This window comes from Nonomuraea africana, assembly GCF_014873535.1.
Classification (GTDB): domain Bacteria; phylum Actinomycetota; class Actinomycetes; order Streptosporangiales; family Streptosporangiaceae; genus Nonomuraea; species Nonomuraea africana.
The window spans coordinates 5592725-5704101 of sequence record NZ_JADBEF010000001.1; the positions used below are offsets into that span (position 1 = coordinate 5592725).

General features: G+C 71.0%; 114 protein-coding genes and 2 pseudogenes (2 of these 116 running past the window's edge). 59 read left to right on the forward strand and 57 right to left on the reverse strand.

The window, feature by feature from the left end:
- From H4W81_RS26465 to H4W81_RS26485, 5 genes and pseudogenes are all read right to left on the reverse strand, one after another.
- Positions 1-155: the 5' portion of an ATP-grasp domain-containing protein gene (locus tag H4W81_RS26465; RefSeq protein WP_192777289.1), read on the reverse strand. 661 nt of this gene lie to the left of the window's left edge; 155 of the gene's 816 nt are visible here — the first part of the coding sequence; the start codon lies at positions 153-155; the stop codon falls past the left edge of the window.
- 77 nt (positions 156-232) lie between these two features.
- Positions 233-433, reverse strand: a complete 201-nt coding sequence (locus H4W81_RS26470; protein ID WP_192777290.1) for a hypothetical protein — start codon at positions 431-433, stop codon at positions 233-235.
- A 103-nt stretch (positions 434-536) separates the two neighbouring features.
- Positions 537-1478 (reverse strand): annotated as a pseudogene (locus H4W81_RS26475) (SDR family oxidoreductase).
- Positions 1462-2055 carry an SDR family oxidoreductase gene (locus tag H4W81_RS26480; RefSeq protein WP_318782516.1) on the reverse strand — a complete coding sequence of 198 codons (594 nt, stop codon included), beginning with the start codon at positions 2053-2055 and terminating at the stop codon, positions 1462-1464. The pseudogene H4W81_RS26475 and the gene H4W81_RS26480 overlap by 17 nt, the downstream one beginning before the upstream one ends.
- A gap of 282 nt (positions 2056-2337) precedes the next feature.
- Positions 2338-2457: pseudogene (locus tag H4W81_RS26485) on the reverse strand (SDR family NAD(P)-dependent oxidoreductase); the annotation flags it as partial.
- A gap of 45 nt (positions 2458-2502) precedes the next feature.
- Here H4W81_RS26485 and H4W81_RS26490 point away from each other — a divergent pair.
- From H4W81_RS26490 to H4W81_RS26505, 4 genes are read left to right on the forward strand one after another with little or no spacing between them, the layout of a single operon-like run.
- Positions 2503-3234 (forward strand): enoyl-CoA hydratase family protein, encoded by a 732-nt coding sequence (locus H4W81_RS26490; RefSeq protein ID WP_192777291.1) that lies wholly within the window; start codon positions 2503-2505, stop codon positions 3232-3234.
- A gap of 8 nt (positions 3235-3242) precedes the next feature.
- Positions 3243-4016: a CoA transferase subunit A gene (locus H4W81_RS26495; protein ID WP_192781057.1), complete on the forward strand. Its 774-nt coding sequence runs from the start codon at positions 3243-3245 to the stop codon at positions 4014-4016.
- The gene (locus tag H4W81_RS26500; protein ID WP_192777292.1) at positions 4003-4683 is read left to right on the forward strand and encodes a CoA-transferase subunit beta; all 681 of its coding nucleotides are present in this window, start codon (positions 4003-4005) and stop codon (positions 4681-4683) included. Before H4W81_RS26495 ends, H4W81_RS26500 begins: the two co-directional genes overlap by 14 nt.
- The gene (locus H4W81_RS26505; protein ID WP_192777293.1) at positions 4680-5708 is read left to right on the forward strand and encodes an NAD(P)H-dependent flavin oxidoreductase; all 1029 of its coding nucleotides are present in this window, start codon (positions 4680-4682) and stop codon (positions 5706-5708) included. The genes H4W81_RS26500 and H4W81_RS26505 overlap by 4 nt, the downstream gene beginning before the upstream one ends.
- Here the strand turns inward: H4W81_RS26505 and H4W81_RS26510 are convergent.
- From H4W81_RS26510 to H4W81_RS26525, 4 genes are read right to left on the reverse strand one after another with little or no spacing between them, the layout of a single operon-like run.
- Positions 5695-6366 (reverse strand): pentapeptide repeat-containing protein, encoded by a 672-nt coding sequence (locus H4W81_RS26510; protein WP_192777294.1) that lies wholly within the window; start codon positions 6364-6366, stop codon positions 5695-5697. The genes H4W81_RS26505 and H4W81_RS26510 overlap by 14 nt on opposite strands.
- A gap of 4 nt (positions 6367-6370) precedes the next feature.
- Positions 6371-7879 carry a glycoside hydrolase family 3 protein gene (locus tag H4W81_RS26515; protein ID WP_192777295.1) on the reverse strand — a complete coding sequence of 503 codons (1509 nt, stop codon included), beginning with the start codon at positions 7877-7879 and terminating at the stop codon, positions 6371-6373.
- A 45-nt stretch (positions 7880-7924) separates the two neighbouring features.
- Positions 7925-9226 carry an alkaline phosphatase D family protein gene (locus H4W81_RS26520; RefSeq protein ID WP_225958805.1) on the reverse strand — a complete coding sequence of 434 codons (1302 nt, stop codon included), beginning with the start codon at positions 9224-9226 and terminating at the stop codon, positions 7925-7927.
- A gap of 13 nt (positions 9227-9239) precedes the next feature.
- Positions 9240-9650, reverse strand: coding sequence for a DoxX family protein (locus H4W81_RS26525; protein ID WP_192777297.1), 411 nt, complete (start codon positions 9648-9650; stop codon positions 9240-9242).
- A gap of 81 nt (positions 9651-9731) precedes the next feature.
- On the opposite strand from H4W81_RS26525, the gene H4W81_RS26530 reads away from it, so the two are divergent.
- Positions 9732-10193 carry a MarR family winged helix-turn-helix transcriptional regulator gene (locus H4W81_RS26530; RefSeq protein ID WP_192777298.1) on the forward strand — a complete coding sequence of 154 codons (462 nt, stop codon included), beginning with the start codon at positions 9732-9734 and terminating at the stop codon, positions 10191-10193.
- Between the two features lie 50 nt (positions 10194-10243).
- Here H4W81_RS26530 and H4W81_RS49480 read toward each other — a convergent pair whose 3' ends face one another.
- Together H4W81_RS49480 and H4W81_RS26540 are read right to left on the reverse strand one after the other, a co-directional pair.
- On the reverse strand, positions 10244-12124 hold the full coding sequence (locus H4W81_RS49480) for a beta-galactosidase (protein ID WP_318781970.1): 1881 nt from the start codon (positions 12122-12124) through the stop codon (positions 10244-10246).
- Positions 12125-12189: 65 nt separating this feature from the next.
- On the reverse strand, positions 12190-13326 hold the full coding sequence (locus H4W81_RS26540; RefSeq protein ID WP_192777299.1) for an acetyl-CoA C-acetyltransferase: 1137 nt from the start codon (positions 13324-13326) through the stop codon (positions 12190-12192).
- A gap of 97 nt (positions 13327-13423) precedes the next feature.
- Here H4W81_RS26540 and H4W81_RS26545 point away from each other — a divergent pair, with 97 nt between their 5' ends.
- Both H4W81_RS26545 and H4W81_RS26550 read left to right on the forward strand, forming a co-directional pair.
- A complete protein-coding gene (locus H4W81_RS26545; RefSeq protein ID WP_192777300.1) occupies positions 13424-14089 on the forward strand; it encodes a TetR/AcrR family transcriptional regulator in 666 nt (221 codons plus the stop codon).
- A complete protein-coding gene (locus H4W81_RS26550) occupies positions 14086-14811 on the forward strand; it encodes a DNA alkylation repair protein (RefSeq protein WP_192777301.1) in 726 nt (241 codons plus the stop codon). Before H4W81_RS26545 ends, H4W81_RS26550 begins: the two co-directional genes overlap by 4 nt.
- Here H4W81_RS26550 and H4W81_RS26555 read toward each other — a convergent pair.
- Positions 14753-15583 (reverse strand): LysR family transcriptional regulator, encoded by an 831-nt coding sequence (locus tag H4W81_RS26555; protein ID WP_192777302.1) that lies wholly within the window; start codon positions 15581-15583, stop codon positions 14753-14755. The genes H4W81_RS26550 and H4W81_RS26555 overlap by 59 nt on opposite strands.
- 46 nt (positions 15584-15629) lie before the next feature.
- On the opposite strand from H4W81_RS26555, the gene metE reads away from it, so the two are divergent.
- A complete protein-coding gene (gene metE, locus H4W81_RS26560) occupies positions 15630-17750 on the forward strand; it encodes a 5-methyltetrahydropteroyltriglutamate--homocysteine S-methyltransferase (protein ID WP_192777303.1) in 2121 nt (706 codons plus the stop codon).
- Here the strand turns inward: metE and H4W81_RS26565 are convergent.
- Entirely contained in the window at positions 17713-19620 is a 1908-nt protein-coding gene (locus tag H4W81_RS26565; protein ID WP_192777304.1) for a HelD family protein, read from the reverse strand. The genes metE and H4W81_RS26565 overlap by 38 nt on opposite strands.
- Before the next feature lie 191 nt (positions 19621-19811).
- Here H4W81_RS26565 and H4W81_RS26570 point away from each other — a divergent pair, with 191 nt between their 5' ends.
- The 4 genes from H4W81_RS26570 (at position 19812) to H4W81_RS26585 (ending at position 22644) form a co-directional block, all read left to right on the forward strand.
- Positions 19812-20753, forward strand: coding sequence for a LysR family transcriptional regulator (locus H4W81_RS26570; RefSeq protein ID WP_318781971.1), 942 nt, complete (start codon positions 19812-19814; stop codon positions 20751-20753).
- Between the two features lie 85 nt (positions 20754-20838).
- A complete protein-coding gene (locus tag H4W81_RS26575) occupies positions 20839-21390 on the forward strand; it encodes an RNA polymerase sigma factor (protein ID WP_192777306.1) in 552 nt (183 codons plus the stop codon).
- Positions 21387-22262 (forward strand): hypothetical protein, encoded by an 876-nt coding sequence (locus H4W81_RS26580; protein WP_192777307.1) that lies wholly within the window; start codon positions 21387-21389, stop codon positions 22260-22262. The genes H4W81_RS26575 and H4W81_RS26580 overlap by 4 nt, the downstream gene beginning before the upstream one ends.
- Before the next feature lie 106 nt (positions 22263-22368).
- Positions 22369-22644, forward strand: a complete 276-nt coding sequence (locus H4W81_RS26585; RefSeq protein WP_192777308.1) for a hypothetical protein — start codon at positions 22369-22371, stop codon at positions 22642-22644.
- A 52-nt stretch (positions 22645-22696) separates the two neighbouring features.
- Here H4W81_RS26585 and H4W81_RS26590 read toward each other — a convergent pair whose 3' ends face one another.
- Genes H4W81_RS26590 through H4W81_RS49485 form a run of 4 tightly spaced genes read right to left on the reverse strand, consistent with a single transcriptional unit; the run spans position 22697 to position 26763 of the window.
- Positions 22697-23527 (reverse strand): carbohydrate ABC transporter permease, encoded by an 831-nt coding sequence (locus H4W81_RS26590; protein WP_225958806.1) that lies wholly within the window; start codon positions 23525-23527, stop codon positions 22697-22699.
- A gap of 53 nt (positions 23528-23580) precedes the next feature.
- On the reverse strand, positions 23581-24477 hold the full coding sequence (locus H4W81_RS26595; protein ID WP_192777310.1) for a carbohydrate ABC transporter permease: 897 nt from the start codon (positions 24475-24477) through the stop codon (positions 23581-23583).
- Position 24478: 1 nt separating this feature from the next.
- A complete protein-coding gene (gene ngcE, locus H4W81_RS26600; protein ID WP_192777311.1) occupies positions 24479-25897 on the reverse strand; it encodes an N-acetylglucosamine/diacetylchitobiose ABC transporter substrate-binding protein in 1419 nt (472 codons plus the stop codon).
- 2 nt (positions 25898-25899) lie between these two features.
- The gene (locus tag H4W81_RS49485; RefSeq protein WP_318781972.1) at positions 25900-26763 is read right to left on the reverse strand and encodes a MurR/RpiR family transcriptional regulator; all 864 of its coding nucleotides are present in this window, start codon (positions 26761-26763) and stop codon (positions 25900-25902) included.
- A gap of 231 nt (positions 26764-26994) precedes the next feature.
- Here H4W81_RS49485 and H4W81_RS26610 point away from each other — a divergent pair, with 231 nt between their 5' ends.
- Positions 26995-27945, forward strand: coding sequence for an N-acetylglucosamine kinase (locus H4W81_RS26610; protein ID WP_192777312.1), 951 nt, complete (start codon positions 26995-26997; stop codon positions 27943-27945).
- A gap of 34 nt (positions 27946-27979) precedes the next feature.
- Here H4W81_RS26610 and H4W81_RS26615 read toward each other — a convergent pair whose 3' ends face one another.
- Complete coding sequence (locus H4W81_RS26615; protein WP_318781973.1) at positions 27980-28720, reverse strand: SIS domain-containing protein; 741 nt, start codon at positions 28718-28720, stop codon at positions 27980-27982.
- Positions 28717-29586 (reverse strand): MurR/RpiR family transcriptional regulator, encoded by an 870-nt coding sequence (locus H4W81_RS26620; protein ID WP_192777313.1) that lies wholly within the window; start codon positions 29584-29586, stop codon positions 28717-28719. Before H4W81_RS26620 ends, H4W81_RS26615 begins: the two co-directional genes overlap by 4 nt.
- A 60-nt stretch (positions 29587-29646) precedes the next feature.
- Between H4W81_RS26620 and H4W81_RS26625 the strand changes: the two genes are divergently transcribed.
- Positions 29647-30159 carry a hypothetical protein gene (locus tag H4W81_RS26625; protein ID WP_192777314.1) on the forward strand — a complete coding sequence of 171 codons (513 nt, stop codon included), beginning with the start codon at positions 29647-29649 and terminating at the stop codon, positions 30157-30159.
- On the opposite strand, the gene H4W81_RS26630 is transcribed toward H4W81_RS26625, so the two are convergent.
- The 8 genes from H4W81_RS26630 to H4W81_RS26665 all read right to left on the reverse strand — a co-directional run bounded on the left by H4W81_RS26630 (position 30156) and on the right by H4W81_RS26665 (position 36823).
- Positions 30156-31058, reverse strand: a complete 903-nt coding sequence (locus H4W81_RS26630; protein WP_192777315.1) for a hypothetical protein — start codon at positions 31056-31058, stop codon at positions 30156-30158. The two genes, H4W81_RS26625 and H4W81_RS26630, sit on opposite strands and share 4 nt — an antisense overlap.
- The gene (locus H4W81_RS26635) at positions 31055-31594 is read right to left on the reverse strand and encodes an RNA polymerase sigma factor (protein ID WP_192777316.1); all 540 of its coding nucleotides are present in this window, start codon (positions 31592-31594) and stop codon (positions 31055-31057) included. Before H4W81_RS26635 ends, H4W81_RS26630 begins: the two co-directional genes overlap by 4 nt.
- 394 nt (positions 31595-31988) lie before the next feature.
- Entirely contained in the window at positions 31989-32975 is a 987-nt protein-coding gene (locus H4W81_RS26640) for an NAD-dependent epimerase/dehydratase family protein (RefSeq protein ID WP_192777317.1), read from the reverse strand.
- 308 nt (positions 32976-33283) lie between these two features.
- Entirely contained in the window at positions 33284-33610 is a 327-nt protein-coding gene (locus tag H4W81_RS26645; RefSeq protein ID WP_192777318.1) for a YbaB/EbfC family nucleoid-associated protein, read from the reverse strand.
- Complete coding sequence (locus tag H4W81_RS26650; protein ID WP_192777319.1) at positions 33607-33996, reverse strand: YbaB/EbfC family nucleoid-associated protein; 390 nt, start codon at positions 33994-33996, stop codon at positions 33607-33609. The genes H4W81_RS26645 and H4W81_RS26650 overlap by 4 nt, the downstream gene beginning before the upstream one ends.
- Complete coding sequence (locus H4W81_RS26655) at positions 33993-34844, reverse strand: hypothetical protein (RefSeq protein ID WP_192777320.1); 852 nt, start codon at positions 34842-34844, stop codon at positions 33993-33995. Before H4W81_RS26655 ends, H4W81_RS26650 begins: the two co-directional genes overlap by 4 nt.
- An 11-nt stretch (positions 34845-34855) precedes the next feature.
- A complete protein-coding gene (locus tag H4W81_RS26660; protein WP_192777321.1) occupies positions 34856-35419 on the reverse strand; it encodes a hypothetical protein in 564 nt (187 codons plus the stop codon).
- 342 nt (positions 35420-35761) lie between these two features.
- Positions 35762-36823, reverse strand: a complete 1062-nt coding sequence (locus tag H4W81_RS26665) for a thiolase C-terminal domain-containing protein (protein WP_192777322.1) — start codon at positions 36821-36823, stop codon at positions 35762-35764.
- On the opposite strand from H4W81_RS26665, the gene H4W81_RS26670 reads away from it, so the two are divergent.
- The 3 genes from H4W81_RS26670 to H4W81_RS26680 are packed head-to-tail and all read left to right on the forward strand — an operon-like array spanning position 36822 to position 38256.
- Positions 36822-37004 carry a hypothetical protein gene (locus tag H4W81_RS26670; protein WP_192777323.1) on the forward strand — a complete coding sequence of 61 codons (183 nt, stop codon included), beginning with the start codon at positions 36822-36824 and terminating at the stop codon, positions 37002-37004. The genes H4W81_RS26665 and H4W81_RS26670 overlap by 2 nt on opposite strands.
- A gap of 46 nt (positions 37005-37050) precedes the next feature.
- Positions 37051-37596 (forward strand): SAM-dependent methyltransferase, encoded by a 546-nt coding sequence (locus H4W81_RS26675; RefSeq protein WP_192777324.1) that lies wholly within the window; start codon positions 37051-37053, stop codon positions 37594-37596.
- Positions 37597-37611: 15 nt separating this feature from the next.
- Positions 37612-38256, forward strand: a complete 645-nt coding sequence (locus H4W81_RS26680; RefSeq protein WP_192777325.1) for a MerR family transcriptional regulator — start codon at positions 37612-37614, stop codon at positions 38254-38256.
- Here H4W81_RS26680 and H4W81_RS26685 read toward each other — a convergent pair.
- A complete protein-coding gene (locus tag H4W81_RS26685) occupies positions 38228-38869 on the reverse strand; it encodes a ThuA domain-containing protein (protein WP_192777326.1) in 642 nt (213 codons plus the stop codon). The genes H4W81_RS26680 and H4W81_RS26685 overlap by 29 nt on opposite strands.
- Before the next feature lie 75 nt (positions 38870-38944).
- On the opposite strand from H4W81_RS26685, the gene H4W81_RS26690 reads away from it, so the two are divergent.
- The 6 genes from H4W81_RS26690 (at position 38945) to H4W81_RS26715 (ending at position 45245) form a co-directional block, all read left to right on the forward strand.
- Positions 38945-39310, forward strand: coding sequence for an SSI family serine proteinase inhibitor (locus tag H4W81_RS26690; protein WP_192777327.1), 366 nt, complete (start codon positions 38945-38947; stop codon positions 39308-39310).
- A gap of 77 nt (positions 39311-39387) precedes the next feature.
- A complete protein-coding gene (locus H4W81_RS26695; protein WP_192777328.1) occupies positions 39388-40260 on the forward strand; it encodes an RNA polymerase sigma-70 factor in 873 nt (290 codons plus the stop codon).
- Between the two features lie 50 nt (positions 40261-40310).
- Positions 40311-41357, forward strand: a complete 1047-nt coding sequence (locus H4W81_RS26700) for a serine hydrolase domain-containing protein (protein ID WP_192777329.1) — start codon at positions 40311-40313, stop codon at positions 41355-41357.
- A 10-nt stretch (positions 41358-41367) separates the two neighbouring features.
- Positions 41368-42105, forward strand: coding sequence for an SDR family NAD(P)-dependent oxidoreductase (locus tag H4W81_RS26705; RefSeq protein ID WP_192777330.1), 738 nt, complete (start codon positions 41368-41370; stop codon positions 42103-42105).
- Positions 42106-42180: 75 nt separating this feature from the next.
- The gene (locus tag H4W81_RS26710; RefSeq protein ID WP_192777331.1) at positions 42181-43830 is read left to right on the forward strand and encodes an NAD(P)/FAD-dependent oxidoreductase; all 1650 of its coding nucleotides are present in this window, start codon (positions 42181-42183) and stop codon (positions 43828-43830) included.
- Positions 43827-45245 (forward strand): ATP-binding protein, encoded by a 1419-nt coding sequence (locus tag H4W81_RS26715; protein ID WP_192777332.1) that lies wholly within the window; start codon positions 43827-43829, stop codon positions 45243-45245. The genes H4W81_RS26710 and H4W81_RS26715 overlap by 4 nt, the downstream gene beginning before the upstream one ends.
- Before the next feature lie 319 nt (positions 45246-45564).
- On the opposite strand, the gene H4W81_RS26720 is transcribed toward H4W81_RS26715, so the two are convergent.
- Positions 45565-46146, reverse strand: coding sequence for a TetR/AcrR family transcriptional regulator (locus H4W81_RS26720; protein ID WP_192777333.1), 582 nt, complete (start codon positions 46144-46146; stop codon positions 45565-45567).
- Between the two features lie 350 nt (positions 46147-46496).
- Here H4W81_RS26720 and H4W81_RS26725 point away from each other — a divergent pair, with 350 nt between their 5' ends.
- The 3 genes from H4W81_RS26725 to H4W81_RS26735 all read left to right on the forward strand — a co-directional run bounded on the left by H4W81_RS26725 (position 46497) and on the right by H4W81_RS26735 (position 50160).
- Positions 46497-47123 (forward strand): NAD(P)-dependent oxidoreductase, encoded by a 627-nt coding sequence (locus H4W81_RS26725; protein WP_192777334.1) that lies wholly within the window; start codon positions 46497-46499, stop codon positions 47121-47123.
- A gap of 587 nt (positions 47124-47710) precedes the next feature.
- On the forward strand, positions 47711-49192 hold the full coding sequence (locus H4W81_RS26730; protein ID WP_192777335.1) for a short-chain fatty acid transporter: 1482 nt from the start codon (positions 47711-47713) through the stop codon (positions 49190-49192).
- A 182-nt stretch (positions 49193-49374) separates the two neighbouring features.
- On the forward strand, positions 49375-50160 hold the full coding sequence (locus tag H4W81_RS26735; RefSeq protein ID WP_192777336.1) for an SAM-dependent methyltransferase: 786 nt from the start codon (positions 49375-49377) through the stop codon (positions 50158-50160).
- Positions 50161-50336: 176 nt separating this feature from the next.
- Here the strand turns inward: H4W81_RS26735 and H4W81_RS26740 are convergent, their stop codons facing one another.
- Positions 50337-50495, reverse strand: coding sequence for a hypothetical protein (locus H4W81_RS26740; RefSeq protein WP_192777337.1), 159 nt, complete (start codon positions 50493-50495; stop codon positions 50337-50339).
- 103 nt (positions 50496-50598) lie between these two features.
- On the reverse strand, positions 50599-50943 hold the full coding sequence (locus tag H4W81_RS26745) for a MerR family transcriptional regulator (protein WP_192777338.1): 345 nt from the start codon (positions 50941-50943) through the stop codon (positions 50599-50601).
- A 133-nt stretch (positions 50944-51076) separates the two neighbouring features.
- Between H4W81_RS26745 and H4W81_RS26750 the strand changes: the two genes are divergently transcribed.
- Positions 51077-51880, forward strand: a complete 804-nt coding sequence (locus H4W81_RS26750) for an aminotransferase class IV family protein (protein ID WP_192777339.1) — start codon at positions 51077-51079, stop codon at positions 51878-51880.
- A gap of 393 nt (positions 51881-52273) precedes the next feature.
- Here the strand turns inward: H4W81_RS26750 and H4W81_RS26755 are convergent, their stop codons facing one another.
- Entirely contained in the window at positions 52274-52717 is a 444-nt protein-coding gene (locus H4W81_RS26755; protein ID WP_192777340.1) for a nuclear transport factor 2 family protein, read from the reverse strand.
- A gap of 164 nt (positions 52718-52881) precedes the next feature.
- Between H4W81_RS26755 and H4W81_RS26760 the strand changes: the two genes are divergently transcribed.
- The 5 genes from H4W81_RS26760 to H4W81_RS26780 all read left to right on the forward strand — a co-directional run bounded on the left by H4W81_RS26760 (position 52882) and on the right by H4W81_RS26780 (position 58001).
- A complete protein-coding gene (locus H4W81_RS26760; protein WP_192777341.1) occupies positions 52882-53928 on the forward strand; it encodes an LLM class flavin-dependent oxidoreductase in 1047 nt (348 codons plus the stop codon).
- Complete coding sequence (locus H4W81_RS26765) at positions 53928-55397, forward strand: AMP-binding protein (protein WP_192777342.1); 1470 nt, start codon at positions 53928-53930, stop codon at positions 55395-55397. The genes H4W81_RS26760 and H4W81_RS26765 overlap by 1 nt, the downstream gene beginning before the upstream one ends.
- A gap of 90 nt (positions 55398-55487) precedes the next feature.
- On the forward strand, positions 55488-55943 hold the full coding sequence (locus tag H4W81_RS26770; protein WP_225958808.1) for a MarR family winged helix-turn-helix transcriptional regulator: 456 nt from the start codon (positions 55488-55490) through the stop codon (positions 55941-55943).
- A gap of 6 nt (positions 55944-55949) precedes the next feature.
- Positions 55950-57362 carry a glycosyltransferase family 39 protein gene (locus tag H4W81_RS26775; protein ID WP_192777343.1) on the forward strand — a complete coding sequence of 471 codons (1413 nt, stop codon included), beginning with the start codon at positions 55950-55952 and terminating at the stop codon, positions 57360-57362.
- A gap of 39 nt (positions 57363-57401) precedes the next feature.
- Complete coding sequence (locus tag H4W81_RS26780) at positions 57402-58001, forward strand: TetR/AcrR family transcriptional regulator (RefSeq protein ID WP_192777344.1); 600 nt, start codon at positions 57402-57404, stop codon at positions 57999-58001.
- On the opposite strand, the gene H4W81_RS26785 is transcribed toward H4W81_RS26780, so the two are convergent.
- Entirely contained in the window at positions 57979-58881 is a 903-nt protein-coding gene (locus H4W81_RS26785) for a cyclase family protein (protein ID WP_192777345.1), read from the reverse strand. The two genes, H4W81_RS26780 and H4W81_RS26785, sit on opposite strands and share 23 nt — an antisense overlap.
- 31 nt (positions 58882-58912) lie before the next feature.
- Between H4W81_RS26785 and H4W81_RS26790 the strand changes: the two genes are divergently transcribed.
- A complete protein-coding gene (locus tag H4W81_RS26790) occupies positions 58913-60028 on the forward strand; it encodes a serine hydrolase domain-containing protein (protein ID WP_192777346.1) in 1116 nt (371 codons plus the stop codon).
- A 2-nt stretch (positions 60029-60030) separates the two neighbouring features.
- On the opposite strand, the gene H4W81_RS26795 is transcribed toward H4W81_RS26790, so the two are convergent.
- A complete protein-coding gene (locus H4W81_RS26795) occupies positions 60031-60774 on the reverse strand; it encodes an SDR family NAD(P)-dependent oxidoreductase (RefSeq protein WP_192781061.1) in 744 nt (247 codons plus the stop codon).
- Positions 60774-61364 (reverse strand): cysteine hydrolase family protein, encoded by a 591-nt coding sequence (locus tag H4W81_RS26800; protein ID WP_318781974.1) that lies wholly within the window; start codon positions 61362-61364, stop codon positions 60774-60776. The genes H4W81_RS26795 and H4W81_RS26800 overlap by 1 nt, the downstream gene beginning before the upstream one ends.
- Positions 61365-61577: 213 nt before the next feature.
- Here H4W81_RS26800 and H4W81_RS26805 point away from each other — a divergent pair, with 213 nt between their 5' ends.
- Positions 61578-61868 (forward strand): hypothetical protein, encoded by a 291-nt coding sequence (locus H4W81_RS26805; RefSeq protein ID WP_192777348.1) that lies wholly within the window; start codon positions 61578-61580, stop codon positions 61866-61868.
- 55 nt (positions 61869-61923) lie between these two features.
- Here H4W81_RS26805 and H4W81_RS26810 read toward each other — a convergent pair whose 3' ends face one another.
- From H4W81_RS26810 to H4W81_RS26840, 7 genes are all read right to left on the reverse strand, one after another.
- Entirely contained in the window at positions 61924-66444 is a 4521-nt protein-coding gene (locus tag H4W81_RS26810) for a ThuA domain-containing protein (RefSeq protein ID WP_318781975.1), read from the reverse strand.
- 66 nt (positions 66445-66510) lie between these two features.
- A complete protein-coding gene (locus tag H4W81_RS26815; protein ID WP_192777350.1) occupies positions 66511-67326 on the reverse strand; it encodes a sugar phosphate isomerase/epimerase family protein in 816 nt (271 codons plus the stop codon).
- The gene (locus H4W81_RS26820) at positions 67323-68546 is read right to left on the reverse strand and encodes an ABC transporter substrate-binding protein (RefSeq protein WP_192777351.1); all 1224 of its coding nucleotides are present in this window, start codon (positions 68544-68546) and stop codon (positions 67323-67325) included. Before H4W81_RS26820 ends, H4W81_RS26815 begins: the two co-directional genes overlap by 4 nt.
- Positions 68533-69471 (reverse strand): ABC transporter permease, encoded by a 939-nt coding sequence (locus H4W81_RS26825; RefSeq protein ID WP_192777352.1) that lies wholly within the window; start codon positions 69469-69471, stop codon positions 68533-68535. Before H4W81_RS26825 ends, H4W81_RS26820 begins: the two co-directional genes overlap by 14 nt.
- On the reverse strand, positions 69468-70589 hold the full coding sequence (locus tag H4W81_RS26830; RefSeq protein WP_318781976.1) for an ABC transporter permease: 1122 nt from the start codon (positions 70587-70589) through the stop codon (positions 69468-69470). Before H4W81_RS26830 ends, H4W81_RS26825 begins: the two co-directional genes overlap by 4 nt.
- Positions 70586-72016 (reverse strand): sugar ABC transporter ATP-binding protein, encoded by a 1431-nt coding sequence (locus H4W81_RS26835; RefSeq protein ID WP_225960200.1) that lies wholly within the window; start codon positions 72014-72016, stop codon positions 70586-70588. The genes H4W81_RS26830 and H4W81_RS26835 overlap by 4 nt, the downstream gene beginning before the upstream one ends.
- A 2-nt stretch (positions 72017-72018) precedes the next feature.
- Entirely contained in the window at positions 72019-73053 is a 1035-nt protein-coding gene (locus H4W81_RS26840; RefSeq protein WP_318781977.1) for a Gfo/Idh/MocA family protein, read from the reverse strand.
- A gap of 152 nt (positions 73054-73205) precedes the next feature.
- Between H4W81_RS26840 and H4W81_RS26845 the strand changes: the two genes are divergently transcribed.
- Genes H4W81_RS26845 through H4W81_RS26875 form a run of 7 tightly spaced genes read left to right on the forward strand, consistent with a single transcriptional unit; the run spans position 73206 to position 79642 of the window.
- Positions 73206-74339 carry an inositol-3-phosphate synthase gene (locus tag H4W81_RS26845; protein ID WP_318781978.1) on the forward strand — a complete coding sequence of 378 codons (1134 nt, stop codon included), beginning with the start codon at positions 73206-73208 and terminating at the stop codon, positions 74337-74339.
- Positions 74336-75154, forward strand: coding sequence for an SCO3242 family prenyltransferase (locus tag H4W81_RS26850; protein WP_318781979.1), 819 nt, complete (start codon positions 74336-74338; stop codon positions 75152-75154). Before H4W81_RS26845 ends, H4W81_RS26850 begins: the two co-directional genes overlap by 4 nt.
- Positions 75151-75981 carry a sugar phosphate isomerase/epimerase family protein gene (locus tag H4W81_RS26855; protein ID WP_192777356.1) on the forward strand — a complete coding sequence of 277 codons (831 nt, stop codon included), beginning with the start codon at positions 75151-75153 and terminating at the stop codon, positions 75979-75981. The genes H4W81_RS26850 and H4W81_RS26855 overlap by 4 nt, the downstream gene beginning before the upstream one ends.
- The gene (locus tag H4W81_RS26860; RefSeq protein ID WP_192777357.1) at positions 75962-76441 is read left to right on the forward strand and encodes an EboA domain-containing protein; all 480 of its coding nucleotides are present in this window, start codon (positions 75962-75964) and stop codon (positions 76439-76441) included. Before H4W81_RS26855 ends, H4W81_RS26860 begins: the two co-directional genes overlap by 20 nt.
- On the forward strand, positions 76441-77268 hold the full coding sequence (locus H4W81_RS26865) for a TatD family hydrolase (RefSeq protein WP_192777358.1): 828 nt from the start codon (positions 76441-76443) through the stop codon (positions 77266-77268). Before H4W81_RS26860 ends, H4W81_RS26865 begins: the two co-directional genes overlap by 1 nt.
- Entirely contained in the window at positions 77268-78332 is a 1065-nt protein-coding gene (eboE, locus tag H4W81_RS26870) for a metabolite traffic protein EboE (RefSeq protein WP_192777359.1), read from the forward strand. The genes H4W81_RS26865 and eboE overlap by 1 nt, the downstream gene beginning before the upstream one ends.
- On the forward strand, positions 78332-79642 hold the full coding sequence (locus tag H4W81_RS26875; RefSeq protein WP_192777360.1) for an alkaline phosphatase family protein: 1311 nt from the start codon (positions 78332-78334) through the stop codon (positions 79640-79642). The genes eboE and H4W81_RS26875 overlap by 1 nt, the downstream gene beginning before the upstream one ends.
- Here H4W81_RS26875 and H4W81_RS26880 read toward each other — a convergent pair.
- Positions 79639-80664, reverse strand: a complete 1026-nt coding sequence (locus H4W81_RS26880) for a phosphotransferase (protein ID WP_192777361.1) — start codon at positions 80662-80664, stop codon at positions 79639-79641. The genes H4W81_RS26875 and H4W81_RS26880 overlap by 4 nt on opposite strands.
- An 83-nt stretch (positions 80665-80747) precedes the next feature.
- On the opposite strand from H4W81_RS26880, the gene H4W81_RS49490 reads away from it, so the two are divergent.
- The 4 genes from H4W81_RS49490 (at position 80748) to H4W81_RS26900 (ending at position 85256) form a co-directional block, all read left to right on the forward strand.
- Positions 80748-83264, forward strand: coding sequence for a helix-turn-helix transcriptional regulator (locus H4W81_RS49490; RefSeq protein WP_192777362.1), 2517 nt, complete (start codon positions 80748-80750; stop codon positions 83262-83264).
- An 80-nt stretch (positions 83265-83344) separates the two neighbouring features.
- Positions 83345-83698: a GntR family transcriptional regulator gene (locus H4W81_RS26890; RefSeq protein WP_192777363.1), complete on the forward strand. Its 354-nt coding sequence runs from the start codon at positions 83345-83347 to the stop codon at positions 83696-83698.
- A complete protein-coding gene (locus tag H4W81_RS26895; RefSeq protein ID WP_192777364.1) occupies positions 83695-84555 on the forward strand; it encodes an ATP-binding cassette domain-containing protein in 861 nt (286 codons plus the stop codon). The genes H4W81_RS26890 and H4W81_RS26895 overlap by 4 nt, the downstream gene beginning before the upstream one ends.
- Positions 84552-85256 carry a hypothetical protein gene (locus H4W81_RS26900; RefSeq protein ID WP_192777365.1) on the forward strand — a complete coding sequence of 235 codons (705 nt, stop codon included), beginning with the start codon at positions 84552-84554 and terminating at the stop codon, positions 85254-85256. The genes H4W81_RS26895 and H4W81_RS26900 overlap by 4 nt, the downstream gene beginning before the upstream one ends.
- A gap of 77 nt (positions 85257-85333) precedes the next feature.
- On the opposite strand, the gene H4W81_RS26905 is transcribed toward H4W81_RS26900, so the two are convergent.
- Positions 85334-86356, reverse strand: a complete 1023-nt coding sequence (locus tag H4W81_RS26905) for an SGNH/GDSL hydrolase family protein (RefSeq protein ID WP_225958809.1) — start codon at positions 86354-86356, stop codon at positions 85334-85336.
- A gap of 152 nt (positions 86357-86508) precedes the next feature.
- Here H4W81_RS26905 and H4W81_RS26910 point away from each other — a divergent pair, with 152 nt between their 5' ends.
- Positions 86509-86808 (forward strand): hypothetical protein, encoded by a 300-nt coding sequence (locus H4W81_RS26910; RefSeq protein ID WP_192777367.1) that lies wholly within the window; start codon positions 86509-86511, stop codon positions 86806-86808.
- A gap of 13 nt (positions 86809-86821) precedes the next feature.
- On the opposite strand, the gene H4W81_RS26915 is transcribed toward H4W81_RS26910, so the two are convergent.
- The gene (locus tag H4W81_RS26915; protein WP_225960203.1) at positions 86822-87460 is read right to left on the reverse strand and encodes a hypothetical protein; all 639 of its coding nucleotides are present in this window, start codon (positions 87458-87460) and stop codon (positions 86822-86824) included.
- Between the two features lie 20 nt (positions 87461-87480).
- On the opposite strand from H4W81_RS26915, the gene H4W81_RS26920 reads away from it, so the two are divergent.
- Complete coding sequence (locus H4W81_RS26920) at positions 87481-87645, forward strand: hypothetical protein (protein ID WP_192777369.1); 165 nt, start codon at positions 87481-87483, stop codon at positions 87643-87645.
- Positions 87646-87650: 5 nt separating this feature from the next.
- Here H4W81_RS26920 and lnt read toward each other — a convergent pair whose 3' ends face one another.
- Positions 87651-89171, reverse strand: coding sequence for an apolipoprotein N-acyltransferase (gene lnt / locus H4W81_RS26925; RefSeq protein ID WP_318781980.1), 1521 nt, complete (start codon positions 89169-89171; stop codon positions 87651-87653).
- A gap of 260 nt (positions 89172-89431) precedes the next feature.
- Positions 89432-90994 (reverse strand): ABC transporter substrate-binding protein, encoded by a 1563-nt coding sequence (locus H4W81_RS26930; protein ID WP_192777370.1) that lies wholly within the window; start codon positions 90992-90994, stop codon positions 89432-89434.
- Positions 90995-91247: 253 nt separating this feature from the next.
- Between H4W81_RS26930 and H4W81_RS26935 the strand changes: the two genes are divergently transcribed.
- Both H4W81_RS26935 and H4W81_RS26940 read left to right on the forward strand, forming a co-directional pair.
- Positions 91248-93074 carry a sensor histidine kinase gene (locus H4W81_RS26935; protein WP_318781981.1) on the forward strand — a complete coding sequence of 609 codons (1827 nt, stop codon included), beginning with the start codon at positions 91248-91250 and terminating at the stop codon, positions 93072-93074.
- A complete protein-coding gene (locus H4W81_RS26940; protein WP_192777372.1) occupies positions 93067-93423 on the forward strand; it encodes a DUF742 domain-containing protein in 357 nt (118 codons plus the stop codon). The genes H4W81_RS26935 and H4W81_RS26940 overlap by 8 nt, the downstream gene beginning before the upstream one ends.
- On the opposite strand, the gene H4W81_RS26945 is transcribed toward H4W81_RS26940, so the two are convergent.
- The 6 genes from H4W81_RS26945 to H4W81_RS26970 form a co-directional block, all read right to left on the reverse strand.
- Positions 93401-94276 (reverse strand): ABC transporter ATP-binding protein, encoded by an 876-nt coding sequence (locus tag H4W81_RS26945; protein ID WP_192777373.1) that lies wholly within the window; start codon positions 94274-94276, stop codon positions 93401-93403. The two genes, H4W81_RS26940 and H4W81_RS26945, sit on opposite strands and share 23 nt — an antisense overlap.
- Positions 94273-95061, reverse strand: a complete 789-nt coding sequence (locus H4W81_RS26950; RefSeq protein ID WP_192777374.1) for an ATP-binding cassette domain-containing protein — start codon at positions 95059-95061, stop codon at positions 94273-94275. Before H4W81_RS26950 ends, H4W81_RS26945 begins: the two co-directional genes overlap by 4 nt.
- Positions 95058-95906, reverse strand: a complete 849-nt coding sequence (locus H4W81_RS26955; protein ID WP_192777375.1) for an ABC transporter permease — start codon at positions 95904-95906, stop codon at positions 95058-95060. Before H4W81_RS26955 ends, H4W81_RS26950 begins: the two co-directional genes overlap by 4 nt.
- Positions 95903-96919: an ABC transporter permease gene (locus H4W81_RS26960; protein WP_192777376.1), complete on the reverse strand. Its 1017-nt coding sequence runs from the start codon at positions 96917-96919 to the stop codon at positions 95903-95905. Before H4W81_RS26960 ends, H4W81_RS26955 begins: the two co-directional genes overlap by 4 nt.
- On the reverse strand, positions 96916-98547 hold the full coding sequence (locus tag H4W81_RS26965; RefSeq protein WP_192777377.1) for an ABC transporter substrate-binding protein: 1632 nt from the start codon (positions 98545-98547) through the stop codon (positions 96916-96918). Before H4W81_RS26965 ends, H4W81_RS26960 begins: the two co-directional genes overlap by 4 nt.
- A 97-nt stretch (positions 98548-98644) precedes the next feature.
- On the reverse strand, positions 98645-99121 hold the full coding sequence (locus H4W81_RS26970) for an anthrone oxygenase family protein (RefSeq protein WP_225958811.1): 477 nt from the start codon (positions 99119-99121) through the stop codon (positions 98645-98647).
- An 82-nt stretch (positions 99122-99203) separates the two neighbouring features.
- Between H4W81_RS26970 and H4W81_RS26975 the strand changes: the two genes are divergently transcribed.
- The 9 genes from H4W81_RS26975 to H4W81_RS27010 all read left to right on the forward strand — a co-directional run bounded on the left by H4W81_RS26975 (position 99204) and on the right by H4W81_RS27010 (position 107679).
- Complete coding sequence (locus H4W81_RS26975) at positions 99204-100133, forward strand: AraC family transcriptional regulator (protein ID WP_192777378.1); 930 nt, start codon at positions 99204-99206, stop codon at positions 100131-100133.
- Positions 100134-100196: 63 nt separating this feature from the next.
- Positions 100197-100511 (forward strand): hypothetical protein, encoded by a 315-nt coding sequence (locus tag H4W81_RS26980; RefSeq protein ID WP_192777379.1) that lies wholly within the window; start codon positions 100197-100199, stop codon positions 100509-100511.
- 44 nt (positions 100512-100555) lie between these two features.
- Positions 100556-100771, forward strand: coding sequence for a hypothetical protein (locus tag H4W81_RS26985; RefSeq protein WP_192777380.1), 216 nt, complete (start codon positions 100556-100558; stop codon positions 100769-100771).
- Positions 100772-101094: 323 nt separating this feature from the next.
- Entirely contained in the window at positions 101095-101445 is a 351-nt protein-coding gene (locus H4W81_RS26990) for a YciI family protein (protein WP_192777381.1), read from the forward strand.
- Positions 101446-101450: 5 nt separating this feature from the next.
- The gene (locus H4W81_RS26995; protein ID WP_318781982.1) at positions 101451-102467 is read left to right on the forward strand and encodes an RNA polymerase sigma factor; all 1017 of its coding nucleotides are present in this window, start codon (positions 101451-101453) and stop codon (positions 102465-102467) included.
- Positions 102413-102736, forward strand: a complete 324-nt coding sequence (locus tag H4W81_RS49495) for an RNA polymerase sigma factor (protein ID WP_318781983.1) — start codon at positions 102413-102415, stop codon at positions 102734-102736. The genes H4W81_RS26995 and H4W81_RS49495 overlap by 55 nt, the downstream gene beginning before the upstream one ends.
- A gap of 185 nt (positions 102737-102921) precedes the next feature.
- Complete coding sequence (locus H4W81_RS27000) at positions 102922-103554, forward strand: maleylpyruvate isomerase family mycothiol-dependent enzyme (protein WP_192777382.1); 633 nt, start codon at positions 102922-102924, stop codon at positions 103552-103554.
- A 337-nt stretch (positions 103555-103891) separates the two neighbouring features.
- Entirely contained in the window at positions 103892-106453 is a 2562-nt protein-coding gene (locus H4W81_RS27005) for a Tex family protein (RefSeq protein ID WP_318781984.1), read from the forward strand.
- A gap of 131 nt (positions 106454-106584) precedes the next feature.
- Complete coding sequence (locus tag H4W81_RS27010; protein WP_192777384.1) at positions 106585-107679, forward strand: hypothetical protein; 1095 nt, start codon at positions 106585-106587, stop codon at positions 107677-107679.
- Positions 107680-108123: 444 nt separating this feature from the next.
- On the opposite strand, the gene H4W81_RS27015 is transcribed toward H4W81_RS27010, so the two are convergent.
- Complete coding sequence (locus H4W81_RS27015) at positions 108124-109005, reverse strand: sigma-70 family RNA polymerase sigma factor (RefSeq protein WP_192777385.1); 882 nt, start codon at positions 109003-109005, stop codon at positions 108124-108126.
- 9 nt (positions 109006-109014) lie between these two features.
- Positions 109015-109401: an STAS domain-containing protein gene (locus H4W81_RS27020; protein ID WP_192777386.1), complete on the reverse strand. Its 387-nt coding sequence runs from the start codon at positions 109399-109401 to the stop codon at positions 109015-109017.
- A 436-nt stretch (positions 109402-109837) separates the two neighbouring features.
- On the opposite strand from H4W81_RS27020, the gene H4W81_RS27025 reads away from it, so the two are divergent.
- Positions 109838-110152 carry a zinc ribbon domain-containing protein gene (locus tag H4W81_RS27025; RefSeq protein ID WP_420538757.1) on the forward strand — a complete coding sequence of 105 codons (315 nt, stop codon included), beginning with the start codon at positions 109838-109840 and terminating at the stop codon, positions 110150-110152.
- Here H4W81_RS27025 and H4W81_RS27030 read toward each other — a convergent pair.
- Positions 110140-111117, reverse strand: coding sequence for a phosphotriesterase family protein (locus H4W81_RS27030; protein WP_192777387.1), 978 nt, complete (start codon positions 111115-111117; stop codon positions 110140-110142). The two genes, H4W81_RS27025 and H4W81_RS27030, sit on opposite strands and share 13 nt — an antisense overlap.
- 43 nt (positions 111118-111160) lie before the next feature.
- Positions 111161-111377, reverse strand: partial view of a methionine--tRNA ligase gene (locus H4W81_RS27035; protein WP_192777388.1) — the final stretch only. The gene runs 1169 nt beyond the window's last position; the window shows 217 of its 1386 coding nt (coding positions 1170-1386); its start codon lies beyond the right edge, outside the window; its stop codon occupies positions 111161-111163.

Sequence of the window (111377 nt, forward strand, 5' to 3'; positions counted from 1 at the left end):
ACGGCGGCGTCGAACACGCTCCAGTCGATCTCGGGATCGTCCCATGAGACCGCCTTGCCCTCGATGCCCGCCGCACGCCATGCGCCGAGAACGAGCTCCCGCTCGTCGTCGTGGTCGTCGCGGTCATCGAACGTCACATAGGCACAGATAGTCATCTCAGGATCGTACGTTGCCGGACAAAAGGCGCGAGCCGGGCCTGCGACGACCCGGCTCGCACGCTCAGCGGGGCTGACTAGTCGACCGCGACCCTGACGCCGACCCAGCTCCCGTTGGTGCCGGTGACGGCGTTGCCGTTGATGTTGTTGACGTTGGTCGCCCGGCTCCCGCCCACGTTCCCCGCGAACACGTTGCCGAAGTTGTTGCCGGACTGCGACGCCTCGCTGTTGCTGCTGCTGTTGTGGGTGTGGGTGTCGGCGCCGGCCGGCGCGCTCATGAGGGTGGCGCCGGCGGCGGGGACGACGATTCCGGTGACGCAACATATAACCGAGGGTGGCGAATAGGTAGCAGTGAGTAATCAGAAGATTATTCTGCGCCCTTCACGCTCCGTAGACGGGCTCAGGAGCGGGCGCCTCCTCCAGGAGCCTGGCGACCGCGTCACCCACGTCGGCCGGTTCCCAGCGGGCCCCACGGTCCACGCCGGGACCATGGGTCCAGCCGGTGGCCAGGGAGATCCGTCCGCCCTCCACCTCGAAGACCCGGCCCGTCACGTGCCCCGACCGCGTCGAGCCGAGCCAGGCGACCAGCGGGGCCACGTTCGCCGGATCCATGGGGTCGAAGCCGCTCTCGGGCCTGGACATGGCGCCGGCGAACACCTCCTAGGTCATCCGGGTCCTGGCGGCGGGGGCGACCGCGTTGACCGTCACCCCGTAGCGGGCCAGCTCGGCGGCCGCGACCTGGGTGAGCGTGGCGATGCCGCCCTTGGCCGCCGCGTAGTTGCCCTGGCCGACGCTCCCGAGCAGCCCCGCGCCCGAGGAGGTGTTGATCACCCTGGCCGCCACCCGCTCGCCCGCCTTGGAACGCTCGCGCCAGTGGGCGGCGGCGTGCCGTAGCGGGAGGAAGTGGCCCTTCAGGTGGACCCTGATGACCTCGTCCCACTCGTGCTCCGTCATGGAGACGAGCATCCTGTCGCGCAGGAACCCGGCGTTGTTGACCAGCACGTCGAGCCTGCCGTACGCGCTGACGGCCATCTTCACCAGCCGGGCGGCGCCGTCCCAGTCGGCCACGTCGTCGCAGTTGGCCACCGCGTGGCCGCCGAGCGCCTCGATCTTCTCGGCCACCGCGAGGGCGGGCCCGCCCGAGCGGCCGCCGCCGTCGCGCGCCGTGCCGAGGTCGTTGACGACCACCTTGGCGCCCTGCCTGGCGAACTCCAGCGCGTGTTCCCTCCCGATGCCGCGGCCCGCCCCCGTCACGATCACGACTCGGCCTTCGCAGATCCCTGTCACACGGCCTCCTGCGCCTTGGTTATCCGGAGATTTCATCAGATGCGACCCACTTCCAGGCAGGGGTCTCGCCGCCTCCGTGCAGGAGAATCTGCGCGCCCGTCACGTAGCCCGAGCCCGCCAGCCACAGGCAGACCTCGCCCACGTCGGACGGCCTGGCCATCCGACCCGCGGGGATGGTGGCGCTCATCAGCTCGGACCGGTCCCCGTAGTGCTCGGTCGCGTTCTCCGTCTCGGCCAGGCCGACGACGACCGTGTTCACCCTGACGTCGGGAGCCCACTCGGCGGCCAGGCAGGCGGCCAGGTGGTGCAGTCCCGCCTTGGCGGCGCCGTAGGCGGTGGTGCCGGGCGAGGGACGGGTACCGCTGGTGCTGCCGATCATGATCACCGTCCCTTGGGCGGCGGAGAGCAGCGGGTGGGCGCGCTGGGCGGCCAGGAGGGGGGCGGTGAGGTTGAGCTCGATGACGCGGGCGTGCAGGCGGGGCGAGGTTCCCGCGACCATGGCGTACGGCGCGCCGCCCGCGTTGTTGACCAGCACGTCGAGGCGCTCCAGGCCGCCGAAGAGCCGCTCCAGGTCGTCGGGGTCGCGCACGTCGGCCCGCACGAACCGCGCCACCCGCTCCGCACCCTCGCCAACCCCGGCCGACCCACCACCGGTCCCCCGGGACCCCCCAACCCCAGGGGTCTCCATTCCGCCGCGCGCGCCATCCCCAAGGAGAGCGCCGCCTTCCGGCCGAGGTGGCGGGGGTGTCGCCAACCCTTCGGGTGGAGGTGGCCTGAGCGATGCGGCCCCTTCTGAGCGGAGGCGGCCATCGGAGGGTCCTGGGAGCGGGGGTTGAGTGGGGAAGAGGGCGCCGGACCCGTGGAGTCGAGCGGTGACAGGGGTCTCCGGTGGGGTGCGGGCGCAGACGATCACGGTGGCGCCCGCGGACAGGAACGCGCGGGCGATTCCCCTCCCGAGCCCCTTGGTCCCACCCGTCACCAGGACGACCTTGCCGGTGTAGTCGAAGGCGATCACGGATGCTACGGTACCAAGCAAGCGTTAGGTATCGACAGGAGCGCCATGCCCATCACGACGCACTCCGGACCGATCGCCGAGGTGGTCGTCGACGTCCCCCCGGTCAACGCCCTGCGCGTGCGCGACTGGCACGACCTCGCCCTCGCCGTACAGGCCGCCGGACAGGACCCCGCGACCAGGGCCGTGGTGCTGCGAGCGGAGGGTCGCGGGTTCAACGCGGGCGTCGACATCAAGGAGATGCAGGCGACGGCGGGCCACACCGCGCTGGTCGAGGCGAACAAGGGCTGCTACCGGGCCTTCGCCGCCGTCTACGACTGCGAGGTGCCCGTGGTGGCCGCGGTGCACGGGTTCTGCCTGGGCGGCGGGGTCGGCCTCGTGGGCAACGCGGACATCGTGGTCGCCAGCCAGGACGCCTACTTCGGGCTGCCCGAGGTGGACAGGGGCGCGCTGGGCGCGGCGACGCACCTGGCCAGGCTGGTGCCGCAGCACCTCATGCGCGCCATGGTCTACACATGCAGGAACGTCACCGCCCACGAGCTGCACGCGTTCGGCTCGGTGCTCGAGGTGACCCCGCGCGACAAGCTGCGCGAGGCGGCGCTCGCCGTCGCCGAGGTGATCGCCGAGAAGGACCCCTACGTGATCCGCCGGGCCAAGGAGTCGCTCAACGGCATCGACCCCGTGGACGTCAAGCGCAGTTACCGCTTCGAGCAGGGCCTCACCTTCGAGCTCAACCTCGTGGGCGCGGGCGACGAGCACAGGGAGAGGTTCCTGCGGTGAGCAAGGTCATGACGGCCGCCGAGGTCGCGGCCCGGATCGAGAGCGGGATGACCGTCGGCGTCGGCGGCTGGGGCTCGCGCCGCAAGCCGATGGCCCTGATCAGGGCCCTGCTCGACACGCCCGTGACCGATCTGACGATCATCTCGTACGGCGGTGCCGACGTCGGCATGCTGTGCGCGGCGGGCAAGGTGCGCAAGGTGGTCGCCCCTTTCGTCACGCTCGACACCATCCCGCTGGAGCCGCACTTCAGGGCCGCGCGGCAGGGCGGCGCGATCGAGTTCGCGGAGTACGACGAGGGCATGTTCATGTTCGGCCTGCTCGCCGCCGCGCACCGGCTGCCGTTCCTGCCGACGAGGGCGGGGCTCGGCTCCGACGTCATGCGGGTCAACCCGGGGCTGCGGACGGTGCGCTCGCCGTACACCGAGGAGGATCTGGTCGCGGTCCCCGCGCTGACGATGGACGTGGCTCTGGTGCACCTCAACAGGGCCGACCGGCGGGGCAACGCGCAGTACCTCGGCCCCGATCCCTACTTCGACGACCTGTACGCCAAGGCCGCCACGAGCTGTTACGTCTCCTGCGAACGGCTCGTGGACAGCGCGGACCTGCTGAAGGAGGGGCCGGTCCAGTCGCTGCTGATCAGCAGGACGTTCGTCACGGGCGTGGTCGAGGCGCCGGGCGGGGCCGGGTTCACCTCGTGCGAGCCCGACTACGGCAGGGACGAGGCCGAGCAGCGCCGTTACGCGACGACTCCATGGCGGGAGTACCACGATGAGCAGGGCTGATGTGTGCGTCGTCGCCTGCGCAGAGGCGTTCAGGGGCGACGGGGAGATCCTGGCGGCGGGGATCGGCGGGCCGATCACGACGCTGGGGGCGCGGCTGGCCAGGATGACGTTCGAGCCTGACCTGCTGACCACCGACGGGGTCTGCCACCTGACGGGCGACGATCCCCAGGTGACGGAGGGCTGGCTGCCCTTCCGCGACCACCTGTGGCTGGTGCTGACCGGCAGGCGGCACGTGTTCATGGGCGCGTCGCAGATCGACAGGTTCGGCAACACCAACATCTCCTGCATCGGCGCATGGGAGCGGCCGAAGGCGCAGCTCCTCGGGGTGCGGGGGGCGCCGGGGAACACGGTCTGCTGCCCCACGAGCTACTGGATCCCCCGCCACTCGCGGCGCGTCTTCGTCGAGCGGGTGGACCTGGTCTCGGGGGTGGGCGGGCCGCTGCTGCGCCGGGTGGTGACCGACCTGGCGGTGCTCGACCTGCGCACGCCGGACGGCTCGATGCGGCTGGCCTCGGTCCATCCGGGAGTCACGGTCGAGGAGGTGGTGGCGGCGACGGGCTTCGAGCTGGTGATCCCCCCCGACGTGCCCACCACCCGCGGCCCCACCGAGGAGGAGCTGCGCGTCCTGGAGGCGCTGGACCCCGGCAACCTGCGCGAGGCGATGTGAGGACCGCGCTCACCGACCTCGTCGGCTGCCGCCATCCGATCGTGCAGACCGGCATGGGCTACGTGGCGGGCGCCCGCCTGGCCGCGGCCACCTCCCGCGCGGGAGGGCTGGGCGTCATCGCCGCCGCGACCATGTCCGTCGAGCAGATGACGACGGCGATCCGCGAGGTGAAGGAGCGCACCGACCAGCCCTTCGGCGTCAACCTCCGCTCCGACGCGGCCGACGCCGCGGAGCGGGTCGAGGTGCTGATCCGCGAGGGCGTCCGGGTGGCCTCCTTCGCGCTGGCGCCCCGTCAGGAGCTCATCGCACGGCTGAAGGAGGCGGGCGTGGTCACCATCCCCTCCGTCGGCGCGCGCCGCCACGCGGAGAAGGTCGCGGCCTGGGGCGCGGACGCGGTGATCGTGCAGGGCGGCGAGGGCGGCGGCCACACCGGTCCGATGCCCACCACGCTGCTCCTGCCCCAGGTCGTCGACTCCGTCGACATCCCGGTCGTCGCCGCGGGCGGCTTCTTCGACGGCCGCGGCCTGGTGGCGGCCATGGCGTACGGCGCGGCGGGCATCGCCATGGGCACGCGCTTCCTGCTCACCCAGGACTCCCCCGTGCCCGACGCGGTCAAGCAGATCTACCTCGACTCCACCGACACCCTGGTGACCCGCAAGGTGGACGGCGTGCCGCACCGCGTGCTGGCCACGCCGTTCGTCGCCTCGCTCGAACGCACCAGGCTGCTGCGCGCGGTGGTCAACGGCGCCCGTTTCAAACGGCTGTCGGGGCTGACCTGGGCGCAGCTGATCGGCGAGGGCCGCAGGATGCGGAAGGGCAGGGATCTGTCCTGGGCCCAGGTGCTGCAGGCGGCCAACACCCCCGTGCTGCTGCGGGCCGCCATGATAGAAGGCCGCACCGACCTCGGTGTCATGGCCTCGGGGCAGGTGGTCGGCGTGCTCGACGACCTGCCCACGTGCGAGGAGCTGATCGCCAGGATCATGGCCGAGGCGGAGCGGACGCTGGAGCGGCTCACACCACCGTGAGGCCGCGCGCGCCGAGGATGGCGTTGGCCTGCGCCTGGTTGATGACCGCGCCGGCGAAGGCGCGCACCTTGGCGTCGTCGGGCTCGCCGAGATCGGCGCCGCGCAGGTCGGCCTTGGCGAACACGGCCCGCAGCACCTTGGTGCCGGTCAGCCGGCAGTCACTGAAGACCGCCTCGGTGAAGTCGCAGCCCGACAGGTCTGCGTCGTCGAACCTGATGCCGTCGAGCACTTGGCCGCGCAGCGTGCAGCCGCCCAGGTTGGCCATGATCAGGTTGGACCGGGAGAGACGGAAGCCGGTCCCCCTTGATCCGGTGAGCGAGGCGCCGATCATCCGGCAGCCGGTGAACGAGGCGTCGGTCATCAGCGCGCCGCCGAAGTGCGCGGACGACAGGTCGACGTCGGTGAAGACGGCGTCGAGCAGGTCGGCGTCGGTGAACCTGGCCCGCAGCCCGCCGCCGCCGGAGAACACCGCGCCGTCGAGGTCGGCTTTGCGGAAGTCGGTCCCCTCCAGCACGCACGACTCGAATCTGGCCCCCGCCAGCGACGCTCCCCAGAGATCGGTGTCGGTGAGGTCGCACTCGCGGAAGACGTGCGGCTCGTCCCCCTTCAGTCGCTCGGTCAGTGATGTGCCTGAGAGGTCCTCGCCGTCGAAGTTCACGACCTCAGAGGGTACCCGTGATCACCTCGGCGGCGGCCTGCCCGCAGACGCGGGCCGAGCCGTACGTGGCGATATGAACGGCGCCGAGGTCGGACCGCTCGGGCAGGCCCATCTCCACCACCACGACGTCGCCGCGCGCGCTGAGCAGGTGGCCGATCGCCTCGGACTGCCACGGGTAGCGGTGCGCGTCGCGGGCGACGATCACCAGTGGCCGGTCGGCCGCCGCCTTGAGCAGATCCTCCAGTACGGCGGCGCGTGACTCCTCGGCGACGAGCCGGGTGACGGTCGTTCCCGGCAGCAGCTTGCTCAGCGGCTCGCCGACGCCCCACGGGGTGCCCTTGTCGATGGCCAGGTTCATCTCGGGGGCGAACTCGACGACCTGCGGGGCCACGGTGATCGGCAGGACGGCCGCGGCGGTCCTGCGGGTGACCCTGACGGCCCGCCTGGCGGCGATGAGCCCGATCTCTCCCTCCACCCGCGCCAGGTCGCCTTCCGCGGCGGCCCGCGGCCGGGCCGCGCGGGCCGCGGCCGACCAGGCGCCGAGGCCGGTGACACGGCGGGCGGCGTCGGCCAGCCGCTCCTCCGGCAGCCTGCCCTCCATCACCGCCCGCGCGATCGCGTCGCGCACCTCGACGGCCGTCGCCTCGTCCGACCGTTCGCCGCCCACGCAGATCGCGTCGGCCCCGGCGGCGATGGCCATCGCCGAGGCGCCGCCGACGCCGTACGCGCCGGAGACGGCGGCCATCTCGATCCCGTCGGTGATGATCACGCCCTCGAAGCCCAGCTCGTCACGGAGCAGCGCGGTCAGCACGTGCGGGCTGAGCGTGGCGGGGGTCGCGGGGTCGTAGCGGGGGACGAGCAGGTGTCCCGTCATGACGGACAGGACACCCTCTTCGATGGCCGCGCGAAAAGGGCGCAGATGCTTCTCGATCTCCCCCGCCACCACCGGTACCCCGTGATGGGAGTCGACGGTGGTGTCGCCGTGGCCGGGGAAGTGCTTGGCGCACGCGGCGACGCCCGTGGTCTGCATTCCTCGGACGAAGGCCCTGGTGTGCCTGGCGACCAGCTCGGGGTCAGCGCCGAACGCGCGCAGGCCGATGACCGGGTTGCCCGGGTTGGAGTTCACGTCTGCCGAGGGCGCGAAGTCGATCGTGATGCCCGCCGCCGCGAGGTCCCTTCCGAGGTCGCGGGCGAGCTCCTCGGTGAGCGCGACGTCGTCCACCACGCCCAGCGCGTAATTGCCTGGACGGCTGCTGCCCTTGGCGACCTCGAGCCTGGTCACCTCGCCCGACTCCTCGTCCACGCCCACCACCGCCGAGGGGTTCTCCGCGCGCAGCGCCGCCGTCAACTCGGCCACCTGGGCGGGGCCCGCGATGTTGCGGGAGAAGAGCACCACCCCAGCCAGGCCCGCCGACAGACGGCGGCGGAGCCAGTCGGGGGGCGCCGTCCCCACGAAACCCGGAAGGATGACGGAGTCGGCAAGGCGAAGCAAGTCGCGGCCAGGCTTGGGCATGACCCGAAATCTAATAGGAAAGTTTCCTATTTTCTAGAGGCATTTTCAGACGTCAACGCGTCTGATTCCGCGGCCCTCCGTGACGAACTCGGCGAGTGTGCGAACGGGCGCGCCCTTCCTGTCGACGAAGTCCACTCCCCTGAAGGCGACGCGGAAGTCGGTGGCGCTCGCCGTGCCCGACAGGTAGCCGCGGTGGGCGTCGAAGTAGCGCAGATGCGGGTTGGCCGCGAGCACTCCGGGACCATCGGTGACCGGCGGGTTGCTGCTGATCGCCGAGCCGACGAACTCGGCGCCGACCGTCTGGCCCGTGCCGGTGACGATGTCGCCCGCCCACGCGTTGTGCACGTCGCCGCTGAGCACGACCAGGTTCTGCGGGACGGCGGCGAGCAGGCGGGCGCGTTGCTCCGGCCGGCCGTCCCATGAGTCCTTGCGCAGGTTGGGCGGGGGACCCGGGACGAACCGCCTGGTGAAGAAGAGCGGCTGGACCAGCACCCGCCACCTGACCGGCGTGACCGCCATCCTGGCCAGCAGCCACGACTCCTGCTCGGCGCCGAGCATGGTGCCCGCGCCGCGGTACTGCCGCACGTCCAGGACCATGAAGTCGGCGATCGCGCCGTAGGTGCGCCTGCGGTACATCTGCAGCCCGCCGTCGCGCGGGCGCACGCGCAGCGGCATGTGCTCGTAGTAGGCCTGGTAGGCGGCGGCCCTGCGCCTGAGGAAGCGGTCGGAGCCGTCGCCGCGCCCCTGGTAGTTGTCCATCACCTCGTGGTCGTCCCAGGTCGGCACCCAGGGGGCGGCGGCGTGGGCGGCCTGCAGGTCGGGATCGCTCTTGTAGCGGGCGTAGCGGGCGCGGTATCCGGCCAGCGTGGTGGTCTCGTCGGCGGGGTCGACGCGGCGTACGCCGTGGGCGGGCCTGCCGTACTCGTAGATGTAGTCGCCGAGGTGGAAGACCACGTCGGGACGCTCGTCGGCCAGGTGCCGGTACGCGGTGTACCAGCCGTGCTCGAAGCGCTGGCAGTTGGCGGCGGCGAACCTGACCGGCTGCGTGGAGGCCGGGCCGGGGGCCGTTCTGGTACGGCCGGCGGGGCTGAGCTCGCCGCCCGACCTGAACCGGTAGAAGTAGTCGGTCGCCGGACGCAGCCCCTCGACCTTCACATGGACGCTGTGCGCCCAGGCCGGCTGGGCCCGCACGGCGCCCTGCCGGACGACCCTGGCGAACCGGTCGTCCTCGGCCATCTGCCAGTGCACCTCGACAGGGCGGGACAGACCGGTCAGCCGGGTCCAGAGGATCACGCCATCCGGTAAGGGCTCACCTGACGCGACTCCCAGAGTGAACGGATTCGGCATCCTCCGATGCTATTCAGGCGACGCTCGTCCTGCCCCGCTGCCAGAGCCGGTCGGCGGCGAGCGCGCCGCCGCCGGTGAACGCCAGCGCGAGGCTGGCCGCGCCCAGGACCAGCGGGAACTCGATGCCGCCCTTGTCGGCCAGGAAGCCGTTGGGGAGGTGGACGAAGAGGATGGCCCCCACCATGTCGAGGGCGAGCAGGACACCGAACACGGGCAGCGCCGCTCCGGCGATCAGCGCCACGCCGCCGACCACCTCCAGCACGGCGACGGCGGGCGCGGCCAGGCCGGGCAGCGGGATGCCGATCTGCTCGAAGAAGGCCGTCGTCCCCGCGATGCCCATGGTCGTGAACTTCATCCAGCCGTGAACGAGGAAGGTCACTCCCACAGCCACCCTGGCGAGCAGCAACGCGATCGATTGAGCCATGGTTTCCCTCACTGGGTTGTTCGGATTTGAACAACTACCATAGGCGGTCGTTCAACTTCAAACAACTCATAGACTGACAAGGTGAGCGAGTCGCGATGGCTGGACGCCGAGGAGATGTCGGCGTGGCAGGCGTTCCTCACCGCCTCCCACCTGCTGGACAGACGCATCGAGGAGCAGCTGAAGAGCGCGGCGGGGTTGACGCACCCGCAGTTCGAGATCCTGGCCATCCTGTCGGCCTCACCCGAGCGCCAGATGCGGATGACCGAGCTGGCGCGCAGGGTGGTGGTCTCCAAGAGCGGGCTCACCTACCAGGTCACCCAGCTGGAGAAGCGGGGCCTGGTCGAGCGCACCACCTGCCCGGGCGACGACAGGGGCGTGCTCGCGGTGCTCACGGGCGAGGGCATGCGCCACCTGGAGAAAACCGCCCCCGGGCACGTCGAGGTGGTGCGCAGATTCCTGATCGACCTCCTCACCCCCGAGGAACTGAGGATGATGGCCACGGCCATGCGCAAGGCGGAACACGCCATGCGCCTCTCCGCGTAGCTCCCCACCTGCCGGAACCCCGTGGCGTACCAGGGCGTTCGAGGGAACGTTCAGGTGCGGACGACGACCACGTCGCCCGCGGGGACGGGCACCCCCTCCACCACGGCGTCCTCGCCGGTGTGGTTGACGGCGAACAGGTAGGAGCGGCCGTCGGGGTGCGCCCGCCGGACGACCTCGACCCCCGGAGGGGCCTGGGCCGCGGGGGTGACGCCCGCCTCCTCGCAGACCCTGGCCATGATCGGGGACAGGTCGGCGGGCAGGGTGGTGACGTAATGGGCGGTGCCGCCGCCCCACTCGTTGCGGGTCCAGGCGGGCCGGCCGTCGCGGTAGGTGTCCAGGGCCTTGGCGGTGGTCAGGCGGGCTTGCTCGCTCCAGATCCTGCCCACGCCTCCCCCGGTCAGCGCGATCGGCTCGGTCAGCGGGAAGAACTCCTCGACGCTCACCCCGAGCAGGTCGCGGAAGGCGCCCGGGTAGCCGCCGAGCCTGACGCGGTCGTGGGGGTCGACGATCCCCGAGTACGGCCCGACCAGCGCCACGCCGCCCGCCGCGACGAAGCTCTCCAGGTTGGCCGCGCCCTCGTCGGAGACCAGGTAGAGCGAGGGCGCCACGACCAGCCGGTAGCCGGACAGATCGTGCTCGGGCCTGGCCAGGTCGCAGGTGATCCCCGCACGCCAGAGCGCGGCGTGCCACTCCTTGATCACCTCGACGGGCTTCAGGCGGTCCGTCGGCTGGGCGGGGTGGTCCTGGGCCCAGACGCTGTCGTGGTCGAGCAGGATCGCGACGTCGGCGGTGACCGTACTGCCGGAGACGTCGCGCAGCGACTCCAGCTCCCTGCCGAGGGCGACGACCTCCCGCCAGATCTTGGTGTCGGTGCCCGCGTGGGGCAGCATCGCCGAGTGCCACTTCTCCGCGCCGGCCCTCGACTGCCGCCACTGGAAGAACATGATCGCGTCGGCGCCCCTCGCCAGGTGCGCCAGGGAGTTGCGGCGCAGCTCGCCAGGGTCCTTGGCCAGGTTGAGGCCCTGCCAGTTGACCGCGCTCGTCGAGTGCTCCATCAGCAGCCACGGCCTGCCGCCGTTGAGCGAGCGGGCGTAGTCGGCGGCGAAGGCGAGGTCCTCGTGGGGGTGGTCGCCGATGAGGTAGTGGTCGGTGGAGACGACGTCCACGGCGTCGGCGAAGCTCCAGCAGTCCATGTCCCAGTGCGCGCCCGCCATCAGGTTGGTGGTAGCCGGCTTGGGTCCGAGCAGGGCGCGCTCGGCCCGGTAGAGGCTGACGAGGGCGTCGGAGGAGAAGCGCTTGAAGTCGAGCTCGTGCGCGGGGTTGGTGATGGTGGGCGTGGCCCTCGGGGGCAGGATCTGCGCCCAGTCGGAGTAGCGCTGGGACCAGAACGCGGTGCCCCACGCCTCGTTGAGCGTCTCCAGCGATTGATAGCGTTCACACAGCCAGGCGCGGAAGGCCGCCGCCGAGGCGTCGCAGTAGCAGCGGGCGTTGTGGCAGCCGTACTCGTTGTGCACGTGCCACATGACCACGGCCTCGTGGTCGCGGTAGCGGTCGGCGACCTTCTCCGCGATGCGCAGCGCCCTGTCCCTGTAGATCGGCGAGCTCGGGCAGAAGCCCTGCCTGCTGCCGTGGTGGAGCCTTCGCCCGTCCCTGTCCACGGGCAGCGCCTCGGGATAGGTGTGGCCGAACCACGGAGGAGGGGCGGCGGTGGGGGTGGCGAGGCAGGCCTCGATCCCGTGGGAGCCCAGCAGGTCGAGGACCCTGTCGAACCAGTCGAAGTCGAACCTGCCCTCCTCGGGCTCGAGGTGCGACCAGGCGAAGATGCCGACGCTCACGCGGGTGACCCCCGCCTCGCGCATGAGGGCGACGTCCTCCGTCCAGGTCTCCTCTGGCCACTGCTCGGGGTTCCAGTCGCCGCCGTAGACGATCACGTGAGCTCCTCTGCGTCGAAGTGTGACGTCAGCGGATTAAAACGTTCTTCTCGGCCTGGCACAAGTCAGAGGCGCTCGATGATGGTCACGTTGGCCTGGCCGCCGCCCTCGCACATGGTCTGGAGCCCGTAGCGCCCGCCCACGCGCTCCAGCTCGTGGATCAGCTTCACCGCCAGCACCGCTCCCGTCGCGCCGAGAGGGTGCCCGAGCGCGATCGCGCCCCCGTTGGGGTTGACCACCGCGGGGTCGGCGCCCGTCGCCTTGAGCCAGGCCAGCACGACCGAGGCGAACGCCTCGTTGATCTCGACGGCGTCGAAGTCGGAGATGGACAGGCCCGTCCTCGCCAGGGCGTGCGCGGTCGCCGGGATCGGGGCGTCGAGCATCACGACCGGGCTCGCGCCGCGCACCGACAGGTGGTGGACGCGGGCGCGGGGGGTGAGGCCGTGCTCGCGTACGGCCCGCTCCGACGCGACGAGCAGCGCGGCGGCCCCGTCGGAGATCTGCGAGGACAGCGCGGCGGTCAGCGAGCCACCGGGCAGGAGGGTGCGCAGCGCGGCCATCTTCTCCATCGAGGTGTCCCTGCGCGGCCCCTCGTCGACGGCGACGCCCTCGTAGGGCGCGATCTCCCGCTCGAAGCGGCCCGTGTCGATGGCGCGCAGCGCGCGTTCGTGCGAGGCGAGGGCGAACGCCTCCATCTCCTCGCGCGTCAGGCCCCAGTCGGCGGCGATCCGCTCGGCGCCGTCGAACTGGGAGATCTCCTGCGTGCCGTACCGCGCGGCCCATCCCTTGGAGCCCGAGTACGGCGTGTCGAACCCCGGGAAGACCATGGCCGTGGAGATGGGCACCATGCTCATGTTCTGCACCCCGCCCGCCACGACCAGGTCGGCCGTGCCGGACAGCACCGCCTGGGCGGCGAAGTGCAGGGCCTGCTGGGAGGAGCCGCACTGGCGGTCGACGGTCACGCCGGGCACCTCCTCCGGCAGCCCCGCGGCCAGCCAGCAGGTACGGGCGACGTCTCCCGCCTGCGGTCCCACCGTGTCGACGCAGCCGAAGACCACGTCGTCGACGGCGGCGGGGTCGATGTCCGAGACGACCTGGTTGATGACGTGGGCGCCCAGGTCGGCAGGATGCGCCGCCGCCAGCCCCCCGTTCCTGCGTCCGACGGGGGTCCTGGCCGCCGCGACGATGTAGGCCTCGCTCATACCCATAGACTAGCAAGCGCTTGGTTCACACAGGAACCGCCGGTGAGCTGGGAGGGTTCGGTGAACAAGCGATTGCGCAAGGGCTCATAATGGAGAGGTGACCACGCGAAAGAACTCCACCGCCGCACCCCCGAAGGCCAAGCGCGCCACCGCGTCGGGATCGGCCTCCGAGCGCCGTGACCACCTCGTGAAGCTCGCCGCGGAGATCTTCGCACGCAAGGGCTTCCAGGCGACGACCGTGCGCGAGATCGCCAACGAGGCGGGAATCCTCTCCGGAAGTCTCTACCACCATTTCGACTCCAAGGAGACGATCGTCGACGAGGTGCTCTCCACCTTCCTCGACGACCTCATCGCCCGCTACCGCGCGGCCCTGGAGAGCGGCGGTGAGCCGCGCGCGGTGCTGTCGGAGATGGTGCGCATCGGGTTCGGCACACTCGAGCCGCACCGCGCCGCCATCACGGTCATGCAGAACGACTGGAACTACCTGCGCCAGTTCCCCCGCTTCAACTACCTCGTCAAGGCCGAGGACGACGTGGAGCAGATGTGGGTGAAGCAGATCAAGGCCGGCCAGGGGGCGGGGCAGTTCCGCGCCGACGTCGACCCGAAGCTGACCTACCGCATGATCCGCGACACCATCTGGGTGGCGGTGCGCTGGTTCCGTCCCGGCGGCCGGCTCAACACCACGGGCCTGGCCGAGCACTACATCACCGTGCTCTTCGACGGCCTGGCCACCGGCGAGCGGTCCACCCAGCCGAAGGCATGAGCCTCGGCAAGGCGGTACGGCTGGCACTGCAGGAGGTCGCCGAGCCCGGCAAGGCCGCGGCCATGCAGGCGTACATGAAGTCGGACATGCCGTTCCTGGGCGTGCAGGCCGGCCCGCGGCGGGCGGCGCTGAAGAGGGTCTTCACCGAGCACCGCATCGACTCCGCGCCCGAGTGGCGGCGCTCGGTGCTGGAGCTGTGGCGCGAGGCCGACTACCGCGAGGAGCGCTACGCCGCGATCGAGCTGTCGGGCTTCCGCTTCTACCGCGCCTGGCAGTCCCTCTACACGGTCCCGATGTACGAGGAGATGATCGTCACCGGCGCCTGGTGGGACCTGGTCGACGAGCTGGCCACGCACCGGATCGGCGGTCTGCTCGCCGCCTATCCCGACGCGATGCGCCCGCTGTTGCTGGAGTGGGCGCACTCCGACGATCTCTGGAAGCGCCGCACCGCGATCCTGAGCCAGAACAGGTTCAAGGCGCGGACCGACACCGCGCTGCTCTACGCCTGCATCGAGCCGAGCCTGTCCGACATCGACTTCTTCGCCCGCAAGGCGATCGGCTGGGCGCTGCGCGAGTACGCCAAGACCAACCCCCGCGAGGTGGTCCGCTACGTCGAGGCGAAGGGCATCAGCGGCCTGAGCCGCCGCGAGGCGTTGAAGAATGTCACCGGGTCCACAGCGCCTGCTGCACCGCCTGCACCAGCGCCATCAGCTCGGGCCTGACGCTCTCCCCCGCCCACGCCAGCGTGTAGGTGAGGCGCAGGTCGGCCTCCAGTGGGACGAACCTGATGTCGTCGCGGCGCACGGTCCTGGCCACCAGCTGCGGGATCGGCAGCAGCCCCGCGCCCGCGGCGACCAGGTCGAGCGCGGCGGCGAAGTCGTCGTCGGCCACCTGCCGGTGCCTGCCGGGCAGCCCGGCCCACCGGCCGCCGGGGATCAGCACGTCGCGTCCGGCGAGGTCGGCGGCGACCACCCCGGAGCGCCAGGGATGGTCCACCGGCACGGCCAGCCGGTCCACCGTGACGTGGAACCTGGCCCCCGTGCCGAACCTGGGCGGCGCGGGGACGGCCACGATCGCGGCCGAGACCTCCCCCGCGTCGAGCGCCCGCGCCGCCGCGCCTCTGCCCGCCGTCCTCAGCTCGACGGCGATCCCCCTCGCGGCGAGCCGTCTCGCGACCCTGGCGACGAGCGGTCCCGCCAACGGTGGATAAGCCAGGTGAATGACCGGGCGGGCCAGTCGTGCCGCCTCGTGGCCGAACGCGGCCATGCTGTCGAGCACCTGGCGGGCGGCGTCGAGCAGGGCCGCACCCTCGGGCGTCAGCCGTACCTGCCGGGCGGATCTGTCGAACAGCCGCAGACCCAGGGAGTTCTCCAGCCTGGTGACGGCCTGGCTCACGGCGGGCTGGGACAGGCCCAGGTCGGCTGCCGCCCGCGAGAAGCTGAGCAGCGCGGCGACCCTCGCGAAGCACTGGATCTCCCGAAGCATAAGCAGCATGAATAGATGATGCACCCGGACACGAACCACGGGTTGGGTGGGCCGCATGAGAACGACCGTGCTGGGCTATCCGAGGATCGGCCCGAACCGTGAACTGAAGCGGGCCCTCGAGTCCTACTGGGACGGGCGGATCACCCGCGCCGAACTCGACCAGGTGGGAGCGGACCTGCGCGAGGGGACCTGGCGGCGCCTGGCCGAGCTGGGGCTCGACGCGCTGCCCTCCAACACCTTCTCCCTCTACGACCAGGTGCTCGACACGGCGGTGATGCTGGGCGCGGTGCCCCCGCGCTATCTCGAGGCCGCCGATCCCTACTTCGCGATGGCGCGCGGCACCCAGGGCCTGGCGCCGCTGCGGATGACCAAGTGGTTCGACACCAACTACCACTACCTCGTGCCGGAGATCTCCCCTTCGACGGTCTTCCGGCTGGACGCGGCCAAGCCCCTCGGCGAGGTACGGCAGGCGAAGGCGCTTGGCTTCGACACCAGGCCGGTGGTGCTCGGCCCGGTGACGTTCCTGCTGCTGGCGGGGGCGCCGGAGCGGCTCGACGAGGTGCTCGGCTGCTACGAGGAGCTGTTGTCGGCGCTGGCCGCCGAGGGCGTGGACTGGGTGCAGCTCGACGAGCCCGCGCTGGTCTGCGACAGGACGCCGGAGGAGCTGGCGGCGGTGCGCGCGGCCTATGAGCGGCTCGGCGCGCACCCGTCCAGGCCCGCGCTGCTGGTGGCGGCCTACTTCGGCGACCTGGGCGAGGCGCTGCCGGTGCTGGCGGCCACCCCGGTCGAGGGGATCGGCGTGGACCTGGTGCGCGGGAGCCTGCCGCTCGAGCTTCCCGGCAGGACGGTGTTCGCGGGCGTGGTGTCGGGGCGGGACGTCTGGCGGACCCGCGAGGCCGAGGCGCTGGCGGCGCTGCGGGCCGTACGGGCCGGTGAGGTGGTGGTGAGCACCTCGTGCTCGCTGCAGCACGTCCCCTACAGCCTTGCCGTGGAGGAGCGGCTGGATCCCGCGCTGCGGGAGCGGCTGGCCTTCGCCGAGGAGAAGGTGGCGGAGGTGGTCGAGCTGGCGCGGCTGTTCGCCGAGGGGGCGGCGCCCGCGCCCACCCGGGTGACGGCTCCGGCGACCGCAGAGCGGCCCGCGCCGAGGGCGCGCAGCCCCTACCCGGTCAGGGCGAGGGCGCAGGCCGAGCATCTCGGGCTGCCGAGGCTGCCGATCACCACGATCGGCTCCTTCCCGCAGACCGGCGAGCTGCGGGCGGCCCGCGCGGACCGCTCGCTCCCGCGGGCGACGTACGAGGCGCTGGTCGAGGGCGAGATCGAGCGGGCGATCAGGGTCCAGGAGCGGCTCGGCCTCGACGTCCTGGTGCACGGCGAGCCCGAGCGCAACGACATGGTGCAGTACTTCGCCGAGCACCTCGACGGGTTCGCGGTGACCGAGCACGGCTGGGTCCAGTCGTACGGCTCGCGCTGCACGCGCCCGCCCCTCCTGTACGGCGACGTCAGCAGGCCCTCGCCGATCACCGTGAGGTGGGCGCGGTACGCGCAGTCGCTGACCGCCAAGCCGGTCAAGGGCATGCTGACGGGGCCCGTCACGATCGTCGCGTGGTCGTTCGTCCGCGACGACCTGCCGCTGCGCGAGGTGACCCACCAGGTCGCCGACGCGATCGCGGAGGAGGTGCGCGACCTGGAGGCGGCGGGGATCTCGGTCATCCAGGTGGACGAGCCCGCGCTGCGGGAGCTGCTGCCGCTGCGCGCCGCCGCCCAGCCGTCCTACCTGGAGTGGGCCGTCTCCGCCTATCGCAGGGCCACCTCCGTCGCCGCCGACCGCACCCAGATCCACACGCACCTCTGCTACTCGGACGCCGACCAGATCATCTCCGCGATCGACGCGCTCGACGCCGACGTGACCACGATCGAGTCGGCCAGGTCGGGCGCGCGAGCGCCGGAGGGCTTCCCCCGCGGTCTCGGTCCCGGGGTGTACGACATCCACTCGCCGCGCGTGCCCACCGAGGACGAGGTCGAGGCGCTGCTGAAGGCCGCGCTCGACGCGCTGCCCGCCGAGCGGCTGTGGGTCAACCCCGACTGCGGCCTGAAGACCCGCACCTACGAGCAGGTGGAGGCGTCGCTGGCCAACGTGGTCAAGGCGACCCTGCGGGTACGGGCAGCGGTCCGATGACGTCGAGCCTGGACACGGCCCTGGTGAGCGCCACGTAGAGACGGTTGAGCCCGCGCGGCTCGGCGGCGACGACCGCCGCGGGCTCGACCACCACCACATGGTCGTACTCCAGGCCCTTGACCAGGCTCGCCGGCATCACGCTGACCCGCTCGTCGTCGAGGCCGAGGGCGGCCAGCCGCGCCGCCAGCGCGGGCAGCGCGGCGTCGGCCGCGATCACGCCGATCGAGCCCTCGTGCTCCATCGCCTCCCTGACGGCCCTCTCCACCTCGTCGCTCCCGCGCAGCCGCAGCCGTCCGTCCGACCTGAACGAGCGGGTGGGCGGCACGTCCACGCCGAGTTCGGCCAGCAGCCTGTTGGCCAGCTCGACGACCACGGCGGGCACCCTGAACCCGGTGGTCAGCGCGATCACCCTGGCGTCCGGTTTTCCCAGGCTCCGCAGCTGCCCGGCCCAGTCACGAGCCGCCCAGGGGGCGGTGCCCTGGGCGAGGTCGCCGAGCACGGTCAGCGAGCCGTACTCGCTCCTGCGAGCGATCGCGCGGCACTGCATCGGCGAGAGGTCCTGCGCCTCGTCGACGATCACGTGACCGTAGCCCCTGGGGTGCTCGAGCAGCCCGGCCAGCTCGTCGAGCAGCACCGCGTCGGCCGCCGTCCATCTGTGACGGCGGCGGGTGATCGCCTCGCGCTCCTTCGCGGTGAGGAGGCCCTCCGCGTGCGGCTCCGGGTCGGCCAGCAGGTCGGCCAGCACCTCCTCCGGCTTCACGGCCGGCCACACGGCGTCGACCGCCGGGGTCACCGCCCTGGTCATCCTGCGCAGCCAGGCCGCGTCCCCGCCGCGCCCCCGCAGCTCGGCCTGCCGCCGCACCAGCGCGACCGTCTGCGAGAGCACCCGCTCCCTGCCGGTCAGGTACGGCAGCGCCGCCCGCCTCGCCCCTTCCACGATGCGCCGGAGGTCGTCCTCGGCCACCCGCCACACGAACGCGCCGTCGCGCACGGCCACCGGCTCGACCGGCCTGCTGATGCGCCCGTACAGCGCCCTCCTGAGCACCGCGGCCATCCTGTCGTCGTGCTTGACGACCGCGGCCTCGACGGTGTCCTCGCCCGTCACCGGGACTCGCTGGAGCAGCTCGTCGACGGTCGTCTGCTCGACGTCGACCTCGCCGAGCGCGGGCAGCACGGCGCCGATGTAGCCGAGGAAGGCGCGGTTGGGCCCGAGGATCAGCACGCCGTGCCGGTCGAGCCGCTGCCTGTGGGTGTAGAGCAGGTAGGCCGCCCGGTGCAGGCCGACGGCGGTCTTCCCGGTGCCGGGCGCGCCCTGCACGCAGATCGACTCCTCCAGCTCGGCGCGGACCAGTTCGTCCTGCTCGGGCTGGATGGTGGCGACGATGTCCCGCATCGGGCCGACTCTGGGGCGTTCGAGCTCGGCGGCCAGGATCCGGCCTGCCACCCGCTCGTCCCTGTCGAGGTGCTCGTCCTCGAAGCCGGTGAGGGTCTGGCCCGACCAGCCGTACCTGCGGCGCATGGCGACCCCGCGCCGGTCCGCGGCGTGGGCGCGGTAGAACGCCGTGGAGACGGGAGCCCGCCAGTCGATCACGACCGGCGGGTGTCCCGGCTCTCCTGAGATGTGGCGGCGGCCGAGATAGTGGCGGTGGCCGTCCTCCAGGTCGAGGCGGCCGAAGAACGGCGGGCCCTCGGGGGCCTCGCCGAGCTCCTTGGCGAGGCTCTTGAGGTGGCGGCCGAGACGCTCGGCGCTGTAGCGGTCGCCCGCCACGCTCTCCCCGACGATGACGTTGTGGCGCGCTCCGTCGAGCATGCGCCGGAGCCCCTTCCTGCACTCGGCGACGTAGGCGCGCTCTGTCTCGAGTTCGGTCATGAAGCAAGTGTAACTGAGTTACTTTTTTAACTTGGTCACAGCATGAAGCCCCCCCTGTGGAGGGAGAGGAGGGCGAAGACCTGGGCGTGGGTGAACCGGAAGAACATGCGACAAGGCTCTCGCCGAGCCGGACACCGCGTCCAACACCGGAAATATCAGGATTAACGCGCTTCTGTTGTTAATGTGTGGGCGTGGACATCAACCCCCGGCTCCTGCGGGTATTCGTGACGGTCGCCGAGGAGCTCCACTTCGGGCGCGCGGCCGCCCGGCTGTACGTGGCCCAGCAGGCGCTCAGCCGCGACGTCCGCAGGCTCGAGGAGCAACTCGGCGTGGCGCTCTTCGCGCGCTCCACCCGGCAGGTGGAGCTGACCCAGGCGGGGGCCGGGCTGGTGCCTTCGGCGCGGCGGCTGCTGGCCGTCCACGACGAGCTGGTCGCGCAGATCCGCGGCGCGGCGGGACCGCTCCTCGTCGACTTCAACAGCCCGGGCGCGGCGCTGCCCCCGCACCTGATCAGGGCGCGAGAGCTGGCGCCCGAGGCGGAGATCGTCGCCCGCTTCCACGGCGGGCTGGCCGCGGGGGCGGCGGCCATCCTGGCGGGCGCGGCCGACGTGTCGTTCGGCCGCTTCGCCGGCCTGGACCCCGACGTGCGGACGCGGCTGGCGCAGACGCCGGTGCGGCTCCAGCCGCTGACCGTGATCCTGCCGCCCGCGCACCCGCTGGCCGAGCTGCCCGAGGTGCCGCTCAGCGTGCTGGCCGACTTCCCCATCGACATCATGGCCGGCAACCCGGCCACCACCGAGTGGACGGATCTGGGACGGCGGCTGGCGGAGGAGTTCGGGCTCAGGCTGGCCGCTCCGCACGCCTGCCCGATCGGTCTCGACGAACTGCTGGTCTACCTGCGGCGGCACGGCGAGGCGGTGCTGTCGAGCGTCGGCTGGGTCGACGTGGAAGGCGCGGTGGCCCGCCCGCTGGTCGATCCGGTGCCGCTGTCGCTGGTCAGCCTGGTCCACCGGCAGGGCCTGCGGCATCCGGGCCTGACCGCGCTGTTCCAGGCGATCGCCGAGGAGGACGGCTGGATGGATCGGCCGCCCGGCTCGTGGCTTCCCGCCCCGGACGAGGCGCTGCTCGGCTGAGACTCGATCGGCTTTCGTCATGAAACATGTCGGTTGAGCCGCACATCTCCCAGGTGACGCGTCCCCCAGGAAAGGAAGTCACCGCGTGGGACCACCTGAACCGCGGCAGCTCTTCGAGGAGATCTACCTGGCCCACTATCCGGCTGTGTCCGGATACATCGCCCGGCGCACCGACTCTCCCGACGACACCGCCGACGTGATCTCCGAGACGTTCACGACCGCCTGGCGACGGCTCGCGGACATCCCGCCGGGAGAGGAGGCCAGACTGTGGCTGTACGGCGTGGCCAGGCGGATCCTCGCCAACCACTACCGCGCCGAGTCCCGAAGGACCGCGCTGGCCGTGCGGCTGCGGGCGGACCTCACCCGCTGGGCGCACTCCGTGGCCGAGCGCGAGCCCGACGCGGCGCGTGCGGCCTTCGCCCGGCTCTCCGACGACGACAGGGAGCTCCTCTCCCTCGTCGGCTGGGAGGGCCTGAACACCGCCGAGATCGCCAAGGTCCTCGGCTGCTCGGGCGGCGCCGCCCGCATCCGCCTGCACAGGGCGCGCAAGCGACTGGCCGCCGAGCTGGCCGCTGCCGACCTCGACCTCACCCGGTACGGCGCCCGTGCCGTTGCCCTCGCCAGGGAGCGCACATGACCCACGACCTCGACCGCATCGTCGCCGCCCTCGCCCCCGACCCCGGCCCCGGACTGGTTCCCGGCGCCCACGACCTGATGAGAGAGATCATGGACACCTCCCCCGAACCGACCGTCCAGCCCGCCGTCGCGTCCAGCGGGCGGCGCGGGCGGATGGGCTGGCGGATCGCCGTGCCCGCCGTGGCCGTCCTCGCCGCCTCGGTGACCGTGCTCGGCTGGACCTCCGCCCTACCGGTCTTCGGCCCCGAGCCGGTGGGCGCCGCGCTGGTGATCACGCAGGAGGACGGCTACTACGTCATCCAGGTGAAGGACCTGCGCGCCGACCCCCCCAAGTACCAGGAGCAGCTCAAGGCGCTCGGTCTGGACGTCTCGCTCAGGCTGATCCCCGCCACCCCCGGTCTGGTCGGCAATCTCCTCGCCACCGCGCCCTCAGGCGACGTGATCCAGGAGTTCAAGACCATCGACCGCCCAGGCCCCTGCGACAAGCTGGGCAGCTGCCCGATCGGGCTGAAGATCCCCGTCGGATACAAGGGCACGGCCCTGGTGGAGCTTGGCCGTGAGGCCGAGCCGGGCGAGAAGTACTTCTCCTCGACCGCGTTCGACGCCAAGGGAGAGCCCATGCACTGCGTGCCGTACGTCAACAAGAAGGTCGGCGAGGTACGCACGATCCTGGCCGAGCGCGGGCTCTCCATCATGGGGTTCGCGACAGGGAACAGCCCCGAAACGATCAAGGAGGTCGCCACGGTTCCCGACTCGTGGTACGTCACCGCGGGTTTTCTGGTCATGCCGGGCCAGGCCACGCTGTTCGCCGGGCCTGAACCCAAGGCCGACCATCTCGTCAAGATGCGATGGAAGAAGCAGGGCTGCTCCTGACCCCGCCGCGGGGAGAGGGACCCATGGGGGCGGGCCCCTCTCCCCTGGGCGGAAACTTCGCCCCGCTCGCGGTGACCGGGCGGGATGCCGGGGTAGCTGCACGGTCATGAGCGAGACACCTGATGCCAGGTACACGGGGGAAGAGGCGGCCGAGCGCGTCGACAGGGCGTTGAACGACGACGCGTCGCCCGACGAGGTGGACCAGCGCGACGCCCAGGTCGTGGCGGACACGGAGGCGGCGCCGGTGCGCCCTGAGCGCGGCCCCTACGCCGACGAGGACGCGGAGGAAGGCGATCCGGAGGAGGCCGCGCACCGCGAGACGCTCTGGGACGGGTCCGCCGCACCGCCCCGCGCGGACGAGGGGGTCGAACCGCCGGACTGAGCAGGCCACCCGGCACCCGTCGCCCGCCCGCCAGGCGGGACGACGGGTGCGGCTACTTGAGCGCCCCCGCCGTCAGCCCGCTCTGGATCTGGCGCTGGAAGACGGTGTAGACGACGAGCATGGGCAGGATCGCGAGGGTCAGCGCGGCGAACAGCGCCGACCAGTCCTGGTCGTAGCCCGCCGCGGTGGAGATGTCGGCGATGCCCTGGGTCAGCACCCACTTGTCGCGCTCCTGCAGCAGGACCAGCGGGAGCTGGTACTGGTTCCACTGGCCCAGCACGTTGAAGATCGTGATGCTTACGAGGCCGGGACGGGCCATCGGGAGCATGATCTGGAAGAAGATCCGGGTGTGCGAGGCGCCGTCCACCAGGGCCGCCTCGGCGACCGCGGTGGGCAGGGTGCGGAAGAAGGCGGCCAGGAAGAAGACGGTGAAGGGCATCGAGTAGGCGATGTAGACCAGCACCACCCCCGCATGGGTGTTCAGCCCGATGAAGGGGATGGCCCGCCCCATGTTCTGCACGACGAAGAAGAGCGGGGTCAGGGCCAGGTAGACGGGGAAGGCGAGCCCCGAGACGAACAGCAGGTAGAAGGCGCGGTTGCCGCGGAAGGGATAGCGGGCCAGCACGTAGGCGGCCATCGACCCGAGCAGCATGGTGCCGAGCGTGCTGAACGAGACGACGATGACGCTGTTGAGCATGTACTGGCCGATGTGGGCCTGCTCCCACGCCCTGGCGAAGTTGTCCCACCGCAGCGAGGCGGGCAGCGACCAGGCGTCGCCGAAGATCTCGTCCTCGCTCTTGACCGACGCGAGGAAGGTCCAGAGGATCGGAACGACCATGAGGACGGTCCAGACCATCAGCGCCACGTGGCTCAGCGCCGACAAGGGTCCCAGCCGAGTACGCCGGTCCTTTCTGACCGACTTCCGGGAAAGGTACATCAGTACTCGATTCGTTCCCGACGCGAGAGGCGCAGGGCCAGGATCGCGAAGCCGATGGTGAAGAAGAACATGATCACGCCGAGCGCCGAGGCGTAGCCGAAGCGGAAGTACTGGAAGGCGTTGCGGTAGATCTCGGCGGCCATGACCGTGGTGGAGAAGTCGGGCCCGCCGTGCTGGTCGGTCATCACCCAGACGATGGCGAACACGTCGAGGGCGAGGATGCCCAGGTAGACCCAGGCGACCTGGACGGTGTCCCACAGCAGCGGCAGCGTGATGCGGAAGAACAGCGAGAAGCGGCCCGCGCCGTCGATCTGGGCGGCCTCGAACATGTCGCCGGGGATCGAGGCGAGCCCCGCCGAGAACAGCACGACGTAGAACCCGACGGCCTGCCAGACCATGACGCCGAGCACGGACCAGAAGGCGACCGAGGGATCGGAGAGGAACCCGACGGACGGCAGCCCGAGCGCCATGAGGGGGCCGTTGAGCATGCCGCTGTCGTCGGGCCTGAACACCTGCTGGAACAGCACCGCGACCACGGCCACGGCCAGGACCTGGGGAAAGAAGAACACCACCCGGTAGAACTTCGATCCCCTGACCCCCGAGACGCCTTTTCCTCCCACGTTGAGCAGGAAGGCGAAGAACAGCGACAGCACGATGGTGATCAGCGGCAGCAGCACGAGCAGCAGCGCGTTGTGCGACACCGCCTTCCAGAAGATCCCGTCGCTGAAGAGCCGCTGGAAGTTCTCCAGCCCGATGAACCGCGGCGCGGCGGACACGCCGCGCCAGTCGGTCATCGAGATGTAGAACGCCTGCACGTACGGCGCGATCACGTAGATCAGGTACAGCGTGACGGGCGCCGCGAGGAACGAGGTGATGAAGAGGCGACGACGCAGCATGTCAGCGCTTGTACTTCTTGATCGCGGAGTCGTTCTTGAGCTCGTCGGCCTTCTTCTGGATGCGCTCCAGGTACTTGTCGGGGGTCAGGCCGCCGCTCATCAGCTGGCCCGTGGCGGCGATGGCCTCGTCCTTGAGCTGGGCGTACCAGCGCTCCCAGCGGAAGTAGACGGTGTTCGCGCCCGCCGCGGCGACCGCGTCGGAGGCGCTCTTGACGCCGGACGACAGCTCCCTGCCCTCGCCCGCCCCCTTGACCACGGTGACGGTGCGGACGAGCTCGCTGAAGTCGCCCGCCGCCTTCTTCGACAGCATGGCGCGCAGGTACTCCATGCCGCCCTGCGGGTTGGCGCCCTTGGACGGCACGATGAAGTTCTCGCCCGGCTGGGTGTGCAGCGTGCCGTACGGCATCTTGTCGGAGCTCGTGACGTCGGGGACGACGAACATCTGGTAGGCGAAGTCGGCCGGGGTGGTGTCCTTCTGCTCGTTCTCCAGCCAGGAGCCGGAGGGCAGCATGGCGACCTCGTACTTGTTCTGCGCGGTCTGCGTCTGCACGTGGTCGAGCCCGGCGGTGCCCTGCATCAGGTACTTGGCGCCGACCTCGGCCCAGCGGGTGGCCGACTCCTTCATCGCCTCGGTGGTCCAGGCGCCGTCCTCGAGGTTGTCGATGTTGACCAGGACCTCGTTACCGCCGATCTTGGCCGCCATGGTCAGCAGGGCCTCGTAGAGGTACTGCGGGAACTTGCCCGCGTAGGTGAAGGGGGCCATCTTGCCGGACTTCTTGATGGTCTCGCAGAGCGCGGTGAACTCGTCCCAGGTCTTCGGCGCCGCCCAGCCGTTCTCGTCGAAGGCCTTCTTCGAGTACCAGATGCCGTAGATGTAGTTCACATAGCCGAGCACGCTGAACTTGCCGTCGTAGGTGCCGATCTCGATCACGGCGGGGTCGATGGAGTCGCGCACCTTCATGGCCGGGTCGTCCCAGGTGGGGGCGTCGAGCAGCGGGGTGAGATCCTGCAGCTGGCCGTCCTGGGCGAGCGCGCCGAAGTCCATGAAGTTGGCGCCCGAGTTGTCGATGACGTCGGGCGGGTTGCCGCCGGCGAAGCGCGGCTGGAGGACCTTGGTGATCTCCTTGGTGGCGTTGTGCTTGATCTGCGCCTTGGGGTACTTCGTGGCGAACAGCGGCTGGTGGATGTCCTTGGCGTAGGCCTGGCCGAATCCGCCGTCGAAGATCCAGATCTCCAGCGGCTTGTCGGCCGCGACCCCGAACGGGTTGGCGGCGCTGGTCGCGGCAGCCGCGGGCGCGGAGGTGGCGGGCGCCTGCGCGGGCGTGGCGCAGGCGGCGAGCGCCCCCGCCGCCGGAATGAGAACGGCGCTGCGGAGGAGTTCGCGTCGCGTGATGTGAGGAGTGTGGGGGGTGTTCGGCATGACTACTCCAGTCGATGACTCTCCACGGCCTTGATGGTCAGTTCGAAGGCCTGATTGGTCCGTTCATAGGTTTGCTGGGCGATCGCCACGTAGACGGCGTCCAGCACGAACAGCTGTGAGTGGACGGCGGCGAGGCCGCCGAGCCTGAACGTGGTCTCCCTGCTGGCCGTGGTGAGCACCAGGTCGGCCAGCTCGGCCAGCGGCGAGCGGGCGAAGGAGGTGACCGCGACGCAGACCGCGCCGTGGGTACGGGCCTCGGTCAGCGCCTCCATCACCTCGCGGGTGCGGCCGCGGTGCGAGATGCCGATCGCCACGTCGCCCCTGCCGAGCAGCGCCGCGTCGGCGAGGGAGACGTGCGCGTCGCCCGAGCTCCAGCAGGGCACGCCGATGCGGCGCAGCCGTCCCTCGAACATCGTGGCCACGGCCCCGCTGGTGGAGACGCCGACCAGCAGCACCCTGCTGGCGGCCACGATCGCGTCGGCGACCTGGCCGACGGTGGCCAGGTCGAGCTGGGCGGCGGTGTCCTGGATCAGACGGCTGTCGGCGGCGGCCATGACCTCGATCGCCGCGTCCAGCGGGTCGTCGGGGCCGATGTCCTGGCCGACCCCCGCGCCCCATCCGGCCTGCGCGGCCCGTCCGGTCTCGGTGGCCAGCGCGACTCGCAGCTCGGCGTAGCCGGAGAAGCCGAACGCCCTGCAGAACCTGGTCACCGTGGCGGGCGAGCTGCCCGCCCGCTCGGCGAGCGCGATGATCGTCGAGCGCGCGGCCTCGGCCGGATCGCCCAGGATCACCTCGCCGACCCTGCGCAGGGCTTCGGGGAGGCCGGGCAACTCCGTTTCGACGCGGCCGAGGGCACCAGATGGCACGAATATTCCTTCCGAATATCGGACCTTGCGGCGAAAATTATTCTTGCAATCGGGTCACGTCAAGACTCAGGATGTGACACGTGCATAACGGCGACCTGGCTGGGCGGTGTTTGGGCGCCCACGTCGTCTCCGCCCCTTTTCCGTGGCCGCGAGCTGGACTCTCCTTGGTGGACGGCCGAGCGGTACGGTGGCCTCGGCACGGTCGGCGCGAGCGAAGTGGAGGGGTGAGCCGTGGAACGCGGTGACATCGTGATCGGCGTCGACGCGGGCGCCACCTCCACCCGGGTGGCCGTGCACGCCCTCGACGGCGCCAGGCTCGGCTACGGCACGGCGGGCGGCGGGAACCCCAGCGCCCACGGCGCCGAGGCGGCGGCCGCCGCGATCGGGACGGCGCTGGCCCGCGCCCTCGACGGGCTCGATCCCTCGCGCGTGTCCCGCTCCGTGGCGGGCGTGGCCGGCAACGCCCTGAACTTCGGCGCCGCCCTCGACAAGCTCTGGGCCGACCACGGCCTGGCCGTCGGCCCACGGCTGATGAACGACGTGCCGATCGCCTACGCGGCCGGGTCGGCCGCGCCATCCGGCACGCTGCTGCTGTCGGGCACGGGAGCGGTCGCCGCCCGCATCACCGCGCACGACCTCGACGAGCTGTCCGACGGGCTCGGCTGGCTGCTCGGCGACGCGGGCTCGGGCTTCTGGATCGGCAGGGCGGGCGCCAAGGCCGTCGTCCACGCCCTCGACCGCGGCGAGACCGGCGGGCCGCTGTCCGAGCTGATCGTGACCCACTTCCTCGGCGTCGACCGCGGCCCCACCCCGCGCGCGGAGGCCGAGCGGATCGTCAGACTCGCCCAGCACGACCGGACCACCCTCGGCCCGCTGGCCACCCTGGTCAGCAGGGCCGCCGCCGAGGGCGACCCGATGGCCGTGGAGATCGCCGATCGCGCCGCGGCCCACCTGGCCGCCACGGTCGCCAGGGTCTACGACGGCGGGCCGATCGTGCTGGCGGGCTCGGTGCTGACCAACGAAGGCCCGGTACGGCACGCCGTACAGCGGCTGCTGGAAGAGCGGTGGGCGGCGCGGGTCGTCGTCGCCCGCGACGGGGCGGGAGCGGCCGCCTGGCTGGCCGCGCTGGAGCTGCTCCCCGAGGGAGCGGCGGCGGCGCTGCATCCCGCCTTCACCGGCTGATCAGCCCTTCGCCGCACCCGCGACCTCCTCGGGGTCAGCCGCCTCTTCTGATGCGGCCTGCGTAACGGGCCTCGAGTGCGAGGTTGTGCGCGTCGCCCTCGGGAACGTTCGCCGACAGGTACACCGGCGGCGTCCGTCCCACCTTCACCAGGTCGCGCACCGCTTCGGTGACGACGAGCTGGACCAGCAGGGCCGAGGTGATCGTGGAGACGGCGCCGACGGCGCCGCCCTCGGGCAGGGGCAGGACGGCGTCGCCGCGCGGGGCCCGGTTGTCGAGGACCACGTCGGCGAGCTCGAACAGCTTACGTCCCGAAGGGTGCCTGGACGGCACGCCGGTGCTGTGGGCGAGAGAGGTGATGGCGATGAGGTCGTGGCCGCGCTCCTTGACCAGGGCGGCCAGCTCGACGACGACGCCGTTGACGCCGGAGTTGGAGATGATCACGAACAGGTCCTCGTCCCTGACGGGCGCGAGGTCGAGGATGCGCCGGGCCAGGCCGGGGTCGCGTTCGAGGTCGTAGCGTTCGAGCTCGGCTGGGTCGGCTCCGCCATACAGGACGATGTCCCTGAGCGCGAGCTTGTTGGTGGGCACGAGACCTCCCGCGCGGCCCGCGATCTCCATCGCGGTGGCCTCGGAGTGTCCCGAACCGAACGCCTGGATCACGCCTCCCCTGTCCAGCGCCCTGGTGAAGAGGGCGGCGGCCCTGGGAATCTGTGGGTCGTCGGGGATGGCGGCGACGAGGTCGGCGATGTGCCTGGCGTAGTCGGCCGGGTTCACGATTCTCCTTCTGGTAGCCGGTGGCCTTCGACGGCCCTGACGGTCAGGTCGAACGCCTCGCGGGTGCGCTCGTAGGTGCGCTGCGCGACCGAGACGTAGACCACGTCGAGGACGAGCAGCTGGGAGTGGATGGCGGCGAAGCCGTGGGCGCGGAAGGTGGTCTCGCGGCTGGCCGTGGTGAGCACCAGCTCGGACACCTCGGCCAGCGGCGAGCTGGGGTGAGAGGTGACCGCGACGGTGATCGCGCCATGGCTGCCCGCCTCGGCGAGCACCTCGATGACCTCGCGGGTCCTGCCGCTGTGCGAGATGCCCACGGCCACGTCGCCGTGGCCGAGCAGCGCGGCGTCGCTGAGCGCGGAGTGCGCGTCGGACCTGCTCCAGGTGGGGATGCGGATGCGCTGCAGGCGGTGCTCCATCTCGCTGGAGACGGCGGCGCTGCTCGACACCCCGAACAGCAGCACCCGGCCCGCGTGGGCGATCGACTCGGCCACCTTCTCCACCATGGCCAGGTCGAGCTGCGCGGCGGTCTGCTGGATGAGCCTGATGTCGTTGCCCGACACCACGCCGAGCACCCTGTCCAGGCCGTCGCCGGGAAGGATCTCCTGCCCGATGTCGGTCTCCCAGCGCTGCCGCGCCGTCCGGCCCGTCTCGGTGGCGATGGCCACGCGCAGCTCGGCGTAGCCGCCGAAGCCGAGCGCGCGGCAGAACCTGGTGATCGTCGCGGTCGAGGTGCCGCTGCGCTCGGCCAGGTCGACGATCGTCGACCGGGCGGCCTCCGCGGGGTTGGCGAGGATCACCTCGGCGACCTTGCGCAGCGCGTCCGGCTGGTCGGCCTGTTCCGCTCTGATGCGGCTCAGCAGTTCCACGCGATGAAAATTATGCTCAACATCTCGACGGGTCAACGCTTCTGGAGAATAATTTTTGACATGTCGTTGGTGTTAGGTGTGGACGCCGGTGGGCACCTCGCCGCCGATGAGGCCGCTTCCCGCGAGTCGCCTGCCCGCGAGTCGCCGGTACGCCGGTGGGCGGTCTGCGTCGGCAGGGTCAGTGAGGCCGGTGAGGTGGTGGACCGGATCGCGGCGACCGTCCAGTCGCGGCCGCCGCTCGCGCTGGCCGAACTGGCGCCGCTGGTGAGCAGGGCTGCCACCGAGGGCGACCCCGCCGCACTGTCCATCGTGGCGGCCGCCGCCACGCGGCTCCTCCGAACCGTCACCGAGGTACGCGGGCCGGGCGAGCGCTCCCCGATCGTGCTGGCGGGCAGCGTGCTCACCACCGAAGGGCCGGTACGGCGTGCCGTACCGGCCCAGCTGGAACAGCGGTGGACGGCGGCGGCGGTGAGTGTGGCAGGTGACGGAGCTGGAGCGGCGGCGTGGCTGGCCGCCCTCGACCTGCACGGCCCCGCGCGGGCCGCGCCGCTGCACTCCCGCTTCGTCGGCTAACTCAGGTCGGCCGGCTTGGGCCCGTCGTAGACCGGGTTCTTGGCCAGCCGCTCCTTCGTCACCAGCAGCCTGACCGCGTCGGCTGACAGCGCCTCGGCCTCCCACACGATCCAGTCGTCCCCGACGGAGTCCGGCTGCTTGTGCGGGTTGTACCCGTAGCCGCCGCCCTCGTTCGGGTCGATCACCGCGACCACCGTCTTGATCCCGCGCTCGGCGGCCTCCTTGCGCACCTCACCGACCGTGCGCTCGTCCACCTTGAGCCCGTGCAGCGTCTCACCCTCGCGGGTGGCCGGCGCCCAGTTCCCGTACCGCTCCCCCGGCTGCGCCGTGCGGCCGAGGTAGATCACGCCCTTGCCGGTGTATCCCACGTCCACCGTGACCGCCAGCCCACAGCCCAGGGTGCCCATCTGGCAGCCCTCGGGCTCGAGGCCGCCGCCGAGGCCCTTGCCAGGGGTGCGGTCTCCGGAGCCACCTATGCGCACGACCTTCCCGACCCCGCTCGGGGACGACGGCAGCAGAGTGAGCGTGACGTCCAGGCCCACCGCCTTGAACGCCTCCGCGTACTTGGCGTGGTCGGCGTACGGGTCCTTGACCTTGGCCACCCACTGGTCGCCGCGCCGCTCGATCTCCATGGCCGCGTTCGCGTAGGACGTGGCCAGCCCGGGCCCCTCCGACAGCAGCCCAGGTCCGATCACCACCGCGGCCGCCAGCGCCGACGCCGCCACCGCCGCGACCACGAACCTGCGCACGCGGCGCGGCCGCACGACGGGCTCGTGAACCTGCTCGGCAGTCATGATCGACTCCAGCAGCGTCCGCGCCCCCGCACCGGACGCCCGTCCCCTCAGGTCCTCGTCACGCACCCTGGCCAGGCCGCCGACCTGGTCCTCCATGATGTTCACAGTTTCCTCCCCGCAAGAGCTACCCGGTTGACCTGGACGCCCGCCGCCTCCAGCGCGCGGGCGAAGCGCTTGCGCGCTCGATGCAGCCTGATCCGTACGGCGTTGCGCGAACAGCCCAGCACGGCGGCGATCTCACTGCGTTCCAGCCCCTCCCACGCGACCAGTGCGAGCAGCTCGCGGTCGTCGTCGGGGAGATCCTTGAAGGCTCTGGCGATGACGCCACGCTCGACGGACCCGTCGGGTGTGGCGGCGTAGAGGTCGGCCAGGTCGAGGTCGAGCTCCACGACTCGCGCCTGGTGCCTGGCGGTACCTCTGCGATGGTTGGCCAGCACGTTGCGCGCCACGCCGTACAGCCAGAGGCGCGCCTCGTCGCCGGCGGGCAGCCGGTCGACCCGCCGCCAGGCGATGGCGAAGGTCTCCGCGACGACGTCGGCCGCGTCGTCGGGTGAGGCACAGCGCCGTACGGCGTAGCCGAGGATCTGCTCGTAGGTGTCGGCATAGACGGCCTCGAACCTGGCCCTGCGACGTTCATCCACGGGCGATTCCCACGATCGGCCTCCTAGTTCACGAAATGTCGGACACCTCTCCATGTCGCAGACCGGCGCACCATTTCACGCCTTCCCCGACGTCCGACCCCCGAGAAGATTCCGGCCAACGCCCGCCATCGAGAAGAAGGATCGACACACGCGGTCCGGTCGATTCCAGAAGGTCAGGCCGGCCCACTCTCGGCAGCCACACCAGCCGACTCTCGAGAACCAGGCCGGCTGTCCTTCGAGGACCAGGTCAACGGGCGGGAGGTCTCAGGCGGCAGCATTCACTCGCGCGGGCTGACAAGGGGACGCGGCGTCGTTGGGGATGCGGCGTCGTTGGGGATGCGGCGTCGTTGGGGCACACGTTCTTTGGACACGGGCTTCTGGTAACGCGGCGCTGTCAGCCGAGAGCGTCGAGCAGCTCGCGCTCGCGCCGGGCGCTGAGGCCTGCACGTCTTGTCCTGTCCAGGCCCTGCTCCCGTTCCCAGGCCAGCGTGTCGGCCAGCAGCTCGGCCCTGGGCCGATGACGCAGCCCAGCGACGCGCGCCGCGGAACCGGTCCTGGACGACCACCCTTCCCAGCCCGGCTTGACCAACCACATCGGCAGGGACTCGGGCCCCAGGTACTCGGCCACGCCGTTCGCCAGCAGCCACGCCGAGTCGGCGGTGACCACCGGACCGGTGTGCCCGCCAACGGTGCGGGACAGCTCGATCCACTCCCCGAACGGAACGACGGGACCGACGGCGTCATACGTGCCGGTGCTCCCCTTCTCCGCGCAGTCGAGCAGCCAGTCGACGAGGTCCCGCACATCGATCGCCTGGGTCGGCATGGTCGGTACGTCGGGGACCAACATCGGGCCTTGCGGATCGCGTGCGGCGCGAGCCACCCAGTAGCCGGAACGTCCGCTGCTGTCGCCGGGGCCGCCGATGAGACCAGCGCGAGCGATGAGCAGGCGGTCACCCACCGCGGCCGTCGAGGCCTGCTCGCAGGCGACCTTCGCCTCGCCGTACAGCGAGCGGTCGACCTCGCCTTGGTCGGCCGGAGCAAGGAGAGCCGCGGACTCGTCCGCGTCGGGCTTGTCATGGGAGCCGTAGGCGTTGATGGAGGAGACATAGGTCCAGTGCCTGGCCCTGCCGCCCAGCGCGTCGAGCGCCGCACGAACGAAGCCCGGCTGCCACGAGATCTCGATGACGGCATCCCACTCACGATCCAACAGCGGTTCGTACGCCGAGAGGTCGCGCCGGTCGGCGGCCACCAGCGTCGCTCCGTCCGCGACCTCACCGCTTTCGCCGCGAGCGAGGCACGTCACCCGATGGCCGCGCTCGATCGCCTGCCGCGACACCTGCCGACCCACCCATGCTGTTCCGCCGAGAACCAGGATCTCCATCCGGACACCCAAGCACGACAAACAGCGAAACACCCAGACCGGTTCGCTGGAGGCAGACCTGTGCCGCCAACCAGCCAGCGAGCCCCGCCCGCACCATCCCAGGAACCCTGGTGCCGAGAGCCCAAGGCACCAGGACCGGAGGGAGCGACAACCGCCGGTAGCGAGGTGCCGACATAGCGGGGTACCGAGAACCCGGTGGGAACTGCTGGAGGCCAGGCTCTTCTGCCGCAAGTGTCCCCCTGGGGACAGACATCCAGTACCCTCGCCAAGTCAGACTCTGAGGCTGCCCCCTTGCTCACAACATGCGCTCACCGACGACCGGAGGGGTGGGCGCCGGGGCGCAGGTCGTGCAGCAGTTCCTCCTTGGCGATGACCGCCTCCTCCTCGGCCGTGCGGATGGCGGTGAGGATGGCGTCGGCGAGCTGCTGGGCACCCAGTCGCCGTCTGCTGAGCGGGCTGATCTCCAGGCGGAGAAGGCCGCCGAGGGAGTCGGTGGCCGCCACGATCCTGCCCTCGTCGGCCCGGCCGGTGAACTCGCGGACGCTCCATTCCTCCACCAGCGCCTCGGCGCGGGCGGCGACGGCCATCAACCCGTCCAGCCGGGCCTGCGCGTCCTCCATCTCCTGCATGCTCATCCTCTCCCCAGCACGCCCTTGATATAGGGCTCCAGTGGGTCGCGACCGGTCTCCGCCGACGCCGCCGGCCCGGCAAGCTCCGCCATCACCTCGGTGAGCCGCCCGCCCATCGCGATCCGAGCCACGACGATCGCCTCCTGAACGGCCTCGGAGAGCTGGACGTGGTCAAGGTCGCGCAGGCCGCGCGGGTCGATGGACAGCCCGAGCAGGCGACCTTCACCCGAGACCTCCGCGCGCACCACCTCGGCGGAGTCGGAGCCTGACAGCCGCTCCTCGGCCAGGTCGCGCAGCGCTCCAGCCAGCGCGCCGGTCCACTCGCCCACCTCGCGCAGCAGGCCGCCGAGATCGCCCTCCCTGCCGTCGTGGAAGGAGTTCACCTGCTTCACCGCGCCTCCTTGGCGGCGGGTACCCAGTACTCCCCGACGCGGCTGGGATCCTCGATCGTGCCCGAGAGACCGAGGTCGCGCGCCCCCATGTCCGGGTTGCCCGCCCGGTAGAAGGCGCCCTTGAGTTCGTTCAGCTTCAGCTCCAGCTTGTTGAGGTCGCCCTCATAGGCGTTGTAGACGTCGGCGAACTGCTTGACGAGGTTGCCGAGGCCGGTCATGAAGAGGCCGACCTGGGTCATCAGGGCCACCCTGCCGATCGGGTGCGCGCTCATCCCCGCGAGCGCCCTCAGGATCGGCGCCGAGCTGGCGTACAGGCCGAACACCGACAGGTCGTACTCCAGCACCTCCTTGTACTGACCGTGCATGGCGCCGCTCATCTCGCCGGAGACCTTGCCGAGCTGGCTGTACAGGCCGTTGACGTTGAATCGGACGTACTGCTGGAGCATCTCGACGGCGTGCCCCTTCCAGTTGGGCGCGATCTCGTCGAAGTAGGCCCTCCACAGGTCGGCCCTGTTGCCTTCCAACAGGCCCGCCGTCTCCTTCCAGCTTTCGCGGCGGTCGTAGAACAGGAACGGGTTGCCCAGGTTGAGAGTGGCGGCCACGTCCAAGGCCAGGGCGGCGACGCCCAGCCCGGACATGGCCATCGCGACCCTGCTGGACTGGCGCAGCGGGTTCAGGTTGCCGATGAGCTTCTGATAGAAGCCAGGGTCGGTACGCGGGGTGGGGGTGACGGTGACCGTTCGCTGGACGGCGCCAGAGGCGTTCGTGATGTGGAGCTGCTGGGTCTGCGACGGGGCGACCTGGCCGGGCACGATCAGCCGCGGCGGCTGGTTCGAGGGGGTCGACATGGCTCCCTCATTCACCTCGTCCTGAGTGCGCTGGCCTTCTCGGCGGCCACGTAGTTGTCGGCCGCCCTGCACACCTTGTCGCTGTCCTTCCTGAGGACCTCCCCGAGGATGCCGGCGCTGTCGCACCAGAGATCGGCGATGGAGTTGAAGCGACCGACGAACGCCAGGCCAATGACGGGGACGCCGGCCAACGGGACCAGGTTCCAGCCCTCGAAGCGGGGAATGTGCTGCTTGATCTCGTCCACGCCGGTGGCTGAAGTGCCCATGGTGCCGGCGAACTTGCGGACGTAGCCCGCCTGCACCTCGTAGCCGGGCACCCCTGAGGAGCTCCCCGGGAGGACGGGGCCCGCGGCGGGCGTGACGTGGGGACCGGCACCCGGCGCCGCGGACGCGGACAGCCGCAGGGTCGGCGGAAGACACACCGGCGGCGGGCAGCGCGGTGTGTGCGGGCACGGGCTGACCATCGGCGGCTGGACGGACGGGCTCGGGGTCGCCGAGGACGCGGGCGAGGGGCCGCCAGGGGACGCGGTGACGCTCGAAGGCTGGCTCGCCGCAAGGGAGGAATCGGTCAACACGCGATCTTCCTACCATCGAGCCCCCCTCTCTGGACCACTGAACGGCCCGTTTTCCCAGGTGGGAGGGCAAAACTTAACGACGGCTTAACCTCTGCGACATCTACGCCCACTCGCGGCCACGCGTGTCGGAGATTCCCGAGACGGGCCGGTCGCTCTGGACAGGCGGGATCACGTCTTATGAGGTGGTGTGTGAGCCGGCCTCGCGTGACCTGGGTGGGATTGCGCGCTGCCCAGGTGGCGAGGTCCGGGCGGCGAGAACCCGAGGGGGCGAGGGCGGGGTGACGAGGACCCGAGGCACCGGGGAACGCGAGTGGCGAGGTGGTGAAGAGCCCCGGAATGGGGTCAGGGGGTCAGGAGGGCGGCGCTGCCGTAGGAGCCGCCGAAGCCGGTTACCAGGGCGACGCCTCCGCTGGATCTGACCTCGCGTACGGCCTGCGCCACATTGTTCAGTCCGTGAACGTATCCCTCGGAGAGCAGTCCTCCGTGCGGGTTGACGCCTGCGTGTCCTCGAGCCAGCAGATACCCCCCGAGGTCGGGTCGGGAGACGACGCCGAAGTCCTCCAGTTGGCGCGGGAGGAGCCACGAGTAGGCGTCGTAGAGAAGGGCGACGTCGACGTCGGTGGGATGCATACCGGATGCTGTCCACAGCATGGGGGCCACGTACGTCGAGAAGATGGCGGTGACGTCGGGTGAGCGGTCCATTGTTGAGCAACCGGGTCCGCCGCCTCGTACCACCGCCCTGATCCTTGGGCCTGGCAGGACTCCGCTGACCAGCAGGGCGCAGGCGCCGTCCGTCTCCTGGCAGCAGTCGACAGTACGCAGCGGACTGCAGACGAAAGGCTTCGCGAGGTAGTCCTCGAACGACAGCGGGCTGCGGCGGAGGGCTCTGTCATTGGAAGCGGCGTTGTCTCGGGACTGGGCGACGACCGCGTGCAGGTGTTCCTCGGTGAGTCTGGTGTCGTGGAGGTAGCGGGTGGCGGCCATGGCGAACATCGGGATGGGGCCTGCCATGCCGTACGGGTTCGTGAACCGTTCTTGCGGGCCCGTCGAGACGGTGTTCATGCGCTTGCCCGAGCGGCCGTTGAGGGCGCGGTAGATCAGGACGTTCTTGGCCAGTCCCGCTTCGATGAGCATGGCGGCGTCGCCGAGGATCGAGGCGGCTTGGGTGCCGCCGCCCGAGATGTCGTTGTGCCAGCCGAGCGGCTCGATCCGCAGGCCCCTGGCGACCTGTATGACGGGGGCGGAGTCGTTGAGGTGGTAGCTCAGGACGGCATCGATCTCGCGGGGTTCGATTCCGGCGTCGGCGCAGGCGAGCCTGGCCGCCTCGACCGCCAGCTCCAGTTCGGTCCGGCCGGAGTTCCTGGTGAGGGCCGTCATCCCCACTCCTGCGATGGTGCCGCGCATGTCCCTCCTGATCCGCCGACCGCCCCCTGGCTGGACCTCCCAGGGAAGAGCAGCCGTCGCGACCTTCCCCGTGCCCGCCGTCCTCGCCCGCAGGATGCCACCCGTCGTGACCGTCTCGCCGGCGGTGCTCGCCGTTCTCACCTGCAGGGCGCCGCCGCCCTCGACTCCTGACCTCGGTTAGCCACCCGGCGGTCACGCTAGTGCGACCCAGTGATTTAGGCAAGCGCTTGCTAGGGACTGTCTCCCGGTGCTTACCATGCGGGCATGACCGAGCAGGCACGCCCGGAGTCGACAACGACCCGACCGTCCTCGCGCACGCCCGCGCCCTGCTGGCCACGACGCCCGGCGCCACCGTGCTGGAGGGCGACCTGCACGACCCTGCCGCGATCCTCGACCGGGCGCCGCTGGACTTCTCACGTCCGGTAGCGATCCTCCTCGTCGCGGTGCTGCACTTCCTGCCCGACGACGACGAGACCTACGGCGTCGTCGCCACGCTCCGGAGGAGCATGGCGCGAGGCAGCCACCTGGTCGTCTCGCACATCTACGCCGGCGACCACACCGAGGAGACCGTCAGGGAGGGCGCGGCCGTCTACTCCAGGACGGCCACCGGCTCGCTGACCGGCCGCGACCCGCCCCGGATCGCCCGCTACTTCGAGGGCATGGAGCTGCTGGAACCGGGGATCGCGCCCGTGGACGCCTGGCGTCCGGCCGAGCCCGTCGAGCCGGAGCTGGTCAAGCCAGGCATCCTCGGTGCGGTGGGCGTCGTTAGGTAGTAGTACTATCCATCTATGCGCATGTCCCAGCTGAGTGCCGAGTCCGGCATCTCCATCGCCACCATCAAGTACTACCTGCGCGAGGGCCTACTCCATCAGGGCGAGCAGGTGGCGGCCACGCGCGCCGAGTACGACGAGTCGCATCTGCGCAGGCTGCGGCTGATCAGGGCGCTGCTGGAGGTCGGCCGCCTGCCGATCACCTCGATCAAGAAGGTGATCGAGGCGGTCGACGACGAGAACATGCCCGTGCACGACATGCTCGGGACCGCCCACTACGCGCTCAGCCCCGCCGTCGAGGCGGGGGACGGCGAAGAGTGGACGGCCGCCCGCGAGCAGGTCGACCACCTGCTCGCCGAGCTCGGCTGGCAGGTGTCCAGGAACGCCCCGCCCCGCGAGGAGCTCGCCCAGACCCTCGTCAAGATCCGCCAGCTCGGCCTGAACGCCGACCTGACCCCGTACGCCCGCGCCGCCCACCAGCTCGTCACCGAGATCGAACTGGACACCGTCCCGCTGGACGGCCCGCGCGACGCGGCCGTGGAGGCCCTGGTCCTCGGCACGGTGCTGTACGGCAAAGCCTTCGACGCGCTGCGCCGCCTGGCCCAGGAGTCGGAGTCGGCCCGCCGGCTGAAGGTCAGTCCCCCAGCACAAGAGGGCGCTTGAGCAGCCAGAGCGCCGCCCGCTTGAGCAGCGTGTGGTGCACCTCGTTGTCGTAGGAGCGCACGTCGTGCCCGAGGGCGTCGTAGACGAGGCGGCCACGACGTACCGGACGGGCCCAGACCAGCGGCTGCCCCAGCGACGAGGCCAGCGGCTGGACGTCCGGCAGTACGTCGAGGTCGCTGTAGACCTCGTCCACGAGGTCGAAGTCGCGCAGCCCCTCGACGATCGGGTGGCCGCCGAGGACGCGGACGCTCGTCCAGCCCAGCGGGGGATGGTGTGATTTGCCCCAGTTCCAGCAGGCGCCGAGCACGCGCGGCCAGCCCTGCCAGTCGTCGAAGCAGATCGAGGCGGCGTGCATGCACAGCAGCCCGCCGCCCTTGTCGAGGTGGTCGAGCAACGTGGTGCGGGCCTGGGCCGGCAGCATGAAGCCCTTCGCCTGCCAGCGCAGCGCGTTGACGGTGATGAGCTGGTACTCCGACGGCTCGCTGAGCGCTCCCGTGATGTCCTCGGTGATCTCGGACTCCACGCCGACGTCGGCCAGCACCTGCGCGAGGGCCGCCGACGTGGCGTCGAAGTCGTGGAACAGGCCTCCTGAAAGGATCAGATTTCTCGCCACGTCCCAACCACATCACGGATGACCCTGAGAAATCCATGGGCGTTCGCTGACCCGGTCGCGGGAAGCACTCCGCGCATGACATCGCTCAAGATCGTTGCCCTGGTGGCCGCCGCCCTCCTCTCCACGTCCGCAGCCTCGTGCCCGAGCACCTCCCTGCGGGTCGAGGTCACGGTGGCGGAGGGCGTCCCCGCCACGGCGGAGCTGAGGTGCGGACCGGCGGGCGGCACGCATCCGAGTGCGGTGGCCGCCTGCGCGCTGCTGGACACCGTGAACGGCGACCTGTCGCGCCACCCCGGCGAGCGCGGCATCTGCACCAGGGAATACCGCCCGCACACCGTCAGGCTGAGCGGGACCTGGGACGGCAGGACCGTCTCCTACGTGCGGACCTACGGCAACCGCTGCATGATGCTCCTGGCCACGGGGGCGGTCTTCGCCTTGTGAGCCGCGGCTGCGCGGGACCGACAACAGCCGCGCCAGGCTCATGCTCAACTGGCGCCCCCGGCACCCTTCCTTCCTCGATGACCAGGAATGATGCAGTCGTGGAATTCGAGACGTATCGCCCCATGCTGCTCGGGCTGGCCTACCGGCTGCTCGGCAGCATGTGGGATGCCGAGGACGTGGTCCAGGAGGCCTGGCTGCGCTGGAGCGACACCGACCAGGCGGCGGTGAAGGAGCCCAGGGCCTTCCTCGTCACCATCGTGTCGCGGCTGGCGCTCGACCAGCTGCGGTCGGCGAGGGTCAGGCGCGAGGCCTACACGGGTCCGTGGCTGCCCGAGCCGGTCCCGACCTCGCAGATCGGGCCGCTCGACACCGCCGAGCTGCGCGACACCCTCTCCTACGCCACCCTGCACCTGATGGAACGGCTCTCGCCACCCGAGCGGGCGGTGTTCGTGCTGCGCGAGGCGTTCGACCTGCCGTACGACGAGATCGCCGCGATCGTGGACGCGAGCGTCGCGAACTGCCGCCAGATGCACCACAGAGCGTCGGTACGGCTGGCCGAGGGCAGGGATCGCTTCCAGCCCAACCCCGAGGAGCACGCCAGGCTGCTGCTGCGCTTCCTCGACGCCGCGCAGGGCGGCGACCTGTCGGCGCTGACCTCGATGCTCAGCGACGACGTGGTGGCGTGGACCGACGGCGGGGGCAAGGCCAGGGCGGCGCTGCACCCGATCGAGGGCCGCGAGAAGGTGGTCGCCTTCATCACCGGGCTCACCAGGCGCTACGCCATCGAGGAGGTACGGGTCCTCGACGTCAACGGCGCGCCCGCGCTGTGGTTCCGGTCGGGCGGCGAGCCGCAGATCGCCGCGGTGGACCTCCGTGACGGCCTGATCCGCGGCGTCTACGCCATTCGCAACCCGGACAAGCTGAGGTGTGGTTTTCCCCAGGAGGGATGAGCGGCGAACCTCATTACCCCCGCACCCGTCCCCTCCGTAGCGTCTTGCGCATGATCTCTTTCATGAACGTGCTGGTGGCGGCCGCTGTGGCGGTGCCCGGAGCGCAGGTGCAGGAACAGCTGGAGGCGCTGCCCAAGACGGCCGCGATCGTCAGGTTGAGCGACGCCGACTCCTCGTGGCAGAGGGCGGCAGGCGTGCGGGACCTCAGGTCGGGACGGCCCGCCGTACCCGAGGGGCATTTCCGGATCGGCAGCGTCACCAAGACGTTCGTGGCGACGGTCGTGCTGCAGCTGGTCGACGAGGGCAAGGTGAAGCTGGACGAGCCCGTCGAGAGCTACCTGCCCGGCGTCGTCCCCGGCGGCGAGAAGATCACCGTGCGGCAGATCCTCGACCACAGCAGCCACCTCCACGACTACATGAGCGAGCCCGGCTACTCCACCAACCGGTGGCGGGGCAAGGAGCGCTTCCGCCACTACTCCCCCGCCGCGCTGCTGAAGGTGGCCTTCGCCAAGAAGCTGCCGGCGGACGGCCGCTGGCACTACTCCAACACCAACTACGTGGTGGCGGGGCTGCTGGTGGAGAAGGTGACGGGCCGGCCGTACGGGCAGGAGGTCGAGCGCAGGATCCTGCGGCCCCTCGGGATGCGGCGGACCAGCGTGCCGGGCGACCGGCCGGGGCTGCCCGCGCCGCACGCCCGCGGCTACGAGCCCCTGCCCGGCGGTGAGCTGGTCGACGCCACGCTGATGAACCCCTCGCTCGACTGGGCGGCGGGCGAGATGATCTCCACGACACGCGACCTCGACGTCTTCTTCGACGCGCTGCTCACCGGCAAGCTGACCAGCGCCGCCTCGCTCAAGGAGATGCGGACCACGGTCAGGACGGGCGTGGGCTTCGAGTACGGCCTCGGCCTGCAGGCCTACCCGACGCCCTGCGGGACGAAGGTCTGGGGGCACAGCGGCGAGCTGATCGGCTACCTGACCTTCGCCTTCCGCTCCGACGACGGACGCTCGCTCACGCTGTCGATCAACCCCTCGGCCACGAACCCGTCCACCGAACAGATCATGGGCATCGCGGCGGCGCAGTTCTGCGATCGGTAGTCTCGCTCTTATGGATCTCGGCATCTCGGGCAAGGTCGCACTCGTCACGGGGGGCAGCGCCGGCATCGGCCTCGCCGCCGCGAAGTCCCTGGCACAGGAGGGCTGCCACGTGTGCGTCGCCGCGCGCAGCCCCGAACGGCTGGCGGACGCGGTGGTGCAACTCCAGGAGTACGGCAGCGTCGTGCACGCCGTACTCGCCGACGTGGAGGACCCCGCTGCCGCCGAGCGGGTGGTCGCGGAGACGCGCGAGGTGCTCGGACCCGTCGACATCCTGGTCGCCAACGCGGGCGGGCCGCCCGCGGGCACGTTCGTCGAGGTGAGCCTGGCCGACTGGGAGGTGGCGGTCCAGCGCAACCTGCTCGGCATGGTCCGGCTGATGCGGGCCGTGCTGCCCGACATGCGCGCGCGGGGGTGGGGCCGCATCGTCACCATCACCAGCAGGTCGGTGCGGGAGGTGCTCGACGGGCTGGCCCTGTCCAACGCCACCCGTACGGCTGTCGCCGGCGTCGTCCGCACCCTGGCCAGGGAGGTTGGCGGCGACGGGATCCTGGTGAACAACGTGCTGCCGGGCCCCATCGACACCGAGCGGCTGCGGTCACTCGGGTACGTGGGCAGCACGCCGATCGGGCGGATCGGGCGGCCCGAGGAGGTCGGCGACGTGGTGGCGTTCCTGGCCAGCGAGCGCGCCTCGTTCGTCAACGGCGTGTCCCTGCTGGTCGACGGCGGGGAGAGCAGGATCGTGGCCTGAGCCCCCGCGCGCTGTCCACGAGAACCGCAACCCATGACATCCTTCCTGTAACAGCGAAAAGGGGAGGACGGGGGCATGGACAAGCCGGTCATCGTGACGGTTGACGACGACCCGGGCGTGTCGAGGGCGGTCGCCCGCGACCTTCGGAAGAGATACGGCCAGCAGTACCGCATCGTCCGAGCGGAGACCGCCGAGCAGGGCATCGACGCGGTGCGCGAGATGCGCCTGCGCGGCGACGAGGTGGCGGTCATCCTGGCCGACTACCGGATGCCGCAGATGAACGGCGTGCAGTTCCTCGAAGCGGCGATGGACATGTACCCGTTCGCGCGCAGGGTGCTGCTCACCGCGTACGCCGACACCGACGCCGCCATCCAGGCGATCAACGTCGTCGACCTCGACCACTACCTGCTCAAGCCGTGGGACCCGCCGGACGAGAAGTTCTATCCGGTGATCGACGGCCAGCTCGACGCGTGGCTGCGTACCGACAGGCAGGTCAGGCCCGAGCTGCAGGTGGTCGGCGACCGGTGGTCCGCGCAGTCCTACCGGGTGCGCGACTTCCTGGCCCGCAACCACGTCCCCTACCAGTGGATGCTGGCCGAGGACCCCGAGGGCAAGCAGCTCGTCGCGGCGGTGGGCTCCGACTGCCACCTCCCTCTCGTGATCACCTCCGAGGGCGAGCAGCTCCAGGCGCCCGACCAGTCGACGCTCGCCTCGGCCGTGGGCCTGTCCACCACGCCCTCGACCGACTTCTACGACCTCATCGTGGTCGGCGGCGGGCCCGCCGGGCTTGGCGCGGCCGTCTACGGCGCCTCCGAGGGACTGCGCACGGTCCTCGTCGAGGCGCACGCCTCGGGCGGCCAGGCGGGACAGAGCTCGCGCATCGAGAACTACCTCGGCTTCCCCGACGGCGTCTCCGGCGCGCAGCTGGCCGACCGGGCGCGTAGGCAGGCGCTGAAGTTCGGCGCCGAGCTGCTCAGCGCGCGCAAGGTGATGAGCCTGGAGGCCAAGGGCCAGGCCAGGGTCGTCGGCTTCAGGGACGGCGGGGAGATCGCCGCGCACGCCGTCATCCTCGCCACCGGCGTCACCTACCGCAGACTCGAGGCTCCCGGCCTCGACGACTTCGTCGGCAGGGGCGTCTTCTACGGCGCCGCGCTCACCGAGGCGCCCTCCTGCAGGGACAGCGAGGTGTTCATCGTCGGCGCGGCCAACTCGGCCGGGCAGGCGGCCGTCTACCTGGCGGGATTCGCGAGCAAGGTCCACTTGTTGGTGAGGGGTGATGGTTTGGAGAAGTCCATGTCCTACTACCTCATCGAGCAGATCGCGGCGATCCCCAACATCGAGGTCCACTACGAGACCCAGGTGGCCGGCGGCGCGGGAGACGACCACCTCGAACAGCTGACGCTGGACACCAGGGGCACGTCCTGGACGACCGACGCCTCGTGGCTGTTCGTCTTCATCGGCGCCGAGCCCTACACCTCCTGGCTGGGCGATGACGTGGAGCGCGACGCCAAGGGCTTCGTGCTCACCGGGCCCGACCTGGTGGCGCATGGCGAGCGGCCGCGCAACTGGCCGCTGCGGCGGCAGCCGTACTTCCTGGAGACGAACATCCCCGGCGTGTTCGCCGCCGGCGACGTGCGCGCCGACTCGATCAAGAGGGTCGCCTCCGCCGTCGGCGAGGGCGCCATGGCCGTGGCTCTGGTGCACCGCTACCTGGAGAAGCAATGATCGACATAGACGAATTGCGCAAGCTCTTCCTCTTCGAGCGGCTGACCGACGAGCAGCTGACTCTGCTGGCCACCAAGGGCGAGGTCCGCAGCTACGCGCGCGACGAGTTCGTCCTGCGCCAGGGCGAGCCGTCCGAGCACTTCTTCGTCCTCATCGAGGGCGAGGTCCAGATGCTGACCGACACCAGCGCGGGTCCCGTCTCCCAGCCGCGCACCGCGCAGCCCGGCGTCTACGCGGGCGCCGTCCAGGCCTACCTGGGCAACCGCGCGCCCGACGTCTACCAGCACTCGCTGCGCGCCACCGCGCCGTCCCGCATGTTCGTGCTGCCCGCCAAGAAGTTCGGCTACATCGTCACCGAGTGGTTCCCGATGGCCTTCCACCTGCTGGAGGGCATGACGTACGGCGGGCGCGCGGCGCGCGAGATCATCGACAGGCGGCAGCGGCTGACCGCGCTCGGCACGATCACCGCGGGGCTCACGCACGAGCTGAACAACCCCGCGGCGGCCGCCGTACGGGCGGTGAGCGAGCTCCGCACGCTCATCAGGGCCTCGCGCATCCAGCTGGCCGGGCTGGCGGCCGACGGGATAGCGCCACAGAAGCTGTTGCACCTCATCGAGATGGCCGACGCCTGCGCGCAGGCCGTCGGCACGCTGCCGCCCCGCAGCCCGATGGAGATCTCCGACGCCGAGGACACCATCGGCGACGCGCTGGAGGAGCTCGGCGTCGAGGACGCGTGGGAGCTGGCGCCTTCGCTGGTGAACGCCGGGTTCACGCTCGACACCCTGGCCAAGATCCGCACCAAGGTGGGCGACGAGCACGCGGGAGCCGCGCTGCGCTGGCTGTCGGAGGCCACCGAGATCTCCCAGATGCTGGGCGAGGTCACCGAGGCCACCGAGCGGATCACGTCGCTGCTCGCCTCCGCCAAGCAGTACTCCCAGATGGACCGGGCGCCGTTCAGTGTGATCGACGTGCACGAACTGCTGGACAGCACGCTGGCCATCTTCCGGGGCAAGATCCCGCCGGGGATCTCCGTGGTCACCGACTACGACAGGTCGCTGCCCGCGATCCCGGCGTACGGCGGCGAGCTGAACCAGGTGTGGACGAACCTGATCCACAACGCGCTCGACGCGATGGGCGAGGAGGGCACCCTCACCATCAGGACGGCGCACGACGAGGACGAGGCGATCATCGAGATCGGCGACACGGGGCCGGGGGTGGCGGACGAGATCAAGGAACGCATCTTCGAGCCGTTCTTCACTACCAAGAACGTGGGGAAGGGGACGGGACTCGGGCTGGACATCTCGTACCGGATCGTGGCGGGGCGGCATGGTGGTGAGCTGAAGGTACGGTCCGTGCCGGGTGACACGTGGTTCGAGGTCCGCCTCCCCCTCCGCGAAACCCCCGGCCCTTCCTGACGACGACCCGCCGTCGGCTGCCTCGACTTCTGCTGTGCGAGGTTCCGTGGAGAGTGCCGGCACTCTCCACGGAAGACCTGACCTCCTCGTGAGGAGCCGCCACCCACCCCGCGGGGAGGGTCGCCACACCCGGCGGGAAGCGTCGCCACACCCGGCTGGGAGCATCGCGACACCCGGCGGGGAGCATCGCCACGCCCCACGGGGAGCATCGCCACCCCGCAAAGACCGCGCTCCACCTTCGAGAACCCCCGACCAGCTCTCCCGCAGGACCCTCGACCCATCTCCCGCAGGACCCTCGACCCATCTCCCGAGACCATGGTCAGGCGATGAGCGCCGGTGCCAGCGCGCGCACGAGGTCAGCAGCGAACCGGTCGGCGTCGTCGGGCAGTTCCACCAGGTGCTCAAAGAACGCCCGCTGAAAACACGCCCCCAACAGCAACGCCGCCGCCGCGTCCGGATCGGCCCCGGCCAGGACCCGACCGCGCCGCTGCTCGGCCCGCAGGAATCTCGCCAGCGCCAGCACCGCCTGATGCGGCCCCGACTTGGTGATCGCGAACGAAGTCCGCATCACGTCGAGCAGCATGGGGTCCCCGAACATCCCTCCCGCCAGCGGCAGCACGTCCTTGTACAGCCGGACCGCGGCCAGCGCGTACTCGGTGAGATTCGCCTCGAGCGAGCCCTTCCCCACGTTGGCGTGCAGCCTCGCGGACGCCTCCTTCAGCACCGGGAGCCGCTCCCTGAACACCGCGTTGAACAGCATCTCCTTGCTGGAGAAGTGCTTGTAGAGCAACGCCTCGGAGCAGTCGGCGGCTCTCGCGATCTCCTTGGTCGTCGCCCTGGCCACCCCGAGGTCGCGCATCGCTCGGGTGGCCGCGTCGAGAATCCGTTCCCGCGTGTCCATAAGAGGCCCCCTTGACGAGTGAGTGAGTGCTTACCCATCATAGGGTGAGTAAGCACTCACCCACCCCTGAAAGGCCCGACTCGACCGAACCCCCACCACCAACACCAACCGGCCACCCAGGGATCGGACTTGATCGCACGCAAACCCGCCCACGGGATCCGACTTGATCGCACGCAAACCCACCCACGGGATCCGACTTGATCGCACGCAAGTCCGGCCGGAGCACTGACCCGACGACCGCAACCCAGCCGCACACCCAGGGCTCGAGCGTCACCTGCGAACGCCCACCCCAGAGCGTTCGGGCTCGACCGAAGCCCCCCATGCAAGCCGCAGCAGCGAAAGGAGCCCTCATGCGCTTCACCGTCTTCGGTGCCACCGGTGGAACCGGTGTGCACTTCGTCCGGCAGGCGCTGGATGCCGACCACGACGTGGACGCGGTCGTCAGAAGACCGGACGCGGTATCCGATCGGCATCCGGGGCTGGTCGTCTACGAGGGTGACGTCATGCGTCCCGACACCCTCAAAGAGCCGATCAACGGCACCGACGCCGTCGTCTTCCTGGTCGGACCCCATTCCACGGGCCCCTGCACGGTCTACTCCTCCGGCGGCCACAACGTCATCGAGGCCATGCGGGCCGCCGGTGCGCGCCGCATCCTCGCGGTCACGGCGGCGCTCGTCGACCAGCCGAACGACACCCTGGTCCAGCGGGCGACCCGGCGCATCGTGCGCCGCGTCTTCCGCGAGGTCCAGGCCGACCGGCTCGTGTTCGAGCAGGAGCTCAGGGAGTCCGGCCTGGACTGGACGAACGTCCGTCCGCCTCGCCTGGTGGAGGGGGCGGGCAAAGGGGTGTACCGCACGGCGTTCGACACGGGGGTCAGAGGCGGGTTGACGCTCACCAGATCGGACCTGGCCAAGGCGCTGCTCACCATGGCCGCCGACGCCGCCACCCACGGCCACACCGTCGACATCGCCTACTGAACCCGCCACGACGTGGCAAGTGAGACCGGCAGAGCTTTCCGGCGAGGCGTGCCCCTGTGGTCGCCTTCCTGCGCGCCCTCCCGTCTCCGCGCTCATCTGATCGCCTTCCACGCGAGGATGACCGTCAGCCGGCCGTCCCCAACGCAGGGCGCCGTTGACCAACGCGACACCAGCCCCCATCGGCTCAGCACGCCGGCCACGGCGTCGGCCGCTCGCACCTGTGGGCCAGCGCGCCGGCCGCCCGGCTCGGCCCGCGCTTCAGGGCGCGGGGTCGGCCGCCGCCTTCGTCACGTACGGCTCGCGTCCATGGCCCCTGGGCCACCGTCGGGACGGAGGTCCGGTTCTGGGACGTACAGCGGGCGCGATCGAGACCCCGAACTGCGCGAGTGCGCGTGTACGCCGGGCGGCACCCGTCTCTACGGTACGGGGCGGGCCTGGCCGGAGTCGGCGAGACACTGGGCCGCACCTCCGCTCCAGCGCGCATTACGGCGCAACCGAAAAGACGTACCTGTCATGCTTTCGGTCCTCATCACGCCTCCGTAACATTCCTTGCCCTCCGGTAAGAGATCGGGAGAGGATCGCGCGTCATGAGCACTGCGGCCCCCCAGACGACGCAAGACGGCCTGCTGGCGCGCGTGGCCCTGCGGTTCACCGCCTTCACCGAGCGATGGCTTCCTGACGCGTTCGGCTTCGTCCTCGTCGGCACGTTCGTCATCTTCGCTCTCGGCCTGGCCACTGGTGTGCCGCTGCTCGGCGCGCCCGCCGACGTCAAGGCGACGACCGGGTTCGGCCTGGTCAACGCCTGGGGCAAGGGCTTCTGGTCGCTGATCGAATTCACCATGCAGATGGCGATGATCATCATCGGCGGCTACGCGGTCGCCGTCTCCGCGCCGGTGGCCAGGCTGATCACCTGGCTGGCCAGGCTGCCCAAGACGCCGCGCGGCGCCATCACCTTCGTAGCCGCCATGGCCATGGTCACCGCCTACCTCAACTGGGCCTTCAGCCTGGTCTTCACCGCGATTCTGGCCAAGGAGATCGCCCGGCTGGTGCGCGGAGTGGATTACCGCGCGCTCGGCGCGATGGCCTTTCTCGGGCTCGGCACGGTCTGGGCGCAGGGGCTGTCCGGCTCGGCGGCGCTCCAGGTCACCAGTGAGACCTCCAGCCCCAAGGCCGTCCAGGACGTGATCGCGGCCGGTCGCGGCTCGGGCACCATCCCGCTCACCGAGACCATCTTCCTGTGGCAGGGCATGCTGGCCACGCTGATCATCTTCGTGATCGCGGTGGTCACTGCCTGGTTCCTGGCGCCGTCAGGCGACCGGGCCAAGACCGCCGAGGACATGGGCATCACGCTCAAGCCCATCGCGAGGGAGAAGTCGGACCTGTCAGAGGTGGCGGCGGCCTCCGGCGGCAAGCGCCGGCCGGGCGACTGGCTGGAGCACAGCCCGCTCTTCTCGATCCTGATCTTCCTGCTCGGCGCGTGGTACCTGGTGACCTACTTCGCCGCGGCCAAGGGCAACCCGCTCAACGCGCTCAACCTGAACACCGTCAACCTGATCCTGATCCTGCTGGCCGCGATCCTTCACTGGCGGCCGGTACGGCTGATCGCCGCCGTTCGGGAGGGCACCCCTGCCGCCTCTGGCGTGCTGCTGCAGTTCCCCTTCTACGGCGGCATCTTCGGCATGATCGCCTTCACCGGGCTGACCAAGACGATCGCCGGGTGGATGGTCAACGCCTCCAACCAGTTCCTGTTCCCCGCCTTCGTCGCCGTCTACTCGTGCGTCCTCGGCATCTTCGTGCCCAGCGGCGGCAGCAAGTGGGTGATCGAGGCTCCTTACGTCCTCGACGCCGCCAACCAGCTGCAGGTCAACCAGGGCTGGATGGTCGTCGTCTACGACCTGTCCGAGGCCTCGGCCAACCTGCTGCAGCCGTTCTGGATGCTGCCCACGCTGGCCATTCTCGGGCTCAAGGCCAAGGACATCATGGGCTTCACCTTCGCCATGTTCCTCGCCTGCTTCCCCGCGACGGTCGTGGTGGTCACGCTGCTCGCGCAGACGCTGCCCTTCCCCTGACTCGCCCGGTGCCGTCCAAGGATGACCGCGCGGCCGCTCACGTGGGCCGACGATGCCGCGATCCGAACCCGGCCTCCGTACGGCGCGACCGTCGTCGGCGGGGAGCTCGCCGCGTCAGGTGGTCGGCTCCCCCCGCTACGAATACCTCGGAGCCGGAGGAAGACCGTCTATGATCACGTTTTATGGATGACGCTCCCCCCGACATCAACCCGCACATTCCCAGCGTCGCTCGGATGTACGACTACTACCTGGGCGGCAAGGACAATTTCCGCTCCGATCGGGAAGCCGCGGAGAAGGTGCTCGCCGTCGTTCCCGAGACACGGCAGGCCGCGCGGGAGAACCGGGCGTTCATGCAGCGTGCCGTACGGCATGTGGCGGGGCAGGGCATCAGGCAGTTCCTCGACATCGGCACCGGGCTGCCGACGCAGGGCAACGTGCACGAGGTGGCGGGGCCCGGCGCCCGCGTGGTCTACGTCGACAACGACCCGATCGTGCTGGCACACGGCAGGGCGATCCTGGCCGGAGCCGAGGGCGTCGACGTGACCCAGGGCGATCTGCGGCTGCCCGAGGCGATCCTGGACAGCCCCGAGGCGCGCAAGCTGCTCGACTTCGACCAGCCGATCGCGATCCTCGTCGTGGCGGTGCTGCACTTCATCCAGGACGGCGACGACCCCGAGCGCATCCTCGGCAGGCTGAAGGAGCGCATGGCGCCGGGAAGTTACCTGGTGCTGTCGCACGCCTGCCCGAACCGTCCCACCGAGTCGGAGGACATCGCCTCGGTCTACGACCTGGCCACGGCGGGCATCAGGCTGCGCACCCGAGCGGAGATCGCGCCGCTGTTCGACGGGCTCGAACTGGTCGAGCCCGGGCTGGTGAACGTGGCCGAGTGGCGGCCGGAGGTGGCCGAACTCGCCCCGCTGCGTGGCGTCGGCGACTACTTCCTGGGCGGCGTGGCCAAGAAGCTCTAGGCCGTGTCGGCCGACGGGCAGGCGCACCTTGATACGGGACAGCACGGCGCGAAACTGCGGGCTGTCTCCCGCCTGGCCTGCGGTGAGGATGAACGACAGCGGTCGGCATCGGCGGTCGGCGGACAGGTGCACCTTGCTGGTGAGCCCGCCTCGCGAGCGGCCCAGCTTGGCTGCGGTCAGCCGGATCCTGCGCCGCAGCCGTAACCGCCGCCGTCCGCCCCGCTCCCCGTCTCCGCCGGGTTCGTCGTCTTGCGGGATTTGCCCCTTTGGTGCAGCCCCTGTTCCTGCTCGGCGGCCTTCTCCAACGCCGTGACCAGCTCGCCGTCCAGGGCCATCCCAGCGGCATGGTGGTGGGCGCGGGCCGTTGGCGATGGCCTACCAGGATCGGAGACCAAAGCGCAGGCGAATCCCAAAGATCTCAACTCCGTACAGGGCGGCTCATGATTTTGTCAGGTAGCCGGCGAGAGTGCTGCGGCTACGTTGGAGGTTGTCGATACGCTCGTCCATGGCCGCCAGTTCTCCGTTCAGGATGTCCCACAGCTCTGCGCACCAGTCGAATTCCGGGCGCTCGCCCCGGGCACACGGCAGCACGGAACGGATCACCTCGGTGGGCAGGCCCGCCTTCAGCAGAGCACGTACCTGCCGCACGGTGACCACGGAGTCTTCGTCGTAGTAGCGGTAACCGTTCGGACCGCGTCTGGCATCAAGCAACCCCTGCGCTTCGTAGTAGCGCAGCAACCTCGGACTCACCCCGGTACGCCGGGACAACTCCCCGATCAGCATGTGATCCGCCTCACCTGAGGTTGACCTTTCCATCGATGTCAAGCCTTAACGTCGCCTCAGGAACGGACATTCCGGCCCAGGTAGTCCATCATCATCGATGATCACCTTCGATTTCGTCCTGCGGGAGTGACCCATGTCCACTTTTGTTGTCCAACGTAACGGCCACGCGGCTGGCGCCGAGGAGTTGGCACCACTCGCCTTCGCGGGCTATGCCCACTTCACCGCCATGCAGGTGCGTGGCGGCCGGGTTCGGGGTCTCGACCTCCACCTGGAGCGGTTGCGCTCCGCCTCCATAGAGTTGTTCGGTCAGGCATTGCCCGACGATCGGGTACGGACCTTCCTGCGGACGGCAATACAGGTTGGCCCGGCTGACCTCTCGCTGACCGCCACCGTGTACTCTCCGGCTGGCGAGTTCACCGTGGCAGGGGCTGACGTGGAGCCCGAGTTGCTGGTACGCACCGGGCCGGCCGCGTCCGGCCCGCAAGGACCGCTCGCGCTGGCGGCGGTCGAGTACGAACGAGTGCTCCCCGCCGTCAAGCACGTCGGAGAGGTGGCCAAGACCTACTTCCTCCGTCAGGCCGTCGGTCAAGGCTTCGATGACGCCGCCTTCGTCGACCGCCAGGGCCGGCTCAGCGAGGGGTCTATTTGGAACTTGGCCTTCTGGGACGGCGCCGCGGTGGTGTGGCCCGAGGCCGAGATGTTGGGCGGCACCACGATGGCCATCGTCCACCGACAACTGGATCGCCTCGGTGTGCCCCAGCGCCTCCAGGAGGTCACGCTCACTGACCTGCCGGCACTGGCCGGGGCTGTGGTCATGAACTCATGGACGCCGGGTGTGGCGGTACATCGGATCGGCACCGAGTCCTTGCCTGAAGAGCCCTCTTTTGTGCAGCTGCTGCACCGGGCCTACCAGGACGAACCGCTCACCGCGCCGTAAGGGCGCCAGCCTTCTGACTGCCCTACTCCCGCGCCAACCCGCGCAGACGCGGCATCCAGGCGATGATCCCGGAGAAAAGCGGATCAGGCGGCCAACCGCAGGAAGCGCGACTCGCGCGGAGGCCGCCCCGTCCGTCCGCCGTCCCTCGTCTGCCGCCGCTGCGGGGCGCGCCAGAGCAACCGGTAGGTGGCGATGCCGGCTCACCACACAGGCGCTTCAGTTCAGCAGCGTGATCAATCCGGCCACGCGCGGCGAACATGGCCGGTCTGGAGATCAGGCACCACGACGCGGTCGCCGGGCACCACACTCCGGAGGATCACCCCAAGGAGATCGCGACGGCCATCGCGGAGTGGGCCGACGACCATCGCCTCCGTTGAACCCGCGACGGCCGCGTCACCCCTCCGCAGGCGCGAAGGCCTGGGCGACGGCGAGGCTGTCCTCGTAGACGTGGTGCCGGGTGACGAGGCCGTTCTCGATCGTGAGGTGCAGGGCGAACCGCGCGCGGTAGGGGCGTCCGGTGGAGCGGGCGGTCTGGCGGATCTCGCCGAGCACCACCGCGTCGTCGCCGTCCGCCAGGATGCGCTCGATCTCGGTGGCGGCGCTCCCGGGCACGTGATGCTCGCCCAGCTCGCGATAGTGGGCGGCGGCGTCGGCGCGGGTGGAGCGGTGCCGGATCCACGGCGTGGCGGCGCGGCCGTGCTCCGCCTCGGGCCAGTCGAGTTTCCAGTCCCCTCGCTCGGCGTACAGCTCGGCGATCCGCTCGGGGTCGCCCTCGCCGATCCGGCGCAGCAGTTCCTCCACCGCGGCGCGCGTGGTCGTGGTCGTGGCTGTCGGCATGGCGGATCCCCCGGCTTGGAACGTGCGTCCTGGTGACGCGGAAACAGCTCCACCCTTTCAGGGTCTCGTCGTCCCCGCGATTACCTCCCAGGTAGGCGTCCACGGTGAATCAGCCGTGATACGCTCCCAAGCGAGCGCTTGGTTTAGAGTCGAAGGGCGGACGCATGAGGTTCTCCACGTTCCACCTCTTCCACCGGTTCGAAGGGCAGAGCTTCAAGGACGTCTACGACTACCACCTGGAGCTCATCGAGCTGGCCGAGGAGCTGGGGTTCGACGGGGTACGGCTGGCCGAGCACCATTTCCGCGACTACGGCGTGGTCCCCAACCTGTTCACCCTGCTCGCCCACGCCGCGGCCCGTACCGAGCGGATCCGGCTGGGCACCGGCATCGTCGTCCTCCCTCTGCACAACCCCGTGCACGTCGCCGAGGAGGCGGCCCTGGTGGACGTGCTCTCGGGCGGACGGCTCGACCTCGGCATCGGCCGCGGCTACCAGAGCTTCGAGTTCGAGGGGTTCGGGATCGACCTGGCCGAGGCGCGCGACCGCTTCAACGAGGCGCTGGAGGTGATCCTCGGCCTCTGGACCCAGGACTCCTTCCAGCACGAGGGCAAGTTCTACCGGACCGGCGAGGTGTCGCTGACGCCCAGGCCGCTGCAGGCGCCGCACCCGCCCATCCACGTGGCCGCCGTCTCCCCCGAGACCGTCACCATGTACGGCGAGCGCGGCCTGCCCATCCTGGCCGACCCCGCGGCGCCGTTCCGCAAGGTCGTCAAGGCGGCCGAGACCTGGCGCGAGTCCGCGGGAGCCGTCGAGGCCGATCTGGTCGTCGCGCGGAGCGTCTACGTGGCGCCGACCGTCGAGCAGGCCCGCGAGGACCAGGCGCGGTTCGAGGCGGCCTTCGACAGGTCGCGGATCTTCAACGAGCGCAGCGCGCCGATCGACCACAGGACGGGCAAGGCGGCGCAGGGTTTCGAGTACTACCAGGACCGCTATCTCAAGGGCGGCACGGTCTCCGCCGACTTCCGCTGGGAGCAGCTGGAGGTCATCGGCGATCCCGCCCGCGTGATCGAGCAGATCGGCGTGCTGAAGGCGGCCGGGTTCTCCACGCTGCTGTGCGACTTCGGCAGTACCAGGCCGATGCCGCTGGAGGAGATGAAGAAGGTCATGCGGTTCTTCGCGACCGAGGTGATACCCGCGTTCCAGGAGGCGTGATGATCCACTCGCTGACACTCTCCGACGTCCTGTCCGAGCACGCGCGTAGCCGCCCGCAGGTGACGGCGGTCGTCGACGGCCCGTTACGGCTCACCTATCCCGAGCTCGACGCCAGGGTCTCACGGCTGGCGGGCGCGCTGGCGGGGCGCGGGGTGGCCGAGGGTGAACGGGTGCTGTGGCTGGGCCAGAACTCGCACGCCGTCCTCGAACTGCTGCTGGCCTGCTCGCGCCTGGGCGCGGTCTTCTGCCCCGCCAACTGGCGTCAGTCCACCGACGAGCTGCGCCACGTGATCGAGGACCTGTCGCCGAAGGTGGTGGTGTGGGAGCGGTTCGAGGCGGCGGCCCCGCTGGCCACCGACGCCTGGGTGGACGACTACGCGGCGCTCGTCGCGGAGGGCGCTCGTTCGGACTTCCCGCCCGTGGACGACGGCGCGCCCACGCTGGCCCTCTACACCGCCGCCTTCGAGGGACGGCCGAGCGCGGCCCTGCTCAGCAGCGCGGCGCTGCTGGCGCACAGCATGTCGCTGCTGGTGGTCAGGCAGATGGAGCCCGGCTTCACCTTCCTCAACAACGGGCCGCTCTTCCACGTGGGCACGATGATGTTCTGCCTGGCCACGCTGCAGATCGGCGGGACGAACGTCTTCATGCCCTCCTTCGAGGCCGAGGAGGTCTGCCGGCTGGTCGACGCGGAGAAGGTGACGCAGGCGTTCCTGTTCGGGCAGATGATCGACGCGGTGGCGGCGGCGAACGCGGAGCGCAAGTACGACCTGTCGTCGCTGCGCTTCGTCTCGCACTCGGCGGAGTGGGACGAGATGACCACGCCCGACGACTCGCCGTGGTGCCGGTCGAAGATGGGCGGATACGGGCAGACCGAGGTGGGCGGCATGCTCACCTTCCTCGGCCTCGCGCCGGGCGCCGCGGGGTTCGCCGGACGGCCCTCGCCACTGGCCCAGGTGCGCATCCTGGCCCCCGACGGGAGCGAGGTGGCGCCGGGCGAGGTGGGCGAGATCTGCGCCCGCGGCAAGACCCTCTTCTCCGGCTACTTCGCCCGGCCGGCGCTCAACGCCGACAAGTTCCGGTACGGCTGGCACCACACCGGCGACCTGGGCAGGCGGGAGCCCGACGGCACGATCACGTTCATCGGCCCGAAGCTGCGAATGATCAAGTCGGGCAACGAGAACATCTATCCCGCCGAGGTGGAGCGCGCGCTCAAGTCGCACCCCGCCGTGGCGGACGCCGCCGTGATCGGCGTGCCTGACCAGCGGTGGCACCAGGCGGTCAAGGCCGTCGTGGCGCTCAAGGGCACGGCCTCGGCCGAGGAGCTCGTCGAGCACGTCAGAGGGCAGCTGGCCGCCTACAAGAAGCCCAGGTACGTGGACTTCGTGGAGTCGATCCCGAAGAAGGGCTTCAGCCCCGACTACGACGCCCTGGACCTGGCGCACGGCGGCGGCAACTACCCGGGCGCCTGAGCGCCTGCCTGGACTGCCCGTCGTCCGATCAGAGCACTGGAAACGGTAAGGGAGGTATGATAGTCAAGATTTGTGACTAAAGGAGTGCTCTTGAATCGGGCCGAACGAAAGAAGACCGACCCCGATCTCGGCGTCATGGCCGGTCAGGTGCTGTTCTCGTTGCAGAAGGAGCTGTTCTCCACGCTCGCCGAGCAGGGCCATCCGCGACTGCGGCCACGGCATGGCGCCGTGCTGGCCTACCTGGACGAGGACGGCAGCAGGGCCACCGACCTGGCCCAGCAGTCGGGCCAGCACAAGCAGGTCATCGGCACGCTGGTGGACGAGCTGGTCGAGCTGGGCTACGTGCGCAGGGAGCCCGACCCGCGCGACCGCAGGGCCAAGCTCGTCGTGCCCACCGAGCTCGGGCTCGACCAGATGGCGCGCTCCGACGCGATCGTCGCGACCATCGAGCGCCGCCACGCCGAGGCCGTGGGCGAGGAGGCCTATGCCGTTTTCCGGCGAGTTTTCAAGCAGGTGGCCGAAGGGCACCGCGGGCGACTACGTTGATCAGATATGCCCCCCTTGGCCTGGCGGCCCCTCGCCCTGATCGCGGCGCTGCTGTCGGCGCTGCTGCTGGCGCTCAGCCCCCTGTACGGCTACCACCGTGACGAGCTGTACTTCCGCCTCCTGGCCGAGCACCCCGCATGGGGCTACGTCGACCAGCCGCCGCTCACCCCGATGCTGGCGAGGCTGTCGACCACACTGTTCGGCGACACGCTGACCGGCCTGCGGATCCCCGCACTGGCGTGCACGGCGGTCCTGGTCTTCGTGGTCGGGCTGATCAGCCGCGAGCTGGGCGGCGACCGCAGGGCGCAGATCCTCGCCGCGGCGGGCATCGGGACCGGGGTGTTCACGCTGATCGCGGGGCACTCGCTGCTGACGCTCAGCGCGGACCTGCCGCTCTGGTCGGCGGCGATCCTGTTCGTCCTGAGGGTCCTGCTCAGGGGTGATGGACGGTGGTGGCTCGCGGCGGGCGCGGTCATCGGCGCGGCGACCTACAACAAGCACCTGATCGCGCTCCTGGTCATCGGGCTGGCGGCGGGCGTGCTCGCGGTGGGCCCGCGCCGGATCCTGCGCGATCCCTGGCTGTGGGCGGGCGCGGGGCTGGCGGTGCTGATCGCCGCGCCCAACCTGGTCTTCCAGGCGACCAACGGCTGGCCGCAGCTCGAGATGGCCGCCGCGCTGAGCGAGAACAAGGGCGCGGAGATGCGCGCGCTGTTCGTCCCGATGCAGATCGTGCTGTTCGGGCCGGTGGTGGCCGTCGTCGGCGCACGCGGCTGGCTGCGGCTGTGGCGGGACGCGCGGCTGCGCTGCCTGGCGGTCGCCTACCCGGTGGCCGCGGCGCTGACGCTGATCAGCGGCGGTCGCTTCGACTACACGGCGGGCCTGATCATCCTGCTGTTCTGCGCGGGCGTGACACCGGGGCTGGCCTCCTCTGTGGCGGTCAACGGCGCGCTCTGCGCGATCGTGGCGCTGCCGCTGGTCCCCCTGTCGGTGGTGGGCATGACGCCGATCCCGCAGGTCAACGAGATCGTCAGGGAGTCGATCGGCTGGCCGGAGTTCACCGAAGCGGTCCGCGCCGCCGTACGGACGCTGACCCCCGAGGAGCGCGCCCGCGCCGTGCTGCTGGCCGGCAGCTACGGCGAGGCGGGCGCGCTCCACCTGGCCAAGGACCTGCCGCCGGTCTACAGCGGCCACAACCAGCTCTTCCGGTACGGCCCGCCGCCCGAGAGCGCCGACGTGGTCGTGGCGGTGAAGTATCCGCGCAGGGGCCTGGAGACGGTGTTCCACAGCTGCGTGGAGCGGGGCAGGGTGACCAACGCGGCGGGGGTGGACAACGAGTTCGACGGCCTCCCCGTGCTGGTGTGCAAGGGCCTGCGGGTGCCCTGGCGTACGGCCTGGCCGCGCTTCCAGGAGTACAGCTGATATTTGACAGAGCGTTCCAATAAAGCCTAGGTTCTGGCCATGGCCAGGACCAAGGAGTTCGACCCCGACCAGGCGCTGCAGGCGGCCATGGAGCTGTTCTGGCAACGGGGTTACGAGGCGACCTCCATGTCCGATCTCGTCCAGCACCTCGGCATCGGCAGGGCGAGCATCTACGCGACCTTCGGCGGCAAGCGGGAGCTCTACCTGAAGGCCTACGAGCGCTACCTCGAGCAGGGCATCGACTTCGAGGGGCTGCTGTCGAAGCCGGGGCCCGTGCTGCCCGCCGTACGGGATCTGGTGCGGAGATTCGCCGACGAGGCCGCGCACGACACCGTCCATCGCGGCTGCCTGGTCGTCAACACCGCCGTCGAGCTGGCCCCGCACGACGAGGAACTGGCCAGTCGGGTGGAGAGCAACTGGAACTTCATCGAGAACACGCTCGCCTCGGCGCTGACCAGGGCGCGCGAGCAGCGCGAGCTGGACGAGGGCCAGGATCCACGCTCGCTGGCCCGGTTCCTGCTCACCGTGCTGCAGGGGCTGCGCCTGGTCGGCAAGGGGTCGAACGACGCCGCCAGGCTGCGCGACACCGCCAGGCAGGCCCTTCGCGTCCTCGATCTCACAGGATCGCCAGCGGGTTGACCGGGCTGCCGGTGCCGCCCTCGATCTTCAGCGGCGCCACGACGAGGACGAAGTCGGCCGGACCCGCCTCGGCCAGTTCCTCCAGCCACAGCATCTCGATCAGGTGCACACCGTGGCGGTGGAGCAGGATGAGATGGAGGTCGTCGGCCAGGCTCTCGTCGGCCAGTTGGTCGGCGTTCAGCCCGCCGATGGCGGCGTTGTCGCAGGCCACGGCGGCCACGTCGCGCCCCGTCAGCCAGCGGCCCGCGTCGGGCGCGAGGCCGGGCTGGCCGGTCCAGTAGGTGCCGGGCCAGGTCAGGGGCCAGCCGGTACGGATCACCGCCACGTCGCCCTCGCGCAGCCCCGGGTTGATCTCCTCCAGCAGCCCGGCCCCGATCCTGAAGTCCACCGGCAGGTGCGCCATGCCCAGGTGGCGCGGCACGTCGAACAGGACTCCCCTGGCCACGACGCCGCCGACCTGCTCGATGCCGCAGCGGCCGGCGCCGTACGAGCGGACTCTTGCGGCGGGGTGGCCGTTGTAGAGCTCGTCGCCCTCCCACATGTGGCACAGCGCGTCCATGTGCGTCGTGGTGCCGTGGTGGGTGACGATCAGCGCGTCGTCGGCCATCCGCAGTCCCGCGCCGATCGCCCTCGCCCCCGCCGCGTAGTCGCCGCCGTCCACGGACATGAAGTGCTGCGGCAGCGGACGGCCGCGCAGGTGCGGGACGGTCGTGGGGGCGGCCGAGGAGGTGGCGCCCCTGATCGGCATCGCCAGGCTGAGCACGTGGCCCGTCCTCGCGGAGGCGAGGGCGTTCAGCACCCTGGCGGGGGTGAGCAGGTTCAGGGTGCCGCGCTGGTCGTCTGGGCCGAACCGGCCCCAGTTGTTAGGCTCGGTAACCAAGCAAGCGCTTCCTTTCGGCAGAGGGGTGTCCATGCGGCTGGACGACGTGTTCGCGCGGCATGTTGGGCTGGGTGCGGCTTTCGCCGTCCATGTGGAGGGGGAGCTGGTGGTGGACCTCTGGGGCGGCGTCGCCGACCGGCGCACCGGCCGCCCGTGGACGGCGGACACGCCCGTCCTGTCCTACTCCTGCACCAAGGCGGTGACCGCGACCGTCGCTCTGCTGCTGGTCGAGCGCGGGCTGTTCGAGCTTGCGACGCCGGTGGCCGCGCTGTGGCCCGAGTTCGCCGCCCAGGGGGTCACGGTCGAGCACCTGCTCACCCACCAGGCGGGGCTGCCGGTGATCGAGGAGCAGGTGCCGGTCGAGGAGTACGGCGACCAGGCCGCGATCGCCGCCAGGCTGGCCCGCCAGTCGCCGTTGTGGGAGCCGGGGAGCGCGCACGGGTACCACGCGCTGACCTACGGGTTCCTGATCGGCGAGGTCGTGCGCAGGGTGACGGGCAAGTCGGTGGGCGACCTGGTGGCCGCCGAGATCGCCGGACCGCTGGGGCTCGACCTGTGGCTGGGCGCCCCCGACGACGTGATCGCCAGAGCCGCCCGCCTGTCGGCGGGCCCACGCCCCGACCCGTCCCGAGCGCGGGCCACCACGCCACTGGTAGCGGCCGCGCCGCTCAGCGAGGCCGAGGAGGCGGCGCGTGATCCGTACAGCCTGATGAACAGGGCGCTCGGCAACCCCGGCGTGCACCGGCTCAAGGGCGGCGCCAACCACCCCGACCTCCTGCGCGCGGGCTGGCCCGCCATGGGCCTGGTCACCACGGCGAGGGCGCTGTCCGGCTTCTACCGGGCGCTGATCGCGGGCGAGATCCTCCAGCCCGACACCCTGCGCGACGCCCTGCGCCCCAGGGCCGCGGGACGCGACCGGGTGCTGCTCGTCGACACCTCGTTCGGGCTCGGCTTCATGCTGCCCTCCGAGGGGTTCGCGCCGTTCGCCCTCACCGCCTTCGGCCACGCCGGCATGGGCGGCTTCCTCGGTCTCGCCGACCCCGCGCGCGGCCTGGCCCTCGCCTACACCATGAACGAGATGTCGGCGGCCTTCGCGGGCGGCACGGCGGCGTGGGAGCTGACGAAGGCGGTCTACGACGCGCTCTGACTTCACTGCATCGTCACCCCGCCGCTGACCGACAGCGTCTGCCCCGTGATGTAGGCGGCGCGGTCGGTGCAGAGGTAGGCCACCAGTCCCGCGACGTCCTCCGGCTCGCCCAGTCTGCGCAGCGGGATCCCCTTGGCGATCTTCTCGACGAGACCCGGCTTCTCCGCCGCGACCTTCCGCAGCATCGGCGTGTCCGTCGGCCCCGGACAGACCACGTTGGAGGTGACCTCGCCCCGCGCCGCCTCCCTCGCCAGCGTCTTGGCCAGCCCGAACAGCCCCGCCTTGGTCGCCGCGTAGGCGCCCTCCCCGCCCGAGCCCGCCCTCGCGCCGTCGGAGGAGACGAACACCAGCCGCCCCCACCCCCGCTCTACCATCCCCGGCAGGAGCAGCTTGGTCATGAGCATGGGGGCGCGCAGGTTGACCCGCCACATGAGGTCCCAGTGCGCGGGGTCGCTGCCGGTGAACGGCTCGACGATCGAGAGACCGGCGTTGTTGACGAGGATGTCCACGGCGCCCGCCGCGGCGCAGAACGCCTCGATCGACGCGGGGTCGGCCAGGTCGACGCGGCGGGCCGTACCCGATCCGGGGGGCAGCGCCCGCGCGACCCGGGCCGCGCGCTCCCCCTCGACGTCGGCGACCACCACCCGCGCGCCGAGCGCGGCCAGGTCCGCGCAGATCGCCGCCCCGATCGCGCCCGCTCCCCCGGTGACCACCGCGGTCCTGCCGTCGAGCCGCATCCCGTCCATCACCGGCCGCCCTCCCAGACCCGCGCGGCCGTCACCCTGGTCGCCAGCAGGCCGATCGTGTGGTCGAGGACGGCCTGCGCGTAGTCGTCGGGGATCCCCGCCACGGCGTCGACGACGACCGTGACCTGGTAGCCGAGGTTGACCGCCTCGATCGCCAGGCCCTGGACGCCCAGGTTCAGCGACACGCCCACGGCCACCACCCGCGTCACGTCCAGCGACCGCAGCGTCATGTCCAGGCTGGTCCCGGTGAACGGCGAGAACCCGTGGTGGCGGCGGCTCTCGAGGTCACCGGGCTCCCACAGCTCGGGCAACACCTCGACGGCCGCGGTGCCCTCCAGCATGTGCCCCGGATCCTTCAGCAGGTGGGCGAGGAAGGGGCTGTTGCGGGTGTGCGAACCGCGCCGGTCGGCCCTGAAGGCGGCGGTGCAGTGGATCACCGGCACACCCGCACTCCTGGCGCCCCGCAGCACCTCGGCGGCGTTGGCGACCACTCTCCGCTTGTCACACACCGCCACCAGTTCGGGAAATCTCGCGACATCCCCGACGACGCCGCGCTGCATCTCCATCACCAGAACGGCCGTGCGTTCCACCGCCACCTCCGCGCGCGATCGAGCGCTTGCTTGGTGCACCAAGAGTAACATCTCTCCCTCCTTGAGGAAGAAGAGGTGACGTGCGGTGATTTCATGGTGACAGACCGCGTCATTCCTCTGTCGAGCCGCGCAGTCATCCGCTAGCGTTAGAACACACGAACGGGACCTGAACGCTGTTACCGTCCAGGTCCCTCCCCCACCGTAAGGGAGAGCATGATGGGCATCAAGGAATCCGGCCTGCAGTTCGTCACCGACATCGAGAACGCGGTGATCGCGTCGAGGGCCGACATGATGCAGGGCCTGGAAGACGTCACTCACCGAATCAACGGGGTGGCGAACAACCTCAAGGAGTTCAAGGCCGAGGTCAGGGCCGACCTCGCAGAGGTCAAGGCCCGCCAGACCGAGTTCAACACCCGCCAGACCGAGTTCAACACCCGCCAGGCCGAGTTCAACACCACCGCGATGGAGATCCTGATCGACCTTCAGCGGAGGATTCCCGCCTGATCTCGACATGACGGAGCCCCCGGCCGCGCGTCCGGCCGGGGGCTTCGTCATTCGATCACTTGAGGGTGGCGATGACGTGGTCGGCGTCGCGGGTCAGGACCTGGCGGACGTCCTCTCTCGGCACCAGCCGGCCGTCGGCCACCACGGCCTTGAAGGACGTCAGCAGCCGTACGGCCTTGGCGTCCCGCCCCGAAGCCTCCGCCTTGCGGGCCTTGGTCAGCTCCTTGGTCAGGGCGCGGGCCGCCGGGTCCGACAGCCAGTCCGTCGCGAGGAACCTGTCGATCAGGTGCTGCATGTCCCGCATCGACGTGGTCACCGAGTAACCGACCTCGGTCTTGATGGAGTTGTCCGCGTTGTCCGAGGCCGTGACCGCGACGGTGTGCGCCGACAGGGTCTGCGGGAACAGCGGGACGACCGTGCCGGGCTGGAGGGCGGCGCCGTCCAGGGTGCCCGAGGTGGCCTTGACGCCCGAGGTGGTGTCGACGGCCTGCCAGGTGACGCGCAGGTCCTGGGCGTCGCCGTACACCTGGCCGTCGGAGACTCCGGAGACCATCAGCGTGGGCCGGGTGCCGTCGATCTTGAGGACGGCGGCCTTCTCCTGCTCGGTGGTCCCCGCGGTGTCGGCGGCGCGGTAGCGCAGCTCGTGCGGGCCGTCGCCCTTGACGACCACGGGCCGGCCGGCGTAGGCCGTCCAGGCGCCCTGGTCGAGGGCGTACTCGATGGTCGAGACTCCCGAGGTGGCGTCGGTGGCGGACAGGACGACGGGGACGTCTCCGTTGCTCCAGCCCGCCGCGTTCGGGGGGGCGAAGGTCGCGGTGGTCACGGGGGCGGTGGTGTCGAGCTTGAGCTCGAGGAACTTGGGCTCCTCCACGTTGCCCGCGCCGTCGCGGGAGCGGAACTCCACCTTCCTCGTCCCGTCGCCGCTGACCAGGACGGGCTCGGTGTACGGGGTCCAGGCGCCGCCGTCGAGGCGCCACTCGGTGGCGGCGACCTCGGAGGCCTCGTCCTTGGCGGTGAGCGTGACCTCGACGGGACCCGCGGTGTGCCAGCCCGCCGCGTTCGGCTCGGCGGCCTTGGCGGTGGTCACGGGCGGTGTCCTGTCGGCTCCCGCGACGGGGGTGAAGCGGAAGCGCTGGTTGGCGGCGTTGACGCAGTTCCACTGGATCACCGCGGCGTTGTCGGCCTGGGAGACGCCGTTGACGTCGAGGCAGAGTCCGCTGACGGCCGAGGTGACGATGTGGTCGTCGCCGGAGGCGGTGATGGAGAAGCGCTGGTGGACCTGGTGGGCCGCGTCGGCCGGGTGACAGGACCACTGGACGAGCTGGGTGCCCGCCGTGGTCGAGCCGCCCGGCACGTCGAGGCACTTGCCGCTCTTGACGTTCTTGAGCTGGTAGCCGCCTGCCGTGGCCGGGATGGCCTCCCACTTCTGCTCGTCGCCCTGGCTGGCCCCCAGCTGGACGATCTTGGCGTCGTCGAGCAGCGAGACGGGGGTGACGTTCTTGCCGCTGTGCTGGGCGGTGATCGTGTAGACGCCGGGGTCGAGGTCGCCGCCGCCTGCCGAGTCACCGGCGAACTGAACGGCGTCCAGGTCGAAGGCGTTGTTGGCGCTGTTCTTGAAGACGGCGTAGACGCTCTTGGTGCGGACGTCGTTCTTGACCGGCACCGCGGGGGTCATCTGGTAGCTGTCCCACCCGCCGGTGTTGTGGACCGGCGCGGTGGCCAGCAGCGTGCCGGTGGGCGAGTCGGCGCGCAGCTCGATGCTGCCGCCTCCGTTCGGGCTGGAGATCCTGAAGGAGACCGAGTTGACGCCGTTGAGGTCGAGCGGGGTGAAGGCGATCCAGTCGTTGTTGCTGATGTCGCCGATGCGCTTGCCGCTCTCGGCGCCCGCCTGGTCGATCACCCGTACGCCGGAGGACGTCTTGAAGTACTCGGCCTGCTTGCGCTTGGGCTGGAGGACGACCTTGGCGTACCCGGTGAGCGGGTTGTCGCCCTTGTCGGTGTAGTGGGCGTTGATGACGTAGTAGAGGTTCGCCCCCGCCGGGTGCCCGCCGATGTCGCTGGTGGAGATGGTGCCTTCACAGCCAGGGAGCTCGACGGTCTCGTGCTCGTGGTCGTCGTGCCCGAGCGCGGGAGCGACGAAGACCTTCGTGCAGTCCACCGTGCCGTCCTCGGGGTCGGTCACCTTGACCTTGTACGGCACGTCCTGGCCGAACTCGATCGTGGTGCCGTCCAGTGGCGTCTCGACGGTGACGACGGGCTTGGTGTTGCCCGCGGTGATCTGGATGTTGGCGAAGCCCTCCTTGCCGGTGGAGTCCTTGACCTTGAGCTGCGCGGCGTACTGTCCCTTGGCCTGGTAGACGTGGGTCGGCTTGGCCTCGGTGGAGTCGAAGGTCCCGTCGCCGTCGAAGTCCCACTCGATGGTGATGGGGTCGCCGTCGGGGTCGTAACTGCCGGCGCTGTCGAAGGTCACGCTCAGCGGCGCGGGCCCGTCCGTGCGGGAGGCGGTGGCCTTGGCGACGGGGGCGCGGGCGCCCGCCGAGTAGTCGATCCGGTAGAGGCCCGAGTCGTTGTTGCCGCCGCCGAAGGAGCTGCCCCACTCCAGTACGTACAGCGAGCCGTCCTTGCCGAAGGTCATGTCCATCGGCTTGACGAACGTGCCGAGGAACGGGTCGATCTTGAGGACCTTGTCCTGGTCGTCGAGGTGGATGGTCTTCACGTAGTGGCGCGACCACTCGTAGAAGAAGTTCTTGCCTTCGAAGTAGGCGGGGAACTTCGTCGCGGAGGTGGAGGCGGCGTCGTAGCGGTAGACGGGGCCGCTCATCGGGGCCGAGCCGCCGGAGCCGAGCTCGGGGAAGGCCGGCGAGGTGCCGTAGCCGTACCACATGACGGGCAGCTCGATCGGCGGCAGCTCGGTCAGCCCGGTGTTGTTGGGCGAGTCGTTGACCGGGTCGGCGCAGTCGAACTTGGGCCCGACGACCTTGGTATCGGGGTTGTAGGGGGCGTAGGCCTGATTGTCGCCGTGGCAGAAGGGCCAGCCGAAGTTGCCAGGCTTCTTGATGACGTTGTACTCGACCAGGCCCTCGGGCCCCCGGTCGGTGGTCGGGCCGCCCCGGTCGGGGCCGTAGTCGGCGACGTGGAGGTAGCCGGTCTTCTGGTCGACGGTGAAGCGGAACGGGTTGCGGAAGCCCATGGCGTAGATCTCGGGCCTGGTCTTGGCGGTGCCTTCGGCGAACAGGTTGCCCGTGGGGATGTCGTAGCCGCCGTCGGCCTTCGGCTTGATCCGCAGGATCTTGCCGCGCAGGTCGTTGGTACTGCCCGCGGTGCGGGCGGCGTCGAGCATGTGCTGTCCTGGACGCCAGTCGATCGGCGCGTAGCCCTGCCAGTCGGGCGACAGGTTCGGCGGGACGTCGTCACCCGTGCTCAGGTAGAGCGTGCCGTCGGGGCCGAACTCGACCGCGCCGCCGGTGTGGCCGGGCTCGGGGTAGGTGCGCTGCCGGTAGGCGGGCACGTCGAGGATCTTCTTCTCCGAGGCCGGGTCGATGGTGTCGCCGGTCACGGTGAAGCGGGAGAGCCTGTTGACGTCCTCGGTGCCGGCCGACGGGGAGTAGTAGACGTAGATCCAGCCGTTCTCGGCGAAGGCGGGGTCGAGCTCCATGCCGACCAGGCCGTCCTCGCCGCCGGTGTAGACGCTGAGCGTGGCGGCGGTGACCGTGGTGTGCGTGTCGGGCTTGAAGATCTTGATCTCGCCCTTGCGCTGCACGTAGAAGACGCGGCCGTCGGGGGCGACGTCGAGCTCCATCGGATCGGCGGTGTTGTCGTCGAGGGTGATCTTCTCGAAGCTGCTGGTGACCGTGCCGCCGCAGTCGCCCGCCTCGGCGCCGGCCGCCCACTGGATGCCGCCGAGCACGTGCTGGCGGAAGGCGGGCTCGGTGTAGGACGCCGTGTCATGACCCATCGCGGTGGCCCAGACCTTGCCGCCCTCGGCGTTGCGGCACCACGAGATGGGGTGGTCGGCGCCCATGGCCGAGGGACCCGGGTTGTAGGTCCTCTCGTCGGCGGTCACGAGCACGTGCACGTTGCCGCGCGGGTTGGGCGAGAAGTTGTACCACTCCTCGGGCCGCTCCCAGCGCAGGGGCAGGTTCCTCGTGGAGGGGTGGACGCGGTCGGTGACCTTGGCCGTGCCCTGCAGCACGCCGGGCGAGTGGGCGGGCATGTGCGCGCCGCCGTTGACCAGGTCGTCCCACCAGGGGAAGTCGTTCTCGATGCCCATGTCGAGCGCGTTGTGGACGGCCACGACGCCCTTGCCGGAGCGGACGTACTTCTGCAGCGCCTGGCGCTGGGCGTCGTTCTCCCAGACCATGCCGGAGTTCTGCAGCATGATCAGCACGTCGTAGGTGCCCAGGTCGGCGTCGTTGAAGACCGCGGAGTCAGCGGTCTGCACGACCTCGAAGTGGTTGTCGGCGGCCAGCTCCTTGACCATCTGGATGCCGGCGGGGATGGAGCCGTGGACGTAGCCCGAGGCCTTGGTGAACAGCAGCGCGCGGAAGGTCTCGTGGACGGCGGCGTTGGCCGTCACGGCGGGGAGTAACAGGAATAACGGCAGGATGAGGGCAGCACAAACACGACGCATGGCGGATCTCCGTTAGAGGGTGCGGAGGAAGGCCAGCCCGTCGACGGCGAGAGCGTCCTGGCTGGGTGCCAGCGGCCGCCAGATGGAGGCGGCGGTGGCGATCGTCTGGTTGTGGGCGGTGAACGACTCGATGACCAGCGGCCCCTCGTAGGAGACCGCGCGCAGCGCCGCGATGAAGGCAGGCCAGTCGAAGCGGTCCTGTCCCGGGGTGCCCCGGTCGGTGCCGCAGACCTGGACGTGCGCGATCCGGCCCGCGGCCAGCCGGACGGCGGCGGCGGGGTCCTTCTCCTCGATGTTGAGGTGGTAGATGTCGAGCGTCAGGTCGGCGCCCTCCGGCAGCGCCTCGAGCGCCTGCTCGACGGTGTTGAGCAGGCTCGTCTCGTAGCGATTGAGCGGCTCGACCGCCAGCCGTACCCCGCTGTGGTCGATGACGGGCTTGAGGTTCTCACGCAGTTCGGCGTAGGCGGCCGCGCGCTCGCGCGCGGACATCCGCCAGGTACGGCCGACCGCGCTGTAGGCGGGTCCCGCGATGGTGGGCGAGCCGACGATCTCGGCCACGTCCATGCAGTGCCTGAGGTAGTCCTGGGTCTCCTTGACCGTGTCGGAGGCGACCAGGTCGCGGCCCGGCGGCATGACCAGCACCACGGAGGCGCGCAGGCCGAGCGAGGCGAGCAGGTCGGCCGCCCTGGCCGGGTCCCAGTCGCCCGGCTGCTCGACGGGCAGCTCGATGACGTCGAACCCCCACCCGGCGACCCGGGGCGCGAGCGCCTCCAGGTCGCCGTCGGTCAGCGGCGAGGTCCACACCCAGGTGTTGACCCCCAGGTTCATTTCTTGCCGCCCCAGGTCTCGGGGAAGCCGGGCAGGCTCTCGCAGCCGCACAGCGCGTAGTGCAGCGGCGGCATGTTGGGCTGCAGGTAGGTGTCGAGGTTCTCGGCGGTGATCTTCGGCTGGGGCAGCTTCCAGGTCTTCGGCACCTCCTCGCCCTTGAGGATCTTCAATGCCGCGATGACCGGGGTGCGCCACTGGTAGGTGGGGTAGGTGGGCGCGACGGCGGTCAGGTTGTTCTGCTTCCACTTCTGCAGGAAGTCCTGCTGGTCCTCGCCGACCACGGCGGGGACCGGCACGCCCGCGTCCTCGAACGCCTCGATCGCGGCGACGGCGGTGGCTCCGGCATCCATCCACACACCGTCCAGCTTGCCATGACGGGCGAGGTAGTCGCTGACGATGCTCTTGGTCTTGGCCGCGTCGCCGTCGGTGAACTCCACGCCGACGACCTGCAGCTGACTCTTGTCGAAGGTGGCCTTGGCCGCCGACCAGCGGGTCTCCAGCACGTCCACGCCGGGCAGGATGCGCAGGGCGAGCACCTTGCCGCCCGCGGGCACCTTCTCCACCAGGAATTCCGCGCCGTCGGCGCCGAAGGCGTAACCGCCGATGGGGTTGATGAAGGTGACGGGGCAGTCGGTCTCCACGCCGCGGTCGAAGACGATCACCGGCAGCTTGCCGCAGGCGGCCTTCACGGCGGGGGTGAGGGTGGCGGTCGTGTTGGGCGAGACGATCAGCGCGTCACAGCCCTTGCCCGTCAGCTCGGCGATGTCGGAGATCTGCTTGTCGTCCTTGCCCTCGGCGTCCAGGGCGGTGAACTTGGTGATCTCCTTGTGCAGGGCCACCTCAGCCTGCATGCTCTTCCAGCCGACCTGCCGCCACGGGTTGTTGACGGCCGCGTTGGAGAAGCACAGGTGGTAGCCGCCGCCGCTCTTCTTGTACTCGGAGGTGCTGACCATCTGCGGGTCGATGGCCTGCTCCCACGGCTTGTCGGCGGGGCCCTGCGCGGTCTTGGCGCGCATGGCGAGCTGGGCGTCGTAGTCGGCCTGCACGAAGAACTTCGACTGCTCGCCAGTGCCGGCCGCGGAGGACGCCGTGGCGGAGGAGGAGGCGGCGGCCGAGGGCGCCGCCTGGTTCGCGGTGGTCGCTGGTTTGTCGCTGGTGCAGGCGGCCGCGAAGAGCGCGACCCCCGCCAGCGCGACGAGGAAGGGCTTACGACGCGACATGTGCGTCTCCTTTTCGGGGGGTGAGGGAGAAGGGCAGCCGTACGGCTCCCGCCGCCACGGCGGCGATGATGATGACGCCCTGCACGGTGAACTCCAGCGCCCCCGAGATGCCGTACAGGTTGAGCAGGGTGAACAGCGCCTCCAGCGTGAGGGCGCCCGCCATGGCGGCCACGACCGAGCCGCGACCGCCGCCGAGCACGACACCGCCGAGCACGACCGCGGTGATGGCCGAGAACTCCAGCCCCTGGCCGACCTGAGCGGAGACGCCCGCGAAACCGCCGAGCAGGATGCCGGCGACCGCCGCGGCCAGCCCGGAGATGACGAAGGCGAGGATTCTCGCCCTGGTGACCCTGACCCCCGACAGGGCCGCCGCGCGCTCGTTGTCGCCTGTGGCGACGAGCGTGCGGCCGAAGTTCGCCCGCATGATCAGCACCGCGGCGACGCCCACGGCCAGCAGGATGAGCGTGGACCACAGGGTGTCGCGCCCGAAGACCCTGAAGGCCTGAGAGAGCGCCCCGCGCGGCGCGCCGCCCGTCCAGAGGAAGACCGCGCCCGACAGCACGAGCATCATGCCCAGCGTGGTGATGAAGGACGGCACCCGCAGCAGCGTCGTCACAGCCCCGTTGACCAGCCCGACCAGCAGGCCAATGACGATCACCAGGGCCAGGACGGGCCAGGTGGCCGCCTCGTCGCCGTCGATCAGACGCGCGGCGACGACCACTTCGACCGTCACCAGCGAGCCGACCGACAGGTCGAACTCGCCGGAGATGATCACGAAGTACTGCCCCGCCGCCAGGATCACCAGCGGCGCGGCCCTCTTGACGAAAGCGAGGAACCCCGCGGGCTCCAGGAAGAACGGATTGGCCACGGCGATCGCGACCAGCAACGCGGCCAGGACCGCGAAGATCGGCAGAGCACGCTTCACGGCCGCTTCCTTCCCGCACGACGGGCGTAGACGGCCACCGCCACCACGATCACCACGCCGCGCACCACGTCCTTGAAGAAGGAGTTGACTTCGAGCTGGTTGAAGACGCTGTCGAGGACCGCCAGCAGCAGGACGCCGCCGACCGTTCCCGCCACGCCGCCCCTGCCGCCCGCCAGCGCCGTGCCGCCGAGGACGACGGCCGCGATCGACTCCAGGTCGTAGCCGCCGTCGGTGCCCACGGTCGGGGCTCCCGCGCCGAGCCTGCTGGCCAGGAGCAGTCCCGCGATGCCCGCGCACAGCGAGCACAGGACGTGGGTGACGATGACGACCCTGTCGGTGCGCACGCCCGAGAGCCTGGCCACGTCGGGGTCGCCGCCGACGGCGTACACGCGGTAGCCGTACCTGGTCCTGGTGAGCAGGAACCACGCGGCCCCGGCCACGGCCGCCCACAGCAGCGCCGAGACCGGCACCGGGCCGATCCTGTCGTAGCCGAGGTGCTGGAAGGACTCCGGCACGCGGCCGGCCGGACCGTCGTAGAGGTGGTCGACGACGCCCTTGATGATGAGGGCGACGCCGAGCGTGGCGATGAAGGCGTGGACCTTCAGCTTGGTGATGACCACGCCGTTGACCAGGCCGACCAGGACGCTGACCGCGATGACCGCGGTGACGGCGCCCGGGACGCTGCCCGCCGCCATGATCTCGGCGGCGACCAGAGAGGAGAGGCTGATCAGGTAGGCGACCGAGAGGTCGAGGGAGCCGGCGAGGATGGCGAGCGTCTGTCCCACGGCGACGATGCCGAGAGCGGCGCTGCGCTGCTGGACACCGACGACGGTCTCGAGGGTGAGCAGGTCGCCACCGTCGATCGCGACCAGGATCCAGCCGACCACGATCGTGGCCAGCAGCGCGAGGTAGACGACCTGCGTCGAGCCGAGGTTCATCCCGGCGAGCCGCCCGCGCGCCTTCGGGGAGACGGGCGACGCGGACGACGAGGAGAGCCCGCGCCCGGAGTCACCGGCTGACGTCTCTCTGGAGACCGGCGAGCCGGAAGACGGCGCCACGCTCCCGGGAGCCGGGGCCGTGTTCTCGGGGGAGGGCGCGTCACGAAGGTTGTCGTTCACGCCGCCTCCTCGCTCGCGGCCAGGCGCATGATGGCCTCTTCCGACGAGCCCGCGGGCAGCGTTCCGGCGATGCGGCCGTCGCGCAGGACCACGACGCGGTCGCTCATCCCGATGAGCTCGGGCAGCTCGGAGGAGATCATCATGATCGCCATGCCGTCGGCCGCCAGCTCGCGCATGAGGTCGTGGATGGCCGCCTTCGCGCCGACGTCCACCCCTCTGGTCGGTTCGTCGAACAGCAGCACGTCGGGCGCGAGCGTCATCCACTTGGCGAGGACGACCTTCTGCTGGTTGCCGCCCGACAGGTAGCGGACCTCCTGCGACGGCCGGGGCGGCGAGAGCCGTACTCGCTCCAGCAGGTCGTGCACGGACGAGCCCTTGCGCCCTATGGCGCGGGCCACGAGAAGAGCGTTGTCGCGGACCGACTGGCGCAGGGCCAGCCCCTCGGCCTTGCGGTCCTCGGTGACCAGGCCGATCCCCGCGGCGACCGCCTCGCGCACCGAGCGGGGCCGCAGCGGCGTCATCGTGCCCCTGGTGAACGGCGCGGCGCCGAACATCGCTTTGGCGAGCGACGAGCGGCCCGAGCCCTGCAGGCCCGCGACGCCGACGATCTCGCCCGCCCTCAGCTCCAGCGTGATGTCGTCCAGGCGCTCGTTGCCGCCGCCTTCGACGCGCAGCCGTACCTCGCCCACGGACGAGGCACGAGGGGGGAAGTAGGTGCCGAGATCGCGGCCGACCATCATGCGGACCAGGTCGTCGGAGGTGACCTCGGAGGTGGGCACCGTGGCGACCAGGCGGCCGTCCTTCAGCACGGTGACCTCGGCGGCGAGGTCGAAGACCTCGCGCAGGCGGTGGGAGATGTAGAGCACCGCGATCCCGCGTTCCTGTAATCGGCGCACCAGCCGGTAGAGCAGTTCGACCTCGTGCTCGGCGAGGGCGGCCGTGGGCTCGTCCATCACCACGATGCGCGCGTCGAGCGACAGCGCCTTCACGATCTCGACGACCTGCTGCTGCGCCACTGACAGCCGCTTGACGGGGTCGCGCGGCCCGAAGGAGTCTTCGCCGAGGTCGGCCAGGAGGGCGGCGGTCGCCCTGTCCATGGCCGCGCGGTCGACCAGGCCGCGTCGCAACGGCTCCCTGCCGAGGAAGACGTTCTCCGCGACGCTGCGCTCGGGCAGCAGCGTGAACTCCTGGTAGATGATGGCCACACCCGCCCGCTGGGCTTGGAGCGGGTGGCGGAAGGAGACCTGCCGCCCGTCGATCGTGATCGTCCCCGAGTCGGGGGCGTGCACGCCGGCGAGGATCTTCATCAGCGTGGACTTGCCCGCGCCGTTCTCGCCGACCACGGCGTGGACCTGCCCCGCCGCGACGGCCAGGTCCACCTCGGAGAGCACGCGCACGCCGAGGAAGCTCTTGCCGATGCCGGACATGCTCAGCACTCGACCCACCCGCCTGATGCCGCGGAGGCGAGCACCGCGTCACAGACGCGGGCGGCGCGGGCGCCGTCCTCGAAGGTGGGCAGGCCGTCGCGGTGCTCGCCGCGCAGGGCGGCGTAGCTGTCGGCGACGAAGGCGTCGAAGCACTCGTGGTAGCCCTGTGCGTGACCCGCGGGCAACGGCGAGTACGGCAGCGCCTGCGCGGACAGCGTCGAGGGGTCGCGCACGAGCGCCATGGAGCCGCTCCGCCGCCCCACCCACAGCTTCTCCGGCTCCTCCTGGTCGAAGGTGAGGCTCTGCTCGGTCCCCGACACCTCGAGGAGCAGCCGGTTCTTGCGTCCCGGCGATACCTGGCTGGTGGTGACCGAGCCGAGCGCGCCGCCCGTCGTGCGGAACAGGACGGTGACCACGTCCTCGGTCAGCACGGGGGCGTGCCCCGCCCGCTCCCGCTGGACCACTCCCGTCTGGGCGGACACCGTGCCGATGCGCTCGCCGATGACGAACTCGGCCAGGTCGCACCAGTGCGAGCCGATGTCGGCGAAGGTGCGGCTGGGCCCGCCGAGCTCGGGGTCGACGCGCCAGTTGTCGTCCTCTGGGCGCAGCAGCCAGTCCTGCAGGTAGCTGCCGTGGACCAGGCTGACCCTGCCGACGTCGCCGCGCGCCACCCGCTGCCTGGCCTCGCGGACCATCGCGTGGAAGCGGTAGACGAACGGCACGGTGGCCACCAGCCCCGCCTCGGCGGCGCGGGCGGCCATCAGCGCCGCCGTCTCCGCGTCGGTGGCGAGCGGCTTCTCGCAGATCACCGCCACTCCCGCGGCCAGGGCCTTGAGTGTGAGCGGCGCGTGCAGGTGGTTGGGCGTGCAGATGTGGACCAGGTCGACCTCGCCCGACTCGATGAGCTGGTCGGCCGAGGCGTAGGGGCCCTGCGACGTGCCGGGCCGCGATCCCGCGACGCCGACGATCGTGGCCCCGGCCAGGCGGGCCGACCGGGCGTGCACGCCGCCCATGAAGCCGGTTCCGATGATGCCCACTCGAGGGTTATCAGCCGATTCCCGGCTTATGTCCTCCATGTTTCGGGATCGTAGATCGCGATTATGCCGATGGTCAAGCAAAAGTCAGCCCTTTACGACAGAAGATCTGCGGGCTATACACCGATTAGCCACATATGTATGGGAGGCACCTCGTGTCCGCTACCGGTCTCTGGCTCATCGGAGCCCGCGGTTCTGTCGCTACAACGGTCGTGGCCGGAGCCGCGGCGATCAGGTCGGGACTGCTGCCTCCCCAGGGATGCGTGGCCGAGTCGCTGCCACCCTGCGGGTTACCCGGCATCGGCGAGCTGATGTTCGGCGGGCACGACATCGCCTCGATCTCATTGCGCAAGCGGGCCGAGCGGTTGAGCGAGGCGGGAGTGATCCCCCCGGCCCTGCCCGCCCTGCTGGCCGATGAGCTCGACGCCGCCGAGGCGGAGATCAGGCCCGGATACTCCCGCGAAGGCGGACAGGCCGCGGCCGCGGCCCGCCTCGCCGGCGACCTGATCTCCTTCCGCGACCGGCACGGTCTCGACAGGGTCGTGGTGGTGGATGTGTCCTCTACCGAGCCGCCCGTGACGTGGCGGCCCGAGTTCGCCGATCTCGGGGCGCTGGAGACGGCGCTGGCCGGTGGGGCCGAGGTGCTGCCGCCCAGCTCGCTCTACGCCTACGCGGCCTTCCGCGCGGGGTGCGGCTACGTGGCGTTCACGCCTTCGGCGGGGCCCGCGCTCCCCGCGCTCGAGGAGCTGGCGGCGGCCGAGTGCCTGCCGTACGCGGGAAGGGACGGCAAGACCGGCGAGACGCTGGTGAAGAGCGCGCTCGCGCCGATGTTCGCGGGCAGGGGGCTCAAGGTCCGCTCGTGGTCGGGACTCAACCTGCTGGGCGGCGGCGACGGGGCGACGCTGGCCGATCCCTCCGCGCGGCAGAGCAAGGAGGTCTCGAAGGACAGGACGGTGCCGGGCATCCTCGGCAGGGAGGTCGAGGGGCGGACCCACATCGACTACGTGGCCGACCTCGGCGAGTGGAAGACGGCATGGGACCACGTCACCTTCGAGGGCTTCATGGGGGTGCGGATGACCCTGCAGTTCACCTGGCAGGGCTGCGACTCCGCGCTGGCCGCCCCGCTGGTGCTCGACCTGGCGCGGCTGGTGGCCAGGGCGCACGAGCGCGGGCGCACGGGAGTGCTGGGCGAGCTGGGCTACTTCTTCAAGGACCCGCTCGGCGGCGACGAGCACGCGCTGGCCGTCCAGTACGAGCGGCTGCGCACCTTCGCCGAGGCGCTGGCGTGAGGGCGTGGCTGGAGCTGGTCAGGGCGCCCGCCGCGCTGTCCGTGCCGGGTGACACCATGGCCGGCGCGGCGGCCGCGGGCAGGGCGGCGAGCCCGGCGCGGGCGCTGTCGTCCGTCCTCCTCTACTGGGCGGGCATGGCACTCAACGACTGGTCCGACCGGCACGCCGACGCCGTCGAGCGGCCCGAGCGGCCGATCCCCTCCGGCAGGGTCGCCCCGAACCAGGCGCTCGCGGTGGCGGCCGGGCTGACCTGCGCGGGCCTGCTGACGGCCGCCGCCGGCGACGGCAGGCGCGGGCTCATGCTCGCGGGCCTGCTCGCGGGCGCGGTGTGGGCCTACGACCTGCGGCTCAAGCACACGCCCGCGGGCCCTGCCGCGATGGCCACCTGCCGCCTGCTCGACGTCATGTTCGGCGCAGGCGGCTCGATGAAGGCCGCGCCCGCCGCGCTGGCCATCGCCGCCCACACCTACGGGATCAGCGTCCTCGGCCGCGCCGAGGTGAAGGGCGCCACGCCCTCCACCGTGGCGGGCGCCGTGGCCGCCACCGCCACCGCCGCCGCGCTGACCGCGCTCTCCCGCCCGTCCGCGGCCCCGCTGCTGGCCGGCTACCTGGGAGCGGCGCTCCCCTCCCAGGCCGCGCTGCGCTCCGACCCCGGCCCCGATCACGTACGGCAGGCCGTACGGCACGGCATCATGGCCCTCATCCCCCTCCAGGCCGCCACGGTCGCCGGGCACGGCAGGCCCGTCCAGGCCGCGGCGCTCCTGGCCACCGGGCCCGCGGGCGGCCTGCTGTCCAGGCGGATGGCGACCTCATGAACTGGGCCTACTGCACCAACGGCTTCCGCGACCACCGGTTGCCCGAGGCGCTGGCCGTACTGGCCGACCTCGGCTACTCCGGCGCCGCCATCACGCTCGACCACGGCCACCTCGACCCCTATTCAGCCGGGCTGGCGGCCGAGGTGGCGCGCACCGCCAAGCTGCTCGGCGAGCTCGGCCTCGGCGCGGTCGTCGAGACCGGCGGCCGCTACACGCTCGACCCGTGGCGCAAGCACCACCCGACGCTGCTCGGCGACGACGCCTGGCGCAGGGCCGACTACCTGCGCAGGGCCATGCGGGTCGCCGCCGACCTCGGCGCTCCCGTCGTGCACCTGTGGAGCGGGGCGAGGCCAGACGACCTCCCCGAAGAGCGCGCGTGGGAGCGGCTGACCGGGTGGTGCGAGAGCCTGCTCGACGACGCCGACGCGGTGGGCGTCACGCTCGCCTTCGAGCCCGAGCCGGGGATGCTGGTCGAGGACCTGGCCGGGTACGAGCGGCTGCGCGGCGAGCTCGGCGGGCATCCGCGCTTCGGGCTCACGCTCGACCTCGGGCACTGCCGCTGCCTGGAGGAGCAGGACGTGCCCGCCTGCGTGCGCAGGGCGCTGCCGTACCTGGCGCACGTGCAGATCGAGGACATGCGGCGAGGCGTGCACGAGCACCTGGAGTTCGGCGAGGGCGAGATCGACTTCCCGCCGGTACTGGCCGCGCTGCGCGGCTACGAGGGACAGGTGGCCGTCGAGCTGGCCAGGCACGGCCATGCCGCTCCCGAGGTCGCCAGGCGCTCGATCGACTTCCTGAGGAGGGCACATGCGGGACTGGACGGCTGAGGCCGTACGACAGGTGAAGGACGACCCCGGCGCGGCGCACCGGCTCTTCCCCGGGGCGGCGCGGCTGGGCGGCCCTTCGGCCAGGATGGCCCTGCTGCGGCAGGTGGACGCGGAGACGGTCGCCCAGCTGTACCGGCGCGGCGACGCGGGCGAGCGCCTCGCGGTGCTGGAGGCGCTGCCCGAACTCGACCTCGGTGACGCGGCGGTGCCGCTGGTGGAGGACGCGCTGCGCACCAACGACGCCAGGCTGGTGGCCGCGGCGCTCGGCCCCTACGCGGCCCGCTGGCTGGACCCGCACACCTACCGGCACGCGGTGCTGAAGTGCGTGTTCATGTCCATCCCGCTCGCCGGGCTCGACGTCCGGCTCGACGAGGAGCTGATCGCGATGCTCGCCGCCTTCGCCGAGGAACGGCGGGCCGCCGGGCGCGAGGTGCCCGCCGACGTGCTGGAGAGGATCTGATGCGCATCTTCGACCCCCACATCCACATGACCTCCAGGACCACCGACGACTACGCCCGCATGCACGACGCGGGGGTGCGCGCGGTGGTCGAGCCCGCCTTCTGGCTCGGGCAGCCGCGCACCAACGTCGGCAGCTTCCTCGACTACTTCGACTCACTGCTGGGCTGGGAGCCCTACCGGGCGGCCCAGCACGGCATCCGCCACCTGTGCGCGCTCGCGCTCAACCCCAAGGAGGCCAACGACCCCCGCTGCCTGCCCGTCCTGGACGAGCTGCCCCGCTACCTGCTCAAGGAGTCGGTGGTGGCGGTCGGCGAGGTGGGCTACGACTCGATGACGCCGGCGGAGGACAAGGCGTTCGAGGCGCAGCTGGCCATGGCGGTGGAGCACGACCTGCCGGTGCTCGTGCACACCCCGCACCGCGACAAGGCCGCGGGCACGAGACGCACGCTCGACGTGGTCAAGGGCCTGCCGCCCGAGCGCGTGCTGATCGACCACCTCAACGAGGTCACCGTGGGCATGGTCGCCGACTCCGGCTGCTGGATGGGCTTCTCGATCTATCCGGACACCAAGATGGACCCCGGCCGGATGGTGGCGATCCTGAAGGAGTACGGCACCGAGCGCGTGCTGGTGAACTCGGCCGCCGACTGGGGCCGCAGCGATCCGCTGCGCACCCGCGCCGTGGGAGAGGCGATGCTCGCCTCGGGCTTCACCTCCGCCCAGGTGACCCAGGTGCTGTGGGACAACCCCGTCGCCTTCTACCACGCCGACGTGGAGGGCCCCGACCTGGGCGACGACTACGCGGGCAACACGATCAAGCGGGGTGGCTGATGCGCTTCCTACATCCCGGCGGCTCCACCGTCCACCTGGCCTACTGCACGAACGTCCATCCCGCCGAGGACCTGGACGGCATCCACGCCCAGCTGCAGGGCTTCTCGGCCAGGGTCCGCTCGCTGCTCGGCGTGGCCCGGCTGGGGCTGGGGCTCTGGCTGCCCGTGGGAGCGGCCAGGGCGCTGGTCGCCGACCACCACGAGCTCGTCCGGCTGCGCGCCGCGCTCGACTCGCACGGCCTCGAGGTCGTCACCCTCAACGGCTTCCCCTACCAGGGCTTCCAGCAGGAGGTGGTCAAGCACAGGGTCTACGTTCCCGACTGGTCCGCACCCGAGCGGCTGCGCCACACGCTCGACCTGGCCGCGATCCTGGCCTTCCTGCTGCCCGACGACGTCACCGAGGGCTCGATCTCGACGCTCCCCCTCGCCTGGCGCACCGCAGGGGCGCCGACCGGGCAGCTCGGCCGCCTGGTCCGCGGGCTGCGCGAGGTGGCCGAGCGCACCGGCAAGACGATCAGGATCGCCTTCGAGCCCGAGCCAGGCTGCGTCATCGAGAACACCGCCCAGGCCGCCGCACTCCTACCGCGCGACGACCTGCTCGGCGTGTGCCTGGACGCCTGCCACCTGGCCGTCGGGTTCGAGGGCCTCGACTTCGGCGACCTGCCGATCGTCAAGCTCCAGGCCTCGTGCGCGCTGGAGACCCCGCCGGGGGCGCAGGGGGCGCTCGCGGCCTACGACGAGGCGCGCTTCCTGCACCAGACCCGGTGCGACTCCGGATACGCCGACGACCTGGACGAGGCGCTGGCGCGCCTGCCGTACGGCGAGAGGTGGCGCACCCACTTCCACATGCCGCTGCACGCCGCGCCGCCGCCCCCGCTGACGACCACGGCGGGATACCTGCGCGAGCTGATGGCGGCGGTCCTGGCCGCCCCCTCGACCAGGCACGTCGAGGTCGAGACCTACACCTGGACCGTGCTCGACGAGCCCGACGTCATCGGCGGGATCGCCGCCGAACTCGACTGGATGCGGCACGAGCTGGCCGCGCTCGGACTGAAGGAGCTGTGATGCCGCCGCTCGTCGTGATCAACGTGGTCGGGCTGACCCCGCGCCTGCTCGCGCACATGCCGCGAGTGTCGAAGGTCGGCGCCGCGGCGGCGCTGCGGCCCGTGCTGCCCGCCGTCACCTGCTCGGTGCAGGCCACCCTGCTCACCGGCACGCTCCCCCGCGAGCACGGGATCGTCGGCAACGGCTGGTACTTCAGGGACCTCGGCGAGATCCTCCTGTGGCGCCAGCACAACGCGCTGATCCAGGGCGGCCAGCTCTGGGACTCGGTGCCCGGACTGCGCACCGCCAACGTCTGCTGGTGGTACGCCATGGGCGCCGCCTCGGACCTGCTCGTCACCCCGCGCCCGATCTACCACGCGGACGGCCGCAAGTCCCCCGACTGCTACACCAGGCCGCCCTCGCTCCACGACGAGCTGCCGCCCTTCCCGCTGTTCAGCTACTGGGGTCCGGGGGCGGGCATCGCCGCCACCGAGTGGATCGTCGGCGCCTCGCGCCACATCCTGCGCGCGCACCGCCCCGACCTGCTCATGGTCTACGTCCCGCACCTCGACTACGACCTGCAGCGGCACGGCCCCGACGGGCCCGAGGCGGTCGACGCGGCCAGGGCCGTGGACGCGGCGCTCGCTCCCCTGCTGGCGGAGGAGGCCACCTTCGTCGTGCTGTCGGAGTACGGCATCACGGCCGCCACCAGGCCAGTCGACGTCAACCGCGCCCTGCGCTCGGCCGGGCTGCTGGAGGTCTACACGCAGGCGGGGATGGAGTACCTCGACCCATGGGCCTCCAGGGCCTTCGCCGTGGCCGATCACCAGGTGGCCCACCTCTACGTCCGCGACCCGGCCGACCTGCCGCTGGCCCGCAAGGTGGTCGCCGAGCTGCCCGGCGTCGACGAGGTGCTGGACGAGGCGGGGAAGGCGGCGTACGGCCTGGACCACGCGCGTTCGGGCGAGCTGGTCGCCGTCGCCGAGCCCGACGCCTGGTTCACCTACTACTACTGGCTCTCCGACGAGCGCGCCCCCGACTTCGCCCGGCTGGTCGACATCCACCGCAAGCCGGGCTATGACCCCGCCGAGCTGTTCATGGACCCGGCCGATCCCTTCGTCAAGGCCCGCGCGGGCCTGGCCCTGGCCCGCAAGAAGCTCGGCTTCCGCTACACGATGTCCGTCGTGCCGCTCGACCCCTCGCCCGTCCGCGGCAGCCATGGCCGCCTGCCCGACTCACCGGCGGACGGTCCCGTCCTGCTGGGCCCCTTCGACCGCGACGCCTACGCCGCCACGGAGGTGAAGGGGCTACTCGAAGGGCTCCTGCGCTAGAGGCCCCTGCCGATGTCCGCGATGAACCTGGCCAGCCCCGCCCTCCTGCGGAACAGCTCGTGCAGCTCGGGCGTGGGCGGCTCGCCGAGCCGCTCGAACGGCAGCGCCGTCCACGCGCTGCACAGCACCAGCGTGGCCGCGTAGCCGAAGGCCACGTCGGCGGGGGCGAAGCCCGAGCCCTCGACGTAGGCGGCCTCGATCGCCTCGTGCACGGCGGGCAGCTCGGCGGCCGTGAGCTCGCCGGTGTGCGCCCTGCCGACCAGGAGCTGGCCCAGGTCGAAGCCCGCGCTCGCCGGGTAGGGCCAGCTCCAGTCGATCGCCACGAACTCCGCCGAGCCGTCGGCGGGCACGAGCAGGTTGGCGGGGCAGGCGTCGCCGTGCGAGAGCGCGTGCGGCAGCTCACCGACGGCCTCGATGAGCGGCTCGACCCGGTCGGCCAGCGCCATCAGGTCCGCGCGGAGCAGCGGGTCGGCGTGCGCGGCCACCAGCGGGTGCCGCCAGAGGTCGGGGTCGCGCAGCGCCGGGAGGAACACGTGCCGGAGCGGCCCGTCCGCGTAGTGGCGCAGCCCGAGGTTGGGCCCCGTGGCGGGATGCATGGCGGCCAGCTCGCCCAGCAGCCTGGCGGCGGCGCGGTAGCGGCCGAGGTCCCACGGCGCGGCGTCGACCGCCACGTCCTCCAGCCACATCACGTACCGCTCGTCGCCCAGGTCCTCCAGGTGGTACAGGCGGGGCAGGCGCAGTCCCTTGGGCAGTTCCATCCCCGACAGGTAGACGTCGAGGTCGGCACGCCAGGGGAAGTTGGCGATCGCCGCCTGCCTGACATCGTCGGGCACGGACGCGATGCCGGGCCAGTGCCGCATCGATCTGATCGACTTCACGACGAACGACCAGGGCGCGCCGGACGTGGTGGTGCCGCTGACCCGGCGCAGCGAGACGGTGGACAGCGCGCCCGAGGGGTGCGCGACCGGCTCGGAGCGACGCGCGGCGATCCTCGCGGTGGGATCACCCAGACTCCGTCTCACCAAGTCCGTGACATCCATGGTCCGACCCTGCTCTCCCCGCAATCCCCTCGCATGAGTACGGGCTACTCAAATACCCTTCCAGGGTGGCACGGTCGTGGCCCTTCGCCGGTCGCGCGGCGCAGCTGACCGAGATCAGGTCCGCCGTCCGCGGCGTGGTCGTCGTGGGGCCGCCCGGTGTCGGCAAGAGCCGGTTGGTGGCGCAGGCCGTCCACGAGGCCGAGGGAGTGGCCTGGGTGCGGGCCACGGCCGCGGCGGCCGAGCTGCCGCTGGGCGCCTTCGCCGCGCTGCTGCCCTCCACGCCTCCCGCGGGCAACCCCCTCGGCTGGGCGGCCGACGCGGTGCGCGCGCCCGTTCTCGTGGTCGACGACGCGCACCTGCTCGACGCCGCCTCCGCCGCGCTCGTCCACCATCTCGTGACGCGGGGCCGTACCAAAGTGATCGCGACGCTGCGCACGGAGACGCCCGCGCCCGACGCGGTGCAGGCGCTGTGGAAGGACGACCTGCTGCCGCGCATGGAGCTGGGCCCGCTGACCGCGCAGGAGAGCGCCGCCATCCTGGAGCGGGCGCTCGGCGGGGGCGTGGAGCGGAGCGCGGTCACCAGGCTGTGGCAGGCCAGCCGCGGTAACGCCCTCTACCTTCGCGAGCTGGTGCTGTCGGGGGTGCTGGCCGAGGTGGGCGGGGTGTGGCGGTGGCGCGGACCGCTGGCGATCACGCCCTCGCTGCGCGACACGATCGCGGGCCGCATCGGCGACCTCACCCCCGACGAGCGCGAGGTGCTGGAGTTCCTGGCCTACGGCGAGCCGCTGGGCGCCGACCTGCTGTCGGCGCTGGCCGCCTCCGCCGCGGTCGAACGGCTGGAGGACCGCCAGCTCGTGACCGTCGACGTCGAAGGGCGGCGCCTGCAGGTACGCCTGGCCCATCCGCTCTACGGCGAGGTCATCAGGCGCGGCTGCGGCACCCTGCGCGCCCGCAAGCTGCTGCGCAGGCTGGCCGACACGGTCACCGAGACGGGGTTACGCCGTCGCGAGGACGTGCTGAGGGTGGCCGTCTGGCGCCTCGACAGCGGCGCGGCGGCCGATCCCGCGCTGCTGCTGGCCGCGTGCGACAGGGCCAGGATGGTCCGCGACCTCGACCTGGCCGAGCGGCTGGCCAGGGCCGCCGCCGCCGCGGGCGGAGGGCTGCCCGCCGCGATGGCGCTGGGCACCGTGCTCTTCTACGCCGACCGCTACACCGAGTCGGAGGAGGTGTTCGCCGCGGCGTGGAAGCTGGAGATGGACGACAACTCGCGCACCAACTGCGGCGTGTCCAGGGCGTTCAACCTGTTCTGGGGTCTGGGCCAGGTCGAGCGGGCGATGGCGCTGATCGAGGAGAGCGAGCGCTCGGTCACCCTGCTCCACGCGCGGCAGGGGGCACGGGGCACCAGGGCGTCACTGGAGGCCTTCACCGGCGACCTCGACAGGGCCACGGCCACGCTGCGGTCCGCCATGACGATGAGCCCCTTCACCGAGCCCCGCAACGTGCGGGCGTTCGGCACCACGGAGGCCACGCTCCTGGCCGTCAAGGGGAGCGCCGCGGAGAGCCTGCGGGTGGTCGCCCGCACCGAGGCCGTGCTCGACAGCGTGCCCCACGCGCTGCCGAGCCTGCGGGCCGCGCTGCTCGAGGCCGCCACCCAGGCCGCGCTCCACCTGGGCGACCTCGACGAGGCCGAGCGCTACGCCGACCAGGGGCGCGGCCTCGACGGCGAGTTCGGCGCGTGGGCCAGGGCGGTCGTCGAGTTCGGCGCCCACAAGGCGCGGGTGCTCAGGCTCAGGGGCCGTGTCGCGGACGCGCTGGCCGCCTGCCGCGAGGCGGCCGTCCGGCTGCCCCCGCGCGGCGTGTGGGCGGGGCTCTGCCTGGGCGAGCTCGCCCAGGCGCACGCCCTGCTCGGGGAGGTCGCCGCGGCCGAGGAGGCGCTGGCGAGGGCCGAGGCCATCGGCCTGCCCATCGGGCCGCCCGTGGTCGTCCCCGTCGAGCACGCCCGGTTGTGGACCCTGGCCGCCAGGGGCGACGTCGCGGGCGCGGTCGCCGCCGCGCTCGACCTGGCCGAGCGGGCGCTGCCGGTCCAGGTGCCCTTCCTCCTCCACGACGTCGTACGGCTGGGCCGCCCCTCGCTGGTCGCCGCGCGGATCACCGGCGAGGGCCCGCTGGTCGCCCTGTTCGCCAGGCACGCCGCCGCGACCACCGGCGCCGAGCTCGACGCCGTGTCCCTCGAGTTCGAGCGCCTCGGCCTGATCCTCTATGCCGCCGAGGCCGCCGCCCACGCCGCCCGCTGCCACCGAGACAAGGGCATGACGCGCACCGCCCGGGCCGCGCAGACCAGGGCGTGGGCGCTGTCGCGCCGCTGCCAGGGCGCCCGCACGCCCGCCCTGCTCGACCTCGACGTGCCCGACCTCACCCCCCGCCAGCGCGAGGTCGCCCTGCTCGCCGCGCAGGGGCTGACCAACAGGGAGATCGCCGAGCGCCTGGTCGTGTCGATCAGGACCGTCGCCAACACCCTCTACGCCGTCTACGAGAAGACCGGCGTCAGCGACCGCACCGCCCTGACCGATCTGCTCGGCTGAACCGCGCCCATCCGTTGACGCGTCCTCGCCTGGCTTCTATGGTTCATTACAAGAGTAATGAACCATAGAAGCGAGTAACCATGTTCGACGACCGGAGCCCCATCTACCGGCAGATCGCGGACCGCATCAAGGCCGAGGTCCTGAGCGGGGCGCTGAAGGGAGACGAGCAGGTCATGTCGACCAACCAGTACGCCGCCTTCTACCGCATCAACCCCGCCACGGCGCAGAAGGCGTTCCAGCAGCTGGTCGACGAGGGCGTCCTCTACAAGAAGCGAGGTATCGGCATGTTCGTCAGTCCGGCCGCCCGGGACATGCTCCGGACGGAGCGCCGGGAGGGCTTCTTCACCGACGTGGTCGACCCGATGGTGGCCGAGGCCAAGGCCATCGGCATCCCACTGGACGACGTGATCAAGAGGATCAGGGACAGCAGATGAGGATCGACATCGACGACCTCCGCGTCGCCTACGGCGAGACCGTCGCCATCGACGCGCTGTCGCTGAAACTCGAGGCCGGCAAGATCTACGGCCTGCTCGGACGCAACGGCGCCGGCAAGACGAGCCTGCTGTCCGTGCTGGCGGGCTTCCGCAGGCACAGCGGCGGCACCGTGCTCGCCGACGGCCGCCCGATCTTCGAGAACTCCCACACGACCAGGGAGATCTCACTCATCCGCGACGCGGGAGAGACGGTCAACCTGGGCACCGTCGAGGACGCGCTGTACTTCGCCGAGGACCTGCGCCCCCGATGGGACGCCGCGTACGCGCAGGAGCTCATCGAGCTGTTCGAGCTCGACCCCAAGAAGAACGTCAAGTCCATGTCCAAGGGCCAGCGCTCGGCCGTGGGCGTGGTGGTGGGGCTCGCGTCGAGGGCGCCGCTGACCATGTTCGACGAATCCTACCTCGGCATGGACGTCCCCTCCAGGCAGGCCTTCTACGACGCCCTGCTCGCCGACTTCATGGCCCACCCGCGCACGATCATCCTCTCGACCCACCTCATCGAGGAGGTCAGCTCCCTGTTCGAGGAGGTCGTCATCATCGACAAGGGCCGTCTCGTGGTCCACACCCCCGCCGACGACCTGCTGGCCATGGGCACCTCCGTCACCGGTCCCGCCGAGCAGGTCGAGTCCTTCACCCGTGACCTCACCGTCCTCGGCGCCAAGCAGCTGGGGCCGACCCGGTCCGTCATGGTCTACGGCCCGCTCGACCACGCCGAGGCCCGCAAGGCGGGTCTGGAGACCGGCCCCATCGCCATGCAGGAACTGTTCATCCACCTGACGGGAGGCCCCGCCTCATGAGATTCCCCAGCCGCCTCCTGGCCGCCAACATGTGGCTGGCGGTCTTCGCCTGGCTGGCCTACCTCGTGATCATCACGCTGGTAACCGTCGCCATCGCGATCTGGGGCGACCTCGACGAGAGCGTGTGGGAGAAGGCCGTCCAGCTGACCCGGTGGTACGCGCTGTTCGTCGGCGTCGCGCTGGTCACCGAGTTCCTGCCGCTCTTCATCGCCCACGGGCAGAGCCGCCGCCAGTTCGGGTTCCAGGCCGCCGTCACCATCGCGGTCTTCGCGCCGTTCCTCGCGTTCCTGCTGGTGATCAGCTTCCTGCTGGAGGCCCTGCTGTACGGGCTGACCGGCTGGACCTGGGCCCTCGGGCAGGCCCACCTGTTCACCGCCCCCACCCAGGCCCCGATGATCTTCCTGGAGTACACCGTGATGTTCGTGGCCTGGCTGGTCGCGGGCGTCCTCGTCTCGGCCGCCTTCTACCGATGGCAGGGCGGGGGGCTGCTGGCGATCATCCCCGCCGCCGTCATGGTCCTCTTCGTGCAGAGCACGATCGGCGACAAGATGCCGCTGCCGTTCATCACCTTCCAGCTCGGCTTCAACCTGCCCGACTCGGCGCTCGGCGCGGTCCTGGCGGCCGCGGGCACGTTCGTCGTCGGTCTCGGCCTCACCTGGCTGATCATCCGAGACGTCCCGTTGAGGAACAAGGTGTCTTGACTTCCTCCCCACGCGTTCACCTTCCTCACCTCCCTCCTGTTCGCCCTGGGGACCTGGCGCCTGCGCCGCGCGCTGACCTAGAGGGAGTCGCGCACGTCGCCGTCCCCGATCGCGGCGGTGACCACGTCCGCGAAGGCGCGCATACCCGCCGCGTTCGGGTGGAAGGGCATGGCGGGCGCGGTGGGGACGTACCCCTCCATCCAGCGGACGCCGCGCGCCGCGCACACGTCGTGACCGGCGCTCGGCGTCTCCAGGTCGATGTAGGACGCGCCGCTCGCGGCCGCCTGGTCGGCGAGCACGCGGTTGACGCGGCTGATGAGGCCCTGCACCCAGGTGGCGTCCTCGCCGAGCACCGGGACCCGCGGGTAACAGCCACCCTGCGGCAGATAGGTCGCGTATCCCACGACGAAGATCCGGGCCCTGGGCGCCTGTTCGGCGACGCGCCTGATCAGCCTGTCCAGCTTGGGGGCGAGCGTGTCGATCCTGGCCCGCCAGCCGTTCGGGCCGCCCTCCGGCTCGTCGTCGGCGCACGGGTCGGCGACGATGGGCACCAGGCTGAGGCACTTGAGTATCAGACCGGTCAGCTTGAGGTCGTTGCCGCCGATCTGCAGGGTGACCAGCGTGGTGTCCTCGGTCACCGCCTCCAGCTGCGGGCGCACCCTGCCGGTCGGCGTGACCTGGCCGTCGTACATGTCGGCCGTCGTCGCGCCCGAGCACGACACGTCCCTGAAGGTGGCGACGCCCAGGGCCGCGGCGGTGAGCGCCGGGTAGTTGCGGTTCGAGCGCAGGCAGCCGGGCTGGGTCAGGGACTGCTTCGGGATGAGCGGGCCCGCGGCGGCCGAGTCCCCGAGCGCGACGTAGACGTCGCCGGGCGCCGAGGCGCGGTGTGCGGCAACGGGCGGGGTCCCCACGAGCGCCACGAGCACGGCGGAGGAGAGCACGACGGTGGAGCGGAGCATCCTGTCCCTTTCGGCGACGAAACGCCATGCGAGCGCAGGAGGCCCGGCTGTTGCGATCAGCGCGCGGAGCTGGCGAGAAGAGGTGCACGGCGACGGCGAGACCGTGGCCGCCTCCCCCGCCTCCCCGGCTCCTCCGTCCAAGCACGCACTGTGGACCGGACGGACTACCGGGATCCAGGGCACCGCGCCGTCCTTGCGCGATCATGGGGGAGTCCTGGACGAGCGCTGCCTAGCGGATCACCTCGTCGAGCGGCCGCCGTTCTGTGTCGGTGCCGCCTTCTAGAGTGGGCGACGTGCTTCCAGATCTACGCGAGCCCCTCGTCAGGCAGCTGGCCGAGTCCGACCTGCCCCGCCGCCGCTGGCGCGCCGCCGACGACGACGGCGGGCTGTGGCTGTTCGAGAGCGTCGAGGGTGACGGCGAGCAGTGGGCGATCAGGCAGATCGAGATCGACGCGCACCGCCGCGTCCACCGCTACTGGTGGCGGCACCTCCAGGACGAGCACGGCTTCCTCACCGACCAGGCCCTCGAGATCTGGGAGCTGACCGAGATCAGCCAGGAGGCGTTCGACTCGGTGTGGGAGCTCGCGGGCTGACCCGGGCGCCGGCTCACTCCTCGGTCGGCGGCACGGCCACGGCGATCTCGCCGCCCAGCTTGTAGCCCTCCAGCAGGTCGAGGTCGTCGCCGCTCCAGAACCTGCCGGGGTCGTACCAGTTGGGCCTGCGCCCGCCCGGCAGGAGTCGCATCTCCTCGTAGGTCACCGCGACGACCTCGGCGCAGTAGGCCCGCTCCAGCGTGGCCTCGTTCTCCGCCGCCGCCCTCCTGCGCAGCCGCGGCACCCTGCCGCGCAGCCAGCGGCCGGCCAGCCGCGCCGTCGAGGGGAACGGCGTGCCGTCGAGCCTGGCGACCGTGCGCAGCGCGGCGTCCTCCATCTCGCGCGTCGCCTGCGGTTCGAGCTGGCGCAACCAGCCGCGCTGGCCGTACCTCCGGCCCCAGACGGTGACCGCCTCGCGCAGGTCGTGCAGCTGCACTCCGCGCTGGTGCGTGCCCGACCACAGGTCGAGCAGCGACTTGCCGAGCTCCGCGTGCCACATCATCGGCGGCAGGTCGTCGATCACGATCGACATGCCCACGTGGTTGACCGGGCTGTTGGTCACGGTCTGGATGGCCCTGTCGGGCACCGAACGCCCTCTGAACACCCACAGGTCGCCGGTACGGGTGAGGTTGACGGCCTCGTCGAGAGTCAGCACAGCACTACCCTAGGCACATGCGCACGAAGTGGTGGAAGATTCTGGGCCTTGCGGGCATGGCGGGCGTGGCCGCGACCGGCGTGGTCATCGCCCGAGCCGAACGCCGCCGCCGCGCCTACACGCCGGAGGAGATCCGCTCCCGCCTGCGCGAACGCGTCGAGAACCCACCCCAGGACGCCTGACCCCGCTACCGGTTACGCGACCTGCTCATCCGCCGGGCGGCTGCCGCGGCCCCGGCGCCGAGCGCGATCCCGCCCGCCAGGGCGGGCACCCAGTCGCCCAGCCGCACGTACGGCGTCTCCTCGACGGACAGCGGCACGTCCACCACGAACGCGCCGCGGTACTCGGGCGGGAACCAGGCCAGCCGCCCGCCGCGCGCGTCGAACGCCGCCGAGGTGCCGTCCAGCTCGACCAGCACCGCCGGACGGCCCGACTCGACCGCCCGCAGCGCCTCGAAGCTCGCCTGCTGCGCGTGCGCCCAGCTCCCGTGGAACGTCGTGAGCGACCCCTGCGTGATCGTCACGTCCACGCCTTTGCGGGCCAGGCCGCGCCGCAGGTCGGGAAAGGTCGACTCGTACGAGATCAGCGGCCCCACCCGGCGGCCGGCCACCTCGAACACGGCCAGCCCGGCACCGGTGATCCGGTCCTTCTCGGCCGCCTCGGTGTGCCCCGCGATCCAGCCGAGCACCGGCCGCAGCGGGATGTACTCGCCGAACGGTGCGAGCCGCTGCTTGACGTACGTGTCCACGACCCCGTCCGGCGTGTACTGGTAGGCCGCCTTGGCGATCCGGCCGGAGGGATCCGCGGCGTCCACGTTCACCAGCAGGTCGGCGCCCACCTCGGCGGCCGCCCTGCGCAGCAGGCGGTCCACGTCAGGGCGCTGGGCGGGGTCGAGACCGACGCTGCTCTGGCCCCAGACCACCACGTCGGGGTCACGGCCGGCCAGCTCGCCGGTCAGCCGGAGGTGCGTGGCCACGCGGCGCTCCGGGCCGGGTACGGGGCCCGGCTGCACGCCCGCCACGCGCATGACACCCGTCACGACGGGCTCCGGCCGTACCAGCCCGGAACACACGGCGAGCGCGGCCAGCGCGACGGCGGCTCCCCCACCGGCCAGCCGGGCCCGCCGGCCCGCGTCCGGCAGCACGGCGAGCGCGAGCCCGGCGTTGACCGCGACCAGGGTGAAGCTGAGCAGCCACACCCCGCCGAGCGCGGCCAGCCCCAGCACCGGCCGCACCTGCCACTGGCTCGACCCGAGCAGCCCCCACGCCCCGCCGAGGTGCTGCCACGAACGCAGCGCCTCGACGGCCACCCACACCGAGGGCAGCACCAGCAGCGCCACCCCCGCCCTGACCGGGGAGACCCGCCGCAGCAGCCCGTAGGCGACCAGCCCGAACGGCACCCACACCAGCCCGATGACCAGCACCGCCAGCGGCCAGAACACGCCCAGGAACGGCAGCACCCAGTGGTGCAGCGTCCCGAAGAAGCCCGCCGACGCCCACCAGCTCCGCCACCCCGCCTCACGGAACGTCCCCGCGCCGGCCACCAGGAGCAGGAACGGCACCAGGCCGAACCAGGCCCACCACCAGGCGTTCACGGCCGGGAAGGCGAGGGCCAGGCACGCGCCGGTCAGGGCGGCCAGCAGCCGCGGGCCCCAGCGGCGCGCCACGCCGGCGCGCTCGGCCGTGACGGTGGCGGACGCGGTCGGCACACCGCCCCGCTACCCCACCCGGCGCCCGTCACCACCCTCGGCCGCTGCGCAGACCAGGAACCGCGCTCAGCCGGCCTTCGCTGTCCGTCTTCTCCGGGATGGCAACGCATGAAGGTCCTTCGACAGCTCTCAAAGCCCCATCCGGGGGGTGTGAGGGGCCCGCAGGCCCCACCCCAGGGGGCTTGAGGAAGCTCGGCCCCCACAAGAGGACGTCACGCGCCCGAGGGGAGGGCCTTGCCGCGCGGTGGAGGTTGTCCGGGTCAGCCCGCTGGGCGGAGGTCGTAGGCGAAGACGACCTCGGGGTAGGCGGGGTTGTCGTTGTAGCCCTGGATGCCGCCCAGGTAGGCCCGCTGGTAGTTGACCACCCACGGCACCGCGGCCGCCGCCTGGACGTCCAGCAGGCGCCGGTCCAGCCGGGCATACGCGCGCTGCGCCGCCGCCCGGTCCGTGACGGTCAGCTCGGGCAGGGTGTCGATGAGCCCGTCGGCGACCCGGTCCTTCAGGTACGTCAGGTTGAACTCGGTCTCCTCCGCGCTCCTGAAGACCTTGGCGAACCACGAGTAGGCGTCGGCGTAGTCGGGCCACCAGTACATCAGGAAGATGTCCTGCCCCCGCGTCTTGCCGCGGGCCCACTGGGCGTCCCATGGCATCGCCCTGGCCACCAGCGTGATGTTGAGGGGGGCGAGCGTGGCCACCAGGCGCTCGACGAAGACCCGCTGGTCCTCGTCGCCCTCGGCGTAGGTGAGGGTGAGGCGCAGGGCGCGCCCGCCGGGGCCGTACCCCGCGGCGGCGAGCAGCTCCGTGGCGCCCTGCAGGTCCTGCTTGTGCGTACGGCCGGGCAGATGGCCGAGCAGCCCCTCGGGGACCACGCCCGTCGCGGGTGAGGCGGCGCCGCGCAGGGCGCGCAGCGTGCCGTCGTAGTCGATGGTCTTGCGCAGCGCCCTGCGGATCCGGACGTCGGCCAGGGGCCCCGAGGCGGTGTTGAAGAGCAGCATCGCGGTCTGGAACGACGGTGTCTCTGCCGTGCGCACTCCCGCGGTCCCGGCCGCCCTGCGGTAGAGGGCGGGGTTCAGCCGGTTCACGAAGCTGGCCTCGCCGCGCAGGAGCCGCTGCCACGCCTCGCCGGGGTCGGGGATGACGAGGAACTTGACGCTGGTGTAGTGGGGCCTGTTCCAGCCGCCCCAGTAGGGGCGGTACGCCTTGAGCGTGAGCTCGTCGCGCTTGCCCTTCTTCCAGGTGGCGATGGTGTAGGGCCCGGTGCCCGCGTCGCGTCCCGCGGCGAACCAGGCCTTGAGGTCGCGGGCGGCGGCGGTGTCGTAGATGTAGGCGGCGTAGCCGGAGGAGGCGACCAGGTCGAGCGGCACGGGGTACTTCAGTGTGAACGTCACGGTGAGCGGGTCGTCGGCCCTGATGTTCTCGACCGCGTCCCAGATGTAGGAGGGGCCGCTCCCGGAGCGCATGGTGCGCTCGATCGACGACTTGACGGCGGCGGCGTCCAGCGGCCGGCCGGTGTGGAAGGTGACGCCGGAGCGCAGGGTGAACGTCCAGGTCCTGCCGTCGGGCGTGACGCGCCACGAGGTGGCGAGGCGAGGGCTCGCCTTCTTGGTGACCGGGTTGTAGACCGTCAGAGACTCGTAGATGTTCTGCATCGCGACGATCTCGTTGGAGTACGAGGTGGCGGGGTCCCAGTCGGTGACCACGACCAGATGCCGCGCGTAGACGAACGTGGACTCCTTGGCGGGCGGCGGCTCCTGCCGCGCCGGCTGGACCGAACAGCCGGCAAGGAGAAGCGCGGCCGCGGCCGCGATCAGCCGACGGCGCATCTGCCTCCCCCACTTCCCGATCTTGTGCTGAACTTACTGCAAGATCACGAAACAGTGCCGAAAATCCCGAAAAATCGGGTAATTGTGAGGTCCTGTTGCTAGGATCTCCTGTGTCCCAATCCGGGGTTCCGATGCCAGGGACCGACCGGAGTGAGGTGCCATGGCCCGAAGCCGCACGATCAGAGTGAAGATCGTCGGCCTACTGTTGGTCCCGCTTGTCTCGATGGTCACTCTATGGGCCATCATCGTCGCGGTGACAGCAGGGGAGAGCCTCGAGCTTCGCTCGTACAAGGAACGCTGGGCCAACCTGCGCCAGCCCGCGAGCAAGTTGATCAGCGAGCTCCAGCGCGAACGCCTGACCTCGGCGTCGCTGGTCGACCGCGCCACCCCCGACGAGCAGGCCGCGGCCTACACCCAGCGGTCCAAGACCGACACCGCCAGGGAGCGCTTCCGCCAGCTGTCGGAGCTCTCGCGCGGCTCGTCGACGCCGGCCGTCCGCCTTCAGATCGACACGGTGCTCACGCAGGTGTCGCAGCTGGAGGCCATCAGGGGCGAGGTCGACGCGGGCCTGTCGCCGATCGTGCCCACGATCGAGGCCTACAACGCGATCTCCGACGCGCTCTTCGGCCTGCAACGCGGCGTCGCGCTGATCGACGACATCCCGATCTACGAGCAGTCGCGCCTGGTCATCAACCTCGGGTACGCCAAGGAGCTGCTGACCAGGGAGCAGGCGATCGCGGTCGGCGATCCGAGCGAGGAGGAGCGCAAGCTCTTCACCCAGCTCGTCGGCAACCGCCGCTTCCTCATCGACCAGGCCCTCGCCGAGCTGGACGCGCCGCTGCGCGAGATCCAGGTGGGCATCATCACCTCGCCCGCCTACCAGCGCCTGCGGATCATGGAAGAACAGATCATCGCGGGTCACGCCCCGACCGGCTGGCCGGCCGCCTCGGACGCGCTGGCCACCACCATCGACGAGGCGCAGAACAGCGCGAGCGCGCTGCTCTCCGAACGCGCCGAGCCGGTGGCGGACGCGGTGCTCGTGCGGGCGCTGGTCCTGGCGGGCACCGGGCTGGTCGTCGTGGTGGTGTCGATCGTGATCTCGCTGCGGATGGGCAACCGGCTGTCGAGGGAGCTGGCCACGCTGCGCGCGGCCGCGCTGGAAGTGGCCGAGTCCCGGCTGCCGCAGGTGGTCCGCAAGCTGCGGCAGGGCGAGGAGATCGAGGTGCCCGAGCTGACGGTGCCCGGCAGGACCGCCGAGATCCAGGACGTCGGCAAGGCCTTCGCCACCGTCCAGCAGACCGCCGTCGAGGCCGCCGTGGGCGAGGCGAAGCTGAGGGCGGGCGTCGGCCAGGTCTTCCGCAACCTGGCCAGGCGCAGCCAGACGCTGCTGCACCGCCAGCGCATCCAGCTGGACGGCATGCAGCGCACCGCCACCGACCCGCAGGCGCTGGACGACCTGTTCCGCCTCGACCACCTCACGACCCGCATGCGCCGGCACGCCGAGGGCCTGATCATCCTGTCGGGCGCCGTCCCTGGACGTGGCTGGCGCAAGCCCGTGCCGCTGCACGACGTGGTGCGCGGCGCGGCCGCCGAGGTCGAGGACTACACCAGGGTGACCGTCTCCCCCATGCCCGACCACTCGCTGGCCGGGCCCGTCGTGGGAGACGTCATCCACCTGATCGCCGAACTCATCGAGAACGCCACCGTCTTCTCCCCTCCGCACACCACGGTCACCGTCCGCGGCGAGCTCGCCGCCCACGGGTTCGCGGTGGAGGTGGAGGACAGGGGTCTCGGGCTGAGCGAGGAGGAGCTGGCCGAGCTCAACGAGCGGCTGGCCAACCCGCCCGAGTTCGATCTCGCCGACAGCGACAGGCTCGGCCTGTTCGTCGTCGCCCGCCTGGCCACCAGGCACGACATCCGCGTGACGTTGCGCGGTTCGCCATATGGAGGGACCACCGCCATCGTGCTGATCCCAGGAGAGCTCGTCTCCGAGCGCAGGAGCTCGGAGGAGGAGAGCGTCACCCCGCAGGAGCACGACCCCGAGCCTGCCCGGCGCATGCGGGTGGTGACCAGTGAGTGAGGAGCGCTGGCTGGACGAGGACGCAGGTCCTATCGTCCCCGCCTACCTGCTGACCCGTGGTCGCACCGTGCCGGCGAGCGAGGCCATCGACCTCATCGCCGTGATCATCACGGCCGGCGGTCTCGCCATGCCCGTGGGGCTGAACCCCGAGCACCTGATCATCCTGCAGCAGTGCACCAAGCCCACGCGTCTGGTGGACGTTGCCGCCGAGCTGAACCTGCCCATCGGCGTCGTGCGCGTGCTGGTCGGCGACCTGCACGCGCAGAAGCTGGTGGAGGTCGAGAAGCCGCCTCCCGCGCCCGACGCGAAGGTGATGCTGGAAGTGATCAACGGGCTGCGAGCCCTGTAAGCACGAGCTCCGCGCGGTGGCAGGCAACGTTCCTGCCCGCCACCTCGCGCAATTCGGGCGCGCTCTCGCATTCCGGCACGGCCAGCGGGCAGCGCAGCCGGAACGGGCACCCGGTCGGCGCGGGCGCCGCCTCGGTCCCGCCCCTGGCGACCGGCGGCGCACCCCCGAGTTTCGGTACGGCGTCGCGCAGCGCCAGCGTGTAGGGATGCGCCGGACGCTGCAGCAGGTCCTCGGTCGGCCCCGACTCGACGATCCTTCCGGCGAACAGCACATGGGAGGTACGGCACAGCCGTCCCACCACCGCCAGGTTGTGGGTGATGAGCAGCCGCTCGGTCCCGAGCCCTTCGAGCAGGTCGAGGATCTTCGCCTGGACGGTGACGTCGAGCGCGCTGGTCGGTTCGTCGAGGATGAGCAGCTCGGGCCGTACGGCCAGGGCCCTGGCGATGACCACGCGCTGGCGCTGGCCGCCGGAGAGCTGGTGGGGCCTGCGCGTCCCGAGGGCGGGGTCGAGGCCGACCTGCTCCATCAGCGCGGGCACCGCCGCCCTGTCGCGGCTGCCCTCAGCGATGGAGCGGGCCACCGACATCCTGGGGTCGAGCGACTCTGCCTGGAAGACCGGCTGCACGGCCTTCCTGAACGCCTTCGTGCCGGCCTTGCGCAGGTCCGTGCCGTGGAAGCTGATCGTGCCCTTCGTGGGCTTGAGCAGGCCGAGGAAGGCGCGGGCCAGCGTGGTCTTGCCCGAGCCCGACTCGCCGATGAGACCGACGCCGCCCTCGGTGATGTCGAGCGTGACGTCGTGGACGACGGCGGTGCCGCCGTATCCGAGGGTGACGCCGTCGGCGCGCATGATCATGGGAGCGCCTCCAGCAACTCACGGGTGTAGGGATGGTCCGGGTGCCGCAGCACCTGGCGGGCGGGGCCCGACTCCACGACCGCGCCGTCCTTCATGACCAGCACGCGGTCGGCGATCGTGGAGACCAGGGCGAGGTCGTGGGAGACGAGCAGGACGGCCAGGCCGCGCTCCTCGCGCAGCCTGCGCAGCACCCCGACCACCTCGGCCTGGACGGTGACGTCGAGGGCGCTGGTGGGCTCGTCGGCCAGGATCACCTCGGCGCCCAGCGCGATGGCCAGGGCGATGGCGAACCGCTGGGCCTGGCCGCCGGAGATCTCGTGCGGGTAGCGGCGCAGGATCGCCGGATCGAGCAGCACCGCCTCGCACGCCTGGGCCATCACCGCGTCGATCCCGCGCGTCCCCTTGCCCGTGGAGCCGGGGCCGCCCGTGGAGCCGGGGCCGCCCGTGGAGCCGTGGAGTCGCAGCGCCCTGCGCATCAGCACGCCGAGCCTGGTCGTCGGGGAGAGCGCCGCCTGCGGGGACTGGATGACCAGCGCCGCCTTGGCGCCGCGAACGGCGCGGAGCTCGCGGGGCCTGGCCCGCAGGACGTCCACCCCGCAGACCGTCACCTCTCCCGTCACGCGGGCGCCCTCGGTGAGGCCGAGGAGCGCCAGCAGCGTGGTGGACTTGCCGGAACCGCTCTCCCCCACGATCGCCACGCACTCGCCGCGCGCCACGTCGAGCTCGGGGACCTCGGCCACCACCCTGTCGCCGTAGGCGACGCGCAGGTCGCGCACCCTGATCACCTGATCACCGTCCTTCGCGGGTCGAGCGCGCTCCGCAGTCCCTCGCCGAGCACGTTGAAGGCGAAGGCGGTCACCAGGATGGCGAGGCCGGGGAAGGTGACCACCCACCAGTTCGTGGTGAAGAGGGTCTGGCCCTGCTGCACCATCAGGCCCCACTCGGCGGTCGGCTCGTGCGCGCCGAGGCCCAGGTAGGACAGGGCGGCCGCGGTCAGGATCACCCCTCCGGCGTCCAGCGAGAGCTGCACCAGGACGGGCGTGAGCGAGTTCGGCAGCACGTGCCGCCACACGATCACCGGCGCGGGCACGCCGAGGCAGCGGGCCGCGTCGACGTAGCTCCTGGTGGCCACGGAGGCGGCCACCGAGGCCGACAGGCGGGCGTACCACGGCCACCAGGTCACCGCGATCGCCAGGATCACCGTGGTCACGCTCGGCTGCAGCACGACGGCGAGCGCGAGCGAGAGCAGCAGCGCGGGGAAGGCGAGGAAGATGTCGGTGATCCGCATGATCACGTCGCGGGCCCAGCCGCCCGCGTAGCCCGCCACGACGCCGAGCGTGACGCCGACCAGCGCCGAGACGGTCAGCACGGCGGCGGCGATCGCCAGGGAGGTGCGCCCGCCGTACAGGATCTGGGTGAGGATGTCGCGCCCTACCTGGTCGGTCCCGAACCAGTGCGCGGAGCCGGGCGGGAGCAGCCTGTCCAGCGGCTTCGGGTCGTTCTCCGCGTACGGCGCCAGCCACGGCGCGAAGATCGCCGACGCCACGATGAGCACGAGCAGCACGGCCCCGAGGGCCGCGAAGCGGTCGGGCACCCTGGGCAGCCGCCTGCGCGGCTCGACGGCGGTCATCGGGTCCGCACCCTGGGGTCGATGACGCCCTGGAGCAGGTCCACGACCAGGTTGACCAGCACGTAGACGACGGCGACCAGCAGGGTCACGCCCGCGATGCCCGGCGTGTCGAGCGAGCTGATCGAGTTGAAGGCATAGCGGCCGAGGCCCGGCCAGTTGAAGACCGCCTCGACGAGGAAGCCGTTGACCAGGGAGTAGGCGAAGACCAGCGCGATGAGCGACAGCACCGGGTTGAGCGCGGGGCGCAGCGCGAACCGGGTCAGGATGGTCGTCTCGCCGAAGCCCAGGGCGCGCTCCAGCCGTACGTGCTCCTGGCCCGACTCCTCGATGAGGGCGGCGCGGGTCATCTGGGCGATCACGCCCGCCGGGTAGGCGGCGACGACCAGCGCGGGCAGCACGAGGTGGTCGAGCGTGCTGGTGAAGATCGGCCAGTTGCCGGTGATGAGGGCGTCCACGATCGTGATGTTGGTCCAGAGCGTGAGCGGGCTGGTGGTGTCGAGGGCGGCGTCGTACTCGCCCGCGACGGGGAACCAGCCCAGGTGGCTGGCGAAGACGGTCTGCAGGGCGAGGGCGAGCCAGAACACCGGCACGGAGACGGCCAGCATCGAGCCGAGCCGTACCCCGAAGTCCGGCAGTCTCGTGCGATGACGGGCGGCGAGGACGCCCACGGGAATCCCGACCACGATGGCCAGGATGAGCGCCGCGCCCACCAGCTCCAGCGAGGCGGGGAAGGCCGTGAACAGGTCCTCGCGCACCGGCTGCCTGGTGCGCAGGCTCGTGCCCCAGTCGCCCGTGACCAGGTCCCTGGCGTAGTTCCAGAGCTGGACGTAGAGCGGCTCGTCCAGCCCGAACTGGCGCCGGGCGGCCGCCAGCTGCTCGGGCGTGGCCTTCGGCCCGGCGTATGCGACGGCGGGATCGCCGGGAACCAGCCGCATGATGACGAACGTGAGCGTGACGACGCCGGCCACGACCAGGAGGGCCTGGCCGAGCCGGCGCGTCAGGTACCCGATCACCCGGCGAGCGTCAGATCGTAGAAGGAGACGACGTTCGGGTAGGCGGGGTTGTCGACGTACCCCTGCACGCCCGCCGTCAGTGCGCGCTGATAGGTCTGCACGTACGGCACCGCCACCGCGGCCTTCTCCTCAATGATCTTCTTCTGCAGGTCCGCGTAGGCCTGCTCGGCCGCCGCCCGGTCCGTCGCCGTCAGCTCGGGCAGCCCGTCGATCGCCTTGTCGATCGCCTCGTCCTTCAGGTAGGAGAGGTTGAAGGAGACAGGGTCGGCGCTGCGGAAGACGTTGACGAACCACGAGTAGGGGTCGGCGTAGTCGGGGAACCAGTACATGACGAAGATGTCCTGGCCCTTCTTCTTGCCGAGATCCCACTGCGCGTTCCACTGCATCGGCTTGGCCTGCAGCGTGACGTTGAGCTTCTTCAGCTGCGAGCTCAGCAGCGTGACCATGAGCTGCTGGTCGGCGTCGCCCTGGGCGTAGGTGAGGCTGAGCTTCAGCTCCTTGATGTCGGGCCCGTAGTCGGCGGCGGCCAGCAGGTCGGTCGCCTCCTGCAGGTTCTGCTTCGGCTCCAGGCCGGGGGTGAAGCCGAGCAGGCCCTGCGGCACCAGGCCGGAGCCCTTCACGCCCGCGCCCTCCAGTGCCGCGGCCAGGCCGTCGTAGTCGAGGACCTTCTGCAGCGCCTGCCGTACCCGCACGTCCTTGAGCGGCCCGCTCTCGGTGTTGAACAGCAGCATCAGGTTCTGGAAGGAGGGCGTCCGCGTCGCCTGGACCCCGGGCGTGGAGCCTGCCTGCGCGAACAGCTGAGGGTTGAGCCGCTGGACGAAGGTGACCTCGCCGTTCTTCAGCAGCTGCCACGCCGTGGTCAGCTCGGGCGTGACGCGGAAGGCCACCTTCTTGTACTGCCCCGGCTTCCAGCCGCCCCAGTAGTCGTCGAAGGCCTTGAGCGTGAGCTCGGTCTCCTTGCCCTTGGCCCAGGTGTCGACCGTGTAGGGGCCCGATCCCGCGTCGGTCGTGCCGTCCTTCACCTTGTCGACCACGCTCGTGTCGTAGATGTAGGAGGCGTAGCCGGAGGAGGCGACCAGGTCGAGCGGGGTGGCGTACTTCAGCGTGAACTTCAGCGTGCCGTCGTCGGGAGCCTCGATCTTCTTGACCGCGTCCCAGATGTAGGCGGCGCCGCTCTTCAGCTTCATGGTCCGCTCGATGGCCTTCTTGGCGGCCTCGGCCGTGACCGGGTTGCCCGAGTGGAACTTCACTCCCTCGCGGAGCTTGAACGTCCACTCCTTGCCGCCGTCGGCCGAGCTCCACTCCGTGGCCAGGCGCGGCTCGGGCTTCTTGCTCTCGGCGTTGTAGCGGGTCAGCGACTCGTAGATGTTCTGCATCGCGATGTTCTCGTTGGAGTACGAGGTCGCGGGGTCCCAGTCGGTGACCACCTCGAGGTTGGGCGCGTAGACGAAGGTCTTGTCGTTGGCCGCGGCGGGGGCCGCACTCGTGCCGGTGCTCGCGCCTGGCTGGGTGGCGGGGGCCGAAGGGGGCTGGCTGGCACCGCGTACCTGGCCGCCCGCACACGCGGAAGCGGTCATGGCCACGGCGCCGACGACCCCTGCGGTGAGCAGACGCTTGTGCCAGCGCATGGGGGGATTTCCTTTCGTAGGCGGCGATCCGGGCCTTTCGCCCGGTTTCACCCGACGCGCAAGATCGTATCTACTTACGCCTCCCCCTTCGCGAGTATCACCACAACAACAGGCCCACCGCCGCGATACCCAGCGCCACGAAGCTCGCCAGGCCCCTGATCAGGTTCCACCGCTGCCACCTGGGCGAGTAGTCCGCCCAGAGCCGCTCGGCAGAGCCGGTCCCCGCTTCGAGCGCGTTGTTCATCGGCACATTGACGCCTGAGGTGACCACGAAGGCCCCCACGACGTACACCCCGCCGGCGACCAGGAACGCGACACCCGCATCGGTGCGGTCCTGCGTCATGAGCAGCACGCCCGTCACGATCGGCGCGACGGGGGCCGCCAGGAACATCAGCAGGAAGAGCGGGTTGAGGATCTTCTTGTTGGCACTCCTCATCGCCGCGACGGCCCGCTCAGGCTCGATCGCGTCGAGCCCCGGCATCACCGAGGTCGAGAACGCGAAGAACAGTCCCGCCATCGCGCCCAGCAACAGCACGCTGAGCACGCCCACCGCCATGGTCACCAGATTTGTCATGCCTTCAGCTTGGCCGCGGCCCCCTGAGACGGGCCATGGCCCAAGCACTCACTTCCATCATCGAGCGTCTAGGCTCTGGCTCATGGACGCCCTCGCCGGACTCCTCGACGGCCCGCGCGCCCGCGGCGCCTTCCTGCTCCGCTCGATCATGACACCGCCGTGGTCGGTGCGCATTCTCGACCGCGCCCCGCTGACGCTGGTCTCGATGCTGCGCGGCGACGCGTGGGTGCTCCCCGACGGGGGCTCTCCCGTACGGCTCAGCCCCGGCGATGTCGCGATCATGCGCGGCCCCGAGGCGTACAACGTGGCCGACTCCCCCGACACCGAGCCCACCATCCTGATCCACCCGGGAGAGCGCAGCACCACCGTCGACGGCGTGGAGCTGTGCGCCTCCATGGACCTGGGCGTCCGCACCTGGGGCGAGAGCATGGACGGCCCCGCCGCCATGCTCAGCGGCACCTACCAGATGCGCGGCGAGATCAGCCAGCGGCTGCTGCGCGCCCTGCCCGCCACGGTCGTGGTGCCCGCGCTCGACTCGCCCCTGCTCGCGCTGCTCGGCGACGAGGTCGCCAAGGACCAGCCGGGGCAGGAGGTCTTCCTCGACCGCCTGCTCGACCTGCTGCTGATCGCCACGCTGCGGGCCTGGTTCTCCCGTCCGGAGGCCGCGGCGCCCGCCTGGTACCAGGCGCACAGCGATCCCGTCGTGGGCCGCGCCCTGCGGGTCCTGCACAACGAGCCGGCGAACCCGTGGACCGTGGCGACGCTGGCCGAGCGCGTCGGGGTGTCCCGCGCCGCGCTGGCGCGGCGGTTCACGGAGCTGGTGGGGGAACCGCCGATGACGTATCTGACGAGCTGGCGTCTCGCCATGGCCGCCGACCTCCTGCGCGAGCCCGACGCGACGGTGGGGTCGGTGGCTCGCAGGGTGGGGTACGGCAGCGCGTTCGCGCTGAGCACGGCGTTCAAGCGGGAGCGGGGGATCAGCCCGCAGGAGTTCCGCCTGACCTCCGGGTGACCGCGCGCGAAATTTACGCTGTGTGATGATTCTTCGCCCAAGGCCGAGGAGACGCTACACAGCGTGAGCAACGCCATGTCCCGCCTGTCCCCCGGCGGTCGGGCATGGCTGTGGGTGGTCGTGGCCGCCCTCGCCTGGACCGTTCAGGTCGGCGGGCTCGGCCCCGCCCTCGCCGAGGCGTTCGCCGCCGAGGGCGAGACGGTCGTGGCCGAACGGCTCCTCGTCGCCGGCGAAGCCTCGCGAAGGGCCGAGCCGCCCGCCCGCCGTCCCCCTCCCGCCGTGGTCAGGCGGCACGATCCCGTGGTGGTCAGGCCGGCCACGCCCGCGTGCGCGCGGAAGGCCGCGCTCCAGACGCTGCTCTGCGTGTGGCGTACGTGACAGGGCCCGCGCCCGCCGTACCACCACCTGATCGGAGCAAGACCATGAAGGATTCCTGTGTCGTCCTGGAGACGTGGACTCATCACTGCGCCCTGTGCCACAAGGAGTGGGAGCACACCTACGAGGCCTGGCACGTCGACAACGGGTGCGGCAGGAGCGCGGTGACCTGGCGCGATCACGGCCACCTGGTGCCGGCGCCGTGGTCGGACCCCGCCTGCCCGGCGTGTTCGAGCCCGGCGAGGGCGGTCACCGCCCGCTGAACCGGCGCGGGTGCCGCCCTTCCGCCGGGGACGGCACCCGCCCCAGCCACCGCTGTCTTTCGTCCGCCTCCGTCCACCACCCGGTTCCCCGATTCGCCTCCACCCGTCCACCCGGTTCATTCGTCCGCCTCCGTCGTCCCCCCGCGACCTCTCATCCACCCCCGCCCACCACCTGGTTCCCGGAATCGACCCTCACCGGTCCACCTGATTCGCGCGTCCTGGAAAAACTCTGGGGGCGATGTCGATAGGCGTGCATGCCGTTCGTCGTCATAGTGTGCGGCCACCCGCCGCACGAGGAGAACAGAACCTGAAGGAGCCGGACCATGAAGTACATGCTGCTCATCAACAGTGGTGCCATCGACGAGAACGGCGCGGCCGCCGAGTGCAGCGTCGAGGACTGGATGGCCTACGACAAGGCCGTGCGGGACGCCGGGATCTACGTCTCGGGTGAGTCGCTGGCCGACCTGGTCACCGCCACGTCGGTCCGGGTCGGCGCGGACGGCGAGCGCACCGTCACCGACGGGCCGTTCGCCGAGACCCGCGAGGTCCTCGGCGGCTTCTACGTCATCGACGTGCCGGACCTGGACGTCGCGCTCGACTGGGCCGCCCGCTGCCCCGGTGCGCGCGGCAGCGGTTCGGTCGTGGTGCGGCCGGTCGCCGACTTCGGGGCCTGACGGCGATGCGGGAGCGGGCGAGCGGCACCGACAGGGCGGTGGAGGCGGTGTTCAGGGAGGAGCACGGTCGGCTGCTCGCCTCTCTCGTGAGCCGTTTCGGGGATCTGGACCTGGCCGAGGAGGTCGCCTCCGAGGCGATCGAGGCGGCTCTGGCGCACTGGCCGGTGCAGGGTGTGCCGGACCGGCCCGGCGCCTGGCTGCTGACGACGGCGCGGCGCAAGGCCGTCGACCGGCTGCGGCGTGACCAGGCGTACGCCGCCCGGCTCGCCGTCCTGCGGGTGGAGGCGGACCGGGCCGACCCCGCCCCTCCCGCGGACGCCGGCGTGGGCGGCGACCTACCCGACGAGCGGCTGCAGCTGTTCTTCACCTGCGCCCACCCCGCCCTTCCTGCCGAGGCCCGCGGGGCGCTGACCCTGCGGTGCCTGGCCGGGCTGACCACGCCGGAGGTCGCACGGGCCTTTCTCGTCCCGCCGGCGACGATGGCACAGCGGATCGTGCGGGCGAAGAAGAAGATCCGTGAGGCCCGGATCCCCTTCAGGGTGCCGGGCGCCGACGAGCTGCCCGCCCGCCTGCCTGGCGTGCTCCAGGTGCTCTACTCCATCTTCACCGAGGGCTACGCGGCCAGCGCCGGCCCCCGGTTGCAGCGGCTCGACCTCGCCGAGGAGGCCATCCGGCTGACGCGGATCCTGCGCCGACTGCTCCCCGCCGAGCGGGAGGTCACCGGGCTGCTCGGGCTCATGCTCCTGATCCACGCCCGGCGCGACGCCCGTACCAGCGCGGACGGCGGGCTGGTGCTGCTCGAGGACCAGGACCGCAGTCGCTGGGACCACGCGATGATCGAGGAGGGCCTCGCCCTGGTGCCCGCCGCGCTGACCGGCGGCCCCCCGGCCCGTACGGCGTGCAGGCCGCCATCGCCGCGCTGCACGACGAGGCCGCGGACCTCGCGACCACCGACTGGCCGCAGATCGTGGCGCTCTACGACGTGCTGCTCGCCCTCGCCCCGTCCCCGGTCGTCGCCCTGAACCGGGCCGCGGCGGTGGCGATGCGCGACGGCCCGGAGGCGGGCCTGGCGCTGCTCGACGACCTGGCGGGCGAGGAGCGGCTGCGCGCCTACCCTCCCTACCCGGCGGCCCGGGCGGACCTGCTGCAGCGGCTCGGCCGGCTCCCGGAGGCGGCGGCCGCCTACCGCGAGGCACTCGACCTGGCCGGCACCGAACCCGAACGCACCCACCTGCGCCGCAGACTGAACGCGATCGACCCACCCGGCCCCGACACCACGCCCGCCCCGTGACCGCCGGCATCGACCCCCCCAAGGCGCGCCCGCCCCGCACGTGACGCTCGAAGGGCCGCCCGGCACAGAACCATCCGGCACCGCCGGTCCGACACGTTGACCGCCCAGCACGCGGTCGCCCAGCAAGAGGCCGCCCAGACAAGAGGCCCGACGTCGCATCAGACACCAAGAGGAGAGCCCGAAACATGGACCGTGTCCAGATTCTCGCGTGGGTCAAGGCTGAACGGCTCAGCCTCGCCGACTTCCTCGACGACCTCGACCACCACGAATGGCAGACCCCTTCCCTGTGCCCCGGCTGGACGATGCACGACATGGCCGCGCACATCACGATGTCCACCCGCACCACCCTCCTCGTCGCGATCAAGTGGGCGATCCGGGCGCGCGGTGACTTCAACCGGATGGAAGCCGACATGGCCCGGGACCGGGCGGCCAGGTTCAGCCCCGCCGAGCTCATCGCGCAGATCCGCGAGACGGCGGGCTCGGCGCGCCGCGCACCCCTCGCCAGCCCTCTGGACCCGCTCGTCGACGCCCTGGTGCACGGGCAGGACATCGCGCGGCCTCTCGGACGCGCGCGGAAGATGCCCGTGCAGCCGGCGCTGGCGGCGATCGGGCACGTCCTGGCCAGTCCGTTCTACGGCGCGCCCAAGCGTCTGGCCGGCACGAGGCTGGTCGCCACCGACGCGGAGTGGTCGGCGGGCGAGGGCCCGGACGAGGTACGGGGGCCGGTGTGCGACCTCCTCCTTCTGGCGACCGGACGACCGGCCGGGCTGGCAGCAGTGTCGGGCCCAGGCGTCGAACGGCTCGCGGCCGCGCTGTAGAACCCGCGCCACCGGACCTTGCTGAAGGCCCGGCGGCCGGCATGAGGCAGCGAAAGTGCTGAGAGTGCCCGGATGTCCCCTGCCGCCATCTGATGGGCGTGGGCCGGAGCGAAATCGTCGGTGCGGGGGTTTAGGGTTTCGGGTTCAGGCCCGCCGTGACGGCGGGAACCGAAGTTCTGCTGGGCACGCGCCCTCGGCGGACGGCACCATGCGACCGGCGGAGGCGCCAGACGGGCTTGCCGTACAGGAAGGAGAGAGAACAACCGCCCGGCAGACAGGAAGAACCTCATCCCCCGGTCCGGCAGAATTGGGCGGCGGACCATCGAAAGGCGAATCAGTGCTCTCTATTCACCAGCGGATCGCGGAAGAGCTGGGCGTACGCGACGGGCAGGTGCAAGCGGCGGTCGACTTGCTCGACGGCGGCGCCACCGTGCCGTTCATCGCGCGCTACCGCAAGGAGGTCACCGGCGCGCTCGACGACGCGCAGCTGCGCACGCTGGAGGAGCGGCTGCGCTACCTGCGCGAGCTCGAGGAGCGGCGCACGGCGATCCTCGAGTCGATCGAGTCGCAGGGCAAGCTGACCGACGAGCTCAGGGAGCAGATCGTCGCGGCCGACACCAAGGCCCGCCTGGAGGACATCTACCTCCCCTACAAGCCGAAGCGCCGCACCAAGGCCATGATCGCGCGTGAGCTGGGCCTGGAGCCGCTGGCCGACGCGCTGCTCGCCGACCCGACGCTCGACCCGATCGCCACCGCCGGCCCCTACGTCGTGGAGGGGCTGGCCGACGCGGCCGCCGCCCTGGAGGGCGCCAGGGCCATCCTGATCGAACGGTTCGCCGAGGACGCCGACCTGATCGGCACGCTGCGCGAGCGCATGTGGTCGAACGGCAGGGCGGTGTCGACCGTGCGCGAGGGCAAGGAGGAGGCGGGGGCCAAGTTCTCCGACTACTTCGACTTCAGCGAGCCGTTCACCAAGCTGCCCTCGCACCGGATCCTGGCGATGTTCCGCGGCGAGAAGGAGGAGATCCTCTCGGTCGCGCTCGAGCCCGAGGAGGGGCCCGAGTACGAGCTGCGCATCGCCGCCCGCTTCGGCATCTCCGACCAGGGCAGGCCCGCCGACAAGTGGCTGAACGACACGGTCCGCTGGGCCTGGCGCACGCGCATCCTCGTCCACCTCGGCCTCGACCTGCGCATGCGGCTGTGGCAGGCGGCCGAGGACGAAGCGGTGGGGGTCTTCGCCGCCAACCTGCGCGACCTGCTGCTGGCCGCGCCCGCCGGCACCCGCGCGACGATGGGCCTCGACCCGGGGCTGCGCACCGGCGTCAAGGTGGCCGTGGTCGACGCCACCGGCAAGGTCGTCGACACCGCGACCATCTATCCGCACGAGCCGAAGCGCCAGTGGGACCAGTCGCTCGCCGTGCTCGGCGCGCTCGCCCAGAAGCACGGCGTCGAGCTGATCGCGATCGGCAACGGCACCGCCTCCCGCGAGACCGACAAGCTGGCCGGTGAGCTGGTCAAGCACATGCCCGGGTTGACCAAGATCGTGGTGTCGGAGGCCGGCGCGTCCGTCTACTCCGCCTCCGCCTACGCCTCGCAGGAGCTGCCCGACCTCGACGTCTCCCTGCGCGGCGCGGTCTCGATCGCCCGCCGCCTGCAGGACCCGCTGGCCGAACTGGTCAAGATCGACCCGAAGTCCATCGGCGTCGGGCAGTACCAGCACGACCTGGCCGAGTCCAAGCTGTCCCGTTCGCTCGACGCGGTGGTCGAAGACTGCGTCAACGCGGTCGGCGTCGACGTCAACACCGCCTCGGCGCCGCTGCTGACCCGCGTGTCGGGCATCGGGGCGACGCTGGCCGACAACATCGTCCAGCATCGCGACGCCAACGGCCCCTTCAGGTCGCGCACGGCGCTCAAGGAGGTGCCGAGACTCGGACCCAAGGCGTTCGAGCAGTGCGCCGGATTCCTCCGCATTCCCGGGGGCGCCGACCCGCTCGACGCCTCCAGCGTGCACCCCGAGGCGTATCCGGTGGTGCGGCGCATCCTGACCGCGGTGGGCGCCGACCTCAAGTCGCTCATCGGCAACACCGCGACGCTGCGCTCGCTCCGGCCCGCCGACTTCGTCGACGACACCTTCGGCCTGCCGACGGTGACCGACATCCTGGGCGAGCTCGAGAAGCCCGGACGCGACCCGCGTCCCGCCTTCAAGACGGCGACGTTCAAGGAGGGCGTGGAGAAGCTCTCCGACCTGGCGCCGGGCATGATCCTCGAGGGCGTGGTGACGAACGTCGCGGCGTTCGGCGCGTTCGTGGACGTCGGCGTCCACCAGGACGGGCTGGTGCACGTGTCGGCCATGTCACGCACGTTCGTCAAGGACCCGCGCGACGTGGTGAAGCCCGGCGACATCGTGAAGGTGAAGGTCCTCGAGGTCGACATCCCGCGCAAGCGCATCTCGCTGACGCTGCGCCTCGAGGACGAGGCCACCCAGGGCGAGGGCCGCCCCCGCCAGGGCAGGGGCGCAGGTGCCGGCGGCGGCGCCGGTGACCGCGGGTCCCGCGGCTCGGGCGAGGGCCGCTCGGACGGCGGGCGCGGCCGTCCTGGCGATGGGCGTACGGCCGGCGGCCGCGCGGCTGACGGCCGTCCAGGTGACGCGCGTACGGGCGGCGGACGTTCGGGCGATGGGCGCTCTGGCGAGGGCCGTTCCGGCGGTGGCCGTGGGGATGGCGGCCGTGGGGATGGCGGCCGGGCTGACGGCGGCCGTGGAAACGGTGGCGGCCGGGGCGACGGCGGTCGTCAGGGCGGCGGGCAGCGCGGTGGGCAGCGCCGCCAGGACCGTCCCGCCCCGACGGGCGCTCTGGCCGAGGCACTGCGCAAGGCAGGACTGGCGGGCGACGACCGCTAGCGAGTGACGGGCGCCGCCTGACACCGGCGGCGCCCGTCCGCTCCACCGATCTGCCCCCCGTCGGCGCCCGGATGTTCAGCGGCGAGCGGACGGGGGGCTGTGCCGGTCCGTTCACTGGGTACGGTCGTGGGGTGGGTGCCAAGGACAACACCAGCGACCTCTACCGCGAAGCCGTACGCCAGGCACGCGACCTGCTCAGGTGGCGATCACCGCTGCGGGCCGAGCTCTGGGCGAGCCGGCTGGCCGCCGCCGGGCCCGAGGGGACGGCCGAGCCGCTCCGCCGTCGCGCGGCCAAGGACCACACCCGCGAGGCACACCTCCTCCTGACCGCACTCGCCGCCGTGGAGCCCCTCCCCACCGACCGCGCTGAGGGACCGCTCGAAGCTCCTCCCGAGCGCGAGACCGAGATCGGCCTCGAAGGTCGTCCCGGAGCTGCGGGCGAGGGAAGTGAGGGAGGTCGTCTCGAAGCCGACGCCCGGAGCGGTGTGCGGGGTGGTGAGGCGTGGATGGAGTTGATGGGGCGGGCCCTGGTCGACGGGGGCTGGTACGGCATGGCCGACCCCTACGGCGAGCAGGCCCTGGCGATCCTCTCCTTCGTCTACCCCAACGGGAAGGAGCCCCACCTCGCCGTCGTGGCCATCGACCAGGCCCACGGCGGGTTCGCGGTCGACGCCGTGATCGAGGAGCCGAAGTTCCTCGACGACCTGGACGTGCGTCCCGCCGATCCCGCGCTGGTGGCGGGGCGGATCCTCGACGCCTTCGACCTCACCGACGCCGTCATGGGCGCCCCCGTCGCCGACACGCTGCCGGCCGCCCGCGCGATCGTGCTCGCCCGCGCCAGGTCCGTCCACGACCCCATACGGCACGCTCCCGACGACACCGTGACCAGCTTCGACGATCTCCCCGACCTGCCTGGCGCGGATGAGGCGTTCGCCACACTTGTGGAGTTCGTCGGCGACCGTCCCTCGTGGTGGAGTCCGGCCCGGGTGACGCGGTTCCTCAAGGAGTGGCTACCCAGGGAGGCCATCCTCAGCGAGGCGGCCATCAGCGCGATGCCCCAGGTCCTGCGGGCCTGGACGCGGCATCTGGGTGATCGTCCCGAGGTGCTCGAACGCGTCGAGGCCGACTCCCGCGACCTGCCGCTGGCGATGGCCGACGAACTGCGCTTCAGCCTCGCCAAGCGGCTCAGGCTCGCCCAGCGCCCCGACCAGGGGACCGACCACTGACCACGGCCGCTATGCTGCGCAGTGACCTTTTCTGTGGCCCATTGAGGGAGAGCACACCATGTACAAGGAGTTCGCGGCCGAGGCTGTCGTCTGGGTGGTCCCGATCGTGGTCCTCATCGGCCTCGCCCTCATGATCACAGCCTGATCCAAGGCTTGTAGCACCAGCCCACGGACGGCTCCCGCAGGAGCCGTCCGTGGGCTTTCGGCATGCACCACCGACGGCATTCAACAGCGACGGCAGCTCAACACCGCCGACAGCCGCCCCATCCCGAGCCGCCCCGGTTTCACCACGAACGTCAACCTGCGGGCAGCGCAAACAGTCAAGGCGAGGGCCGCGATCGGCGGTAGTGCACGTAACGGACGTCAGCGGTAGTACATGTAGCGGACATAGGTGCGCGCCCCGACATACCAGCGTCCGCAGTCGTCAAACCTGTCAAACCGGGGCTAGGACGCCCAGGCCAGCAGGGGTCCGCCCTCCCTGAGCCGCCGCAGCGCCTGCTTCTCCAGCTGCCTGATGCGCTCCCTGGTCAGCCCCAGGCTGTCGGCTATCTCCTGGTAGGTGAGCACCTTGCCGTCGACCAGGCCGTACCTGCGCCTGATGATGAACGCCTCGCGCGGCGGCAGCGACTGCACCAGCCCGCGCAGCTCCGCCGACAGCGCCCTCAGCTCCATCAGCTCCTGCACCTGCAGCAGGTCCTCGTCGGCGATCAGGTCGCCGACGCTCGCCTCGCCGTTCTCGCCGACCGGCGTGTCGAGGCTGACCGTCTCCCTGGCCAGCCTGCGCAGTCCCGCGACCTGCTCCACCGTACGGCCCGCCGTTCCGGCGAGCTCCTCCTCCGAGGGCTCCCTGCCCAGGTCGGCGGCGAGCCGCCGGGCGATCCTGGACAGCCGCGAGACCTCCTCCGCCACGTGGACGGGCAGCCTGACGGTTCTGCCCTTGTCGTTGATGCCGCGCTCGATCGCCTGCCTGATCCACCACATGCCGTAGGTGGAGAACTTGTACCCGCGCCGGTAGTCGAACTTCTCCACCGCCCTGATCAGCCCGAGGTTGCCCTCCTGGATCACGTCGATCAGGGGGAGCCCCCGGTGCGCGTAGCGCTTGGCCGCGGCCACGACCAGGCGCAGGTTGGCGCGGATCAGCCGGTCCTTGGCCTGCTCGCCCTCGCGGACAACGACACGCAGCACGGGCCGGTCGTCTCCGTGGGCGAGCAGGTGGCGCGCGTACAGGCCCGCTTCGACCCGCCGGGCGAGCTCGACCTCCTCCTCGGCGGTGAGCAGCGGGACCCTGCCGATCTCCTTGAGGTAGTCACCCAACAGGTCCGCCATGCCGCCCGACTACCCGACAAACGGCGGAGAATGCCCAGATTCGCTGAGTTCGGCGATGGCCAGTTCGGCTGTGGTCCTGATCTCGAAGAACTTGTCGAGAGCGGTGATGGCGAACAGGTGTTTGCACCGCCCGTTCAGACCGGACAGCAGCATCCGCCCGCCCGAGGCGGTGACCGCCTTGTGGAGATAGACCAGAACGGACAGGCCCGAGGAGTCGCAGACGCTCACCGCCTGCATGTCGATGACGATCATCGGAGGCTGACTGAGATCGAGCGCCTTGGTGACCCGATCACGTACCTCGGCCGCCGATCCGAAGTCGAACTCTCCCGTGAGCCTCGCGATGACGCAAGGACCTTGCAGTCCGAGGCTGATCGACAAGGCCTGCTCCGCAGTCACCCAGCTCCACCTACCCGTGTAGCACTGTCAGATCCCGCTACTTTACCGAAGGTCCGCAGAAAGCCTCGGCCTTCAGCTTCAGGCCGGGATGAATGCGGTCCCGTCGGGGGATGTCCCGCCGGTAGGCGGGACATCCCGCAGCGCGGACCCAGAGCGGTCATGTTGGTCGCCGCCGTTGTTCGATGCAGGCGCTGATGATGGTCGGTGGCGCTCCACCGCACGAGGCGGCGGGGTAGCTGGGCGACCAGAAGTGGCTGTGCGTGGGTTGAGGTGGCCGGTGAACTCCTTGCGCAGGTAGAGCAGGGAGACGCCCTGCGCGTACCTCGCGAACGGGGCAGCGGCGAAGTCCGGCCTCAACAAAGCGATCCTGGACAAGGGCTGGTACGGCCTCGAAGTCGCGCTCCGGTCGAAAGCCAGATACACCGGCAGCACCATCATCAAGATCAACCCGGCATACACATCTCAGACGTGCTCGAACTGTCAGGCGGTGGATGCGAAGAGCCGCGAGAGCCAAGCCCTCTTTGTCTGCACCACCTGCACCCACCGCGAGCACGCCGACATCAACGCCGCGAAAACCATCCGATACAAGGCGGCAGGGCTTGTCGTCTCCGGACGCTCCTTCGACCCGCAAGGGCCGGCGAAGCGTCAAGCACCCCGTTCCACAGCCGCCGCGCACGCGCGCCGCGAGCTGCCGCGTGAGCGGCACGGGACTCCCCGTCCTTCAAGGTGGGGAGCAGGTCAAGAGAAGTAGCGGGCCGGGTTGGCAACCAGGAGCTGTTCTATGTGCTGATCTGTTACACCGGCGGCGCGGAGCGCAGGCAGAACCTCATCGTGAATGTGGTCATAACGCCAGTTCGGCGCCACCAGGGGGACCCCTTCGTCCCAGTCCCCGGCGAAATAGTCCATGAAGCAGGCGGCGTCGTGGCTCAGCACCATCCGGTCGGCGTACCCGCGTTCGCACAGCGCGGCGACCGTGGCGACCCGCTGGTCGGTCGGGTTGTACATGTCGAGCCCGAACCGGTCCATCCCGAGGATCGCGCCGGTGTCGGCGAGCCTGCGCAGATAGTCGAGGTCGTTGCTGTCACCGGCGTGACCGACGACGACCTTGCTCAGGTCGACGCCCTCCTTGGCGAACAGGTCGAGCGCCAGGAGCCCCGACCGCGAGGGCGAGTCGGTGTGGACGGTGATCGGCGCGCCGGTCCGGACGTGCGCCTGCGCGGCGGCCCGGCACATCCGCTCGACGCCCTCGGTCATCCCGCGCTTGTCCACCACGCACTTGATGAACGCGGCCCTGACCCCCGTGTCGGCGATGCCCCTGGTGAGGTCGCGGACCATGTCGTCGATCATCGGATCGGGCATGTCCATGAGCAGCCCTGGCCCGCGATGCTCGTAGGGGTGGGGCGGCAGGTCGTAGAAGTAGAGGCCGGTGGCGACGATGATGTGGAGCTCGGGCACCTCCTCGGCGATGCGCTGGATGCGCGGGATGTACCTCCCGAGCCCCCACACCGTCGGGTCGACGATCGTCCGCACGCCCTTCGCGGCCACCGCCCTCAGCTTGCCGATCGCGTCGGCGACCCTGAACTCCTCGTCCCACCAGTCCCCGTCGCCGTAGTTGTCCCTGTGCTCGGTGGAGAGCGCGAAGATGTGCTCGTGCATGAGGGTCTGGCCGAGGTCACCGACGTCGACCTGCCCGCGGACGGTGGGAACGGTGGGCATGAGCAACCTCCCATACCGGCTGGTCTGTTCGCGCCAACCTACGTCAATCGATCCTCGGGAACAATGGCGCGGGCGCGGGCAGCCGCTCCCCCGCCACCGCCGCCGCGACCCTCGCCGCCGCCTCGGGCAGGAACACCTCCAGCTGGACGGCCAGCGCCCGGCAGGCCTGGACCAGCGTCGCCAGCGCCACGCCTGGATCGGCCTGCTTCCACGGCCGCTCGCGCTCGATGTAGCGGTTGGCCTCCTCCACGATCGACCAC

Coding starts and splice junctions, on each gene's coding strand:
- H4W81_RS26470 (WP_192777290.1), bottom strand. CDS start 433: ATGAGCGCGCCGGCCGGCGCCGACACCCACACCCACAACAGCAGCAGC.
- H4W81_RS26490 (WP_192777291.1), top strand. CDS start 2,503: ATGCCCATCACGACGCACTCCGGACCGATCGCCGAGGTGGTCGTCGAC.
- H4W81_RS26495 (WP_192781057.1), top strand. CDS start 3,243: ATGACGGCCGCCGAGGTCGCGGCCCGGATCGAGAGCGGGATGACCGTC.
- H4W81_RS26500 (WP_192777292.1), top strand. CDS start 4,003: ATGAGCAGGGCTGATGTGTGCGTCGTCGCCTGCGCAGAGGCGTTCAGG.
- H4W81_RS26515 (WP_192777295.1), bottom strand. CDS start 7,879: ATGCCCAAGCCTGGCCGCGACTTGCTTCGCCTTGCCGACTCCGTCATC.
- H4W81_RS26520 (WP_225958805.1), bottom strand. CDS start 9,226: ATGCCGAATCCGTTCACTCTGGGAGTCGCGTCAGGTGAGCCCTTACCG.
- H4W81_RS26525 (WP_192777297.1), bottom strand. CDS start 9,650: ATGGCTCAATCGATCGCGTTGCTGCTCGCCAGGGTGGCTGTGGGAGTG.
- H4W81_RS26540 (WP_192777299.1), bottom strand. CDS start 13,326: ATGAGCGAGGCCTACATCGTCGCGGCGGCCAGGACCCCCGTCGGACGC.
- H4W81_RS26550 (WP_192777301.1), top strand. CDS start 14,086: ATGAGCCTCGGCAAGGCGGTACGGCTGGCACTGCAGGAGGTCGCCGAG.
- H4W81_RS26555 (WP_192777302.1), bottom strand. CDS start 15,583: ATGCTGCTTATGCTTCGGGAGATCCAGTGCTTCGCGAGGGTCGCCGCG.
- metE (WP_192777303.1), top strand. CDS start 15,630: ATGAGAACGACCGTGCTGGGCTATCCGAGGATCGGCCCGAACCGTGAA.
- H4W81_RS26565 (WP_192777304.1), bottom strand. CDS start 19,620: ATGACCGAACTCGAGACAGAGCGCGCCTACGTCGCCGAGTGCAGGAAG.
- H4W81_RS26580 (WP_192777307.1), top strand. CDS start 21,387: ATGACCCACGACCTCGACCGCATCGTCGCCGCCCTCGCCCCCGACCCC.
- H4W81_RS26585 (WP_192777308.1), top strand. CDS start 22,369: ATGAGCGAGACACCTGATGCCAGGTACACGGGGGAAGAGGCGGCCGAG.
- H4W81_RS26595 (WP_192777310.1), bottom strand. CDS start 24,477: ATGCTGCGTCGTCGCCTCTTCATCACCTCGTTCCTCGCGGCGCCCGTC.
- ngcE (WP_192777311.1), bottom strand. CDS start 25,897: ATGCCGAACACCCCCCACACTCCTCACATCACGCGACGCGAACTCCTC.
- H4W81_RS26625 (WP_192777314.1), top strand. CDS start 29,647: ATGTCGTTGGTGTTAGGTGTGGACGCCGGTGGGCACCTCGCCGCCGAT.
- H4W81_RS26640 (WP_192777317.1), bottom strand. CDS start 32,975: ATGGAGATCCTGGTTCTCGGCGGAACAGCATGGGTGGGTCGGCAGGTG.
- H4W81_RS26645 (WP_192777318.1), bottom strand. CDS start 33,610: ATGAGCATGCAGGAGATGGAGGACGCGCAGGCCCGGCTGGACGGGTTG.
- H4W81_RS26655 (WP_192777320.1), bottom strand. CDS start 34,844: ATGTCGACCCCCTCGAACCAGCCGCCGCGGCTGATCGTGCCCGGCCAG.
- H4W81_RS26670 (WP_192777323.1), top strand. CDS start 36,822: ATGTCCCTCCTGATCCGCCGACCGCCCCCTGGCTGGACCTCCCAGGGA.
- H4W81_RS26665 (WP_192777322.1), bottom strand. CDS start 36,823: ATGCGCGGCACCATCGCAGGAGTGGGGATGACGGCCCTCACCAGGAAC.
- H4W81_RS26680 (WP_192777325.1), top strand. CDS start 37,612: ATGCGCATGTCCCAGCTGAGTGCCGAGTCCGGCATCTCCATCGCCACC.
- H4W81_RS26690 (WP_192777327.1), top strand. CDS start 38,945: ATGACATCGCTCAAGATCGTTGCCCTGGTGGCCGCCGCCCTCCTCTCC.
- H4W81_RS26695 (WP_192777328.1), top strand. CDS start 39,388: ATGACCAGGAATGATGCAGTCGTGGAATTCGAGACGTATCGCCCCATG.
- H4W81_RS26700 (WP_192777329.1), top strand. CDS start 40,311: ATGATCTCTTTCATGAACGTGCTGGTGGCGGCCGCTGTGGCGGTGCCC.
- H4W81_RS26705 (WP_192777330.1), top strand. CDS start 41,368: ATGGATCTCGGCATCTCGGGCAAGGTCGCACTCGTCACGGGGGGCAGC.
- H4W81_RS26710 (WP_192777331.1), top strand. CDS start 42,181: ATGGACAAGCCGGTCATCGTGACGGTTGACGACGACCCGGGCGTGTCG.
- H4W81_RS26715 (WP_192777332.1), top strand. CDS start 43,827: ATGATCGACATAGACGAATTGCGCAAGCTCTTCCTCTTCGAGCGGCTG.
- H4W81_RS26720 (WP_192777333.1), bottom strand. CDS start 46,146: ATGGACACGCGGGAACGGATTCTCGACGCGGCCACCCGAGCGATGCGC.
- H4W81_RS26725 (WP_192777334.1), top strand. CDS start 46,497: ATGCGCTTCACCGTCTTCGGTGCCACCGGTGGAACCGGTGTGCACTTC.
- H4W81_RS26730 (WP_192777335.1), top strand. CDS start 47,711: ATGAGCACTGCGGCCCCCCAGACGACGCAAGACGGCCTGCTGGCGCGC.
- H4W81_RS26735 (WP_192777336.1), top strand. CDS start 49,375: ATGGATGACGCTCCCCCCGACATCAACCCGCACATTCCCAGCGTCGCT.
- H4W81_RS26740 (WP_192777337.1), bottom strand. CDS start 50,495: ATGGCCCTGGACGGCGAGCTGGTCACGGCGTTGGAGAAGGCCGCCGAG.
- H4W81_RS26745 (WP_192777338.1), bottom strand. CDS start 50,943: ATGCTGATCGGGGAGTTGTCCCGGCGTACCGGGGTGAGTCCGAGGTTG.
- H4W81_RS26750 (WP_192777339.1), top strand. CDS start 51,077: ATGTCCACTTTTGTTGTCCAACGTAACGGCCACGCGGCTGGCGCCGAG.
- H4W81_RS26755 (WP_192777340.1), bottom strand. CDS start 52,717: ATGCCGACAGCCACGACCACGACCACGCGCGCCGCGGTGGAGGAACTG.
- H4W81_RS26760 (WP_192777341.1), top strand. CDS start 52,882: ATGAGGTTCTCCACGTTCCACCTCTTCCACCGGTTCGAAGGGCAGAGC.
- H4W81_RS26765 (WP_192777342.1), top strand. CDS start 53,928: ATGATCCACTCGCTGACACTCTCCGACGTCCTGTCCGAGCACGCGCGT.
- H4W81_RS26775 (WP_192777343.1), top strand. CDS start 55,950: ATGCCCCCCTTGGCCTGGCGGCCCCTCGCCCTGATCGCGGCGCTGCTG.
- H4W81_RS26780 (WP_192777344.1), top strand. CDS start 57,402: ATGGCCAGGACCAAGGAGTTCGACCCCGACCAGGCGCTGCAGGCGGCC.
- H4W81_RS26790 (WP_192777346.1), top strand. CDS start 58,913: ATGCGGCTGGACGACGTGTTCGCGCGGCATGTTGGGCTGGGTGCGGCT.
- H4W81_RS26795 (WP_192781061.1), bottom strand. CDS start 60,774: ATGGACGGGATGCGGCTCGACGGCAGGACCGCGGTGGTCACCGGGGGA.
- H4W81_RS26805 (WP_192777348.1), top strand. CDS start 61,578: ATGATGGGCATCAAGGAATCCGGCCTGCAGTTCGTCACCGACATCGAG.
- H4W81_RS26815 (WP_192777350.1), bottom strand. CDS start 67,326: ATGAACCTGGGGGTCAACACCTGGGTGTGGACCTCGCCGCTGACCGAC.
- H4W81_RS26820 (WP_192777351.1), bottom strand. CDS start 68,546: ATGTCGCGTCGTAAGCCCTTCCTCGTCGCGCTGGCGGGGGTCGCGCTC.
- H4W81_RS26835 (WP_225960200.1), bottom strand. CDS start 72,016: ATGTCCGGCATCGGCAAGAGCTTCCTCGGCGTGCGCGTGCTCTCCGAG.
- H4W81_RS26855 (WP_192777356.1), top strand. CDS start 75,151: ATGAACTGGGCCTACTGCACCAACGGCTTCCGCGACCACCGGTTGCCC.
- H4W81_RS26860 (WP_192777357.1), top strand. CDS start 75,962: ATGCGGGACTGGACGGCTGAGGCCGTACGACAGGTGAAGGACGACCCC.
- H4W81_RS26865 (WP_192777358.1), top strand. CDS start 76,441: ATGCGCATCTTCGACCCCCACATCCACATGACCTCCAGGACCACCGAC.
- eboE (WP_192777359.1), top strand. CDS start 77,268: ATGCGCTTCCTACATCCCGGCGGCTCCACCGTCCACCTGGCCTACTGC.
- H4W81_RS26875 (WP_192777360.1), top strand. CDS start 78,332: ATGCCGCCGCTCGTCGTGATCAACGTGGTCGGGCTGACCCCGCGCCTG.
- H4W81_RS26890 (WP_192777363.1), top strand. CDS start 83,345: ATGTTCGACGACCGGAGCCCCATCTACCGGCAGATCGCGGACCGCATC.
- H4W81_RS26895 (WP_192777364.1), top strand. CDS start 83,695: ATGAGGATCGACATCGACGACCTCCGCGTCGCCTACGGCGAGACCGTC.
- H4W81_RS26900 (WP_192777365.1), top strand. CDS start 84,552: ATGAGATTCCCCAGCCGCCTCCTGGCCGCCAACATGTGGCTGGCGGTC.
- H4W81_RS26920 (WP_192777369.1), top strand. CDS start 87,481: ATGCGCACGAAGTGGTGGAAGATTCTGGGCCTTGCGGGCATGGCGGGC.
- H4W81_RS26930 (WP_192777370.1), bottom strand. CDS start 90,994: ATGCGCCGTCGGCTGATCGCGGCCGCGGCCGCGCTTCTCCTTGCCGGC.
- H4W81_RS26945 (WP_192777373.1), bottom strand. CDS start 94,276: ATGATCATGCGCGCCGACGGCGTCACCCTCGGATACGGCGGCACCGCC.
- H4W81_RS26955 (WP_192777375.1), bottom strand. CDS start 95,906: ATGACCGCCGTCGAGCCGCGCAGGCGGCTGCCCAGGGTGCCCGACCGC.
- H4W81_RS26965 (WP_192777377.1), bottom strand. CDS start 98,547: ATGCGCTGGCACAAGCGTCTGCTCACCGCAGGGGTCGTCGGCGCCGTG.
- H4W81_RS26970 (WP_225958811.1), bottom strand. CDS start 99,121: ATGACAAATCTGGTGACCATGGCGGTGGGCGTGCTCAGCGTGCTGTTG.
- H4W81_RS26975 (WP_192777378.1), top strand. CDS start 99,204: ATGGACGCCCTCGCCGGACTCCTCGACGGCCCGCGCGCCCGCGGCGCC.
- H4W81_RS26985 (WP_192777380.1), top strand. CDS start 100,556: ATGAAGGATTCCTGTGTCGTCCTGGAGACGTGGACTCATCACTGCGCC.
- H4W81_RS26990 (WP_192777381.1), top strand. CDS start 101,095: ATGAAGTACATGCTGCTCATCAACAGTGGTGCCATCGACGAGAACGGC.
- H4W81_RS26995 (WP_318781982.1), top strand. CDS start 101,451: ATGCGGGAGCGGGCGAGCGGCACCGACAGGGCGGTGGAGGCGGTGTTC.
- H4W81_RS27000 (WP_192777382.1), top strand. CDS start 102,922: ATGGACCGTGTCCAGATTCTCGCGTGGGTCAAGGCTGAACGGCTCAGC.
- H4W81_RS27015 (WP_192777385.1), bottom strand. CDS start 109,005: ATGGCGGACCTGTTGGGTGACTACCTCAAGGAGATCGGCAGGGTCCCG.
- H4W81_RS27030 (WP_192777387.1), bottom strand. CDS start 111,117: ATGCCCACCGTTCCCACCGTCCGCGGGCAGGTCGACGTCGGTGACCTC.